Origin of the sequence: Leeia sp., from assembly GCF_041909055.1 — a bacterium.
GTDB classification, from domain to species: Bacteria; Pseudomonadota; Gammaproteobacteria; order Burkholderiales; family Leeiaceae; genus Leeia; species Leeia aquatica.
The window spans coordinates 169590-284698 of sequence record NZ_JAYREC010000006.1; the positions used below are offsets into that span (position 1 = coordinate 169590).

General features: G+C 60.7%; 101 protein-coding genes, 1 other RNA gene and 1 riboswitch (2 of these 103 cut by a window edge). Of the genes, 55 read left to right on the forward strand and 47 right to left on the reverse strand.

Annotation, left to right across the window (positions count from 1 at the left end; genetic code table 11):
- The 7 genes from ACE3O2_RS15405 to rpmH form a co-directional block, all read right to left on the reverse strand.
- Nucleotides 1–2279: the beginning of a DEAD/DEAH box helicase gene (locus ACE3O2_RS15405; RefSeq protein WP_374338974.1), read on the reverse strand. Its footprint begins 2695 nt before the window's first position; 2279 of the gene's 4974 nt are visible here — the first part of the coding sequence; it begins with the start codon at nt 2277–2279; the stop codon falls past the left edge of the window.
- A 56-nt stretch (nt 2280–2335) separates the two neighbouring features.
- Nucleotides 2336–3652 (reverse strand): tyrosine-type recombinase/integrase, encoded by a 1317-nt coding sequence (locus ACE3O2_RS15410; protein WP_374338976.1) that lies wholly within the window; start codon nt 3650–3652, stop codon nt 2336–2338.
- A gap of 241 nt (nt 3653–3893) precedes the next feature.
- Nucleotides 3894–5228, reverse strand: coding sequence for a tRNA uridine-5-carboxymethylaminomethyl(34) synthesis GTPase MnmE (gene mnmE, locus ACE3O2_RS15415; RefSeq protein ID WP_374338978.1), 1335 nt, complete (start codon nt 5226–5228; stop codon nt 3894–3896).
- A gap of 4 nt (nt 5229–5232) precedes the next feature.
- Nucleotides 5233–6945, reverse strand: coding sequence for a membrane protein insertase YidC (gene yidC / locus ACE3O2_RS15420; protein WP_374338980.1), 1713 nt, complete (start codon nt 6943–6945; stop codon nt 5233–5235).
- 25 nt (nt 6946–6970) lie between these two features.
- Entirely contained in the window at nt 6971–7180 is a 210-nt protein-coding gene (gene yidD, locus ACE3O2_RS15425) for a membrane protein insertion efficiency factor YidD (protein ID WP_374338982.1), read from the reverse strand.
- Nucleotides 7177–7593: a ribonuclease P protein component gene (rnpA, locus tag ACE3O2_RS15430; protein ID WP_374338984.1), complete on the reverse strand. Its 417-nt coding sequence runs from the start codon at nt 7591–7593 to the stop codon at nt 7177–7179. Before rnpA ends, yidD begins: the two co-directional genes overlap by 4 nt.
- Entirely contained in the window at nt 7535–7669 is a 135-nt protein-coding gene (gene rpmH, locus ACE3O2_RS15435; protein WP_168878269.1) for a 50S ribosomal protein L34, read from the reverse strand. The genes rnpA and rpmH overlap by 59 nt, the downstream gene beginning before the upstream one ends.
- Before the next feature lie 174 nt (nt 7670–7843).
- On the opposite strand from rpmH, the gene dnaA reads away from it, so the two are divergent.
- From dnaA to gyrB, 3 genes are all read left to right on the forward strand, one after another.
- Entirely contained in the window at nt 7844–9262 is a 1419-nt protein-coding gene (gene dnaA, locus ACE3O2_RS15440; RefSeq protein ID WP_374338987.1) for a chromosomal replication initiator protein DnaA, read from the forward strand.
- 204 nt (nt 9263–9466) lie between these two features.
- On the forward strand, nt 9467–10576 hold the full coding sequence (gene dnaN, locus ACE3O2_RS15445) for a DNA polymerase III subunit beta (protein ID WP_374338989.1): 1110 nt from the start codon (nt 9467–9469) through the stop codon (nt 10574–10576).
- A 50-nt stretch (nt 10577–10626) separates the two neighbouring features.
- Nucleotides 10627–13089, forward strand: coding sequence for a DNA topoisomerase (ATP-hydrolyzing) subunit B (gene gyrB, locus ACE3O2_RS15450; RefSeq protein WP_374338991.1), 2463 nt, complete (start codon nt 10627–10629; stop codon nt 13087–13089).
- Nucleotides 13090–13264: 175 nt separating this feature from the next.
- Here the strand turns inward: gyrB and ACE3O2_RS15455 are convergent, their stop codons facing one another.
- Genes ACE3O2_RS15455 through ACE3O2_RS15465 form a run of 3 tightly spaced genes read right to left on the reverse strand, consistent with a single transcriptional unit; the run spans nt 13265 to nt 15687 of the window.
- A complete protein-coding gene (locus ACE3O2_RS15455; protein WP_374338993.1) occupies nt 13265–13882 on the reverse strand; it encodes a 2-dehydro-3-deoxy-6-phosphogalactonate aldolase in 618 nt (205 codons plus the stop codon).
- On the reverse strand, nt 13879–14784 hold the full coding sequence (locus ACE3O2_RS15460; protein WP_374338995.1) for a 2-dehydro-3-deoxygalactonokinase: 906 nt from the start codon (nt 14782–14784) through the stop codon (nt 13879–13881). Before ACE3O2_RS15460 ends, ACE3O2_RS15455 begins: the two co-directional genes overlap by 4 nt.
- A 15-nt stretch (nt 14785–14799) precedes the next feature.
- On the reverse strand, nt 14800–15687 hold the full coding sequence (locus ACE3O2_RS15465) for an aldose 1-epimerase (protein WP_374338997.1): 888 nt from the start codon (nt 15685–15687) through the stop codon (nt 14800–14802).
- Nucleotides 15688–15803: 116 nt separating this feature from the next.
- Between ACE3O2_RS15465 and araD the strand changes: the two genes are divergently transcribed.
- The 10 genes from araD (at nt 15804) to ACE3O2_RS15515 (ending at nt 28503) form a co-directional block, all read left to right on the forward strand.
- Nucleotides 15804–17531, forward strand: coding sequence for an L-arabinonate dehydratase (gene araD / locus ACE3O2_RS15470; protein ID WP_374339000.1), 1728 nt, complete (start codon nt 15804–15806; stop codon nt 17529–17531).
- Nucleotides 17532–17569: 38 nt separating this feature from the next.
- Nucleotides 17570–18706, forward strand: a complete 1137-nt coding sequence (locus ACE3O2_RS15475; protein WP_374339002.1) for an ABC transporter ATP-binding protein — start codon at nt 17570–17572, stop codon at nt 18704–18706.
- A gap of 9 nt (nt 18707–18715) precedes the next feature.
- Nucleotides 18716–20659 (forward strand): beta-galactosidase, encoded by a 1944-nt coding sequence (locus tag ACE3O2_RS15480; protein ID WP_374339004.1) that lies wholly within the window; start codon nt 18716–18718, stop codon nt 20657–20659.
- An 88-nt stretch (nt 20660–20747) separates the two neighbouring features.
- Nucleotides 20748–21992, forward strand: a complete 1245-nt coding sequence (locus ACE3O2_RS15485) for an ABC transporter substrate-binding protein (protein ID WP_374339006.1) — start codon at nt 20748–20750, stop codon at nt 21990–21992.
- A gap of 102 nt (nt 21993–22094) precedes the next feature.
- Nucleotides 22095–23042: a carbohydrate ABC transporter permease gene (locus ACE3O2_RS15490; RefSeq protein ID WP_374339008.1), complete on the forward strand. Its 948-nt coding sequence runs from the start codon at nt 22095–22097 to the stop codon at nt 23040–23042.
- A complete protein-coding gene (locus ACE3O2_RS15495; RefSeq protein WP_374339010.1) occupies nt 23042–23893 on the forward strand; it encodes a carbohydrate ABC transporter permease in 852 nt (283 codons plus the stop codon). Before ACE3O2_RS15490 ends, ACE3O2_RS15495 begins: the two co-directional genes overlap by 1 nt.
- Before the next feature lie 10 nt (nt 23894–23903).
- Entirely contained in the window at nt 23904–26072 is a 2169-nt protein-coding gene (locus ACE3O2_RS15500; protein WP_374339012.1) for an alpha-galactosidase, read from the forward strand.
- Nucleotides 26073–26080: 8 nt separating this feature from the next.
- Nucleotides 26081–26851 carry an SDR family NAD(P)-dependent oxidoreductase gene (locus ACE3O2_RS15505; RefSeq protein WP_374339014.1) on the forward strand — a complete coding sequence of 257 codons (771 nt, stop codon included), beginning with the start codon at nt 26081–26083 and terminating at the stop codon, nt 26849–26851.
- Nucleotides 26851–27726 carry an SMP-30/gluconolactonase/LRE family protein gene (locus ACE3O2_RS15510; protein ID WP_374339016.1) on the forward strand — a complete coding sequence of 292 codons (876 nt, stop codon included), beginning with the start codon at nt 26851–26853 and terminating at the stop codon, nt 27724–27726. Before ACE3O2_RS15505 ends, ACE3O2_RS15510 begins: the two co-directional genes overlap by 1 nt.
- Before the next feature lie 66 nt (nt 27727–27792).
- On the forward strand, nt 27793–28503 hold the full coding sequence (locus ACE3O2_RS15515) for a FadR/GntR family transcriptional regulator (protein WP_374339018.1): 711 nt from the start codon (nt 27793–27795) through the stop codon (nt 28501–28503).
- Nucleotides 28504–28544: 41 nt separating this feature from the next.
- Here ACE3O2_RS15515 and ACE3O2_RS15520 read toward each other — a convergent pair whose 3' ends face one another.
- Genes ACE3O2_RS15520 through dcm form a run of 3 tightly spaced genes read right to left on the reverse strand, consistent with a single transcriptional unit; the run spans nt 28545 to nt 31416 of the window.
- Complete coding sequence (locus ACE3O2_RS15520) at nt 28545–29837, reverse strand: type II restriction endonuclease (protein WP_374339020.1); 1293 nt, start codon at nt 29835–29837, stop codon at nt 28545–28547.
- Nucleotides 29821–30285 carry a very short patch repair endonuclease gene (locus ACE3O2_RS15525; protein ID WP_374339022.1) on the reverse strand — a complete coding sequence of 155 codons (465 nt, stop codon included), beginning with the start codon at nt 30283–30285 and terminating at the stop codon, nt 29821–29823. The genes ACE3O2_RS15520 and ACE3O2_RS15525 overlap by 17 nt, the downstream gene beginning before the upstream one ends.
- 12 nt (nt 30286–30297) lie before the next feature.
- Nucleotides 30298–31416 (reverse strand): DNA (cytosine-5-)-methyltransferase, encoded by a 1119-nt coding sequence (gene dcm / locus ACE3O2_RS15530; protein ID WP_374339207.1) that lies wholly within the window; start codon nt 31414–31416, stop codon nt 30298–30300.
- A gap of 334 nt (nt 31417–31750) precedes the next feature.
- On the opposite strand from dcm, the gene ACE3O2_RS15535 reads away from it, so the two are divergent.
- The 7 genes from ACE3O2_RS15535 to ACE3O2_RS15565 all read left to right on the forward strand — a co-directional run bounded on the left by ACE3O2_RS15535 (nt 31751) and on the right by ACE3O2_RS15565 (nt 38342).
- Nucleotides 31751–32863, forward strand: a complete 1113-nt coding sequence (locus ACE3O2_RS15535) for a glycerophosphodiester phosphodiesterase (RefSeq protein ID WP_374339024.1) — start codon at nt 31751–31753, stop codon at nt 32861–32863.
- A gap of 198 nt (nt 32864–33061) precedes the next feature.
- Nucleotides 33062–34969 carry a tRNA uridine-5-carboxymethylaminomethyl(34) synthesis enzyme MnmG gene (mnmG, locus tag ACE3O2_RS15540; protein WP_374339026.1) on the forward strand — a complete coding sequence of 636 codons (1908 nt, stop codon included), beginning with the start codon at nt 33062–33064 and terminating at the stop codon, nt 34967–34969.
- Between the two features lie 62 nt (nt 34970–35031).
- Nucleotides 35032–35667, forward strand: a complete 636-nt coding sequence (gene rsmG / locus ACE3O2_RS15545) for a 16S rRNA (guanine(527)-N(7))-methyltransferase RsmG (protein ID WP_374339028.1) — start codon at nt 35032–35034, stop codon at nt 35665–35667.
- A 21-nt stretch (nt 35668–35688) separates the two neighbouring features.
- Entirely contained in the window at nt 35689–36480 is a 792-nt protein-coding gene (locus tag ACE3O2_RS15550; RefSeq protein WP_168878262.1) for a ParA family protein, read from the forward strand.
- 26 nt (nt 36481–36506) lie between these two features.
- Nucleotides 36507–37355 carry a ParB/RepB/Spo0J family partition protein gene (locus tag ACE3O2_RS15555; RefSeq protein ID WP_374339209.1) on the forward strand — a complete coding sequence of 283 codons (849 nt, stop codon included), beginning with the start codon at nt 36507–36509 and terminating at the stop codon, nt 37353–37355.
- 33 nt (nt 37356–37388) lie between these two features.
- Nucleotides 37389–37685, forward strand: a complete 297-nt coding sequence (locus ACE3O2_RS15560; RefSeq protein WP_374339032.1) for a DUF1330 domain-containing protein — start codon at nt 37389–37391, stop codon at nt 37683–37685.
- Between the two features lie 36 nt (nt 37686–37721).
- A complete protein-coding gene (locus ACE3O2_RS15565) occupies nt 37722–38342 on the forward strand; it encodes a hypothetical protein (protein WP_374339034.1) in 621 nt (206 codons plus the stop codon).
- 15 nt (nt 38343–38357) lie between these two features.
- Here ACE3O2_RS15565 and ACE3O2_RS15570 read toward each other — a convergent pair whose 3' ends face one another.
- Nucleotides 38358–39191 (reverse strand): hydroxymethylpyrimidine/phosphomethylpyrimidine kinase, encoded by an 834-nt coding sequence (locus tag ACE3O2_RS15570; protein WP_168878258.1) that lies wholly within the window; start codon nt 39189–39191, stop codon nt 38358–38360.
- A gap of 95 nt (nt 39192–39286) precedes the next feature.
- On the opposite strand from ACE3O2_RS15570, the gene ACE3O2_RS15575 reads away from it, so the two are divergent.
- From ACE3O2_RS15575 to ACE3O2_RS15605, 7 genes are all read left to right on the forward strand, one after another.
- Nucleotides 39287–39451, forward strand: a complete 165-nt coding sequence (locus tag ACE3O2_RS15575; protein ID WP_374339037.1) for a rubredoxin — start codon at nt 39287–39289, stop codon at nt 39449–39451.
- A 2-nt stretch (nt 39452–39453) separates the two neighbouring features.
- Nucleotides 39454–40272, forward strand: coding sequence for a M48 family metallopeptidase (locus ACE3O2_RS15580; protein ID WP_374339039.1), 819 nt, complete (start codon nt 39454–39456; stop codon nt 40270–40272).
- Nucleotides 40273–40281: 9 nt separating this feature from the next.
- Nucleotides 40282–40701 carry a CopD family protein gene (locus ACE3O2_RS15585; protein WP_374339042.1) on the forward strand — a complete coding sequence of 140 codons (420 nt, stop codon included), beginning with the start codon at nt 40282–40284 and terminating at the stop codon, nt 40699–40701.
- A gap of 14 nt (nt 40702–40715) precedes the next feature.
- Nucleotides 40716–41216 (forward strand): CYTH domain-containing protein, encoded by a 501-nt coding sequence (locus ACE3O2_RS15590; RefSeq protein WP_374339044.1) that lies wholly within the window; start codon nt 40716–40718, stop codon nt 41214–41216.
- A gap of 58 nt (nt 41217–41274) precedes the next feature.
- A complete protein-coding gene (hemL, locus tag ACE3O2_RS15595) occupies nt 41275–42552 on the forward strand; it encodes a glutamate-1-semialdehyde 2,1-aminomutase (RefSeq protein ID WP_374339046.1) in 1278 nt (425 codons plus the stop codon).
- 113 nt (nt 42553–42665) lie between these two features.
- Nucleotides 42666–43718 (forward strand): bifunctional nicotinamide-nucleotide adenylyltransferase/Nudix hydroxylase, encoded by a 1053-nt coding sequence (locus ACE3O2_RS15600; RefSeq protein WP_374339048.1) that lies wholly within the window; start codon nt 42666–42668, stop codon nt 43716–43718.
- A gap of 59 nt (nt 43719–43777) precedes the next feature.
- A complete protein-coding gene (locus tag ACE3O2_RS15605) occupies nt 43778–45151 on the forward strand; it encodes a nicotinate phosphoribosyltransferase (protein WP_374339050.1) in 1374 nt (457 codons plus the stop codon).
- A 58-nt stretch (nt 45152–45209) separates the two neighbouring features.
- On the opposite strand, the gene ACE3O2_RS15610 is transcribed toward ACE3O2_RS15605, so the two are convergent.
- The 4 genes from ACE3O2_RS15610 to ACE3O2_RS15625 all read right to left on the reverse strand — a co-directional run bounded on the left by ACE3O2_RS15610 (nt 45210) and on the right by ACE3O2_RS15625 (nt 50355).
- Nucleotides 45210–45719, reverse strand: coding sequence for a hypothetical protein (locus ACE3O2_RS15610; protein ID WP_374339052.1), 510 nt, complete (start codon nt 45717–45719; stop codon nt 45210–45212).
- Between the two features lie 147 nt (nt 45720–45866).
- On the reverse strand, nt 45867–48149 hold the full coding sequence (gene topA / locus ACE3O2_RS15615; RefSeq protein WP_374339054.1) for a type I DNA topoisomerase: 2283 nt from the start codon (nt 48147–48149) through the stop codon (nt 45867–45869).
- Nucleotides 48150–48252: 103 nt separating this feature from the next.
- On the reverse strand, nt 48253–49326 hold the full coding sequence (gene dprA / locus ACE3O2_RS15620; RefSeq protein ID WP_374339056.1) for a DNA-processing protein DprA: 1074 nt from the start codon (nt 49324–49326) through the stop codon (nt 48253–48255).
- 9 nt (nt 49327–49335) lie between these two features.
- A complete protein-coding gene (locus tag ACE3O2_RS15625; RefSeq protein WP_374339058.1) occupies nt 49336–50355 on the reverse strand; it encodes a LysM peptidoglycan-binding domain-containing protein in 1020 nt (339 codons plus the stop codon).
- 204 nt (nt 50356–50559) lie between these two features.
- Here ACE3O2_RS15625 and def point away from each other — a divergent pair, with 204 nt between their 5' ends.
- The 9 genes from def (at nt 50560) to ACE3O2_RS15670 (ending at nt 61476) form a co-directional block, all read left to right on the forward strand.
- Nucleotides 50560–51063 (forward strand): peptide deformylase, encoded by a 504-nt coding sequence (gene def / locus ACE3O2_RS15630; protein ID WP_168878246.1) that lies wholly within the window; start codon nt 50560–50562, stop codon nt 51061–51063.
- Between the two features lie 54 nt (nt 51064–51117).
- Entirely contained in the window at nt 51118–52041 is a 924-nt protein-coding gene (gene fmt / locus ACE3O2_RS15635) for a methionyl-tRNA formyltransferase (RefSeq protein ID WP_374339061.1), read from the forward strand.
- Nucleotides 52042–52124: 83 nt separating this feature from the next.
- Nucleotides 52125–52997 carry a zinc metalloprotease HtpX gene (gene htpX, locus ACE3O2_RS15640; RefSeq protein ID WP_168878244.1) on the forward strand — a complete coding sequence of 291 codons (873 nt, stop codon included), beginning with the start codon at nt 52125–52127 and terminating at the stop codon, nt 52995–52997.
- Nucleotides 52998–53073: 76 nt separating this feature from the next.
- Nucleotides 53074–54342, forward strand: coding sequence for a 16S rRNA (cytosine(967)-C(5))-methyltransferase RsmB (rsmB, locus tag ACE3O2_RS15645; RefSeq protein WP_374339064.1), 1269 nt, complete (start codon nt 53074–53076; stop codon nt 54340–54342).
- On the forward strand, nt 54317–54883 hold the full coding sequence (locus tag ACE3O2_RS15650; protein WP_374339066.1) for a DUF4390 domain-containing protein: 567 nt from the start codon (nt 54317–54319) through the stop codon (nt 54881–54883). Before rsmB ends, ACE3O2_RS15650 begins: the two co-directional genes overlap by 26 nt.
- Nucleotides 54880–57003 (forward strand): ATP-binding protein, encoded by a 2124-nt coding sequence (locus tag ACE3O2_RS15655; protein ID WP_374339068.1) that lies wholly within the window; start codon nt 54880–54882, stop codon nt 57001–57003. The genes ACE3O2_RS15650 and ACE3O2_RS15655 overlap by 4 nt, the downstream gene beginning before the upstream one ends.
- Nucleotides 57000–58295 (forward strand): sigma-54-dependent transcriptional regulator, encoded by a 1296-nt coding sequence (locus ACE3O2_RS15660; protein WP_374339070.1) that lies wholly within the window; start codon nt 57000–57002, stop codon nt 58293–58295. Before ACE3O2_RS15655 ends, ACE3O2_RS15660 begins: the two co-directional genes overlap by 4 nt.
- A gap of 96 nt (nt 58296–58391) precedes the next feature.
- A complete protein-coding gene (locus ACE3O2_RS15665) occupies nt 58392–60416 on the forward strand; it encodes an FAD-dependent oxidoreductase (protein WP_374339072.1) in 2025 nt (674 codons plus the stop codon).
- Nucleotides 60417–60477: 61 nt separating this feature from the next.
- Nucleotides 60478–61476, forward strand: a complete 999-nt coding sequence (locus tag ACE3O2_RS15670) for a hypothetical protein (RefSeq protein ID WP_374339074.1) — start codon at nt 60478–60480, stop codon at nt 61474–61476.
- Here ACE3O2_RS15670 and ACE3O2_RS15675 read toward each other — a convergent pair whose 3' ends face one another.
- From ACE3O2_RS15675 to ACE3O2_RS15710, 8 genes are all read right to left on the reverse strand, one after another.
- Nucleotides 61477–65205 carry a M48 family metallopeptidase gene (locus tag ACE3O2_RS15675; protein ID WP_374339076.1) on the reverse strand — a complete coding sequence of 1243 codons (3729 nt, stop codon included), beginning with the start codon at nt 65203–65205 and terminating at the stop codon, nt 61477–61479.
- 57 nt (nt 65206–65262) lie between these two features.
- A complete protein-coding gene (locus ACE3O2_RS15680; protein ID WP_374339078.1) occupies nt 65263–66150 on the reverse strand; it encodes a hypothetical protein in 888 nt (295 codons plus the stop codon).
- Entirely contained in the window at nt 66147–68042 is a 1896-nt protein-coding gene (locus ACE3O2_RS15685) for an iron-containing redox enzyme family protein (protein WP_374339080.1), read from the reverse strand. Before ACE3O2_RS15685 ends, ACE3O2_RS15680 begins: the two co-directional genes overlap by 4 nt.
- An 8-nt stretch (nt 68043–68050) precedes the next feature.
- Nucleotides 68051–68905, reverse strand: coding sequence for a fatty acid desaturase (locus tag ACE3O2_RS15690; RefSeq protein ID WP_374339082.1), 855 nt, complete (start codon nt 68903–68905; stop codon nt 68051–68053).
- Nucleotides 68895–69677 carry a sterol desaturase family protein gene (locus ACE3O2_RS15695; protein WP_374339084.1) on the reverse strand — a complete coding sequence of 261 codons (783 nt, stop codon included), beginning with the start codon at nt 69675–69677 and terminating at the stop codon, nt 68895–68897. Before ACE3O2_RS15695 ends, ACE3O2_RS15690 begins: the two co-directional genes overlap by 11 nt.
- 107 nt (nt 69678–69784) lie before the next feature.
- On the reverse strand, nt 69785–70942 hold the full coding sequence (gene clsB, locus ACE3O2_RS15700; RefSeq protein ID WP_374339086.1) for a cardiolipin synthase ClsB: 1158 nt from the start codon (nt 70940–70942) through the stop codon (nt 69785–69787).
- 69 nt (nt 70943–71011) lie between these two features.
- The gene (locus tag ACE3O2_RS15705; protein ID WP_374339088.1) at nt 71012–72139 is read right to left on the reverse strand and encodes a M14-type cytosolic carboxypeptidase; all 1128 of its coding nucleotides are present in this window, start codon (nt 72137–72139) and stop codon (nt 71012–71014) included.
- A gap of 88 nt (nt 72140–72227) precedes the next feature.
- Nucleotides 72228–73100, reverse strand: a complete 873-nt coding sequence (locus ACE3O2_RS15710) for a DMT family transporter (protein ID WP_374339090.1) — start codon at nt 73098–73100, stop codon at nt 72228–72230.
- A 99-nt stretch (nt 73101–73199) separates the two neighbouring features.
- On the opposite strand from ACE3O2_RS15710, the gene ACE3O2_RS15715 reads away from it, so the two are divergent.
- Nucleotides 73200–74105: a LysR family transcriptional regulator gene (locus tag ACE3O2_RS15715; RefSeq protein WP_374339092.1), complete on the forward strand. Its 906-nt coding sequence runs from the start codon at nt 73200–73202 to the stop codon at nt 74103–74105.
- 24 nt (nt 74106–74129) lie between these two features.
- Here the strand turns inward: ACE3O2_RS15715 and ACE3O2_RS15720 are convergent, their stop codons facing one another.
- Nucleotides 74130–74675 (reverse strand): response regulator transcription factor, encoded by a 546-nt coding sequence (locus ACE3O2_RS15720; RefSeq protein WP_374339094.1) that lies wholly within the window; start codon nt 74673–74675, stop codon nt 74130–74132.
- Nucleotides 74672–75973, reverse strand: coding sequence for an ATP-binding protein (locus ACE3O2_RS15725; RefSeq protein ID WP_374339096.1), 1302 nt, complete (start codon nt 75971–75973; stop codon nt 74672–74674). Before ACE3O2_RS15725 ends, ACE3O2_RS15720 begins: the two co-directional genes overlap by 4 nt.
- Nucleotides 75974–76036: 63 nt before the next feature.
- Here ACE3O2_RS15725 and ACE3O2_RS15730 point away from each other — a divergent pair, with 63 nt between their 5' ends.
- Nucleotides 76037–76777 carry an energy transducer TonB gene (locus ACE3O2_RS15730; protein ID WP_374339098.1) on the forward strand — a complete coding sequence of 247 codons (741 nt, stop codon included), beginning with the start codon at nt 76037–76039 and terminating at the stop codon, nt 76775–76777.
- 53 nt (nt 76778–76830) lie between these two features.
- Here the strand turns inward: ACE3O2_RS15730 and ACE3O2_RS15735 are convergent, their stop codons facing one another.
- The 7 genes from ACE3O2_RS15735 to ACE3O2_RS15765 form a co-directional block, all read right to left on the reverse strand.
- On the reverse strand, nt 76831–82851 hold the full coding sequence (locus tag ACE3O2_RS15735) for an Hpt domain-containing protein (protein WP_374339100.1): 6021 nt from the start codon (nt 82849–82851) through the stop codon (nt 76831–76833).
- Nucleotides 82852–82908: 57 nt separating this feature from the next.
- Complete coding sequence (locus tag ACE3O2_RS15740) at nt 82909–85089, reverse strand: methyl-accepting chemotaxis protein (RefSeq protein WP_374339102.1); 2181 nt, start codon at nt 85087–85089, stop codon at nt 82909–82911.
- Between the two features lie 59 nt (nt 85090–85148).
- A complete protein-coding gene (locus tag ACE3O2_RS15745; protein ID WP_168878226.1) occupies nt 85149–85670 on the reverse strand; it encodes a chemotaxis protein CheW in 522 nt (173 codons plus the stop codon).
- Nucleotides 85670–86029, reverse strand: a complete 360-nt coding sequence (locus tag ACE3O2_RS15750) for a PleD family two-component system response regulator (protein ID WP_373282897.1) — start codon at nt 86027–86029, stop codon at nt 85670–85672. The genes ACE3O2_RS15745 and ACE3O2_RS15750 overlap by 1 nt, the downstream gene beginning before the upstream one ends.
- A 12-nt stretch (nt 86030–86041) precedes the next feature.
- A complete protein-coding gene (gene pilG / locus ACE3O2_RS15755) occupies nt 86042–86419 on the reverse strand; it encodes a twitching motility response regulator PilG (protein WP_168878224.1) in 378 nt (125 codons plus the stop codon).
- 209 nt (nt 86420–86628) lie between these two features.
- The gene (locus ACE3O2_RS15760) at nt 86629–87378 is read right to left on the reverse strand and encodes a LytTR family DNA-binding domain-containing protein (RefSeq protein ID WP_168878223.1); all 750 of its coding nucleotides are present in this window, start codon (nt 87376–87378) and stop codon (nt 86629–86631) included.
- Nucleotides 87375–88376: a sensor histidine kinase gene (locus tag ACE3O2_RS15765; protein WP_374339105.1), complete on the reverse strand. Its 1002-nt coding sequence runs from the start codon at nt 88374–88376 to the stop codon at nt 87375–87377. The genes ACE3O2_RS15760 and ACE3O2_RS15765 overlap by 4 nt, the downstream gene beginning before the upstream one ends.
- 71 nt (nt 88377–88447) lie before the next feature.
- On the opposite strand from ACE3O2_RS15765, the gene argH reads away from it, so the two are divergent.
- On the forward strand, nt 88448–89836 hold the full coding sequence (argH, locus tag ACE3O2_RS15770) for an argininosuccinate lyase (protein ID WP_374339107.1): 1389 nt from the start codon (nt 88448–88450) through the stop codon (nt 89834–89836).
- A gap of 19 nt (nt 89837–89855) precedes the next feature.
- Here the strand turns inward: argH and ACE3O2_RS15775 are convergent, their stop codons facing one another.
- The gene (locus ACE3O2_RS15775) at nt 89856–90206 is read right to left on the reverse strand and encodes an Hpt domain-containing protein (protein ID WP_374339108.1); all 351 of its coding nucleotides are present in this window, start codon (nt 90204–90206) and stop codon (nt 89856–89858) included.
- A gap of 123 nt (nt 90207–90329) precedes the next feature.
- On the opposite strand from ACE3O2_RS15775, the gene ACE3O2_RS15780 reads away from it, so the two are divergent.
- The gene (locus tag ACE3O2_RS15780; protein WP_374339110.1) at nt 90330–92156 is read left to right on the forward strand and encodes a diguanylate cyclase; all 1827 of its coding nucleotides are present in this window, start codon (nt 90330–90332) and stop codon (nt 92154–92156) included.
- 24 nt (nt 92157–92180) lie between these two features.
- On the opposite strand, the gene metF is transcribed toward ACE3O2_RS15780, so the two are convergent.
- The 4 genes from metF to metK form a co-directional block, all read right to left on the reverse strand.
- Entirely contained in the window at nt 92181–93014 is an 834-nt protein-coding gene (gene metF, locus ACE3O2_RS15785) for a methylenetetrahydrofolate reductase [NAD(P)H] (RefSeq protein WP_374339112.1), read from the reverse strand.
- A 12-nt stretch (nt 93015–93026) separates the two neighbouring features.
- A complete protein-coding gene (locus ACE3O2_RS15790; protein ID WP_374339114.1) occupies nt 93027–93374 on the reverse strand; it encodes a phage holin family protein in 348 nt (115 codons plus the stop codon).
- Nucleotides 93375–93425: 51 nt separating this feature from the next.
- The gene (gene ahcY, locus ACE3O2_RS15795) at nt 93426–94847 is read right to left on the reverse strand and encodes an adenosylhomocysteinase (protein ID WP_374339116.1); all 1422 of its coding nucleotides are present in this window, start codon (nt 94845–94847) and stop codon (nt 93426–93428) included.
- Nucleotides 94848–94867: 20 nt separating this feature from the next.
- Nucleotides 94868–94944: riboswitch (S-adenosyl-L-homocysteine riboswitch) on the reverse strand.
- Nucleotides 94945–94983: 39 nt separating this feature from the next.
- The gene (metK, locus tag ACE3O2_RS15800; RefSeq protein WP_374339118.1) at nt 94984–96153 is read right to left on the reverse strand and encodes a methionine adenosyltransferase; all 1170 of its coding nucleotides are present in this window, start codon (nt 96151–96153) and stop codon (nt 94984–94986) included.
- A 118-nt stretch (nt 96154–96271) separates the two neighbouring features.
- On the opposite strand from metK, the gene ACE3O2_RS15805 reads away from it, so the two are divergent.
- From ACE3O2_RS15805 to ACE3O2_RS15845, 9 genes are all read left to right on the forward strand, one after another.
- Entirely contained in the window at nt 96272–97186 is a 915-nt protein-coding gene (locus tag ACE3O2_RS15805; protein ID WP_374339120.1) for a lysophospholipid acyltransferase family protein, read from the forward strand.
- Nucleotides 97108–98049, forward strand: a complete 942-nt coding sequence (locus ACE3O2_RS15810; RefSeq protein ID WP_374339122.1) for a lysophospholipid acyltransferase family protein — start codon at nt 97108–97110, stop codon at nt 98047–98049. Before ACE3O2_RS15805 ends, ACE3O2_RS15810 begins: the two co-directional genes overlap by 79 nt.
- Nucleotides 98049–98906, forward strand: coding sequence for a lipid A biosynthesis lauroyl acyltransferase (locus ACE3O2_RS15815; RefSeq protein WP_374339124.1), 858 nt, complete (start codon nt 98049–98051; stop codon nt 98904–98906). Before ACE3O2_RS15810 ends, ACE3O2_RS15815 begins: the two co-directional genes overlap by 1 nt.
- A 70-nt stretch (nt 98907–98976) precedes the next feature.
- Nucleotides 98977–99399, forward strand: a complete 423-nt coding sequence (locus tag ACE3O2_RS15820; protein ID WP_374339126.1) for a CoA-binding protein — start codon at nt 98977–98979, stop codon at nt 99397–99399.
- Entirely contained in the window at nt 99396–99710 is a 315-nt protein-coding gene (locus tag ACE3O2_RS15825) for a Dabb family protein (protein ID WP_374339128.1), read from the forward strand. The genes ACE3O2_RS15820 and ACE3O2_RS15825 overlap by 4 nt, the downstream gene beginning before the upstream one ends.
- Complete coding sequence (dapF, locus tag ACE3O2_RS15830) at nt 99707–100546, forward strand: diaminopimelate epimerase (RefSeq protein ID WP_374339130.1); 840 nt, start codon at nt 99707–99709, stop codon at nt 100544–100546. Before ACE3O2_RS15825 ends, dapF begins: the two co-directional genes overlap by 4 nt.
- A 40-nt stretch (nt 100547–100586) precedes the next feature.
- A complete protein-coding gene (locus tag ACE3O2_RS15835; RefSeq protein WP_168878209.1) occupies nt 100587–101252 on the forward strand; it encodes a DUF484 family protein in 666 nt (221 codons plus the stop codon).
- Nucleotides 101249–102148, forward strand: coding sequence for a tyrosine-type recombinase/integrase (locus tag ACE3O2_RS15840; protein WP_374339132.1), 900 nt, complete (start codon nt 101249–101251; stop codon nt 102146–102148). Before ACE3O2_RS15835 ends, ACE3O2_RS15840 begins: the two co-directional genes overlap by 4 nt.
- A gap of 86 nt (nt 102149–102234) precedes the next feature.
- On the forward strand, nt 102235–102807 hold the full coding sequence (locus tag ACE3O2_RS15845; RefSeq protein ID WP_374339134.1) for a hypothetical protein: 573 nt from the start codon (nt 102235–102237) through the stop codon (nt 102805–102807).
- 7 nt (nt 102808–102814) lie between these two features.
- Here the strand turns inward: ACE3O2_RS15845 and ACE3O2_RS15850 are convergent, their stop codons facing one another.
- Both ACE3O2_RS15850 and ACE3O2_RS15855 read right to left on the reverse strand, forming a co-directional pair.
- On the reverse strand, nt 102815–103561 hold the full coding sequence (locus ACE3O2_RS15850) for an ABC transporter ATP-binding protein (protein ID WP_374339136.1): 747 nt from the start codon (nt 103559–103561) through the stop codon (nt 102815–102817).
- Entirely contained in the window at nt 103542–104531 is a 990-nt protein-coding gene (locus ACE3O2_RS15855; protein WP_374339138.1) for a FecCD family ABC transporter permease, read from the reverse strand. Before ACE3O2_RS15855 ends, ACE3O2_RS15850 begins: the two co-directional genes overlap by 20 nt.
- Before the next feature lie 52 nt (nt 104532–104583).
- On the opposite strand from ACE3O2_RS15855, the gene ACE3O2_RS15860 reads away from it, so the two are divergent.
- The 6 genes from ACE3O2_RS15860 to ACE3O2_RS15885 all read left to right on the forward strand — a co-directional run bounded on the left by ACE3O2_RS15860 (nt 104584) and on the right by ACE3O2_RS15885 (nt 107291).
- Nucleotides 104584–104817 (forward strand): hypothetical protein, encoded by a 234-nt coding sequence (locus ACE3O2_RS15860; RefSeq protein WP_374339140.1) that lies wholly within the window; start codon nt 104584–104586, stop codon nt 104815–104817.
- A complete protein-coding gene (locus ACE3O2_RS15865) occupies nt 104814–105128 on the forward strand; it encodes a cell division protein ZapA (protein WP_374339142.1) in 315 nt (104 codons plus the stop codon). Before ACE3O2_RS15860 ends, ACE3O2_RS15865 begins: the two co-directional genes overlap by 4 nt.
- Nucleotides 105129–105165: 37 nt before the next feature.
- A non-coding RNA gene (ssrS, locus tag ACE3O2_RS15870) (6S RNA) lies at nt 105166–105339 on the forward strand.
- A gap of 42 nt (nt 105340–105381) precedes the next feature.
- Nucleotides 105382–105966, forward strand: coding sequence for a 5-formyltetrahydrofolate cyclo-ligase (locus tag ACE3O2_RS15875; protein ID WP_374339144.1), 585 nt, complete (start codon nt 105382–105384; stop codon nt 105964–105966).
- Nucleotides 105967–106026: 60 nt separating this feature from the next.
- Nucleotides 106027–106494: an EVE domain-containing protein gene (locus ACE3O2_RS15880; RefSeq protein WP_374339146.1), complete on the forward strand. Its 468-nt coding sequence runs from the start codon at nt 106027–106029 to the stop codon at nt 106492–106494.
- Nucleotides 106491–107291: a sulfite exporter TauE/SafE family protein gene (locus ACE3O2_RS15885; RefSeq protein WP_374339148.1), complete on the forward strand. Its 801-nt coding sequence runs from the start codon at nt 106491–106493 to the stop codon at nt 107289–107291. The genes ACE3O2_RS15880 and ACE3O2_RS15885 overlap by 4 nt, the downstream gene beginning before the upstream one ends.
- A 1-nt stretch (nt 107292) precedes the next feature.
- On the opposite strand, the gene ACE3O2_RS15890 is transcribed toward ACE3O2_RS15885, so the two are convergent.
- From ACE3O2_RS15890 to ACE3O2_RS15910, 5 genes are all read right to left on the reverse strand, one after another.
- Nucleotides 107293–109911, reverse strand: coding sequence for an EAL domain-containing protein (locus ACE3O2_RS15890; RefSeq protein ID WP_374339150.1), 2619 nt, complete (start codon nt 109909–109911; stop codon nt 107293–107295).
- A gap of 11 nt (nt 109912–109922) precedes the next feature.
- Nucleotides 109923–110684, reverse strand: a complete 762-nt coding sequence (gene rsmA, locus ACE3O2_RS15895) for a 16S rRNA (adenine(1518)-N(6)/adenine(1519)-N(6))-dimethyltransferase RsmA (RefSeq protein WP_374339152.1) — start codon at nt 110682–110684, stop codon at nt 109923–109925.
- 89 nt (nt 110685–110773) lie between these two features.
- On the reverse strand, nt 110774–111754 hold the full coding sequence (pdxA, locus tag ACE3O2_RS15900) for a 4-hydroxythreonine-4-phosphate dehydrogenase PdxA (RefSeq protein WP_374339154.1): 981 nt from the start codon (nt 111752–111754) through the stop codon (nt 110774–110776).
- Nucleotides 111755–111759: 5 nt separating this feature from the next.
- Nucleotides 111760–113061: a peptidylprolyl isomerase gene (locus ACE3O2_RS15905; RefSeq protein WP_374339156.1), complete on the reverse strand. Its 1302-nt coding sequence runs from the start codon at nt 113059–113061 to the stop codon at nt 111760–111762.
- Between the two features lie 21 nt (nt 113062–113082).
- Nucleotides 113083–115109, reverse strand: the 3' portion of a protein-coding gene (locus ACE3O2_RS15910) for an LPS-assembly protein LptD (protein ID WP_374339160.1). It continues 196 nt past the right edge of the window; 2027 of the gene's 2223 nt are visible here — the last part of the coding sequence; the start codon falls outside the window, past its right edge; it ends in the stop codon at nt 113083–113085.

A 115109-nucleotide genomic window follows, 5' to 3' on the forward strand; every position in this document is an offset into this window, starting at 1 on the left:
TCGTTGGCCCAATCTTCCCAGTGGTGGCGGTTGCCACACTTTTGCACCACCTTTGCATAGATAGCGCGCTCGATTTCGCCAATCTCGAATTTCAGCTCTTGCTGGTCTTCCTTGCCGGGGCGGCGCGGTGCCGGTGCGCCAATGCCGTGCTGGCCTTTGCCTGCATCACGGTTGGTTTGCCCCTTGTCGGCTTTCTTCGACTTTTTGCTGATCTGGTCGGTGATGGCAATGACTTCCATCTTGGAAAGGATTTTCTTGTTCAAATCCAGATCCATCTTGTTGACCATGGCATCAAAGCGGTCGTCATGCGAGCGCAGCGCCTGCAATACCTGCCACACCACCTTGTAGGTAGTGTTGTCGTTCAGTGCCTCATGCGGCTCCACCCCTGCGGGGATCACTACCGGCAGAATGACATAGCCACGCTTTTTGCCTGGCGCATTACGCATCACACGCCCCACCGACTGCACCACGTCCACCTGCGAATTGCGCGGGGTCAGGAACAGTACAGCGTCCAGCGCAGGCACATCCACCCCTTCGGAAAGGCAGCGCACATTGGAAAGGATGCGGCAGGTGTTATCCGGTGCTTCGGCCTTTAGCCAGGCCAGCTTGCCCTCCTTTTCGGTGGCACTCATACCACCATCGACATGCTCGGCCTCACATTGAAGGGTGTAAGCACGATTATCTGCCTCGTCGAAAGCTTCATTGTCTTCACTGGCCTGATACGCCTGCACCACCGCCTGAAACATGCCCGCAATTTGCTTGGAGCTAACTTTGTGCACCTTGCCGCCTTGCTTGGCCTCAATCACCTGGCAAAAAGCCACGGCCCGTTTCATGGCGGCGCTATCGCCCACCAGTTCATCAGTGATGCCTTGCTTGGACAGGGCTTTCCAGCAGCCAATGATCTTGGCGGCATCGTCCACCTTGAGCTGGTTATTTCCGTCCTTGAGCAGGTCTTGCAGGCGGCGGCTGACATGGCTTTCCTGCACCGAGAGCACCAACACCTTGTAATCGCACAGCAGACCGCGCTTGACGGCTTCGGAGAAGGTGATGACGTACAGCTCTTTGCCATAGAGCTTTTCATCGTCCATGGAACACAGCGCCACGTTGTCTTTTTCGGCACTGGCCTTGGCACTGTCGCCATAAATGCGAGGGGTGGCAGTCATGTACAGCCGTTTGGCAGACTGGATGAATGCGCCATCATGCACTTTGACGAAGGCGCTTTCGTCTTCGTCGCCAAAGGTGGCTCCAGTGGTGCGGTGCGCTTCGTCACAGATGATGAGGTCAAAGCCTGCCAGCCCATGCTGTTGCTGTGCCTGAGCAATCGTGTCGATGGAATGGTAGGTGGAAAACACCACGCTCATGTGGGCGCTATCGTGGCGCTTGCCAATTTCCGCAGCCAGCCGGGCCGGGTTGGTGGTGGCGGGATAGCGCAGTTCATGTACCAGCGTTTGCACGGTGTCGTCGTCTTTGCCGCGCTTTTTGCCGACCTCACCATCTGAACACACAGCAAAACTATGCAGGGGGGTGGCACTCTCCTGCGTCCATTCAGTCAGCGTTTGCGACAGCAAGTTGAGGCTGGGCACCAGAAATAGCACCCGCCCACCGGCCCCGGCCATGCGTTCGGCAATCTTGAGGGCAGTAAAGGTCTTGCCTGTACCGCAGGCCATGATAAGTTTGCCGCGCTCGGCCTGCGCCAATCCTTGCTCCACGGCGGCGAGCGCATTTTGCTGATGCTCGCGCAGCTTTTTACGCGGCTTGAGCACAGCCGCGGCCTTGGGCTGGTATTGCGCCCAATCAATCTGGCTTTCCTCCAGTGCGAACAAATCAACTATGTTGATAGGTTTGTCACGGCCTTGAATCAGCGTATTGACGTGGTGGCTGGCTTCATACGTGGTGAGAAACAGCAGGCCGTTGGTAAAGGGCTTTTTGCCCATCGCTGAGAGAAAGGAATCGATACCGTCGCCCTTTCGAATCTTGCTGTCCTCGGCATAAAACTTGGCCTGAATGGCAAAAACTCGTGGATTCTCGGGCAAGTCTTCCACCGCCACCAGGTCGATTCCCGCATCGGCGCCGGGGTCGGGGTTACCTTGGCTCAACCATAGCCGCCGCCATTCTTCCCACAAATACACATTTCCGTTGAATAGGTCTTTGTACGATGGCTCAGCCATCAGGTAGGTTTTGACCAGCTCCTCGAAATAGGTGCCTTTTTCTCGCTCGGTCTGTGCAGACTGGCGGAAAGTGTCCAGCAGTTTTGTGAGTGCGGTCGGTGCCATTGCCATGGATGAATGCCTTGTTTTCTTTGTTATGTTGCGCTGACTCTCTGCCAAATCGGCCACTATGCCGCCTGATACGCCTTGCCGAAAGGCCCGATGATGACTTTGCCCTTGCCGTCCTGAATCTGGCTATCCACGAAATCTGCCCACCATTGCAGCATTTCCCGCCGCTGGTCGGCGTATTGCGCCCGGTTATAGACGCCCCGGATGCCCTTTGTTTCGTGGGCCAATGCCTTCTCGATCCAGTCCGAGTTAAAGCCAGCTTCATGCAGATGCGTAGAGGCTGTGCGCCGGAAATCATGGATCACGAAGTCCCGTACATCGATTTCCAGCGAGCGCACCGCCTGATTCAAAGTGCTATGTGCTATCGGTTGGTGCAGGTCACCACGGCTGGGGAATACCCACTCTGAATCGCTTGCCAGTCCCTTCAACTCCTCGAGCATCGCCACGGCCTGCCGGGACAAATAGACAAGATGTGGCCTGTCCTTCTTCATGCGTTCGGCAGGAATCGCCCATTCGCCTTTCTCAAGGTCTAGCTCATCCCATTTTGCACCGATAAGCTCGCCCTTACGCACCATGCACAGAATCAGCAGGTGCAGCGCCAACTTGTGCGCCCGCTTGATGCTGGATTGATAGATCGCTCGTAACAGCTTGCCGACTTCTTCCGGCGATAGCGCCACGTCCCGGCTTCTGGCACTGGCAATGAATTTGGCTTCGATTGCCGCCGCCGGGTTGAAGGTGGTTTTCTCCCGCGCAATGGCATAGGCGAATAGCCGTTTCAGTACGTTGCGGGTTTGCAGCGCCATTTGGTCAGCGCCACGATTCTTGATCTTGTCGGTAATCACCAGAATGTCGGTCACGGTCACATCAGCAATTTGCTTGCTGCCAATGGCTGGGATCACGTCCTTATCCAGTACCCGCTTGATGTTGCGCGGGCTACTGTTGGCTGGCTCCACAATCTCGGCAAACCAGCGCAAAGCGAAGGCTTCCACGGTGTTAGCAGCCATGGTTTCGGCCTCTTTCGCCTTTGCTCGCTCAACGGTCTTCATATACCAGTTTCGGACGAAGGCTTGGGCCATTTCCTTGGCGGTAGGGGCAGCGTCATCCGGGACAGGATCACCACGCTTCAAGGCCATCGGGGATAGACCGCGCCCGGCCAGTGCCTTGCAGTCGTCCCGCCAGGTGCGGGCTTCGCCCAAGGAATAGGTGGGATAGTCACCCAACGTAACCTTCTCCTGCTTCCCTGCTAGGCGGTATCGCAGCCGCCAGACCTTCGCCCCACCAGGCATCACTTCTACAAACAGCCCGCTGTCGTCAGCTTCCTGATATGCCTTCTCGCCGGGCTTGAGATTCCGCAGCTTGGTATCCGTCAGCGCCATGACTCCATCCTCCGCCGTTGTTCGTGTCCATGCTCGTGCAGTTTGATAGGTGCACTAGGAATCCATGGGCACAAAATATGTGCCCATGGCGCCCAGGATAATCCACAATGGGCACAATCATGGGCACAAGTTTATGCGGATTCAATCGGAACATGCAAGCCCACTGCAGAACAAGAAACATGCTTCTAAGCGGGTTATATGGATATTTTGCAGAAGTATCCGGACTATGTTGGAAGACTAGCTATTTTCCAATGCAGAAGCGGCTGAAGATTTCCCCCAGCAGGTCGTCGGCGGTGAACTCGCCGGTGATGCTGCTGAGTTGCTGTTGGGCCTGGCGCAGGTCGTCGGCGAACAGTTCGATCTGCTGCCAGCCCGCTTCGGCGCGTTGCAGTGCCTCGCTGGCGGCGGCCAGTGCGGTGAGGTGGCGTTCGCGGGCCATGAAGACGCCCTCGCCGGAGTGCCAGCCTGCCACGTGCAGGATTTGCTGTCGCAGCAGGTCGACCCCGTCACCTTGGCGGGCTGACAGGCGTACGCGCATGCCGTCTGCGCCCAGCTCGCTGGCGGCGGTCTCGCCGGAGAGGTCAATCTTGTTGTAGACGGTGATGCGGGGCACCGCTGGCAGGGTATCCAGTATCGCCTGCTCGGCAGCCGTCAAGCCGTGCTGGGCATCCACCAACAGCAGCACCAGATCGGCCTTGTCCAGTGCGGCACGGGTGCGGGCGATGCCCAGCTGTTCAACGTGATCGTCGGTCTGGCGCAGGCCAGCGGTATCGATCAGGTGCAGCGGGATGCCTTCGATATGGATCAGCTCGCGCAGGCTGTCGCGGGTGGTACCGGCGGTATCGGACACGATGGCGACATCGTCGCCTGCCAGTGCGTTCATCAGGCTGGACTTGCCAACATTGGGCTGCCCCACCAGCACCACATTCAAGCCATCGCGCAGCAGGCGGCCCTGGCGGGCCTGCCCGCGTAAAGTAGCAAGCTGAGCGCGCAGGCTGCGCAACTGGCCCAATGCATCGGCCGCTTCGAGAAAATCGATGTCTTCTTCGGGGAAATCGAGGGTGGCCTCCACCAGCATGCGCAGCTGGATCAGGCCTTCCACCAAGACATGTATCTGCCGGGAAAAGTCGCCAGACAGCGAGCGCATGGCGCTGCGCGCCGCCTCTTCCGAGCTGGCCTCGATCAGGTCAGCCACGCTTTCAGCCTGCGCCAGATCCAGCTTGTCATTGAGAAAGGCGCGGCGGGTGAATTCACCGGGCTCGGCGAGGCGGGCGCCTAGCTGCAAACAGCGCTTCAGTAAGCGCTGCAGCACGGCGGGACCGCCGTGGCCTTGCAGCTCCAGCACATCTTCACCGGTGAAGGAATGCGGGGCCGGGAAGTACAGCAACAGGCCGTTGTCGATGGCCTCACCCGCTTCATCCGTGAAACGGGCCAGCGTGGCGTGTCGCGCTTGCGGGGTCTTGCCCGTCAGCGCGGCCGCCAGTGGCTGCAACGCCGGCCCGGACAGGCGGATGACCCCCACGCCACCGCGCCCGGGCGCAGTAGCGATGGCGGCAATCAGGTCTGCGGGCTGCATGGCCTCACTTGCTGCTGGCTTTGGCCGGCTGGGTGGGCTTGATGCCCATCTGCGCGTAAATCACCTTTTGCTGAATGATGGTGAGGATGTTGTTCACCAGCCAGTACACCACCAGGCCCGACGGCGAGAAGAAGAAGAACACACTGAACATCAGCGGCATGATCTTCATCATCTTGGCCTGCAGCGGGTCCGTCGGTGCCGGGTTCAGCGTGCTCTGATACCACATGGAAATGGCCATCAACACCGGCAGGATGAAGTACGGGTCGGGCTGCGACAGATCCTGAATCCAGCCCAGCCACGGTGCCTGACGCAGCTCTACCGCACCCAGCAGCACCCAGTACAGTCCCATGAACACCGGCATCTGGATCAGCATGGGCAAGCAGCCGCCCATCGGGTTGACCTTTTCGGTCTTGAACAGCTCCATCTGCGCCCGGCTCTGCTGCTGGCGGTCGTCCGGGAATTGTTCCTTGATGCGCTGCAGACGCGGGCCGAGGTCACGCATCTTGGCCATCGAGCGGTAGCTGGCGGCAGACGGGTAATAGAACAGCGCTTTCAGCAATACGGTCAGCGCAATGATGGCCCAACCCCAGTTGCCCACCAGGGCATGCAGCTTCACCAGCAGCCAGAACAGCGGCTCGGCCACCACCGCAAAGATACCGTAGTCCTTGGTCACCACCAGGCTCGGCGAAGCTTTCAGCAGTTGCTCCTGCTCTTCCGGGCCGACGAACAGCGGCATGCTGTAGGTCAGGGATTTGCCAGCGGCTACAGCCGGCAGCTTCAGCTGGGTGCCAATGGAGTACAGGCCATTACTGGTCTTGCCCAGCACAAACTGGCGCTGCGTGCCCTTGCTGCAGTCTTCCTTGTCGTAGCCCGCCTGAGCAGGTGGCAGCCATGCGGCAATGAAATAATGCTGCACCATCGCCACCCAGCCATTGTTACACTGGGTGACATGGCTGATCTTCTCCGGGTTTGCCAGACCCTTGGTGATGTCATCAAAACTGACCTTCTGATACTTCTTCTGGTCGGTGTAGATGGCGGCACCGGTAAAGGCGCTGGAGAAACGGGTCTTGCTTTCGGGCTCGATGCCATCACGCAGGATGCGGTAATAGGCTTCCGGCACCACCGTACTGCTGCCCTTGTTCTGGATCTGGAAGGCCACGTCGATCACATAGCTGTTGCGATGGAAGGTCAGCAGCTTGGTGACAGCCAGGCCATTCTGCTCGGGTGCGGTCAGCGCCACCACTAGCTTGTCCTGACCCTTGTCCAGCATACGGATACCGGTTTGCGCCTGATAAACGGTATGGCGGGTCGGCAGACCGAGTTTGGCACTCTCATCACTGAACGCACTTTGCGCCACATAGAGGTGACGGCCACCGACAGGGTTGACGCTATTGTCCAGCAGCAGGAAGGGTTCTTTCGGCTTGTTAGTATCACCGTGCTTGAGCACCCACAGCTTGCGGATGTCGCCACCGGTCAGGTCAATCTCGGCACGGATCAGGTCGGTATTGACCGTGATGATGCCTGCCGTTTTCAGCGTGGCTTCGTCTACCGTCGGCTTGCCGGCAGCCTGAGCCGGGGCCGGTTCGGCCGCAGGGGCGCTGGCCGGACGATTCTGTTGTGCCGCCCATTCCGGATAACGATACTTCTGGTACTGTTGCCAGCCTAGCAGCAAGGCCATGGACAGGACAATGAAAATCAGCAGACGACGAGGTTCCATCAATCAAACCTATCTGTAACAGGGTTCAGGGCACCGGGTCGTAACCACCCTTGGACCAGGGATGGCAACGGGCAATGCGCCACAAGGTCAACCCGCTGCCACGCAGCGCACCATGCCGACGCAGGGCTTCTTGCGCATAGCAGGAGCAGGTTGGGGAAAAACGGCAACTGGGCGGCAGCCAGGAACTGAGCAGCAGTTGATAAGCGCGGATCAGTAGCAGCAGCACGCGGGTCATGATGATACGCGTAACCGGCGTGAGAGGGAAAACAGTTCCTGACGGAACAGGTCTGACTGGCTCGGCAACAGGCGGGCTTGCACGCGGATCACCACGTCGTGCCCGGCAAACAGGGCGCGGTGCAAACGGAAGAACTCGCGGCATACCCGCTTGGCGTAGTTCCGGTCGTGCGCCGCCTTGGCCACTTTCTTGCTGACCACAATGCCGAGCCGGGGCAAGCCTCCAGGTACCGGACGGTACAGCAACTGGAAGTACTGGCCACGAAAGGAACGCCTGAAACCAAAAACGGATGAATACTCATCCGTTTTGGTCAAGCGATACTGCCGTGAAAAGCGGTGATCAACACCGCCTGCATCAGACGCCGAGACGGGCACGGCCCTTGGCACGACGAGCAGCAATAACGGCGCGACCACCCTTGGTGCGCATGCGGACCAGGAAGCCATGGGTGCGCTTGCGGCGGACGACCGAGGGCTGGAAGGTGCGTTTCATGGTAATTCCTTATGGGATTTCGTACAAAATCAAACGCGCAATTTGACACTGTTACCCCCCATCCTGTCAAGCGCTATTTTTGGGATAAACTGTGGATAACTCGGGGTAAACGGGCTACAATCCGCCCGATAGTCCGGCGTCCGCCACCCTGTTCCACCAGCCTGAAGTGTCCTCATGTCCAATGCTGTTGTCTTTTGGTCCAGCTGTCTGTCCGCTTTTGAAGCGGAGCTGACCGCACAACAGTTCAATACCTGGATCAAGCCATTGGCGGTAGAGGATGGCGGGGACGAGCTGCGCCTGCTGGTGCCCAACAAGTTTGTACTGCAGTGGGTCAAAGACAAGTTCATGGCCCGCATCCAGTTGCTGGCTGATGAATTTTTCGGCAAGCCGGTGACCATTGCGCTGACGTTGCACAGCCCGCGCACGGCGGCAGTCAGCCGCAAAGCGGAAGCGGCTCCTGCGCCGACCATGGTCAGCGAAGCGCTTGTCACAGAGAGTCGGCCCGCCAGCATTACTGCACCGCCCCCTGTAGCCGAGCCGGCGGCCACCCGTGGCCGCCCGGTGGTAGACGAATACTCCCGGCTCAATCCGAATTTTACCTTTGACACCTTCGTCACCGGCAAGGCCAACCAGCTGGCACGCGCGGCGGCGCTGCAAGTGGCTGAGAACCCCGGTGTGGCGTATAACCCGCTGTTTGTCTACGGCGGCGTAGGGCTGGGCAAGACCCATCTGGTGCAGGCCATCGGTAATGTGGTGCAGCAGCACAACAAGAAGGCGCGCATTCGCTACATTCATGCCGAGAAGTATGTCGGCGATGTGGTCAAGGCTTACCAGCACAAGGCGTTTGAAGAGTTCAAGCGCTATTACCACTCACTCGATGTACTGCTGATTGATGACATTCAGTTCTTCTCCGGCAAAAACCGGACGCAGGAAGAATTCTTCTATGCCTTCAATGCGCTGATTGAGGCGCACAAGCAGGTGATCATCACCTGCGATACCTTCCCCAAAGAAATCGAGAACATGGAAGACCGCCTGATTTCTCGCTTTGGCTGGGGGTTGACGGTGGCCATTGAACCGCCGGAGCTGGAAATGCGGGTCGCCATCCTGCTGAAGAAAGCGGAGCAGGAGCGGGTGCAGCTGGATGAGAATACGGCCTTCTTCATCGCCAAACATATTCGCTCCAATGTGCGTGAGCTGGAAGGCGCACTGAAGCGGGTACTGGCCTACTCACGCTTCACCGGGCAAAAAGTCACACTGGAGCTGGCCAAAGAAGCGCTGAAAGATTTGCTGGCCGTGCAGAACCGTCAGGTGTCCGTGGATAATATCCAGAAGACGGTGGCGGACTTCTACAAGATCAAGGTGGCAGACATGTATTCCGCCCGCCGTTCCCGTACCATTGCCCGACCACGACAGGTGGCGATGGCGCTGGCGAAGGAACTGACGCAGCTGTCACTGCCGGATATCGGCGAGGCCTTTGGCGGTCGTGATCACACCACCGTCTTGCATGCTTGCCGTAAAATCAATGAGTTACGCGCTGCGGAACCGGAAATGGCACATGATTTCAATGTGCTGCTGCAGATCCTGAAGAATTGAACAACACCCGGTACAGATTGTGTATAAACCCGTGATTGCGGTTGACACGAAAAAGCAGTCACAATTTGTCCACAGGTAGCACCGGGGCTGAACAGTCGGGTTATTGTTGTTGCAAAGCATTGATTAAATGGAATAAAAACGGCTTTTCCACAGGATGGATCGCCTCTATTATCTACTATCAAAATCTTTAAAAGGTTATTTGATATGGCTCTCATCGAAGCGGGCAAAGACAATCTGATCAAACCCTTGTCTACCGTTACCGGTATCGTGGAGAAGCGGCATACCATGCCCATCCTCTCCAATGTACTGATCGAAAAACAGGGCAGCAGTTTGCGCATGCTGGGCACCGACCTTGAAATCCAGATCCAGACCAGCGAGACCCTGGAAACCACAGGTGACGATGTTCGCTTTACCACCAGCGCCAAGAAGCTGCTCGACATCCTGCGCGCTTTGCCGGACAACCAGCCCATCCGGCTGGAAACCGACAGCAACAAACTGCTGATCCGCAGTGGCAAGAGCCGCTTTAACCTGCATACGCTGCCTGCAGAAGACTTGCCGCTGGTACAGCTGAACACGCAGGTGCTCAACCGCATTACCCTGCAACAACGTGAGCTGCGGGCTTTGCTGCAAAAAGTGCAGTACGCGATGGCCAACCAAGACATCCGCTACTATCTGAACGGGCTCTATCTGGTGAGCGAATCCGGCATGCTGAAGCTGGTGGCGACCGATGGACACCGCCTGGCCTATATCGAGACCAGCAGCAACAGTAGCAACCAGCAACGCTGCGAAGCCATCATTCCACGCAAGACCGTACTGGAGCTGGGCAAGCAACTGGCGGATAGCGAAGAACCGGTACACATCGACATTTGCAGCAACCAGATCCGCTTCCAGTTTGGCAGCATCGACCTGGTCTCCAAGGTGATCGAAGGCAAATTCCCCGACTACAACCGGGTATTGCCAGCACATAACAACAAGATTTTCAGCATCAACCGCGTGTTGTTGTTGCAAGCACTGCAGCGCGTGGCCATTCTCTCCAACGAGAAATTCCGTGGTGTCCGTGTCATGCTGTCCGATCACCTGCTGCGTATCCAGTCTGCCAACAGCGAGCAGGAAGAAGCACAGGAAGAGCTGGATATCCAGTATCCTTACGATGCTTTGGACATCGGTTTTAACATCAACTACTTGCTGGATGTGCTGAACCACAGCAGCTGCGATGACATCCAGCTGGCTTTGGGTGACAGCAATGGCAGTGCCTTGGTCAGTGAACCCGGCAATGCCAGCTTCCGCTATGTCGTGATGCCGATGCGCATCTAAGGCTGATGCACCCGTTGTAAACCCCGATCGATACCACAAGAAGCACGCACATGAGTGAAGAACACGCACCGGTACCTGGTGGCCAGGACTACGACGAATCCAGCATTCAACAACTGGAAGGTCTGGAAGCGGTCCGTAAACGACCAGGCATGTACATCGGTGATACGTCCGACGGCACTGGACTGCACCACATGGTGTTTGAGGTGGTGGACAATGCCATTGATGAAGCCCTGGCTGGACACTGCGATGACATCAAAGTGATGATCCACCCGGATAACTCCATCTCGGTGCATGACAACGGGCGTGGCATCCCTACCGGCATCAAGTTTGATGACAAGCACGAACCCAAGCGCTCAGCCGCTGAAATCGTACTGACCGTATTGCACGCAGGCGGCAAGTTCAACCAGAACAGCTACAAGGTATCCGGCGGTCTGCACGGTGTCGGCGTGTCTTGTGTGAATGCGCTATCGCGCTGGCTAAAGCTGGTCATCCGTCGTGATGGCAAAAAGCATGTGCTGGAATTCGAGCGTGGGCATGTACCGAACCGCCCCATCGAAATACAAAATGGTGTGGAAGTGTCACCACTGCGAGTGGTAGGCGATACCCAGAACCGGGGTACCGAAGTCCACTTTCTTGCCGATGATCAGATCTTCGGCACAGTGGAATACCACTACGACGTGCTGGCCAAACGGCTGCGTGAGCTTTCATTCCTCAATAATGGCGTCAAGGTTGAGCTGATCGACCAGCGTGATGGCCGTAGCGAGAACTTTGCCCATTCCGGTGGCGTACGCGGTTTCGTGGAATACATGAACCGCAGCAAGACCGTGCTGCATCCCAAGCCTTTCCATGCGGTAGGCGAAAAGGATGGCATTACGGTTGAAGTCGCCATGCAATGGAACGACAGCTATTCCGAGCTGGTGCAATGCTTCACCAACAATATTCCGCAGCGTGACGGTGGCACTCACCTGACTGGTCTTCGTACGGCGATGACCCGCGTCATCAACAAGTACATCGAAGAAAGTGAAGTCGCCAAGAAAGCCAAGGTCGAAACCACTGGTGACGACATGCGCGAAGGGCTGACCTGCGTCCTGTCGGTCAAGGTGCCGGAGCCCAAGTTCTCCAGCCAGACCAAGGACAAACTGGTGTCCAGTGAAGTACAGCCCGTGGTACAGGAAATCGTCGCCGCCAAGCTGGCAGAGTACCTGCTGGAAAACCCCTTGGATGCGAAAACGATTACCAGCAAGATTGTAGAAGCGGCCCGTGCCCGTGATGCCGCCCGCAAGGCACGTGAGCTCACCCGCCGTAAAGGCGTGCTGGATGGCGTCGGTTTGCCTGGCAAACTGGCGGATTGCCAGGAAAAAGACCCGGCCTTGTGCGAAATCTACCTGGTCGAGGGAGATTCCGCAGGCGGCTCCGCCAAACAAGGGCGTGATCGCCGCTTCCAGGCCATCCTGCCGTTGAAGGGCAAGATCCTCAACGTCGAGAAAGCCCGTTTCGACAAACTGATTGCCTCACAAGAAATTGCCACCCTGATTACCGCGCTGGGTTGTGGCATCGGCAAGGACGAATACAATCCGGAAAAACTGCGCTACCACCGCATCATCATAATGACCGATGCCGACGTCGATGGTGCCCACATCCGTACCCTGCTGCTCACCTTCTTCTACCGGCAAATGCCGGAGCTGGTGGAGCGGGGTCACATCTACATTGCGCAGCCGCCGCTGTACAAGGTCAAGCAAGGCAAGGAAGAACGCTACTTAAAGGACGAGCACGAGAAGAAGCGTTTCCTGCTCGGTGCCTGCTTGCGCGATGCCAGCCTGCATCCTTCTGCTAGTGCAGAGCCGATCAGTGGCAGTGCATTGGAGAGTATCGCCAATGATTACCTGCTGGCCGAAGCCGTCATCGACCGTGAAAGCCGAGTGATTGAGCCGGATGTGCTGCATGCCTTGCTGGAAGATGCACAGGTGGATCTAAGCAGCCAGGCCACCGCCGAAGATGCGGCCCAGCGCCTGCAAGCCCAGGTGGCTAACAAAGAGCTCACCGTTACCGCCGAATTCGACGAAGCCGACCAAAGCTGGTACCTGAAGATCACCAAGTGCCTGCACGGCAATTACAGCGTCACCTACCTCGACAACAGCTTCCTCAACAGCGGCGACTACAGACAGCTGCTGAAAACCAGCCAAGTACTCTCTGGTCTCTTGAAAGAAGACGCCTGGGTGAAACGGGGTGAACACGAGCGCAAGGTGAGCAGCTTTGCCGAAGCACTGGCCTGGCTGCAACAGGAAGCCAGCAAAGGCATGAGCTTCCAGCGCTACAAAGGCCTGGGCGAAATGAACCCCGAGCAACTGTGGGAAACCACCATGGACGTCACCGTGCGCCGCCTGCTCAAGGTACAGATCGAAGACGCCATGGGCGCCGACGAAATCTTCACCACCCTGATGGGCGACAATGTCGAACCCCGCCGTGCATTCATTGAAACCAATGCGCTCGGGGCGAGGAATATTGACGTTTGAGTTTGTTAGATCCAATGAAGAACTGGTTTTCCGGTGATCACAGGAAAACTGGTCACCGATAACTGCATTTTGGCAGTATTAAAAGGCTTCCTGTTCAGGGAGCTTTTTTTCTCAAGCGAGCTCGTCTTGCTTGCAGTAATGTTCACAGCTAAGAATCAGACGCTTACCCATGCTCTTATGCCTGTTGCCAGGCTTGTACATAAGCGGTGGCTCGGGCTTTTAGCGCTTCGATGCTGATGCCGGGCGTGTACAAACCACCACCCAGGCCAAAGCCTGAGGCTCCTGCTGTGATGTAGGCGGCCATATTGCCCGGGGTGATGCCTCCTACCGGGAAGATGGGAATATCGGGTGGAATGACGGCTCGCCAGGCCTTTAATACTGCAGGGGGAATGGCTTCAGCCGGGAAGGCTTTAAGGCCGTGTGCGCCTGACCGGAGTGCTGCAAACGCTTCGGTTGGGGTGGCGACACCGGGCAATGACCACAGCTTGCGCGCTCGGGCTGCAGCGATCACGGCGGGGTTGCTGTCGGGGGAAATCACCATCTTGCCACCAGCATCGGCAACTTGGGCAACGGCTTCTGCGCTCAAAACCGTGCCTGCACCAATCCAGGCATCCTCTGGCAAACTGCGGGTCAACTGCACTATCGCTTCCAGGGCGCCTGGCCGGTTTAACGGTACCTCGATCAAGCGAAAGCCCGCCTCATACAGGTGTAGCCCGACCTCGCGGGCTGCTTCGGGTGGCAGGCCGCGCAGGATGGCAATAAGCGGTAAGGTTTTTTGCAGGTCCGGGATCATGGTGTCGCTTCCTTGCGGGGTTGAGATAAGGCAGACAAGGCGGCAACAAATACCGCATCGGGGTCGAAGCAACAGGTGTCAACGCCGTAGCGTGAAGCCACCTGCTGATGGAGCGGCCAGAGTATGGGGTCTCCCACGATGCGGACGGTGCCGCGTTGGGCTAATTGCTGGACCTCAGGATCAGCCCATTCGGTGCCGATCAGTAAGCCAGACAGCCACGCCCGGGCAGCATGGGTCGGTAACTGCCCTCGCAGTACCGCAGCACGCAGGCCGAACAGGCTACGGGATAGCGGACGCCCTGAGGTAGAGGCGTCTACGCCGGCCAGAAACGCTTGCGGGTCATCCTGCCCTGCCTGCAGCAAGCCAGACAGTGATCCGGCTTGCTGGAATTGCGCGTAGAGTTCGCCGGTCATGAATGTCATCAGGCGGACAATGGCCCCGTTCTCCACCCATACCCACTTGCTGTGGGTGCCTGGCAGCAGGTAGCAGCCGTCTCCCCCGCCCAGATGCCATGCGCCCAGCACCTGGGTTTCTTCTCCGCGCATGATATCCGGCCCGGCATCATCACACACACCAGGCACAATATAGACGCGGGCCTGGTCATGGCGGAGGGTTGTCATCTGGCTACCGACTGCATGCAGGGATACTGGCGTGGGCAGGTAGGGTACTTCCAGCCAGCCGGAGCGGCTACCAATCATGCCAGCCATGATCACCTCGACATCGGCAGGCAGGCCTGGCCAGCGCTGTAGCAGCGTGCTCAGCATATCGGCAAAGTTGCCCGAGGCCGACATGACGCCACAGGCATCGGCACAGCGATCCAGCACATTGCCTTGTGCGTCCAGTAGGTAGGCCCGTCGATGTGTGCTACCCCAGTCAATGCCCAGTCGGTATTCAGTCATCATTGCATCGTGTCTCATTTAAAAGTGGTCATCCTGCATCTGAAAAGTCATCTCCAGGCTCAGGTGTTGTCCTGGTGCCAGCCATACCAGCCCAAGGTCGCCCCCTTCTGGTTGTTTGCGGTGCGCATCATTGGCATGGGTCACTGGCTCCAGGCAGAAAAAGTCCGCGCCACTGGGGGTATACAGCACCATGAAGCGTGCTGGGGGCCAGGTGTCTATGGAGAGTGTTTTTCTGATTTCGGGCCAGTGAATATGTGCTCGTCCATCCCAGCCACCGGCACAGTGATCCAGTGTCTGTTCAGGCAGAGGTTGCCACTGGCCATTGGCCGGAAAGTTGCAGCTGTCTGTGGGGATACAGCGGCAAGATGAGTGCGAGGTAATTGGGGGCCAGACATGGCGTGTCCGCGCCCGTATACGGGTTCCGGGTGTCCGCTTGAAGAAGGGGTGCAAGCCCAGGCCGAACGGGGCACGCCTTTGCCCAGTGTTGAGCGCTGTGAGCTGACAGTGAAACTGCTCACCCGTCAGGGTGTAGCTCATGAGCGCCTGATAGGGCAACGCCAGCCAGGGCTGGGCATCATGCTGCAGGATGATCCGTTGCGCGGTGACAGCGACGGGCTGCCAGGCTGAGCGCCAGGCATCACCATGAATGGGATAGGGCTCCGCACACCAGTTCTGCGGGACGGCAATGCAGCCGTCTTCCATGGGCAGGGCATGACCCCATAACCGATTGGACCAAGGAACCAGCGGGAAGCAGGCAAGCTGATTGGGGTCAAGCGTGGCCTCCTCCGGCGCAGGCCGCAGTACCGGGAACGGTGTGCCGACAGCCAGCCAGTCCAGACGCGTCAACCCGCCGCCTTGCGCGGGCAGTATGGTTGCAGCCCAGAAGTCATTGCTTAATGTCAGCATGTCTGGCCGGCATGGTCATCAGGATGTACATCAATCATGGTGGAATGGGCCTCCCCCTTGCGTGTTCTTTATTTGTAGTATTATACTTTCTACACACTAAATCAAGGAAAGCGGCCATGGGTGGAGAAAGCAGAAAGCGGCGCTCACAGCACTGGTTTGGCGGCGATGATAAAGACGCCTTCATTCACCGTAGCTGGATGAAGAACCAGGGGCTGACGGACGACAGCTTTGATGGCCGCCCTGTCATTGGGATCTGCAATACCTGGTCCGAGCTGACGCCGTGCAACGCCCACTTCCGGCAGTTGGCAGAAAAGGTCAAGCATGGGGTGCTGCAGGCGGGTGGTCTGCCGGTCGAATTCCCGGCCATGTCCTTGGGTGAAACCAATATGCGCCCTACCGCCATGCTGTTTCGTAACCTGGCTGCCATGGAAGTGGAGGAGTCCATTCGAGCTCATCCGCTGGATGGGGTGGTGCTGCTGGTGGGCTGTGACAAGACCACCCCTGCCTTGCTGATGGGAGCTGCGTCGGTTGGGCTTCCGACGCTGGTGGTATCGGGTGGGCCCATGCTCAATGGTCGCTATCGTGATGAAACCATTGGCTCTGGTACCCACGTCTGGAAGTTCTCGGAGGCGGTACGCGCCGGGCAGATGAGTACAACCGAGTTTCGACAGGCAGAGGGCTGCATGTCCCGCAGTGCGGGTCACTGCATGACCATGGGGACGGCCTCGACCATGGCCTCCATGGTCGAGGCGCTGGGTATTGCGATGCCGGGTAACGCGGCCATCCCGGCGGTGGATTCCCGGCGCTATGCGCTGGCGCAATTAGCCGGCAGGCGCATTGTGGAGATGGTGGAAGAAGACCTGCGCCCTGCACAGATCATGACCCGGCAGGCGTTTGAGAACGCCATCCGTGTCAACGGCGCCATTGGGGGCTCCACCAATGCAGTCGTGCACCTGCTGGCACTGGCGGGACGGCTTGGGGTGCCGCTAACACTGGATGACTGGGATCAGCTGGGTCGGGATGTGCCGACCTTGCTGAACCTGATGCCTTCAGGGCAGTACCTGATGGAAGACTTCTACTATGCCGGTGGTCTGCCGGTGATCCTGCAGCGCTTGCTGGCTGCCGGGCTGCTGCATGGTGAAGCGCGGTGTGTCACCGGGCGCAGCATGGCTGAGGAGGTGCAGCATGCGGAATGCTTCAACGATGCCGTGATTCGTCCCCTGGCGCAACCACTGGTGGCGCAAGGCGGTATTGCAGTGCTGCGTGGCAACCTGGCGCCAGGTGGCGCCATCATCAAGCCCTCGGCCGCCAGCCCCAAGCTGATGCAGCACAAGGGACGGGCCGTGGTGTTTGAAGACATTGAGCACTACAAGGCGCGCATTGATGACCCTGCGCTGGAGATTGATCAAGACAGTGTGATGGTGCTCAAGCATTGCGGTCCCAAGGGTTATCCCGGCATGGCAGAGGTGGGCAATATGGGGCTGCCGAAAAAGCTGCTGGCGCAAGGAATCACTGACATGGTGCGTATTTCGGATGCCCGCATGAGCGGCACCGCCTACGGTACCGTGGTCTTGCATGCGGTGCCGGAAGCCGCTGCCGGGGGCACGCTGGCGCTGGTGCAGGATGGGGACCTGATTGAGCTGGATGTGCCCAACCGCACGCTGGTGCTGCATGTGTCTGACGACGAACTGGAGCGTCGGCGTGCGGGCTGGGCACCTCCCGCGTTGCCGGCCTCCGGCTATCTGCGCCTTTATGTGGAGCACGTCATGCAGGCCGATCAAGGTGCTGACTTTGATTTTCTGGTGGGCTGCCGGGGGGACGCGGTACCCCGGGAATCCCACTGACCACGGTATAGGCTCTTCACATTCACAAGCGAGACATCATGGCCAGCTTGACTTTGCACCAGATTCACAAGGCCTACGGCGACCACGCCCCGGTCATTCGGAATGTAAACCTGAACATCGCCGATGGCGAATTCTGCGTGTTCGTCGGCCCCTCCGGCTGCGGGAAATCCACCCTGCTGCGCATGATTGCCGGTCTGGAGGATATCTCTTCAGGCGATCTTTACATTGGCAATCAGCGCGTGAACGACCTGCCCCCTGCCAAACGTCGGGTTGCCATGGTGTTCCAGAGCTATGCCTTGTACCCGCACATGAGTGTGTACGAGAACATGGCGTTTGGTCTCAAGCTCGCCAAGCTTCCAAAGCAGGAGGCCGAGCGCCGGGTTCGTGATGCTGCCAGAGTGCTGCAGCTGGAGCACCTGCTCGAGCGTAAACCCAAGGCACTGTCAGGCGGGCAGCGTCAGCGTGTTGCCATCGGGCGCGCCATCGTGCGTGAGCCGGAAGTGTTTCTGTTTGACGAACCCCTATCCAATCTGGATGCCGCCTTGCGAGTCCAGACCCGGATCGAAATTGCGCGCCTGCACCGTGAGTTTGGCCAAGCCTCGACCATCTATGTGACCCATGATCAGGTTGAAGCCATGACGCTGGCAGACAAGATAGTGTTGCTGCACAGCGGCGAAGCGGTGCAACAGCATGGCAGCGTGGCGCAGTATGGCGCGCCCCTTACGCTGTATCACCATCCTCGCAGCCTGTTTGTCGCAGGTTTCATCGGCTCCCCCAGGATGAACTTCCTGCCCGGCACGCTGGCCGCGTGTGACGATCATGGTGTGGAGGTCGCCTTGCAAACGGGAGAGCGCGTGCGTGCTGCCGTTGACGGGCAGGGGCTGGCCTTGGGCGCAGCTGTGACCGTTGGTATCCGTCCTGAGCATGTGCTGTCACAAGGGGAACAGGTGTGCACCCTGAGTCGGGATGTCGCATGGGCCGAGCGTCTGGGCGATGCCACCTATCTGTATTGCAGTGGCGCGGAAAGTTTTGTCGCCAAGACCGATGGTTTCAGTCAGGCCGTGCCTGGTTCACGCGTCACGTTGGGGCTTCCGGCAGAAGCCTGCCACGTATTTGATGCGGCCGGGCAGGCCTTGCCGCGGCGTGTTTTCCCTGAATTTCGGCTGCAGGCTTGAGGGGCGACCATGAAACTGGGCGTATGTTATTACCCGGAGCACTGGCCTGAATCCCTGTGGGCAGATGATGCGCGCCGCATGGTGGAGGTGGGCATTTCACTGGTTCGGATCGGTGAGTTTGCCTGGAGCCGTATTGAGCCGGAGCCGGGTCAGTATCAGTGGGACTGGCTGGACCGGGCGATCCAGACGCTGGCTGAGGCGGGTTTGCAGCTGATTCTGGGGACCCCCACGGCGACCCCGCCAAAGTGGCTGGTGGACCAGCATCCCGACATTTTGGCGGTGGATGAGCATGGGCAAGTACGCGGCTTTGGCTCTCGCCGCCACTATTGCTTCTCCAGCGCGACTTACCTCAGGGAAAGTGTGCGCATCGTGACGGCCATGGCGGAGCGCTACGGTCATCACCCCGCCGTAGTGGCCTGGCAGACGGACAATGAATACGGTTGCCATGACACCGTGCTGTCATATTCCCAGGCCGCCCGCACCCGTTTCCAGCAATGGCTGGCTGTGCGCTACCAGCATGTTGCGGCACTGAATCAGGCGTGGGGGACGGTGTTCTGGAGTCAGGAGTACCGCGACTTCACCGAAATTGACCCACCAGTTTCGACCGTCACCGAGGCCAACCCGTCTCACCGTCTTGATTACCGTCGCTTTGCCTCCGATGAGGTGGTTCGCTACAACCGGACCCAGGTAGACATCCTGCGCCAGCTTTCTCCGGGCCGTGATGTGACGCACAACTATATGGGCTTTTTCACGGAGTTCGATCACTACGATGTTGCCCGTGATCTGGACGTGGTGAGTTGGGATAGCTACCCGCTCGGTTTTACTGATGAAGCGCGGGGCGGTACTAGCGATGCGGAAAAGCTGCGCTGGTTGCGTACCGGGCACCCGGATATTCCATCATTTCATCACGACTTGTATCGCGGCATGACGGGTCGCTGGTGGGTGATGGAGCAGCAGCCTGGTCCGGTGAACTGGGCCCACTGGAACCCTTCTCCCCTGCCCGGCATGGTCAGGTTGTGGACCTGGCAAGCATTTGCCCATGGCGCGGAGGTGGTGTCGTACTTCCGCTGGCGGCAATGCCCTTTTGGGCAGGAGCAAATGCATGCCGGGTTGAACCGCCCGGACAATGTGCTGGATCTGGGCGGGCATGAGGCAATGCAGGTGGCTCAAGAACTGCCTGCTCTGCCGCAAGCCTCCCGGCAGCGTGCCGCCGTGGCGCTGATCTTTGACTACGCCAGCCACTGGGCGGTCCGCATTCAGCCACAGGGGGCAGACTTTAATGCCTTGCACCTCTGCTTTAACTGGTACAGCAGCCTGCGCCGCATGGGGCTGGACGTCGATATTGTGTCTCCCCAGGCTGAACTGGATGGCTACGCCTTGATTGCGGTGCCTTGCCAGACGCTGGGCGATGAGCTGCTGGCTGAGCGCCTGGCGACCAGTGGGGCGCAGCTGCTGATCGGTGCCCGCAGTTTCAGCAAGACCCTGAACGCCACCATGAGCACGCCGCTGCCGCCGGGTGCGATGTCCGACTGCTTGGGCATCCAGGTCCATCGCGTGGAGTCGCTGCGACCGGGGGCGGTGGAGTCGGTTCACCTGGGTGAGCACACCCTCAGCGCCAGCCGCTGGAAGGAATGGTTGTCGCTATCGCCAGGCACAGCCATAGAGGCGCATTTCAGTGATGGTCAGCCTGCGCTGGTATGCCGGGGCCCGTTCCGTTATCTCGCCTGTTGGCCCGATCAGGAGCTGCTGGATGCCTGCATCCAGCGCACGGCCGCTGCCGCAGGACTCACCACGCTGCCCTTGCCGGAAGGCTTGCGGCTGTCTCGCTTGGGCGAGGTGACGTTTGCTTTCAATTTTGGACCCGAACCACAGACCCTGCCCGCGCCTGCCGACGCACGCTTCCTGCTTGGCGCACGCACGCTGGCGTGTGCGGAGGTGGCTGCATGGCGATGAGTGCGGAGGGATGGGGTTGGTGCATGTACTGGTTTTACCTGCAGTTGTAGTCCGGCAATACCTGTTTAATAACAACGAGGAGCACACGATGAAGCAGCATTTCCGGTTTACCCGCTTGTTTGGGGCGTTGGTTATGGCCAGTGCCGTTACCGTGCAGGCAGGCACCCTGATTTTTAACAATGACGGTTCCGACCCGGCACCGCGCAAGGCATTTGATGAGTTGGTCAAAGGTTTTGAAGCAGAGAACCCGGATGTCAAAGTCAAAATCAACGTCTTTGATCATGAAGGGTTCAAAACCTCCATCCGTAACTTCCTGACGGCACCGGATGCTGCACCGGACGTGGTGACCTGGTATGCGGGCAACCGTATGGCCCCGTTCGTCAATGCCAACCTGTTTGAAGATGTGTCCGATATCTGGACCAAGGAAGGTTTGAACGACAAGCTGAAGTCCGCTGCGCCGTCCATGACCATCAAAGGCAAGAAGTGGGGCGTGCCCTATACCTATTACCAATGGGGTATCTACTACCGCAAGGACCTGTTTGCCAAACTGGGTATTGCGGAGCCCAAGAGCTGGAAAGAGTTGGTGGCTGCCAGTGCCAAGTTGAAAGCCAACAAGATTACCCCTTTTGCCATTGGTACCAAGGAAGCCTGGCCGTCGGGTGGCTGGTTTGACTATCTGGACATGCGGGTCAACGGCTACGAATTTCACATGGACCTGACCTCCGGCAAGATTCCGTACACCGACAAGCGTGTACAGGCCGTGTTTGACCGTTGGGACGAGCTGACCAAGCCTGGCTACTACCTGGCCAATCACTCCAGCTATCAATGGCAGCAGGCGGTACCGGCGTTTGCCAAGGGCGAGGCCGCCATGTACCTGATGGGCAATTTTGCAGTGGATGCCTTCAAGTCTGCAGGCCTGAGTGAGGATCAGCTGGGCTTCATGCAATTCCCGGCCATTACGGCGGGCGTACCGATGGCGGAAGATGCACCGACGGATACCCTGCACATCCCGGTCAATGCCAAGAACAAGGCCGATGCTCGCCGATTCCTGGCCTATGCGGCACGTGCTGATGTCCAGACCAGGATCAATGCCATTCTGGGACAGTTGCCCGTCAACAAAGGCGCCACCCGCCCGAACGATACCTATTTGAAAGCCGGGTTCACCATGCTGTCCAATGCCCACGGTCTGGGTCAGTTCTATGACCGTGACGCACCGGCGGAGATGGCCAAGGCCGGGATGGATGGTTTTGTGCAGTACATGCAGCATCCTGAAACCCGTCAGGACATGCTGAACCGTCTGGAGCAGGTACGGCAGCGCGTGTACAAGCCATAACGATGGCAGGGGGAGGCTTGCCTCCCCGTGACCGAGTTTGCCCCTTGCCGGACATCAGGCAGGGGCAGACTCGCCGATCCGGACCCACAAGGAACACGTTTCATGAGTACCGTGCCCAGCCATCGTCTAGAGACGCCCTCACTCTCCCCGCCGCTTGAACGGCCCAGCTGGTGGCAGCGCAACCATTTGCGCATTGCGCCCTGGCTGTTCCTGGCACCGGCCATTTCCCTGTTTCTGCTGTATGTGATTGCGCCCATTTTTCAATCGATCTCGATCAGCTTCCATGATTGGGATGGTTTGGGTCAGGCGCGCTTCATAGGCTTTGGCAATTATGTCGAGCTATGGCACGACCCTGATTTCTGGAAAGCGTTGCAGAACAACCTGATCTGGCTGGTGGGCTTTCTGGTCGCGGTGCCAGCCGGGTTGGCGCTGGCCTTGTTTCTGAATCAGCAAGTATTCGGGATTCGGCTGGTCAAGTCGCTGTTTTTCTTTCCCTTTGTGATTTCACAGGTGGTGATTGGCCTGGTGTTCAGCTGGTTTTACGACCCGACCAATGGCTTGCTGTTTCATGTACTGCACTTTTTCGGTGTCGCACCGGTTGCGGTGCTGTCTGACGAGAAATGGGTGACCTATGGCATTGTGTTTGCAGGGATTTACCCGCAGATCGCCTATTGCATGATTCTCTACCTGACCGGGCTCAACAATCTGCGTCCGGACCTGATCGAGGCCGCCCGGCTGGATGGTGCCAAGGGCTGGCGCATGCTCTGGCATGTGGTATTGCCCCAGCTACGGCCCGCAACCTTCATCGCCGTGGTGGTGACCATCGTAGGCTCACTGCGCAGCTTTGACATGATTTCCATCATGACCCAGGGTGGGCCTTACGGGTCTTCACGGGTGCTGGCGTATTACATGTATGAAAAGGCACTGTCCGAATATGGTTTCCGCATGGGTTATGGCACCGCCATTGCGACCGTTTTGTTCCTGATCATGCTGATCTACATTGTCTTCGTATTGACCCGTATCTACCGGCAGGAAAAGGAGCAAGACTGATGTTCCCTACGCCGATTGCCCACACCCGAAAACCGGTGCAGTGGCTGTACAAGCTCGTTCTGCCACTGTCTTTGTTATTGTGGCTGCTGCCTATCATGGCGGTGGCATTGACCTCCATCCGAGGGGCGGCAGATTTGAATGCCGGTAATTATTGGGGGCTGCCCAGCGAGTGGAAGATTGCGGAAAACTATGTTGCGGTTTTCAGCAACAGCCCGATTGCCCGCTACATTCTCAACAGCTTCATGGTGACGATTCCAACCGTGATGGGTGCGCTGGCCCTGTCCTGTCTCTCCGGTTTTGCGCTGGGGGTATACCGGTTTCGCCTGAACCTGCTGGTGTTCTTCATCTTTGTGGGGGGCAACTTCGTGCCTTTCCAGATTCTGATGGTGCCGGTGCGTGACCTCAGCCTGCGGCTGGGCATTTACGATACGGTGTGGGGGCTGGTGCTGTTCCACATTGCATTCCAGAGTGGTTTTTGCACCTTCTTCATGCGCAACTTCATTCGGGATCTGCCGCGTGAACTGATCGAAGCCGCGCGGGTGGAAGGGGCCAGTGAGTTTCATATTTTCTGGAAGATTGTGCTACCTCTGGTGCGCCCGGCGCTGGCTGCCCTGGCGGTGCTGATCTTTACCTTCATCTGGAACGACTACTTCTGGGCCACGGTGTTGATTCAAGGTGACCACGCCATGCCGGTGACCGGAGGCCTCAAGTCGCTCAATGGCCAATGGGTGGCCCAGTGGCAGTTGGTGTCTGCGGGGGCCATAGTCGCGGCCCTGCCGCCGATCGCGATTTTCTTCATGATGCAGAAGCAGTTCATCGCCGGGTTGACCCTGGGAGCGACCAAAGGATGAGAGCCTGCTGATGCGCCACGCTGAGTTGAAACACCTGCAAGGTCGGCACATGAGCTTGGTGCTGGAAGCGAGTGCAGATGGCCCGCCGCGCTGGCGCCAAATCGGAGCCCGTCTGACGTCCGTGCAGGCTTTTGCGGACTGGCCACTGGACGCGGGGCGTGCCCTGCCGGGCGGTACGTTGGCATCGGAGGGCCCGCATTCTGTGCTGCCTTGCCATGGTATGGGCTGGTTTGAACATCCTGCACTTGCTGGCAGTCGGCCTCAGCCCGGCGGCGGCGATCAGGACTGGGCGCATCACTTTCACCTGTCGGACTGGCAGCAGCAGGGTAACCGTCTGACCCTTCATCTGCTGGACACGGTAGCCCAGCTGTCCGTTCGGCTATGCTATACCCTGGCAGAGGATTGTGATGTGCTGGTGGCGCATGCCGAGCTGGAAAATCAGGGAGCGCTGCCCTTCCGGGTGGATTGGCTGGCTGCGCTCTGTGTTCCCCTGCCTGCCAGTGCTACCGAAGTGCTGACCTATACTGGCTTGTGGGCCGCGGAGTTTCAGGAGGTAAGGCAGCGCCTCGGGACAGGTTGCTGGCGCCGGGATAATCGGCGAGGCCGGACCTCCAGCAACAGTTTTCCAGGCCTGATCGTCGGGCAAGACTTGCATGAGGATGAGGGGGCGGTCTGGGGCGTGCATCTGGGGTGGAGTGGTAACCACAGTTTGCTGGTGGAAAGCCTGCAAGACGGGCAGCGTCAATTGCAACTGGGGGCCTGGTTCGCTCCCGGTGAGCACGTGCTGGCACCGGGGGAACGCTACAGGACGCCTACAGCGTATCTGTCTTTCTCGCCGGACGGGCTGAATGGCCTGAGTGCCAACTTTCATCAGTATGTGCGCAAGCACCTGCTTGCCTGGCCGGGGCAGGCCATGACCCCCCGCCCTGTGCACCTGAATACCTGGGAAGCGGTGTATTTTGATCACCAGCTGGATGATCTGCAGCAACTCGCACAGGCGGCAGCGGAGGTTGGCGTGGAGCGGTTTGTACTGGACGATGGCTGGTTTCACCGTCGCCAGCATGATCGTGCTGCGCTGGGGGACTGGTGGCCCGATGAACAGAAATATCCGGACGGATTGAGCCCGCTGATTGAACATGTGCGCAATCTGGGCATGCAGTTCGGGCTGTGGGTAGAGCCGGAGATGGTCAGCCCGGATAGCGAGCTCTATCGGCAGCATCCGGAATGGGCCTTGCAGCTGGCAGGCCGCCCCTTGGTCATGGGGCGCAACCAGCTGGTGCTGGATTTGTCGCGCGATGCCGTGTTTGATTACCTCTTTGCCACCCTTGACCAGCTGCTGAGCCAATATCCGATCTGTTACCTGAAATGGGACATGAACCGCGATCTGGCAACCGCTGGACATGATGGCTGTGCGGCGTATCACGCCCAGACTGAAGCGCTTTATCGATTGTTGGGCCAGCTTCGAGCCAGCCACCCCGAGGTTGAAATCGAGAGCTGTGCCTCTGGTGGCAGCCGGGCGGACTATGGCATTCTGGCGCATGCGCATCGCATCTGGGCCAGCGACTGCATTGATGCCCGCTCCCGGCTGCGCATTCAGCAAGGCTTTTTGCGATTCTTCCCCCCTGAATTGATGGGAGCCCATATTGGGGCCAGCCCAGCGCACACTACAGGGCGTCAGCATCGCCTGGATTTCCGCGCCGCTGTCACCTTCCCCGGCCATCTTGGGCTGGAAATGGACATCCGCACACTGAGTGCAGAAGAGCGCCATGCCTTGAAAGTTTGGATCAGCCATTACAAGCAATGGCGTGATGTGCTGCATGGCGGTGTTTTGCAGCAAGGCAGCTTGCACGATGCGCTGCAGTGGTGGCAAGTCACCCGGGACGATCAGTGCGCCGCTATCCTGGGGCTCTACCGGCTGGATGACAGCTGCCAGCGGCATGCACCCGTGCTTGCCCTGTCCGGGCTGGACAGGTCGCTGCACTATCGGCTGACCCTGTTGACCGAGGAGCCTGTCCCGACCGGTAATACCTCTCCCCTGTTTCAGCAGATGCAACATACTGGCCTGGTATTGTCGGGAGAGGCGTTGTGTACCGCGGGCCTGCCCATTCCGCCCATGTACCCTGAATCGGCTTTGCTCATCGGCATTCAGGCCATTGATCCCATTACCCAACCCACATGAGGACGGCCATGCCCGACACCTTGTTTGCCCACTATCCCAGCCTGGCGGGGAAGGTGGTTTTTGTTACTGGCGGCAGCTCCGGCATTGGGGCAGACATTGTCACCGCGTTCGCCTTGCAAGGTGCAAAAGTGGCGTTCGCGGGCCGCAATGCTGAGGCGGCGGCACAGGTGCTGGCCCGATCCGCTGCCGCAGCAACCCAGCCCGTGTTCTTGCGCTGTGACCTGGCGGATATGGCTGCCTTGAAGCAGGCGATTGATGATGCGGTATCCCACTTTGGCGATGTCGATATCCTGATCAACAATGCGGCTAACGACGACCGGCATGCCTTTCTGGACGTGACACCGGAATACTTCGACCAGCGGGTTGCCATCAACCTGAAAGTGCACTTCTTTGCGGCACAAGCGGTGATTCCGGGCATGCAGCGCAAAGGGGCTGGGGTGGTGGTCAACCTCGGGTCGACCAGCTGGAAAGTCAAAGGTGCGGGCTATTGCGCTTACGCGACCTGCAAGTCAGCCACCACGGGCTTGACCCGCTCGTTGGCGCGCGAATTCGGCAAAGACCGCATCCGGGTCAACACCCTGACCCCCGGCTGGGTGATGACGGACCGGCAGCTGAATCACTGGGTGGATGAAGCCGGAGAGAAAGCCATGAACGACAACCACTGCCTGCCGGGTCGCATCCAGGGTATCGACATTGCCAATATGGCGCTTTTTCTTGCTGCCGAAGACAGCCGCATGATTACGGCACAGGAGTTCATTGTGGACGCGGGGTGGACCTGATGTCGGCACAGTGTCTGTGGGATGTGGGTACGTTGCTGGGCGAGGGGCCGCTGTGGTCACCTCAGGCGCGGCGGCTGTATTTTGTGGACATCAAGGCACCGGCGGTGCATGCGCTGGATGTGATGAGCGGGGAAAAGTTCAGCTGGGCGATGCCGGTAGACATCGGCTGGCTGATTCCGCGCCTGAACGGCGCAGGCTTTCTGGCGGGTTTTCGTGATGGATTTGCCCGTTTGCAACTGGAGCCGACGGTGGTCATCGACTATCTGGGCAACCCTATGGCCGGGCAACCCGGGTGTCGCCTGAACGACGCGAAAGCCGACGCGCAAGGCAATGTCTGGGCGGGCTCCATGCATGATACTGAGCCACAACAGGCCGTCGGTCAGCTGTTCCGCATCAGTCTGGATGGTCAATGGCAGGTCATGGATAGCGATTACCACATCTGCAATGGCCCAGCGCTGAGCCCGGACGGCAAGACGCTGTACCACACGGATAGCCTGCTGGGACGGGTGTATGCCTATGAGCGCCTGCCGGACGGTCAATTGGGACCGCGTCGCCTGTGGCGGCAGTTTCAGGCGGATGAAGGCTCGCCGGATGGCATGACCACCGATGTAGAAGGCTGTCTGTGGATTGCACACTGGAGGGGCGCCGGTATCAGCCGCTTCAGCCCACAAGGGGAGCGCCTGAAACACATTCCCCTTCCGGTTTCGCAGGTGACCAGCTGTACCTTTGGTGGCGCGAACATGGATCGTCTGTTTGTCACCAGCGCACGAATTGGCTTGAGTGACGCACAGTTGCAACAAGAACCTCTGGCGGGCGGGCTGTTTGAAATTGACCCCGGTACCCGGGGCTTGCCTGCCGCGTGTTATGGCGGATGAAGTCATCCGCGCCGCCGAGCAGGATGCAGGTAGAATACCCTATTTAGCAATGGACCGATTCTGGCCATGAGTCGAACATACTCCACCCGCAGCCTTCACGGTCATGTCGTGCATGAGCTGGGGTTGCGCATCGTACGGGGCGACTACCCCTCCGGCAGCTTGCCCAATGAGGAGGAGTTGGCCAGTCATCTCGAGGTCAGCCGTACGGCACTCCGTGAAGCCGTCAAAGTTCTGACCGCCAAGGGCTTGATCGAATCCCGCCCCAAGGTGGGCACCCGCGTACGCCCTCGGCTGCAATGGAACATGCTGGACCCGGATGTGCTGGCTTGGCGCTGTTCCACCATGAAATCCGACGCGTTTGCCCAGGACCTGATGGAAATGCGTGAAATCGTAGAGCCCTCCGCTGCCGCACTCGCTGCACGCCACCGCGATACAGAACAACTCTCGCGCATCGAGATGGCGTATCAGGAGATGGCGGATGCCTCGGATATGGAGCACTGGGTTACCGGTGATCTGCATTTCCACCAAGCCATCCTGATGGCGACCGGCAACGAATTGCTGACGCCGCTCTCCTCGCTGATCGAAACCGCGCTCGAAGCCTTGTTCGTCATGTCAGCCCGCAACGCCAACGATTTCAAATACTCCCTCCCGCAGCACGGCGAAGTACTGGACGCCATCCGCCAACAAGATGAAAACGCCGCCCGTGCCGCCATGCAACACCTGCTTGGCGACAGCCGCGCCAACCTGACTCGAAGAAGTATCAAAACCTCGGAGTGAACAGTGGTTCCACTTGGGCGTAGCCCGGTGGCTACATTAGATCAAGCCTGTTTTTGCCTCACATGTTGTATGAACTGCTGTAGGTTGAGTAGCCATTGCTGCTGCCTTGGGCTGTATGTCAGCGCGATTTCTTTTGGCACCACTAGCTGAAGCCGATGGTGCTGCATCTCTTGAGTCTGGTTTTCACTGATGGCAGCCTCAAGGGTAACCAGATGCTTTTCAGGGATGCGATTGGCTTCACTCAGGACTTGACGCCATCGATCCTTGCAGGTGGTTTTGGCGCCCAGCATGGTCAAGCGGTGGGCAGGATAATGTTCATCCTGATAGGCCTTGAAGGATGGAAACAGGAAATCAGGCTTGGCATTGTTCTCCGTGACCTTGCCAGCACCCCTTCCCTGTTCAACCTGTACGCCATTTGCGATGAAGAGATGGTGCAGATGACTCTCGAATGCATGTCCGACACGTGATTTTCGTCGGTTCTGTACGCTGAGGGAAAAAGCAATGAAAGCGTCAACTGCTTCAGTATCGTTGCCAAAGCCTTGCTTGAGCTGACGAAGTACAGATTGCCGTTCCCGCAAGCGGAACAAATATTCTTCATGCGTCATCCAGGCCAAAAGCGTGTGATCCGGGTCATCCTGCGGGCTGACTTCATCTGGCAAGGTATCACGTGCAAACTGCGAAAAGGCGCTTGTCTGCGGAAAATGGGTAGTCCCGAATTGCAGGTGTAACTGTTCAAGCCAGTAGTCGTCATCCTGCTGCTTATGCAATTGTATGCCGAGGTCTTCCAGCATCAGCCTCAGTGGCAGCATCAGCTTGCCAGCATCCAGTTCGCCTGGCTTGAAGCGTTCATCCACATGCTGCAAGCCAAACAGGATGCGCAGTTGACGCTCGGCAGCGCTGTCAGCTGGTGCCAGTATCATCAACAAGTCGCCACTGATATTGGCAGACTCTTCGGCAACCATGACACCAGGCTTCAGCTTGGCGATGAGGAAGAACTGGCCTGCGGCTCGGCATGACATGACCGGGTTATCGTGATAGTAAAGACGATACTCCGGTCCACGATGCTCGACTTTTCGCCTGGCGTCATACCAGGTCACAACATCATCCACGATCAGGGGTTCATCCTGATCGTTACTGATGAAGACCTGTCGTGCCCGGAAGCGGAACTCTGATCGCTTGTCCGGTCTGCCAAGGCTTTCGCCAAACCCGGCCTGTATCAGCCCCCCGACTTCATGCTGATTGGATGTACCAGGGTCGGCATCTACTGCGGTCAGGTATTTGGCAGCGATGGTGTCAATATAGTCGCTGATCCGGTCATCAAACATGCTGTTCATGCAGACCCTGTTCATCAATGAAAGCTGCTGGAGAATCGTTGCGCAGCCACTGCGCAGTCAGGCTTGCCCAGTGTTTCGGACCAGCCGGTCGCGTTGCGCACTCCCATACAATCAGGGTGCGCCAGCCTTCACGCTGTAGTTGCGACCATTGCAGCTGATCACGCTGTTGATTCCGGCTGATCTTTTCCTGCCAGAACTCAGACCTTGTTTTTGGCCACTTGAAGTAGCGACAGTGGTGTCCATGCCAGAAACAGCCATGTACAAAAATCACGGCGCGATGGCGCGAAAGTACCAGATCGGGCTTGCCTGGTAGCGCTTGTACATGCAGTCGGTAACGGAATCCCGCAGCATGCAGGAACTTGCGGAGCTGCATTTCTGGTTTGGTATCCTTGCCCCGGATGCCGGACATCATCCGGCTTCGGGTCAAGGTATCCACAATGTCAGCCACGGGACAGAACGGTCAGGCCATGTAGGCAGGAGCTGGGGCCTGCAGTACGACGGCCTTGCCACAGTCTGCCCACAGGTCTTGCTGCACAGGTTCAAATGCTTGCTGGTACAGATAAGGTTGCATCCGTCGCGCCACTTCACGGAATACCGGCATGACAACGGAATTGCCAAATTGTTTGTAGGCTCGGGTATCGGAGACCGGGATGATGAAATCATCCGGAAATCCCATCAGCCTTGCACACTCCCGGGGGGTAAGTCGGCGTGGGTTATGCCCGTGCCCCTGATCCACGAGAATTTCTGATCCATCCTTGTAATAGCGGGCGGACAGGGTACGGGCAATACTGTCCGGACCCACCAAGCCGAAGCCGAACCCATTGCCTTTGCTGCGATGCTTCGCGGCGTAGTCTTGCAGGTATTGCCAGAGTTTGTCGGTGAGAGTGTACTTGTCTTGAACCTTGTGTAGCTGATGGTCGAAGAAGCGGTCGCCATCGTGGGCAATCACGGGTTCCGTGCCATCGGTACAGTGCAGGATGTCTTTCATGGTCCTGCAGCCCTTGGGGGGTAACTGCAAGCTTTCCCAGTTGAAGTCATTCGCTTCGCGGAAGCCGACAATCACGATCCGTTCGCGACTTTGCGGTACAAAGTGGCGAGCATCAAGTATGCGACAGTGAATGTGGTAACCCAGCTCATCCGTCAGGGTACGGCGAATGACATCAAACGTGCGTCCACGGTCATGAGACAGCAGGTTTTTCACATTTTCGAGCAAAAAGGCCTTGGGTTGATGCGCCTTGATGATGCGGGCGACATCGAAGAATAGCGTACCTTGGGTTTCGTCTTCAAAACCATGAGCACGACCGAGGGCATTCTTCTTTGATACCCCAGCTATCGAGAACGGCTGGCAGGGGAAACCTGCCAGTAGCACATCATGTTCAGGGATTTCACTGGCTGAGACTTTGGTAATGTCGCCGTTCAGTGGGTGCAAGTCATGACGGTAATTAGCGGCATAGGTTTTTTGTGCGTAGCTGTCCCATTCGCTGGTAAAAACGCATTCGCCGCCTATTGCATCAAAGGCTTGCCGGAGCCCGCCGATGCCTGCAAACAGATCAATAAAGCGAAACTCGCCTGATGGCATGCCTGCAGGTCCGAATGGCAGCAGTAGCTGTTTCAGGCTATCCACCAGGTAAGGCCGGGGCTCGGTTTCACGAGCCACCCAGCGATGGACGGTGCTCTCAGTGGTGTTCAGTCGGCGAGCCAGTTCGGCTTTACTGTAATACTTGAGGGCTTCGTGCAGATATTGTTGGATCAGGGCGTTTTGCATGGCTGCGCACTCGCTGGGAATTTTTATTGCATAATGCCATGAAAATTCCCTTTCTTCCAGGAAAAGAAAATCATGCGGCTGCACAACTTCACTCCCCCGTAACATCCTTCTGTCACGCTGCTGTTTTTACTGTCTCGGGGAGCAGGACATGCGTTTGCTGTTGGGGTTGGTGGTGGGGGCCTTGGCGGGATGTGCGTCGCAGGGGCCAGGCGTGGTGAAAGCCAAGCCTTTGATGATTGCGCATCGTGGCGCGAGTGCGCTCGCGCCGGAGCATACGCTGGCATCTTATGAGCGGGCGATCCTGGCCGGGGCGGATTATGTGGAGCCGGATCTGGTGTCCAGCAAGGATGGGGTACTGCTGGCGCGGCATGAGAACGAGATTTCCGGTACCACCGATGTGGCGGATCACCCGGAGTTTGCCAACCGCAAGGCCACCAAGCAGATTGATGGTGTGCCGGTTACCGGCTGGTTTACCGAAGATTTTACCCTCGCTGAGCTGAAGACCTTACGCGCCCGTGAGCGTATTCCGGCCAACCGCCCGGAGAATGTGGCGCAAAACGGCCAGTATCCGATCCCGACGCTCACCGAGGTGATTGCCACGGTGCGTCGCTATGAGAAGATTCAGGGCCGCCGCATTGGCATTTATCCGGAAACCAAGCACCCGAGCTATTTCCGCAGCATTGGCCTTCCGCTGGAAGAGCCGCTGGTGAAAACCTTGCACGAAGCGGGTTATACCAAGCGCAATGATCCCATCCTGATCCAGTCCTTCGAGGTGGCGAACCTGAAGCAGTTGCGCAAGATGACGGATCTGTCGCTGGTTCAGCTGATCAACAATCCGCTGAACAAACCGGCGGCCAATGGTACCCCGCAAAACACGCCGTATGATTTCATCGCTTCCGGTGACAAGCGCACCTATGCCGATCTGACCACCGCTGAGGGGCTGCGTGAGATTGCCCGCTACGCCGATGGCGTGGGGCCGTACAAGGAAATCATCATTCCACGCACGGCGGATAATCGCCTGGGTCAGCCGACCCGCTTTGTGCAGGATGCGCATGCGGCTGGGCTGAAGGTGCATATCTGGACCTTGCGCCCGGAAAACCCGTTCCTGCCGGTGGAGTTGCGCAAGGGCAATGCGGGCTCGCTGACCGAGCGGGGGGATGCGCAGGCCGAGATCGTGGCTTACCTGAAAACCGGAATCGACGGCTTCTTCAGTGATGATCCGGTGGTGGGGCGTCAGGCCATCGAGCAGTTTACCCGCTGAGTGGTGCTCTGCAGCGGCGCAGGCCAACGGGTCTGCGCCGTTTGTTTTTTATAATCAATGACATGGCCATATTGTGGCGCCCCGCTGGGTGGCCCATGTTTCACGTGAAACATCCTGCCCTTTGGGCAGTGGCTTACGCCAAGTGTCTGATTTCCTGTAGAATACCGCTCTGAATGCTTTTTTGCAGGTGCGATGTTCATGCAGTTCCCCAAGTCTTTTGATGTGATCGTGGTCGGCGGCGGTCATGCCGGTACCGAAGCCGCGCTGGCCGCAGCCCGTATGGGCTGCGAGACGCTGCTGCTCACCCATAATATCGAGACCCTGGGGCAGATGTCCTGCAACCCGTCGATCGGCGGCATCGGCAAGGGCCATCTGGTGCGCGAGGTGGATGCGCTGGGTGGCGCCATGGCAATCGCGACGGACGAGGCCGGTATCCAGTTCCGTACCCTGAATTCCTCCAAAGGCCCGGCGGTGCGCGCCACCCGCGCGCAGGCAGACCGCGTGCTGTACAAGGCAGCCATCCGTCACCGGCTGGAGAACCAGCCGCATCTGACCCTGTTCCAGCAAGCGGTGGATGACCTGCTGCTGGAGGGGGATCGGGTCAGCGGGGTGGTCACGCAAATCGGCTTGCGCTTTACGGCGCGTACCGTGGTGCTGACGGCGGGTACCTTCCTCAATGGGCTGGTGCATGTCGGCATGCAGCACTACACCGCAGGCCGTGCGGGCGATCCGGCGGCGGTAACGCTGTCGCAACGGCTGCGGGAATTGCAGCTGCCGGTGGGGCGGCTGAAAACCGGCACGCCGCCGCGCATTGATGGCCGGACCATTGATTTTTCCCGGCTGGAAGTACAGCCCGGCGATGATCCGGCTCCGGTGTTCTCCTTCATGGGCAGCCGCGCCCTGCACCCGCAGCAGCTGCCATGCTGGATTACCCACACCAGTACCGCCACGCATGACCTGATCCGCGCCAATCTGGACCGCTCGCCGATGTACGCGGGTGTGATTGAAGGCGTCGGCCCGCGCTACTGCCCGTCGATCGAGGACAAGGTCACCCGCTTTGCCGACAAGGACAGCCATCAGGTGTTCCTGGAGCCGGAAGGGCTGACCACGCACGAGATTTACCCGAATGGCGTCTCCACCAGCCTGCCGTTTGATGTGCAGTGGCAGATCATCCGCAGCCTGCCGGGGCTGGAGCAGGCACACATCCTGCGCCCCGGTTATGCCATCGAATACGATTACTTCGACCCGCGTGGCCTGAAGCAAACGCTGGAGACCAAGGCCATCCAGGGCCTGTTCTTTGCGGGTCAGATCAACGGTACCACCGGCTATGAAGAAGCTGCCGCACAGGGGCTGCTGGCGGGAATCAACGCCGCCCGGCTGGCGCGCGAGCAGGACGGCTGGTGCCCGGGGCGTGATGAAGCCTATCTGGGCGTGCTGGTGGATGACCTGATAACCCGTGGCGTGACCGAGCCTTATCGCATGTTTACCAGCCGTGCTGAATTCCGGCTGCAACTGCGCGAGGACAATGCCGACCTGCGCCTGACCGAGCAAGGCCGCACGCTGGGCGTGGTGGATGATGCCCGCTGGGACGCCTTCTGCCGCAAGCGCGATGCGGTGGCCACCGACATCGAGCGGCTGAAAGCCACCTGGGTGAATCCACGCATTCTGGCGGCACACGAATCCGAGCGGGTACTGGGTCAGCGCATTGAGCGTGAATACACGCTGGCCGACCTGCTGCGTCGCCCCAATATGGATTACGATTTGCTGCACACCTTGCAGGTGAGCGGGCTGGAGGCACTGCCTGAGCAGGCGCAAACCGATCCGGCGGTCAAAGAGCAAGTGGAAATCCAGATCAAGTACCAAGGCTACATCGACCGCCAGCAGCTGGAAGTGGCGCGTACCGAAGGGCTGGAAGGCGTGCGCCTGCCGGACGATCTGGATTACAGCACAGTGCGCGGCCTCTCCAAGGAAGTGCAGCAGAAGCTGAGTCAGCACCGGCCGGAAACCATCGGCCAGGCATCGCGCATTTCCGGCATGACTCCGGCTGCGATTTCCCTGTTGCTGGTGCATTTGAAGCGGCTGGCGGCAGAGCGCAAGTCGGCATGATGGCGGCCTGCTGCACATAGCAGGCGCCCCCTACCCACCTTTTTGGATTGCATACGGCTACCATGACCCACCCGCAACTGGCAGAACAACTGGCTGACGGCATTCGCCAACTGGGCCTCGACCTTTCCCCGGCGGTGCAGCAGCAATTGATGGATTACCTCGCCTTGCTGGTGAAGTGGAACAAGGTGCATAACCTCACCGCCGTGCGCGACCCGGAACAGATGGTGACCCACCATCTGCTGGACGCGCTGGCCGTACTGCCCTGCCTCACCACCACTCAGCGCCTGCTGGATGTGGGCAGCGGTGGTGGCATTCCGGGTCTGTTGCTGGCCATTGCCCGCCCCGAGTGGCAGGTGCATCTGGTGGACAGCAACCACAAGAAAACCGCGTTCCTGCAGCAAGCGGCCATCGAGCTGAAGCTGGCGAATGTGACGGTGCATACCTCGCGCGTCGAAGCGCTGAGTGGCTTGGCGTTCGATACCATCATCTCGCGTGCCTTCTCTGAGCTGGCGGACTTCGTCAAGCTGGCCAAGAGTGCGCTGGCGGCAGGTGGTCGCTTCCAGGCCATGAAGGGAGTGTACCCTTTCGAGGAAATTGCCCATCTGCCTGCCGGGTTTGAGGTAGAACATGTTCAGCCGCTGGAGGTGCCGGGGCTGGGCGCAGAACGACATCTGGTCACCCTCAAGGTGACGGCCTGATCTGAGGCGGGGGACGCACGCATGGCTTTGACGCTGGCAATTGCCAACCAGAAGGGTGGCGTCGGCAAGACCACCACCGCAGTCAATCTGGCGGCCGGGCTGTCCAGCCGCGGCCTGCGCGTGCTGCTGATTGACCTTGACCCGCAGGCCAACGCCACCATGGGTGCCGGGGTGGACAAACAGCACCTGCAGCAGACCATCTACCAGATTCTGGTCGAGGATGCCGAGCTTGCCAGCGTACGCCAGCATTCGGACAGCGGCGGTTTTGACGTGCTGCCCGCCAACCGTGATCTGGCCGGGGCAGAAGTCGAGATGGTGTCGATGATGGCGCGCGAGCAGCGCCTGAAAGGCGCGCTGGCAGACATCAAGGCGGATTACGATCTGATCTTGCTGGATTGCCCACCGGCGCTCAACCTGCTGACGCTCAATGGGCTGGTGGCAGCCGATTCGGTGCTGATCCCGATGCAGTGCGAATACTACGCGCTGGAAGGGCTCACCGATCTGGTCAACACCGTACGCATGGTGAAGAAGCACCTCAATCCGAAAATCGACATCCTCGGGTTGCTGCGTACCATGGTGGACAGCCGCAGTACGCTGAGCCAGCAGGTGGCGGAGCAGCTGCAAAAGCACTTTGGCAACAAAGTGTTTGATACCGTCATCCCGCGCAATGTACGGCTGGCTGAAGCACCCAGCTACGGCATTCCGGGCATGCTGTACGACAAGACCTCACGTGGCGCGCAAGCCTATCTGGCCTTCACCGACGAACTGATGGCCCGGCTGGGCCTGCAGATTGCGGAAACCGCCAGCGCCTGACCCCCTGCTATCACGAAAGGAAACCGATCATGGCCAAACTGAAAGGTCTGGGCCGCGGGCTGGACGCCCTGCTGGGCGGCGATCTGGACAGTAGCCGCGATACCTTGATGACGCTGCCGGTGTCGCGCTTGCGCCCCGGCAAATACCAGCCGCGCAGCCATATGGATGTGGCGGCGCTGGACGAGCTGGCCGCATCGATCAAGGCTCAGGGGCTGATTCAGCCGATTCTGGTGCGGGCGGTATCGGATACCGATTACGAAATCATTGCCGGTGAGCGTCGCTGGCGTGCTTCGCAGCTGGCAGGCCTCACCGAGGTGCCGGTGCTGGTGCGGGATGTGCCGGATGAGGCAGCACTCGCCATCGCGCTGATCGAGAACATCCAGCGACAGGAACTAAATGCCCTCGAAGAAGCCCAAGGCCTGCAACGCCTGATTGATGAATTTGGCATGACGCACGACAGCGCCGCAACCGCCGTCGGCCGTTCGCGCAGTGCGGTGAGCAATCTGCTGCGCCTGCTGCAGCTGTCGCGCCCGGTACAGGCGCTGCTGAGCGAAGGCGGCATCGACATGGGTCACGCCCGCGCGCTGCTGGCCTTGCCGCTGGTGCAGCAAAGTGCGGTGGCGCAGTCGGTGGCGGATAAGGGCTTGTCGGTGCGGCAGACCGAAGCCTTGGTCAAGCAGGTACTGAACCCGCCGGTCAAAACCGAGAAAAAGGTGGATGCTGACGTGGCCCGCCTGTCAGAAGGCCTGTCGGACCGCTTGGGCGCACGGGTGGAAGTGCGCGGCGGCAACAAGGGCCGTGGCAAGATCGTAATCGAGTACCTGAGCCTGGAACAACTGGATGGCTTGCTTGAGCGTTTTGGCTACTCTGCCTGAACTCAACCGGCCGTTGAAACGAGGAAGGTGAGCATGACGCTGTTGAATTATTCCTATGCCAAGCTGAAAGACATGGACGCTTTCAAGGCGTATGTCGGTGCTGCTGCACCGCTGATGGCCGAGCTGGGTGTCGAGGTGGTTGTCCGCGGACGTTATGCCCATACCCTGCGTGGAGAAGCGCCTGGCGCTGAGGTGGCCGCTGTATTTCGTTTCCGTGATGCGTCGCATGCCGACCGCTTTTATGGCGATGTACGCTACCAAGCGCTGGTCCCCTTGCGGGATCAGGCATGCGACATGACCATCCATTTCTACGAAGAGATCCCGGCCTGACTGCTGAATGGCGTATTTGCCCTCTGGAGAAACCATATGAAGGCACTTTTTACCGGCTGGGGTACTCGCGTGCTGATCACCGGCGTCATACTGACGATGGGTCTTGCCCATGCGGAAGATAATGATGCGGCCCTGCAAGACTATGCCGACCTTCTAAGCAAGATGCAGACCGGCCAAGTGACGCTGCAAGGGGATGATCCTGCAGCTAAAGTCAAGCTGCCACCAGGCTGGACACTGGTGCACCGAGGCAGCAATAAAGGTCTCTGGTTTCTGATTGAAGGTCGCAGCCCCAAAGACAGCAAATGCACGCTGTTGTTCGCCCAGAATGACAACAAGTTCTTCTTTGCCAGCCCCAAGGGCACCGGGTCACCCGTTGCCGTTTACGCCGGTCCTGGAATGGACTCCCCGACGTCTCCTCAAAAGGTAGAAGTGTCGATGCGACTGAATGAGCAGAGTGGGCGAGCTCCATTTGCGTGGATGCCGGGAGCCTACCTGATCACCCCGATCAAGCTGCAGGAAACGGTGAAAAGCATTGTTGACCGGGGCGATTTTGAAATGATGCTTGATGGCAAAACCGTGCTGGTGGCGGCCACCGAAGGCGGCTTCAAGGGGCGTGATGCCATGCTGGCGTGCATGGCGAAACATAAGCTGCGTTGATGGAGCTTGGGTGGCTTAGTCTTCGCTGCCACCCTCTTCTTCCACTGCCCAGTACAGCCGGTCCGGCAGATGTTGGCCCATGCCGGGGCGGAAGGCATGCTGCAGGGTCTGCCAGGTGTAATCCTGCGCGTCCTGCACCGCTTCTTTCAGCACCAGCCCACTGGCCAGTCCGGTGGCAATGCCAGCGGAGAGGGTGGCACCGGCACCATGATAGCTGTGCGGAAAGCGCGGCCAGCTGGATTCCAGCAGCTTGCCATCCTGCTCGTGGTACAGGCGGTTGATCACGTCGCTGGTCGGGTCCAGCGTGCCGGTGATCATCACATATTCGGTGCCCAGCGCCAGCAGGCGGGCCGCCAGATCGTCCAGTCCGTATTCTTCTTCTTCCTCGTCCTGCTCGGCCTGCAGCAGGCGGCGGGCTTCCAGCAGGTTCGGCGTAATCAGCGTGGCTTGTGGGATCAGCATTTCGCGCAGGGCGTCGATGATGTCATCGTCCGCCAGCTGGTCACCGCGGCGTGACGCCAGACAGGGGTCCAGAATCAGAGGAATGTCAGGGTAGTCGGCCACGATTTCGGCAATGGCGGCGATGCCCTCCACGCTACCCACCATGCCCACCTTGAAGGCGGTCACCGGAATATCTTCCAGCACTGCGCGGGCTTGCTCGGCAATCCAGTCTGCCTCAATCGGCAGCACACTTTCCACGCCAAGGGTATCCTGCACGGTAAGCGCGGTCACCACCGATAAAGGGTGGCCGCCCATGCTGGCAATGGTCAGAACGTCGGCTTGCAGGCCACCGCCACCGGTGCTGTCACTGGCGGCAAAGGAGAGAACAATGGGTGGGCTGTCGGACATGGTGCAGAGGGGCTGGCTTCACAGTAAAATGGCATTCTACCCCATGCTGCGGGCAACTGCCTGTGCCACGCTGCAAGTCATCTGTGAGGAATCGCATGAAAACCTATATGTGCCTGATTTGTGGGCTGATTTACGATGAGGCCGAAGGCCGCCCGGACGACAATATTGCGCCAGGCACCCGCTGGGAGGATGTGCCGATGAACTGGACCTGCCCGGATTGCGGCGCGCGCAAGGATGACTTTGAAATGGTGGAGATCTGAACATGGCACGTCAATGGTTGCGTAAAGGCGTTGCGCTGGCTGTGGTCGCCAGTTTGTCGCTGGTCGCCTGCAAGTCGGTCAAAACCACCGATAGCGGTGTGGTGGGCGTCAGCCGCAAGCAGAGCATGATGGTCAGCGCCAAGGAAACCGAGGAGATGGCGCAGGCCGCGTACCTGCAGGAAAAGCAGGAAGCAGGTGGCGCGCTGAATGCAGACCGCAAGGCCTACGACCGGGTGCGCACCATCAGCAATCGTCTGATTGCCCAAGTCGGGGTTTTCCGCCAGGATGCGCTGCGCTGGAACTGGGAGGTGAATGTCCAGCGCAAGGATGAAGTGAACGCCTACTGCATGGCCGGTGGCAAGATCATGGTCTACACCGGGCTGATTGACCGCCTGAAGGCCACCGACGATGAACTGGCGGCGGTGATTGGCCACGAAATCGCCCACGCGCTGCGTGAGCATTCGCGGGAGCGCCTGTCGCAAGCCTATGGGGCATCGCTTACCCTGTCGGTTCTCGGCGCCGCCGCCAAGCTCAATACCCAGCAGCAAGACCTGTTGGGGCAGGCGTTTGCCGTGGCTTACACGCTGCCGCACAGCCGCGAGCACGAAAGTGAAGCAGACCTGATGGGGCTGGAACTGACCGCGCGTGCGGGCTATGACCCGCGAGCAGCGGTATCGCTGTGGGAGAAGATGGGCAACCTGGGCGGTGGCAAACCGCCAGAAATCCTCTCCACTCACCCGTCTGACAAGACCCGTGCCCAGACCCTGCGCGATGCCATGCCCAAGGTGCTGCCGCTGTACGAAGCGGCTCGCAAGCGTTAAGGAGGCAGGGTGAACAGTTACGGCCTTCTTAAGGCATTGCACCTGGTTTTTGTGGTCAGCTGGTTTGCCGGGCTGTTCTACTTGCCGCGCATTTTCGTCAACCTGGCGATGGAAACCGACGCCAAGGCCACCCTGCGGCTGACGCTGATGGCCAGCAAACTGTACCGCTTCATGACACCGCTGGCGCTGCTGGCCCTCACTTTTGGCAGCTGGTTGTGGCTGGGCTTCGGCATCAGCGGCGGCTGGCTGCACGTCAAGCTGGCGCTGGTGCTGCTGCTGCTGGTGTATCACGGCTGCTGTCGCCAGTTGCTCAAATCCTTTGTTGAAGGCCGCAACCAGCATAGCCACCGCTGGTACCGGGTATTCAATGAAATCCCGGTGCTGCTGCTGTTTGCAGTGGTGTTTCTGGTGGTGCTCAAGCCGTTCTGAAAGGTCACATCATCATGGCGTATGAAATCGAACGCCGTTTCAAGGTCAACGGCGAGCGCTGGCGTGGTTTGGCCCCTGGCATCTGGTATCGCCAGGGCTATGTCTCGGTGGAGCCACAGCGCACCGTGCGTGTGCGGGTGGTGGGTGAGCAGGCCTGGTTGACCCTGAAAGGGCAGATTTCCAGCATGCGCCGCCACGAATTCGAGTACCCGGTCCCCTTAGCGGATGCCGAAGCCATGCTGACCCACCTGTGTGCCATGCAGGTGGAGAAAAAGCGCTACCGCATCGAACTGGATGGCTTTATCTGGGAAGTGGATGAGTTCTTCGGGGATAATGCCGGTTTGATTCTGGCGGAAATCGAGTTGCCGGATGAGCACACACCGTTTACCCGCCCGGACTGGCTGGGCGAGGAAGTGACCGACGATGGTCGCTATACCAATGCCTGGCTGTCGCAACACCCGTATACGCAATGGGCTGATCCTGCGCAAGGCAGCCCGGTGCCGCCTGCGCCATAGTGGCCCCTGATTCTGCGCAGCCTGCGGGCTGTGCCCTACCTTGTGACTGGATAAGCCCATGAACCGTAACCAGCAATTGTTTGAGCGCGCCCAGCGCAGCATTCCCGGCGGTGTGAATTCACCCGTTCGTGCTTTCAAATCCGTCGGCGGCACGCCGCGCTTTATTGACCGCGCCGAAGGCCCCTATATGTGGGACGCGGACGGCAAGCAATACATCGACTATATCCAGTCCTGGGGGCCGATGATCCTCGGCCATGGCGATGCTGATGTGGTGGCAGCGGTGCAGGAAGCGGCGACACGCGGCTTCTCCTTTGGCGCGCCCACCGAGGGCGAGGTCGTGCTGGCGGAGCTGATCTGCGAGCTGCTGCCCAGCATGGAGCAGGTGCGGCTGGTGTCGAGTGGTACCGAGGCGACCATGAGCGCCATTCGTCTGGCGCGGGGCTTCACCGGGCGCAGCCTGCTGATCAAGTTTGAGGGCTGCTATCACGGCCACAGTGATTCTCTGCTGGTCAAGGCGGGCTCTGGCTTGCTGACGTTTGGCCAAACCAGCTCGGCAGGGGTGCCGGAAGAAATCGCTCGGCATACCCTGGTGCTGCCGTTCAATGACCTGCCTGCACTGGAAGCGGTATTTGCGGAAAAAGGCGCCGAGATCGCGGCGGTGATCATTGAGCCCTTTGCTGGCAACATGAACCTGATCGCACCCGGCGAAGCCTACCATCGTCGTTTGCGTGAGCTGTGCACAGCCTCGGGTGCCGTGCTGATTTTTGACGAAGTGATGACCGGTTTCCGTGTAGGGCTGACCGGGGTGCAAGGACGCTATGGCATCACGCCAGACCTGACCACGCTGGGCAAGGTGATCGGCGGCGGCATGCCGGTAGGGGCGTTTGGTGGTCGCCGCGACATCATGGCGCACATTGCGCCGCTGGGTGGGGTGTACCAGGCGGGCACCCTCTCCGGCAACCCGCTGGCAGTGACGGCCGGTCTGGTAACGCTGAACAAGATTCGTCAACCCGGCTTCTACGAGACGCTGAGTCAGCGTGCCGCACGGCTGGCTGCGGGCTTGCAGGACGCGGCCCGCGAAGCGGGTGTGGTGTTTTCGGCGCAGAGCATGGGCAGCATGTTCGGCCTCTACTTCACTGCGGAAGTCCCGCAGAATTTTGCCGAAGTGACCCGCAGCGATATCGCCCGCTTCAACGCCTTTTTCCATGCCATGCTGGACGAAGGTGTCTATCTGGCACCGAGCGCCTATGAGGCCGGGTTTGTCTCCATTGTGCACGATGATGCGGTGATTGACGCCACGCTGGCCGCGGCGCGGCGCGCGTTTGCCCGCATTTAAGTCGGTCTGGCAAGCCGGAGCCCCGGCTTGCCAACCCTGCGCGACAGTGGCATAGTCATCACAGGTCCGAGAGACGGACCCTTGTGTTGAACCTGCGATGGAGAATCGCTGCCATGAATCATTACACCCATCTGGTGTACATCGGCCGTTTTCAGCCGATGCATGCCGCACACCTCAAAACCCTGCAGCGTGCGCTGCGCCTGGCTGACCATGTGATTGTGCTGGTCGGTACCGCCTTCAAACCCCGAACCATTAAAAACCCGTTCAGCTATGAAGAGCGGCGCATGATGCTGCTGGACTGCCTGAGTAGCGAAGAGCGCGAGCGGGTCAGCATCCTGCCGCTGCGCGATTACCTGTATAACGAGCACCAATGGCTGGCACAAGTACACGCGACGGTTGCGCAGCAGGTGGCGCACCTGCAGGAGCCTGCACGCATTGGCCTGATCGGCCACCTGAAGGATCACAGCTCCTATTACCTGAAAACCTTTCCGCAGTGGACGCTGGAAGATGTCGAGAATATCGACGGTCTGGATGCCACTACGTTGCGGCAATGGTATTTCGGTGATGACAGCAGTGAGAGTGGCACGCCGCGCTGGGACATACTGCTGCGTACCCGGGTACCGCTGCCGGTGCTGGATTACCTGCGCGCTTTTGCGGAGACCCGCGATTACCTGCTGCTGAAGCAGGAGCAAGCCTTTACCCAGCAGTACCGCGCCGCTTGGGCGGATGCGCCCTACCCGCCCACTTTCTTTACTGTGGACGCGGTGGTGGTGTGTCAGGGCCATGTGCTGCTGGTGAAGCGGCGCGCACAGCCGGGCAAAGGACTGTGGGCGCTGCCGGGTGGTTTTGTCGGGCAGGATGAGCGGGCGGAAGAAGCCATGCTGCGCGAACTGCGCGAGGAAACCGGCATCGACGAGATGCGCGCCATCTTGCAGACCTCAATCAAGGATCGTCGTCTGTTCGACCATCCGGAGCGCTCCTTGCGCGGCCGTACGCTGACCGAAGCCTTCCTGATTGAACTGCCGTGGTTTGAACTGCCCAAGGTCAAAGGCGGGGACGATGCCGAAAAAGCCCGCTGGTTTCCGCTCGGCGACCTGCCGGAGCTGGAACACCACCTGTACGAAGATCATCTGGAAATCATCAATGGCCTGCTGGGTGTGGCCTGAACACCCAGCGCACCGGAAAGACCGGTGCGATCCATCATTGCAACCGGAAGGGGTGCACCATGTTTGACAATCTGATCCTCAATACCGATTCCTACAAGGCCAGCCATTACCTGCAATATCCGCCAAGTGCATCGGCCATGTATTCCTATATCGAATCGCGTGGCGGACGTTTTGACCGCACCGTGTTTTTCGGTCTGCAAAGCATCCTGCAGGACTATCTGTCCAAGCCGATCACTGCCGGGATGATTGCCGAGGCGCGCGAGCTGTTTGCCGCCCACGGCGAACCGTTCAACGAAGCGGGCTGGCAGCACATTCTGGACGTACACCAGGGGCGGCTGCCCTTGCGTATTCGCGCGGTGGCGGAAGGCAGTGTGGTACCTACCCACCAGTGTCTGGTGACGGTGGAATCCACCGACCCGGCGGCGTTCTGGCTGGTCAGCTATCTGGAGCCGGTATTGCTGCGCCTGTGGTATACCACCACGGTGGCGACGGTATCATGGCACGCCAAGCAAATCATCCGCCGTTACCTGCAAGCGACCTCGGATGACCCGGCCGGGCAATTGCCCTTCAAGCTGCACGACTTTGGCGCACGCGGGGTGTCCAGTACCGAGAGCTCGGCGCTTGGTGGCCTCGCCCATCTGGTCAACTTTATGGGCACCGACACCGTGCTGTCGCTGGTGGCGGCGCGTCGCTACTATGATGAGCCGATGGCGGGCTTCTCGATTCCGGCGGCGGAACACTCGACCGTGACCAGCTGGGGGCGCGAGCATGAGTTTGATGCTTACCGCAACATGCTGCAGCAGTTCGCCAAGCCGGGGGCATTGCTGGCAGTGGTGTCCGACAGTTATGACCTGTTCCACGCCATCGAGCAGGGCTGGGGCGGCGAGCTGCGCGAGCAGGTGGTGGCCTCGGGGGCCACGCTGGTGGTGCGCCCCGATTCCGGTGATCCGGTGGAAATTGTGCGCAAGAGTGCCGAGATGCTGGCCGAACAGTTCGGCGTGACCCTCAATAGCAAGGGTTACAAACTACTCAACCATGTGCGGCTGATTCAGGGTGATGGCATCAATCTGCAGGCCATTGAGGCGATTCTGGCCGGGCTGCAAGCCAAAGGCTTTGCCGCTGACAATATCGCGTTTGGCATGGGCGGTGCGTTGCTGCAGCAATGCAACCGTGATACGCAAAAGTTCGCCATGAAGTGCAGTGCCATGCAGGTCAATGGTAGTTGGCGCGATGTGTACAAGGACCCGGTCACCGATCATGGCAAGGTCTCCAAGAAGGGCCGTGTGGCGCTGTATCGTCGCAATGGGGCGTATGTCACCACAGCTACCCCCATGCCGAGTGATGAGGATGCCATGCTGACGGTGTTTGAGAACGGCGTGCTGTGCCATCGCCATACCCTGGCCGAGGTGCGGGCGCGTAGCGAAGCGAGGTAAACGTGACATGGTTTCACGTGAAACCATCCAGCAAAACGGGCAGCGTGGCTGCCCGTTTTTACTTCTTCAGCAGTTGTAACTGGCCATCCGGCTGAATGTTGACCTTCATCTTGTTACGAGCGGGCTTGAAGCTGAGTTGCTGGCCTTTGCGCACCACTTGCAGGGACTCTTCGTCGTCCGTCTGGTAGTCGAAGCGAACCATGGACAGTGCTTTGCCCGCACCCTCCACCGGGTGCAGGAAGGCGGTGCTGCCATTTCGCTCGCTGACGAAATCGAGTTGCAGCAGGTCGCCACCGTGCAGGTGGTAATCGGTCTGCAGTTGCGGCTCGGCAGCGATGACGCCGCTCTCCTGCTGACGGCCATCCGCGCGCTTCAGGCTGGCGCGATAGTACACCGTGACTGCAGCCGGGTTTTCCGGCATGCATTCAAACACTTGCCACTGTTGCTGCTGTACGGTTTTTTTGAACACCGATTTGAAGCAAGGGTCGCTGGCAACCGGGGCTTTCTCGGCGTGGGCCGTGCCTGCGAGGCACAGGGCAGCCAACAGGCTGATTCTAACTAAGGTCATGGGTTTTTCCGGCAAGGTTAATCGCCTCGGGTAGAGGCATGCTGATGTCGTATCATCGCACAAGAAAAACCCGCCTGCCTAGGGGGCCAGGCGGCGGGTGGTGTGGGTCGCAGCTTGCGCGACCCGGGGTGACACAGGATGCGACCGTCAGGCTTTGGGTTCGGGCGGCGTCACCACTTCGCTGTAACCACACTCCTTTTGCGGGCACACTTTTTCGGTGCCACGGCGCTTGGTGGTCTTCAGGGTCAGTATTGGCCACTTGCACTGCGGGCAGGCTTCGGCCAGTGGAGGATTCCAGGTCGCGTATTTGCAGGCCGGGTAGGTATTGCAGCTGTAGAACAGCTTGCCATAGCGGCTCTTGCGCTCGATCAGCGTGCCCTTGTTGCACTCCGGGCAGGTCACACCGGTGTCCTTGGGCTTTTCCAGCGGCTCGATGTGCTTGCAGGTCGGGTAGTTGGCGCAGCCGACAAATTTGCCATACGGGCCATTCTTCAGCACCATGCCGCCGCCACATTTCGGGCAGATACGGCCTTCCACCAGCGAGGGTTCCACTTCTTCCTCTTCGGCGTTGCCGTTGAGGTTGCGGGTGTAATCGCATTCCGGATAGCCCGAGCAGCCGACAAAGCGGCCCCGCTTGCCAAAGCGGATGGTGAGCTGCTTGCCGCACTTGGGACAGGCTTCGTCCAGTGCCTCATGCGTGACTTCGGCACGGGTCAGGTTCTTTTTCTCCTCCACCTGCTTGTGGAAGCCTTTCCAGAATTCCTGCATCACCGGAATCCAGTCGCGATCGCCATTGGAGATCTCGTCCAGCTTGTCTTCCAGCTTGGCGGTGAAGTGGTAGTCCACGTACTGGGTGAAGTGCTCGGTGAGGAATTTGTTGACCACTTCACCGGTGTCCGTCGGGGTCAGCCGCTTCTTGTCCACCAGCACATACTCACGGTCTTTCAGCGTGGTGATGATGCTGGGGTAGGTGGACGGACGGCCAATGCCGAACTCTTCCAGCGCCTTGATCAGGCTGGCTTCGGTGTAGCGCGGTGGTGGCTGGGTAAAGTGCTGGTCACCGTACAGGCGGTCGACCGGCAGCACATCGCCTTGCTCCAGCACCGGCAGACGGGCATTGTCCTCGTCCTCGGCGTCGTCCTCGTCTTCCAGATAGACCGCCATGAAACCGGCAAAGGTCAGTACCTGGCCGCTGGCGCGGAACAGGTTGCCACTGCCCACTTCGATATCAACACTGGTCACATCAAAGCGGGCCGGGGCCATCTGGCTGGATACTGTGCGCTTCCAGATCATTTCATACAGCTTGAACTGGTCCGGCGTCAGGAAGCCCTTCATCGCTTCCGGGGTGCGGAAGATGGAGGTCGGGCGAATCGCCTCGTGCGCTTCCTGCGCATTCTTGGCCTTGTTTTTGTACTGCACCGGCTGCGCAGGCAGGCTGTCAGCCTCAAAGTTTTTGCTGATGTAGTGGCGGATCTCGGTGACGGCTTCTGCCGCCAGTGCCACCGAGTCGGTACGCATATAGGTGATCAGACCCACCGGGCCGCTGCCAATGTCGATCCCCTCGTACAGCTGCTGGGCGGCACGGGTGGTGCGGTCGGCTGTCAAACCCAGCTTGCGGCCCGCCTCCTGCAGCATGGTGGAGGTGGTGAATGGTGCCACCGGGCTGCGCGACTTGCGCTTTTTCTCCACCTGCACCACGTTGGCCGGGTGGCCATTGAGGCTGGCCAGCACCTCGCTGTGGCGGGCATCATTGTTGATATCGAACTGCTCCAGCTTCTTGCCTTGATACTGGAACAGCTTGGCGGAGAAGCGGGTGCGGCTCTTGTGGCTATCCAGATGGATGGACCAGTACTCCTGGCTCTGGAAGGCGCGGATTTCCAGCTCGCGCTCGCAGATCAGGCGCAGCGCCGGGCTTTGTACCCGACCGGCCGAGAGCCCTTGGCGAATCTTGCGCCACAGCAGCGGTGACAGGTTGAAACCCACCAGATAGTCCAGTGCCGAGCGTGCCTGCTGGGCGTTGACCAGATCGGACGCGATATCACGCGGGTTGGCCACCGCGTCTTTGACCGCGCTCTGGGTAATCTCGTGGAACACCACCCGGCGAATGGTCTTGTTAACAGTCAGCCGCTTGCCTTTGAGGATTTCCAGAATGTGCCAGGAAATCGCCTCGCCTTCGCGGTCCGGGTCAGTCGCCAGATAGACGTTGTCGGCGTCTTTCACCGCCTTGGCGATGGCATCCACATGCTTGCTGTTGCGCGCAATCACCTGGTATTTCATGGCGAAGTCGTTGTCGACATCTACCGAGCCGTCCTTGCGTACCAGTCCACGCACATGGCCATAGGAAGCCAGTACTTCAAAGTCGGCACCGAGGTATTTCTTGATGGTCTTCGCCTTGGCGGGCGATTCCACGATCAGCAGATTGGCTGCCATAGTCTCTTCTAAGCTTTCAAACAAACGCCCCACCAAGGTGAGGCGTGTTACGTATTTTTTCCAGTGTAACGGGAAAGGCTGCGATTGCAAATTGTCGTCGTATTCAGCCGCGACGACGGTAACGTCCACCCGGTAGCGTTTCCACCTGCCCTTCCAGCTCCAGCTGCAGCAGCAGCGGCAGTAATTCTGCGGCGCTGCGACCACTGCGCAGGCTCAGTTGATCCAGATCGATCGGGTCATATTCCAGACCCTGTGGCCAGTCTGCTGCAGGGGCTGCCAGATCTGCTGGCGCAGCGGCGGGTGCGAGCGTGGCGGCAGGATGGGCAGGCAATTCCTGCAGAATGTCATCAGCACACTCCACCAGTTTGGCGCCTTCCTTGATCAGGCGGTGACAGCCCTTGCTTTGTGTCGCGTGGATCGAGCCGGGGATGGCAAACACATCGCGCCCCTGCTCCAGAGCGTGCCGGGCGGTGATCAGCGAGCCACTGTTGAGGGTAGCCTCTACCACCAGGCAGCCGCGCGCCAGGCCCGCAATGATACGGTTACGCTGCGGGAAATGCCCAGCCAGTGGCGGCGCACCCAGCGCATACTCTGAGAGCAACACCCCGTGAGCGGCGACCCGGTGGGCCAACTCCCGGTTGCCCGCCGGATACACCCGATCCAGCCCGGTGCCCACCACCGCAATGGTGCTACCTTGCCCCTCCAGCCCCCCCAGATGGGCGGCACGGTCGATGCCATCGGCCAGCCCGCTGACGATGGTCCAGCCCGCCTGCGACAGGCTGCGGGCAAAACTGTGGGCGGTATCAAAGCCACCGGTGGTGGCGTGGCGGCTACCCACCACCGCCAGCGCAGGCTGGGCCAGCAAGTCGCGCCTGCCTTTGACGAACAGCACCGGTGGTGGGGTAGGAATCTCCAGCAGCTGCGGCGGGTAGTCGGCATCGGCCAGTGTCAACAGGCTGTTGCCCGCTTGCTGCAGCCAGTCCAGATGCGCAGGCAAATCGACAGGCGTGTGCTGCAAAGCCGCCGCGACCCTACGCGGGATAACCTCAGCCAGTACGGCTTCCCGCTGGGTGAGGATATGCTGCGGTTCATGGAAACGTTGCAGCAGCGCCAACAAAGACGCCGGGCCCAGGCCCGGCGTCAGTGTGAGGCGCAACCAGGCCTCGTGTTCGGTCATGGGCTTCTCTTACGGGTTGACCACCACGTCACGCGCCTTGATCACGTCGGTTGAACGCATCACCAAGGCGTAGGACAGGTGATCAAACACCCGGAACACCATCACTTCTCCGGCCACTTCCGGCAAGGTGTACAGGTCCGGGTCGGACGAGTTGACCTTCTGCATCAGGCGCGGGGCTTTCAGCGCCTGCAGCACATGGCCCACCTCCAGCCCATCCAGCGCGCCCTTGTTCAGCACCACCATGAAGTACTGGCCGACTTCTGCCATATCACCATAGCTGGAGACGACTTGTGCGTTCACCTGGAATGACGGCGCATGCGGCTGGTAGTTACGCAGCGAAGGCTCCGGTGCGGCAAGCAGACGGTCGTGATAAGTGATTTCGCGCTCAGCACGCAGGATGGTCAGTTTGCTGACCTTGCCCACCACATCCAGCCGGGCATCACCCAGATAGAGGGCTTCATGGCCGAGGATGATTTTTTCGTCCTTGTCCGCCGGGTCTTTCAGGGCTTTGCCCTGACGGTAGATTTGCCAGACGCTACCCTGCTTCTGGCCTTCCAGGCCCTCGGCGTAGACGTAGTCGCCCGCACCGAACACCACGCGCAGTTCACCACCGGCACCGATGCGGGGTGAGGTCAGCAACTGCTCGTTGGTAATGACCTTGGGTTGCGACAGGAAGGGGTCGATGATCGACGAGGCAATGGTAGGAATGGCGTCGCCATCCAGCCCCTCAATCCGCACCTGCGGACGAATTTTGATGGTGCCACCCTTCATGGTGGCGCCACGCGAGACGGAAAGACGCGGCTGACCATCTACCATGTCCAGTACGATCAGATCACCCGGATAGATCCAGTGCGGGTTTTTGATTTCATCCCGGTTCATGTTCCAGATTTCCGGCCAGCGCCAGGGTTGTTTCAGGAACTTGCCGGAGATGTCCCACAGGGTGTCTCCCCGACGAACGGTATAGGTATTCGGGTGATTGTCCTGCAGTTGCAGGGTATCCGCTTTTGCCAAGCCCAGTGCGGCAAGCATGAGAAGCGATATAATGGCCTTACGCATATTACAACCTCGACTGTGTCGTCACTCGGGCGTCCGCGCCGAACTCCTCAGGGCTGACGGTGCATGGAACGCAATTTCATCAAGTATGTCAGATAAATAGAGAAAATTCTGCATCCATTTTCTCAGGCTGGCAACAGATATCGGCGTATGACATCAGGTTTTCAACAGGCAGGCAACATGGCGCTCCTCAATATCTTGCATTATCCCGACCCACGACTGCACACGGTGGCCAAACCCGTTGCGGTGGTAGACGACCGTATTCGCACCCTGTGTGCCGACATGCTGGAAACCATGTACGAGGCGCGCGGCATTGGTCTGGCGGCCACTCAGGTCAATGTTCACGAGCGGGTGGTGGTGATCGACATCAGCGAAGACCGGCAACAACCGCAGTATTTCATCAACCCGGAAATCCTCAAGCGGGATGGTCGCTGCGAGACTGAAGAAGGCTGCCTGTCGGTGCCGGGCGTCTACGACAAGGTCACCCGGGCGGAGCGGGTGACGGTACGCGCGCTCAATTTGCAGGGCGAAGCGTATGAGCTGGAGGCGGACGAGCTGCTGGCCATCTGTATCCAGCATGAAATCGACCATCTGGACGGCAAAGTGTTTGTCGAACATTTGTCACGCATGAAGCAGGACCGCATCCTGAAGAAACTGAAGAAGCGTGAACGGCAGAATTTGTAAGCCATCAGAACACGCTTGTTCGTCGTTGCTATTTCCATGATTCAGGGTAATCCCATGCGTGTGATTTTTGCCGGGACACCGGTATTTGCCGAGCGGGCGCTGCAAGCGCTGGTGACCGCCGGATTCGACATTCCTGTGGTGCTGACCCAGCCGGATCGTCCGGCGGGGCGCGGCATGAAGCTGACCCCCAGCCCGGTCAAGCAGTGCGCGCTGGCGCACGGCCTGCCGGTGTGGCAACCCACGACCTTGCGTGATGCCGAGGTCCAGCACGCCTTGCGCGAACTGCAGGCAGACGTGATGGTGGTGGCCGCCTATGGGCTGATTCTGCCGCAGGGGGTGCTAGACATCCCGCGTCACGGTTGCCTCAACATCCACGCTTCACTGCTGCCGCGCTGGCGCGGGGCGGCACCGATCCATCGCGCCATTGAAGCGGGCGATGCGGAAACGGGCATCACCATCATGCAGATGGAGGCTGGGCTGGATACCGGACCGATGCTGTCGATCCACCGTTGCACCATCTTGCCGGAAGACACCACCGGCAGCCTGCACGACCGGTTGGCGGAGATGGGCGCACAGGCCATCGTGGCCGACCTGCCGCGCTGGGTGGGGGGGCAGCTGGCTGCGGTGCCGCAACCAGCGGAAGGGGTGAACTACGCCAGCAAGATCGACAAGGCCGAGGCTGAGCTTCTGTGGCAGCGGCCAGCCTCAGAGCTGGCGCGGCGCATTCGTGCCTTTCATCCGGCGCCAGGTTGTTGGACTCGCCACCAGGGCGAAGTGCTGAAAGTGTGGGCGGCTACCGAGGCCGGCGCACTGAACCTGCCCGCCGGGCAGTTGCACCGGGATGAGGCTGGCCATGTGATGGTGGCGTGTGGCGAGGGCAGCTTGCGCTTGCTGGAGGTGCAGCGCGCCGGTGGCAAGCGCCAGCCCGCAGCGCAATGGGCGCAGGGTCTGGCCGATGGTGTGACGCTAGGCCTTTGATCAGACATTGAATTTTTTACCCTGCCCCTCATCTAAGGGTTACGCACGGAGCGTTTCTCCGTATGGACACAAGGATGAGGGCGATGTGGGGCAATTGGCTGAAGACGGCCACGTTGCTGGCCGGTTTGACGGCGCTGTTCGGGGTATTGGGGATGGCCTTTGGCGGGGCCGCAGGCATGCTGATCATGCTGCTGCTGGCCGGAGCCGTCAATCTGTGGGCGTGGTGGCAGTCCGACAAGCTGGTGCTGCGTATGCACCATGCCCAGCCGGTGGACAGCCGCAGTGGCGCACCGCTGTACCGCATGGTGGCGGAGCTGGCACAGAAAGCCGGATTGCCGATGCCCGCGGTTTACCTGATCCACAGTGCGCAACCCAACGCCTTTGCCACCGGCCGCGATCCGCAGCATGCTGCGGTGGCGGTCACCAGCGGTCTGCTGCAGCTGTTGAGCGAGCGTGAGCTGCGCGGCGTACTGGCGCACGAGCTCGCGCACATCCTGCATCGGGACACCCTGCTGTCGACCCTGACCGCTACCATTGCCGGTGCGGTCAGCAATCTGTCGCAATTCCTGCTGTTTTTTGGCGGCAGCGGGGGGCGGGACGACGAGCGGCCGATTCATCCGCTGCTCGCCTTGGTGATTGCCCTGTTCGCGCCGCTGGCGGCCATGTTGATTCAGATGGCGATTTCACGGGCCCGTGAGTTTGAGGCGGACCGGGTCGGGGCCCTGCTCAGTGGGGACCCGCAAGCTCTGGCCAGTGCCTTGCAGCGGATCGAACGCTACGCGCAAGGCTATGTCATGCCCAGCGCCGAGCAGCATCCGGAAACTGCGCAGATGATGATCATCAACCCCTTGCATGGCGGGGGCTTGGCCGGGCTGTTCCGTACGCACCCGGTGACGGAGGAGCGCGTGGCCCGTTTGCTGGCCATGTTGCGGCCATCGGCGTCGTCCGGCTGGTAAGCATGGGACACCACCGCCCCGCCGGGGCGGTTTTTTGTTAGTATCCACGCTGACCAGAACAGAAGTCAGTGATCCCATGTTTCAGATACAACGTGTTGCCACCGAGGTGATCGGCCAGGTCCTGGCCGGGCGCAACCTCACCGAGGTGCTCAGCGAAACCCTGCAACACGACACCGAGCTGACCCCGCAGCAACGGGGCGGCATCCGCGACCTGTGCTATGGCACCTTGCGCCATTACGGCACACTGGATGCCGTGCTCAAGCAGATGATGACCCGCCCGCCGGAAGACCCACGCGTGCGGCTGGTCCTGCTGGTGGCCTTGTACCAGCTGCAGCATACGGCAGCGGCGCCTTACGCCATCGTTGACCATGCCGTACGGCAGGTGGCGCGCTGGCTGCCGCCCGCCAAGGGGATGGCCAATGCCATTCTGCGTCGTTTCCAGCGTGAGCGCCGCAGCCTGCTGGAGCAGGCCGGAAATGACCCCGCCAGTCGCTATGCCCTGCCCGGCTGGTGGGTCAACCAGCTACGGCAAAGCTACCCGGAGCGCTGGAAGCAGATTGCTGAAGCCGGGCTGCTGCATCCACCCATGGGTTTGCGCGTCAACCTGCGCCAGCAAACCCTGGCGGCGTATCAGCAGCGACTGGCCGACGAGGGGCTCAGTGCGACGGCCGTGGGTGAAGCGGGGTTATTGTTGCAGACACCCGTGCCGGTCAGCCGCTTGCCGGGCTTTAGCGAGGGCGCGGTCTCCGTGCAAGACTTGGGTGCACAACAGGCCGCCCTCTTGCTGGATGCGCGAGACGGCATGCGGGTATTGGATGCCTGCGCGGCACCGGGTGGCAAGACCGGCCACCTGCTGGAGCGGCATCGTTTGCAGCTGACGGCGCTGGATGTGGATGCCAGCCGTCTGCAAAGGGTGCAGGACAATCTGGACCGGCTGGGGGAGCGGGCCACGCTGCTGTGCGGTGATGCCAGTCAGCCATCAGCCTGGTGGGACGGGCAGCCGTTTGACCGCATCCTGCTGGACGTGCCATGCAGCGCCTCGGGGGTGGTGCGGCGCAATCCGGACATCAAGCTGCACCGTCGCCCGGCGGATATCGAGCAGTTTGCCCGCCAGCAAGCCGCCCTGCTGGATGCCATCTGGCCCTGCCTGGCGGTGGGTGGGGAGCTGCTGTATGCCACCTGCTCCATTTTCCGGGCGGAAAACCAGCAGCAGGTGGTGGCCTTTCTGGAGCGACAGCCCCATGCGATGCTGATACCGCTGGGCGATGACGTGGCCACCCTGCAACTGCTGCCGGACGCGCAGCAGGACGGTTTCTTTTATGCCCGGCTGCGCAAGCTTGCTTAAGCGGGCGCTGCTCGTTGGCCTGCTGCTGGTGAGTACACTGGCGCAGGCGGATATCGCCTTCCGCCAGGCGAAGGTGCAACTGGGCGACGAGGGTTATTTGCTGTCCGCCCGCTTTGCCTGCAGCCTGCCTCCCACCCTGGAGGATGCGCTGCAGCAGGGCATGACGCTGGGGTTTGTGCTGGATTTTGAGCTGATTCGCCATCGGAAGCTGTGGTTTGACAGCACGGTGGTGACCCTGCAGCGCAACTACAAGCTCAGCTATTCTGCCTTGACCCGGCAGTACCGCCTCAGCTATGGCGGGTTATACCGCGGCTATCCACGGCTGGATGCTGCGCTGGGGGCTTTGTGTACCCCCAGTGGCTGGCTGGTGCTGGAAAAAGGTGGGCTGCGGGAACTGGGTGACCTGCAAGGCCGCATCCGTCTGCAACTGGATAGTCAGCAGCTGCCGCAAACCTTCCAGATCCGGACCCTGACCTCGTCGGACTGGAACCTGGGTTCCGACTGGCAAAGCTTTTCCTTCTCCCCGGAGGCGGCACCATGAAGCGCCTGGTGATACTGGCAGCACTGGTGACCGGGATCATGCTGTACCTGCTGGCCAGCGCGGCAGCCAATGGCAGCCGGCTGTCCAACCACTACAACCTGTTGTTGTTGCTCAACGGTGTGGTGGCGGTCGGCTTGCTGGCGCTGGTTGGCTGGCAGTTGTGGAACCTGCGCAAGAAGCTGAAAGCCGGGGTGTTTGGCTCCAAGCTGACCTTGCGGCTGGTGTTGATGTTTGGACTGGTGGCCGTATTGCCCGGTGCACTGGTGTATACCGTTTCGTTCCAGTTCCTGACCCGCAGTATCGAGACCTGGTTTGATGTACGGGTGGATACGGCGCTGGACCGGGGCTTGAACCTCGGGCAGGTGGCGCTGGACCACGTCCGGCAGGAACAGGAGCGGGTGGCCCTCAGCATTGCCCGGCAGCTGAACGAGGCGAAGGACGCGGACCTGCTGAGCCTGCTGGGGCGACTGCGTGAGCAGCAGGACATTGCCCAGCTGGGAATCTTTACCAGCCGGGGCTCCTTGCTAGCGTATGCGGGTAGCGAGTCGCCCGCTCAGCCAGCACAGAATGAATTGCTGCAGGCGCGCAGCGGGCCGTGGTCGGTGGTGGAAAACGCCGCCGAGAATGAGCACGAGCTCAAGGTGCGGGTGCTGGTGGCGTTGAAGCCAGGCGGGCTGGGCGGCGATGGCCGCATGCTGCTGCTGCAGCAACCGGTATCCCGTCAGCTTGCCGATGATGCCGAGGTGCTGGAAAACATCCGCCGTGATTACAAGACGCTGGCACTCTCGCGCGGCAACCTGCAGCTGATCTATTCGGTGACGCTGACGCTATCGCTGCTACTGATCCTGCTGCTGGTGATGGCACTGGCGTTTTACCTGTCCAGCCGCCTGTCTGCCCCGCTGTCGGTTCTGGCGGCGGGGACTCGCGCGGTGGCGCAGGGCGATTTTAGCCAGCGGCAAACGGTGCTGAGCAAGGACGAGCTGGGGGTGCTGACGCTGCAATTCAACCGCATGACCCGACAGTTGGCCGAGGCGCGTGACAGCGTGGAGCAGCAGCAGCAGGCGCTTGCCGCCGCCAACGAATACCTTGCCAGCCTGCTGGCCAATCTGACCGCCGGCGTACTGGCCTTCGATGCCGGCTTTGGTCTGCGCTCCAGCAATGCCGGTGCCGACGCCATTCTCGGGGTGCCGATGCATGAATTGCAGGGCACGGCGCTGGCGGCATGGGGCCGTCGCATGCCGCAGCTGGCTGAATTTGCCCAGCGGGTGGTGGAGGGTTTCAGCGGTGTGGGGCAGGACAGCTGGCATGCACAGCTGGAGCTGGTCGGCCCTCGTGGTAGTCAGGTGCTGCTGTTGCGCGGCAGTCGCATGCCGGGCGCTGGCCATGGCTTTGTGTTGGTGTTTGACGACATTACCGACCTGATGCAGGCCCAGCGCCAAGCGGCCTGGGGCGAGGTGGCACGGCGGCTGGCCCATGAAATCAAGAACCCGCTGACGCCCATCCAGCTGTCGGCCGAGCGGCTGCAGCACAAGCTGTCTGACAAGCTGGCGCAGCAGGATGCCGACATGCTGGCGCGCAGTACGCAGACCATTGTCAATCAGGTGGCTGCCCTGAAAAACATGGTGGAAGACTTCAAGGAATATGCGCGCGCGCCGAAGACGGTGCTGCAGATGCTGGACCTGAATGCGCTAGTGCGCGAGGTACTCACCCTGTATGAGAGCAGCGGCTGGGTGCAGGCAAGGCTATGTGATCGTGCCGTGCTGGTGATGGGGGATGCGACAAGATTACGACAGGTGTTGCATAATCTGTTGCAAAATGCACAAGATGCGGTATCGGGTACGGAAGCGCCTTGTATTGAAGTGCACCTGCAGCTGTCGGATGCTTCGGCCACGCTGGTGGTGCAGGACAATGGTGCGGGTTTTCCGCCGGACATGCTGGCCCGGGTGTTTGAGCCATATGTGACCACCAAGGCCAAGGGGACCGGGCTGGGGCTGGCCATTGTCAAAAAGATTTGCGAAGAGCATCACGGCAGCGTGAGCATACAGAACCGTGAGCCACAGGGGGCCAGTGTGACGCTGGTACTGCCAAGAGTCACCACGCCGCCAGAGGGAGACGTATGAGCGGAAACGAAATCCTGATCGTCGATGACGAAATGGGCATCCGGGAATTGTTGTCGGAAATCCTGCAAGACGAGGGTTATCGGGTCAAGCTGGCCGAGAATGCGGCCCAGGCACGGACCTTCCGGAATCAGCAGCGGCCGGATCTGGTGCTGCTTGACATCTGGATGCCGGATTGTGATGGCATCACCTTGCTCAAGGAATGGGCTCGAGCCGGACAGCTGACCATGCCGGTGGTCATGATGTCGGGCCATGCCACCATTGATACCGCGGTGGAGGCCACCCGCATCGGCGCGCTGGACTTCATGGAAAAGCCGATTGCCTTGCAGAAGCTGCTGTCGACCGTGCAGCGGGCCTTGAAGCGCGGCGGTGCCCAGCACCACCCGGAGCAAACACTGGCCAGCTTGGGCAAGGGTGAGGCCATTGTGGACCTCAAGGCCAAGCTGGATCAGGTATTGCAGCAGCGGCGGCCGGTGCTGCTGACCGGCGAGTATGGCGTGGCGTTTGAACCGTGTGCCCGCTACCTGTACACCCCAAACTCACCGTGGGTGACTGTCAATAATCCACAAACCCTGATTGACGCCCCGCTCAGCTTGCTGGAGCAGGCGCGCGACGGCTTGCTGTATGTGCCGGAAGTGGCTGAATTGCCGCGACGGGCACAGCAGGGCCTGATGCTGGTGGTCAACAAGCTGGAGAAGTTTCACGCCCGCTTGGTGGTCACCTCCAGCCAGCCGCTGCTGCCACTGGTGACCGAGCGGCAGTTTGATGCGACGTTGTATCAGGCGCTGGCAGGGCTGACGGTGGTGGTGCCGCCGCTGCGTCTGCATGCGGATGATGTGCCGGACCTGGCCAATCAATTGCTCACGCAGCTGATCGAAGCCCGCAAGGCACCGCAACGCCGCTTTGCCACTGCCGCGCTCAACCAGCTGCGGCAGCACGGCTGGCAAGGCAACCATCAGGAGCTGCTGCAGGTGGTGCAGTCTGCCGCCCTGACTGCCAGCGAAGAAGAGATCAGTGCGGACGATGTGCAGGCGCTGCTGCGCCTGTCCAGCAGTGCGCCGCGCGCGCCTGAGGCTGCACCGGCCCTGCCGATGACCGGCGTGTCGTTCGACCAGCCCCTGCGCGAAGCGCGGGACGAATTCGAGCGCCTGTATCTGGAATATCACTTGAAGCAGGCCGGCGGCAACATGAGTCAGGTGGCCGAACGCGTAGGGCTGGAGCGCACCCACCTGTACCGCAAGCTCAAGCAGCTGGGCGTGCAGGTAGGCCGCCGTCACAACAGCGGCGACGACTGATACCGCCTCTCCAAGGTTGAACCGACACCCATTGCAGGGTGTCGGCGACCCGTTTAAACTACCAAGCGTTTGCTTGATAGATTGCCGGAGCTCGCCATGACCACCGCTTACCCGCACCTGTTGGCCCCGCTGGACCTGGGCTTTACCACCTTGCGCAATCGTACTCTGATGGGGTCGATGCATACCGGGCTGGAAGAAGCCGAGCAGGGTTTCGAGCGCATGGCCGCGTTTTACGCCGAGCGGGCCCGGGGCGGTGTCGGCCTGATTGTGACCGGTGGCGTGGCCCCCAACGACAAAGGCGTGGTGATGGCCGGGGCCAGCAAGCTGGTCGATGAGCAGGAAGTGCCGCATCACCGTATCGTTACCGATGCGGTGCACGCCGAGGGCGGCAAGATTTGCTTGCAGATCCTGCATACCGGGCGCTATTCCTACCAGCTGGACCCGGTGGCGCCCAGTGCCTTGCAAGCGCCGATCAATCCCTTCCCGCCCGTTGCGCTGGATGAAGCCGGTATCGAGCAAACCATTGCCGACTTTGCCCGCTGTGCCCGGCTGGCCCAGCAAGCCGGTTACGATGGTGTTGAGGTGATGGGGTCGGAAGGCTACCTGATCAACCAGTTCATTGCGCCGAAGACCAATCACCGCACCGACCAGTGGGGGGGCAGTTTCGAGAACCGCATTCGTTTCCCGCTGGAGATCCTGCGCCGGGTACGTGCGGCGGTGGGGTCTGACTTCATCATTATCTACCGCCTGTCGATGCTGGATCTGGTCGACCAAGGCAGCAACTGGGACGAGATCGTGGCGCTGGCACAAGCCGTCGAGCAGGCCGGTGCCACGCTGATCAACACCGGCATTGGCTGGCACGAAGCCCGCATCCCGACCATTGCCACCATGGTGCCGCGCGGTGGCTTTGCCTGGGTGACGCGCAAACTCAAGGGCAGCGTACGTATCCCGCTGGTGACCACCAACCGCATCAACACGCCGGAAGTAGCCGAGCAGATCCTGTCGGAAGGCAGTGCCGACATGGTGTCGATGGCCCGCCCCTTCCTGGCAGACCCGGAATTTGTGCGCAAGGCGGCGGAACAGCGTGCGGACGAAATCAATACCTGTATCGGCTGCAATCAGGCCTGTCTGGATCATATCTTCCAGGCCAAGATGACCAGCTGTCTGGTCAACCCGCGCGCCTGCCATGAAACCGAGCTGAACTACCTGCCCACCGCGCAGCCCAAGCGCATCGCGGTGGTGGGGGCGGGGCCAGCGGGTCTGGCCTGCGCCACGGTGGCCGCCCAGCGCGGCCATCAGGTGACCCTGTTTGAGGCCAGCAGCGAGATTGGCGGGCAGTTCAATGTCGCCAAACAGGTGCCGGGCAAGGAAGAGTTCTATGAAACCCTGCGCTACTTCCGCACCCAGCTGGCGAAACATCAGGTCGAGGTCAAGCTGGGCCAGCGTGCCAGCGCGGAACAGCTGCTGGACTTTGACGAAGTGGTACTGGCAACCGGCATCCTGCCACGGCAGATCAGCTTTCCCGGCAGTGATCACCCGAAGGTGCTGAGCTATCTGGATGTGCTGCGGGACAAGCAGCCGGTAGGCGAGCGGGTGGCCATTATCGGTGCCGGTGGGATTGGCTTTGATACGGCGGAATACCTGTCCCATGAGGGCACGCCCACCAGTCTGGACCTGCCCGCCTTCCTGCAGGAGTGGGGCATTGATGGCGAGCTGTCGCACCGTGGTGGCCTGCGTGCCGGTGGCCCGGCAGCCTCGCACAGCCCGCGCCAGATTTACCTGCTGCAACGCAAGAGCAGCAAGGTGGGCGACGGGCTGGGCAAGACCACCGGCTGGATTCACCGTACCAGCCTGAAAAACAAGGGCGTGCAGATGCTCTCCGGCGTGCAGTACGACAAGGTGGACGATGAAGGACTGCACATCACTGTCAACGGTCAGCCGCAACTGCTGCCGGTGGATCACGTGGTGATTTGTGCCGGGCAAGAACCCCAACGAGCGCTGCATGCGGCGCTGGTGGCGAGCGGTAAGCCGGTGCACCTGATTGGTGGCGCAGATGTGGCCGCCGAGCTGGACGCCAAGCGCGCCATTGACCAGGGCTCGCGCCTCGCGGCTGGCCTCTGACGGAAGACTTCTTCCTGCCCCAGGGCTGGGTCTGCCGCCACAAAGGCGGTAGACTCGCCCCATGCACCCTCTTCTCTCCCGCCTCCTGCTCATACTGCTGCTGTGCTGTGGCACGGCCCAGGCACAGGACCTGAACCCGGCTAACCTCTACCGCGCACTGGCGCCGCTGCCCAAAACCCGGCTGGAGGTGCAAGGTGCGGTGATGGATGTGGCCTTCCAGGCGCAAGACCTGAGCTTGTCTCAAGCGGAGGTTGTGGCCTGGATTGAGCAGCGTGCGCAATGGGTCTCCGCCTTCTATGGGCGTTTCCCGGTCGATCGGGTCGAGGTGCTGGTTGATAGTGCCGAGGGGGACCGGGTGCTGGCCGGTATCGCCTGGGGGCAACCGTACCCGGCACTACGGGTGACCCTGGGCCGCAAGGCTACGCTGGACGCGCTGAATCGGGACGGTTTGCTGATCCACGAGATGATCCATCTTGGCACCCCCATGCTGCCCAACAAGGCGTTCTGGTTTCTGGAAGGCGTGGCCGACTACAGTGCCACACTGGTGCGCGCCAAAATTGGCGCGATCAACGAAACCCAGGCCTGGCGAGGGCTGGTGCGCAGCATGTGGCAAGCCATCCCCAAAATGGGCGAGCGCGGGCTGGATTACCCGATGAACGGCAGCCGGGTGTACTGGGCCGGCGTGTACTACTGCATGCAGGCCGACCTGCGCCTGCGGCAGCAGAGCGACAACCAGATCGGCTTTATGGATGCCCTGCGCCACCTTAACCGCGAGACGCGCGGCATTGCCGACTACACCAGCCTGGATCGTGTACTGACCACGCTGGATGGGGTCGACGGCGGTGCTACCTTCCGCGACCTGTATCAGGAGATGCGCGAAGAACCGGTGAGCCCGGACCTGCCCCTGATTTGGCTGCAACTCGGCCTGCGCTTTGACGACGACCTGCTGGAGTTCGACAACACCACCGAACTCGCCCCGCTGCGCGCCGCCATCATGCGTCGTTACGACGAAGAGTCCGCACTGGCCGCAGAATCACCGGCGGCCAACGCTGTACCCTGATCAAGTCTGGGGTAGCCACGGACGCTCAAGTGGTAGCGACAATGCCCTTGCCAAGGGTAGCCATGTTTTCGGCGCATGTTCACCATACAGCACCACACCCATCACATAGACTTGGCCACGCAGAACGAGTGGTAACTTCTGGCCCAATTGCTCGGCCGTCTTGAAATCCCGCTTCAACAAGGCTTGCTGGAGTGGTTGCATGATGGGCAGCCATCTCTTTTGGAAGTCGGTGGGTAGTGCTGCCAAGTCTGGAGGGGCGGCATGCTCACGTTGAGCCAGCGCCCAGGCCGACCAAAAACTGAGTACGTCAATCCCGTCTTTGCCTGGCAAGGCCAAAGCAGCCTTGATCTGACCGTCGGGGGCACCCGGTGAGGCGGCGCTGAGCCGCAACAAGCGAGGCCACGCCTCTGGTTGTTCGCTGACGGTATTGGCTTGCAGATTCAACTCACCATGGTATAGCTGGTAGAAGGCATGCTCGACGGAGCCAGGCCTGAGCGGTGTGTCCGTCTCCAGTGAAATCTTCATGGCTTCATCGGTACCTTCGACCAGATCTGGCGTCAGGTGAGCCGCGCGCTGCACACGAACCAGCTCGCTGGACAGCTGTGATTTGAGCTGCTGGTGCGCCGTTGCTTTCTGCAGGTAGCGCGCACCATCAGACCAAGCGGCGTGATCTAAGGCGGCATAGCCAGCGGCAACATTCCACCAGGGGTTATCGGCCCAGCGAGCAACCCCTGCTTGCGCAGCTTGATTCTGTTGGGTTTCAGGTAAGCAACGGAACAGCAGGTACTGATGATCCGCCTCGGGTAAGGTATTTCGGGCCTGCAGTTGGCGACACGTAGCCTGCTTTTCCTCATCCCCCATATCCTGCAGGCTGCGCCAGCCCAATACATCCTCCGGGTAGTCATGTACTCGCTGCTGCAAACGCTGGCGTGCATCCGGCAAGTGACCGGCTTGACGTAACCAATCCCATAATTGTGCGCTGTCTGGCAGGTCATGCCGGAGGTGCAGACTGATCAGGCGCGCCTGCTCAGTGGTGGGTAGTGTGCTTAGCAGCGGAAAAGGGTCATCCGGTACTGCCAAGGCTCGTATAACGCGCTCGCTCGATGTTGATGGCGGTGTTTCAAGCAGCAACCGGGCCTGACTGCCAAACCAGCGATCACTGTGCAAGACTTCGTTGTCCGCACCGGGATACTGGTAGTGGACATCCCATTCCCGTAATGGGATGGCAGCAGCGACATTATAAAAAGGTTTGCCCTCCAGCGTGCTGACCGGGGCATCAAAGGCCTCGATAAGTAGACCGGATTGGGTCTGGGTTCGAATCGGCAGGCTGCCGGCGTAATCGACGCGGAATGTGATATGGCTGCCTGCTGAGACCGGTTGTTCATAATCGCCAATCTGAACGACGACCGTTTGCCCGAGGCCATTGTATACATGCACGTCGAGCTCGTCCCTGCTGTACGTGGTGAGTAGTACAAAGCCGACGATGCTGACCGCGATGGCGAAGCGGACTGCCGCCAGATATCCGCTATCGGCGTGGAGGAAGCGTGCCCACCAGTCCAGTTTTTTCTGACGTGGACGCAGCTTGGCGGGCGGACGGACGGTATAGTGCTGCGGTACAGTCAGTGCAGCGGACGCTTCTGGCACTTGTCGCGCTTCAACTGCCTCAACCAGCGCACGCTCATTCTGTAAAAGCACAGTCAGTGCTGCATTATGCAGTCCCTCAAGGCAACTGACGGTGAACTGAACGTAGTTCTCGGAGGCGGCAATCCAGTCGTTGATATTGTCACTATTGGCCGGGTTGAGGCCAAAGTCTCCCAACCAGTCAGTCCAGCTTGAGTGACCGCTTTCATCTTGCAGTGCCAAGTCAAGACGAATGCTACTTCTGTCGTCATACACATTTTTAAGGGCGGAGTGCAAGACGATAGAGTCCTGCAGCAGCCGATCCATGCTGGCTTCAGTGACCCTGCTGGCGGTGACAATGGCCAGCGTGTTCCGGAATAGGCCAAAGGCATCTTCAATATCTTGCTGGGCATGCTCGGTGTAGTGCACCAGACGTAACAGGCTGCGCAGTCGCTCCGGCCAGCCCTGCCCTGCTTGCTTGGCCAGTGCCATCGGGATCGAGCGGGCGCGGGCATCGTGCTCTCGGATCCGGTGATTGACGGCGTCCAGATCGGCTTGGACTTGTGCAATGGCTTGTGGCAGCTGTTTGCGACGCAGCAGGCGGCCTCGATGCCGCAGCAGGCCGTCTGTACTTTCATAGATACCGTCTTGCACGGCTTGCAGCAGATCCCGCTCGCGTTCCAGTTCGCTTTGTTCATCCAGCCAGTCACGCAATTCGGCTGGGTACAGTTGCTGCATGGCGGAAGGGTGAACGTTTTGCAATGGCAGGTACAACGCATCCAGATTTTCGGTATGCAGACCCAGTGCTCGCCAGCGATAGGCTCCACGGTAGCGTGGATTGAACAGCTCACGTGCAAAACTCCGGTCCAGTTCAGCACATACCTCAGTGCTGGCAATCCACTCTACCTCCTCATCCTTGACCAGTTGGCGCGCGGTTTTCAGCTGCAGGGCTTCTGGCTGATCAAACAGGCTCCAAGCGGTCTCATCGTCAATGGGAGCGGCGAGATAGATCCGTTTGGCATTAGCCTCTCGCTCATGGCTGAACGGGTGTGAGGACCACATTTTTGGAGGTTGGGCCAGCTCGGTAACAAACACCCGGTGCTGTTCGGGTTGTTTCAAGGGGACGGGTGGAGCGACACCATAAAGAGGGTCATCCAGTAATTGCTGCATACGCAGCAAGAAATGTTGCTGGATGGTAAACACATTCTCCGGCACTCGCTTCTGGCGGATTTGCTGCTCCATGAGGCTCATGGTACGGCCCCAGGTATCCTCTGCCGCATGCAGCTTGTGCAACGCATGGATCAGGGCGTCGCTGCCGGTCAGGGATACCGCCACCAGATCGGCCTGGAATTCCATCTCGCGGGATAATGCGCGTTCTGCCAGTACCACCAGCAGAAACAGGCTGTGCAGCATGGAACGGATTGCCCAGATGATCAGCCGCAGTACCCAGCCCAGCCAGGCAATACGGAAGTCAGTATAGGACAGTTGCAGCAACAGGCTATCCAGCCAGTCACGCTTGTGGACCAGATGGCTGGCGATTTGCCCGGCAATGTATACCCAGCGACCGACAGCCATGCTGCGCTGGGCAAAGTGACCAAATTCATGGGCTAGTACAGCACGAAACTCGGTGACATTCAGCATGTTGACCAGTGGCAGGCCAATTTCCAGGTTTTTGCGTGAGGCAAAGAAGAAATTGAAGAAACTCAGGTCATAGAACACGCTGGCATTGACCCGCTTCGACAGGTAAACCCGCTTGGGGCGTGGCGCGCGCGCTTCATCGGCCAATTGGTGCAGGAAGGCAAACAGGCGTGGTGCATCAGCGGCTTTGATCTCATCTCCGTCCTCATACTTGCCACGACGGACAAAGAACAGCGACTTGATCATGAAAAAACTTAGAAATCCGGCCAGCAGGCCAATACCTGGGCTACTGTCATGAATGGTGATTCCATCGCCGGCAAAGGTGTACCAGGCGATATAGCCAAACCAGCCTGCCAAGCCCAGGTAGGCCAGCAGGAAGCCCAGCAAGGCGAGCATGGCCATCCAAGCCCGGCTGCGGTAGCGGCCTGAGGGCCGGGTCAGGGTGTTCCGTAAATCAGACGGTGCAGTCATCCAGCAAGCTCCGGTAGAGGTGATGCGCTACAGGAGCAGAGAATCAGCGCATCGTCATCATGATGAAGGATTATCGCATGCCTGTTGCTGCTGGCGCATGACCAAAAGGGCATGCAGCATTTCGGTGCTCAGGCCGTGCAGTACCAGGCGGAAACCGGCACGCAGGGTGCTTAGCGGTACCAGCGGGTGTTTGTTGTTGAGCAGGATCAGGTGCTCGGGGGCGCCGAGAATGCGGGCGGCGTAGATGCCGATGGTTTCGTCCAGTTGCAGCGAGTTGCTGGCGCGCCAGAAGTCGTTGTCGGTGAGGAACAGCTGGTACATTGGAGTGAATAGCTCAATGGCGCTCTGCAGGTCGAGGAAGTTGTGCCAGCGGCGGGGCATGCTCTCCAGCGGTACCGGCGGTTCGTGCAGCATGCTGAAATCCGGCTGGGATACCGGTCCCAGTTGCTGCCCATGCTCGCGTAGCGCCCGGTTAAGGCGGATCACGAAGTTGAACAGGTTGAGGTCGTGCTTGAGAAACAGTTCGTCCTTCAATTCGTCGATGGTGACGGGCTTGAGCGGGTTGGTACTGACCGGCTGTGGCGAATTGTGGGCAATGAATTCGAGAATCTGTGCGCCGAGGTGGAAGTGGCGCAGGATCAGCCAGTTGGCTTCCGGCGTGACAAAGTGCTTGAGGCCAAAGGCCAGTAGCCAGTGCAGCAGCCGCGAGGCGGCCCAGCGCCGTGGCAGCACCACCTTCAGCACCTGAATCAGGATGATCAGGGTGCGGGCCAGCGGTCGCAGGAAGGGCAGTACGAACTGGCGCGAGCGGGAGCTGGAGTCACGCAGCCAGGCCCGCTTGACCGGGTCTGGCAGCGGGGTGCTCTGGTCCAGATACAGCGAGAGCCAGGGTGAGGGGTCGCGCGGGTCGTACTCGGTGTCCAGAAAATCCGGTAGCTGCTTCATGCGTCCACGTCCTCCAGTACATGTTCAAACTGCATCAGGTACAGCTGCGCGGTGCGCTCTGCGGTGCGGATGATCTGCTCCGCCACGCGCTCGCCCGGTTCCGCCTGCAGCGCCAGCATCACTGCTCGCAGCCAGCGCTGCAGGTGGTGCTCGTCGTTGCTGCCATGATAATCGAGAAAGCGGTAGGTATTGGGCGGCAGCTGCAGCTGGCTTTTCAGCAGCGGCAACAGCGCGGGGATGATGCGTTGTCCGGTGCCTTCGATAATGTAGATGGCACCCAGCAGACCGATGGGATTCGGCGTGCTGGCCAGCGCGTGCATATAGCTGTTCAAGGCTTCCCCGCCCGCGTTGCGGCGCAAATCCTCTATGCGCTGGGCTTCGCCACCAGCGGCCTGATAATCCTGAAACAGGATGTTGAAGTCAAACTGCTCATCATTGGCGTGCTCGGTAACCAGCTCGCCCAGCGCTTCAAACGGGGCTTGCAGTGAGGCGACTGCTTCACGCATCCACAGGCTGCCTTCTCGTACCTGAGGAATCCAGCAGGCCATCCATTGCCGGTAATCGTTCCACGTGAAACGCTGTTCACGCAGCTTGCGGATCATCGGGGTGCGCCAGGCTCGTGATCGGTAGTCATGCCAGATCACCGCCAGCGCCTGCAGTAGCCGGGAAAGCCGTGGGTCGCTGTGTTGTGGATCATGCGGAGCGGGAACCTCCGCTTCACGCGCGGGCTGGACGAGGGGTTGTGCAACCGGCTTGGGCAGCGGCTGGTCGGCCGCTTCGGCCTCCAGCAGCAGGAAGGCCGTGGTGAAGCGGCCGGATTCCGGGATGTAACAGAACAGGGTGTCGCCAGGCTGCAGGGTGTGCGTTTCCAGAAACTCGGCCAGCATGATGAAGATGGAGGCCGAGCCGGTATTGCCGCGCCATTTCAGATTGCTGTACCAGCGCTCGCGCGGAATGGACAGCTGTGCCTTGGCCATCAGCTCTTCCACCACCGGGATGAAGCGCTCGGAGGAGTAATGGCAGAGGAAGTGGCTGACGCGGTCCGGATGCAGCCAGCCTTCCTGTACCAGCTTCACATACTCATGAATGCCGATGTCGAACAGATGCGGCAGCAGACGAATATCCTGCCGCAAGGAGAGTGCGCCATCACGTTCGGCATCGGCGCAGGAATCGTAGTCGAGGAAGCTCTTGCTGCCGCCTTGCGGCAGGCCAAGCTGCATGCATACCGGGTAATCGCCGGAGAAGGAGCGCTGGTGTACCCATTTCAGGCGCAGGCGTATGCCGTTACGCGCACGAGGGGTGCGGCTGAGCAACATGGCGCCCGCGCCGTCGGAGAGCATCCAGCGCAGGAAATGGGCATCGAAGTCGGCGTGGTAGTCGCGCGGGGCAAAACGGCTTTTCTTGAACATGCGTGACGGCAACTCACTGGCCACCACCAGCGCCCGCTCATGGCTGCCCAGTTCGAGTGCCATGGCAGCATGGCTCAGCGCCGTGACCCCGGAGGCACACACGCCCTGGCTGCTGAGGGTTTCCATCGGCGGGGCCGACAATTCACCCTGGATCAGGTTGGCAAAACCGGGCATCAGCGCATCGCCACCTGAGGAGCCTGCGGCCAGCAAAGTGATGTCGCTGAGCGAGAGTTCGGTTTGCTGTACGGCCCGACGGATGGCCTCTGCCGCCATGGTGGCGTGGGACTGTACGGTTTCCCCTTGCGGGTTGATGGCGTAGTGGCGTTGCTCAATGCCGTTCTCCGCCAGAATGCGCTGCTTGATGCGGTTGGACAGCCGGTTCAGCGGCGCGATGTACTGGTCCATGGCCGTGTTGTCGACCGGTTCGCCTGGCAGATAGTGGCTGGCCGCATCGAGATAGACACGTTGGAAGGGTGTGGGCATGTCAGTCCTCAGTGAGGGGTGAACGTCATCAGGCTTTGACTACGGTAGCGGGGCCAGATCAGCCCCAGCAGGTAGACACGGAACATATAGGGCAGTAGCCCCCGCTCGTTCAGGCGCGGGTCTACCTGATCGCGGTATCGTTGCTGCAAGTGCGTCAGCTGCGACCAGTGCGCCTTGGGGTGGCGGTGGTGGCTGGTATGCAGGCCGATATTGAGCAACAGCGGGTTGATCAGGCCGTCAAAGTTGCGGGCAAAGTTGAGCGGCGAATGTCCATCCGCATGGGCATGCTGCAGGTAGTTGGTGGCCAGTAGCCAGTGCAGGCCGTGAAGCTGCGGCAGCAGCACATAGAGCAGGGTTTTGCCAGGCGACAGCCAGAGCAGCACTCCCCACAGCAACAGCAGCCAGCCGTACTGTAGCAGGCAGGCGCGCCACAGCGCCGGACGGCGATGCTGCAAGCGGCCCAGATAATGCCAGAACAAGGGATAGAGGACCGGAATCACCACCACCGGATGCAGCAGGTAGCCGAGCAGGTGATTGTGGTCGCCGCCAAATCGGTAGGTGCGGGCGACATCCTGCTCACCGTGATGGTAGCGATGATGGTTGGCCACGTGCGCCGGGTGGAACACAAAGGCCGGGTGGCCTTGCAGCAGGCTGACCCACAGCGTGGTCAAGCGATTGAGACCACGATGACGCCACATCGGCAGATGCGAGTGGTTGTGGTTGATCACCCCGATGCCCAGGGTCAGGAACAGCAGCAGCAGGTACAGCGGCAGGCTGAAGCCGTGCCGCCACTGCCAGGCCACCAGCAGGGGGGCGGCCAGCAGGTAGGCCAGGCTCTGCACATCGCGCCGGTTACGCAGCATGGCGTGACTGGTGCGCCTGCAGCACGCGATCCGCTGCATCATCCGGCAAATCGGTATGGAACAGCTGGTCCATGAAGGGCAGCAGGAAGCCGAAATTGCCCCGCGAGCAGGCATGGTGCAGGTGATGACGGCGGCTGGAGGTCAACCAGCTGCGCCCCCCCTGGGCAGGAAACGGGTCATAGTTGGCATGACCGATATTGTTCAGCAACAGGCTGAGCAAAGGCAGCGACAGCATGGCTTGCCAGCTGAAATCATGCACGATCATGGGCAACAGCAACACATTCCCCAGCAGCAAGGCTTCCACCGGGTGGAAGGCGTAGGTGGAGAACGGCGTCGTGACATGGCTGCGGTGATGCTGCACATGAAAACGCGGCAACATCCAGCGGGTATGCAACAAGCGGTGGTTCAGGTAGAAATGGATGTCGTTCCACAGCAGTAAGGCCAGCATTTCCAGCAGGATACGGGGTATCCCGGCATCCATCACAGCGTTTGACCAGCCCAGCTTCAGCACCATCCACGGGAAGACCATGCCGGTGCCAAACAGCAGGATGGACAGGGAGGACCAGCCGATCTCCCGCCAGACCTGCTGTGGCCGCAGGGGACGCGGGTCCAGCACGCGCCCGATGCCCAGAGTGCGCAGCCCCTTTTGCAGCAGCAGGTTGAGCAGGGCAAAACCGAAATAAATGGCGCCGAAAAAAACCACACCGCCCACCATGACCTCAGTCAGCGAAGGTTCGTAGCCATTGGGCAGCAAAACGGGATACATCATCATGATGGCGATTGTACGGGTTGGTGAATGAAGCGGCAGCGTTGCCGCGAGGGTTGCATCTTTTGCGTCTGGCAGGTGCAAGCCATGATACTGGAAGGTATTGCCATGCCCTATTCCTGCTGTCGACCGCCAATGCCTGCTAGGCCCATCAGCATGCGGACACACTGATAAGCCAGCCAAGGTACGATACGGTACCACCAGCGGGATTGCTGAAGGGTGGCCTGATCAATGCGTACGCCATACGCGGCAATCATCTGCCGCAGGTCATCGCGCAAGCTGCGGGCAAAGCCATGATCCTGGACCAGCAGATTGGCTTCCCGCGCCAGAAAAATGGAGAAAGGGTCAATATTACTGGAGCCGACGGTGGCCCAGCGGCCATCCACCACTGCCACCTTGGCGTGCATATAGCCGCGCCGGTACTCCACCACCTCGATACCCGCTGCCAGCAGCTGCCGATACAGGCCTCGACAGGCAAACTGCAGCAAAGCCTGATCCAGCCGCCCCTGTAGCAGCAGGGTGACCTTCACACCGCGACGTGCCGCTGCCAGCAAGGCACGACGAAACTGGAAGCCGGGCAGGAAGTAGGCATTGGCGAGGATGATCTCCTGACGGGCCTGCCGCAGCGCATGCAGGTAGGCGGTTTCAATGGCGCGGCGATGCCGGACATTGTCGCGCACCACCAGTGCCGCCAGCTGCTGGCCCGGGCTTTCGCTGCGGCCATGACGAGGAAGCCGGTGCAGCCAGTGCATGCGGAACTGCAACCAGCACTCGCGCTGCCACAACTGCCGCATCACCCGGCTGATATCGAGGCAGACCGGGCCGCGCACCCGTACTGCATAATCGTAGCGCGGCGGGTCATCTGGCTCGTCGCAGTCGTTGAGGATATTGATGCCACCGATGAAGCCGGTATGGCCATCCACCAGCGCCAGCTTGCGGTGCAGGCGGCGCAAACGCTGCAGATGCAGCCCCCAGCGGTTGATCTCGGGCCGGAAAAACAGCAGGCGTACCCCTGCCGCTGCCAGCGTTTGCCGCAGCGACTCCGGCAAGGCATACGCCCCAAAGCCATCCAGCAGCAGATTGACCTGTACCCCGCGCCGTGCGGCAGCCATCAGGGCATCGGCCACCCGCAGGCCGGTGTCGTCCGCCTCATACAGATAGCTTTCCAGCCACACGCTGTGCTTTGCTGCGTCGATGGCAGCCAGCAGCGCCGGGAAAAACGCCGTCCCGTCACGCAGCAGGGTCAGGCTATGGCCAGAGCGGTACGCCATGTCAGGAGGTCATCTCCAGTAAACCCGGTCGGGCGAGGCCCGCCGGGTTGGCTATGGCGGGCTGTGGACTCAGCGTAGCTGGTCGATGACCGCCGCGATCGGGTGCAGCACCGATGCACCCAGCTGTTTGCTGCGTTCGCCGTTCCAGCCATACAAGGCGTTTGGCCGGTTGGCGTTATCCTTGAACGGCATCTCGATGGTGTAGGCGAGGCAGTCAAAGTAATCCGCAATATGGTTGGTCGACAGGGTCATGTTGGCTTCACCAAAATGATCCCGTTCGTAGCCATAGGTATCCTGAAAATCCGGGTTATGTACCAGCCAGGCCGCCTTGAAGCTGTTTTCCAGTGCTTCACGGCGGGCGTTATAGCCCGGGTTGCCTTCGCTGCCCGCCACAAAGTTGTATGGCAAGGCTTCATCACCGTGGGCGTCCAGATACAGGTCCACGCCAATCTCGCGCATGGCTTCGCGCACCAGCCACACCTCCGGGCTCTTTTCCATCGTCGGGTTGGCCCACTCACGGTTCAGATTGGTGCCAGCGGCATTGGTTCGCAGGTTGCCACGGCAGCTGCCATCCGGATTCATATTGGGCACCACGTAGAAGGTGGCCTTGTCGAGCAAGGCGCCGGCCAAGGCATCCTGCTCGTCCAGCAGGCGTGACAGGGTGCCTTCAACAAACCACTCGGCCATGGTTTCGCCCGGATGCTGGCGAGCGGTTAGCCACACCTTGCGCTTGCCCGGTGCTTCATCGCCGATCACCAGCAGATTGAGGTCGCGGCCATCCAGCGTATTGCCCAGATCACGAACCTTGCAGCGCGGCGAGCTTTGCGCCTGGCCGATCAATTGCAGGTGACGCTCCCAGCTGTACGGCTCGAAATAGGCGTAGTAAATGCTGTCCTCTTCCGGGGTGTGCTGAATGGTCAGTACCTGACCATCGAACTGGGTGGGCACACGGAACCAGTGCTGACGGTCATAACTGGCCACCGCCTGATAGTCCACCCAGCCCTTCGGGTAGGCACATTGTGCGGCATTGAGGAAACGCATCTGGCAGGCCTGCCCGGCAGCACCTTGCAAGCGGAAGTAGAACCATTGGGCGAATTCGGAATTGCTGTCGTGGCGAACCTGCAGGCGGATATCGCCTGCGTGTTCCATGCTGTCTACCACGATGCTGCCGGCGTCAAAACAACTGCTGATTTTCATCGGTTTGTCCATCCTGATCGGTGTGGTCGTGCAGACCGGGTTTTGTTGTTATGGTACGAGCGCTTTTGTGACTGAATTTTACCGAAGTCTAAGCCTGCGGTCGTGCTTTTCGTTGCAGCTGTTGTTGGCGCAGCAAGGCAAGCAGGATCAGTGCTACGCCCAGCCACTGTCCGGCGTGAAGCTGTACGTGAAAGACCTGCCGATCCACCAGCAGGGTGGTGACCGGATACAGATAGGACAACATGGCGATTTCGGCGGCGGGGAGCCGCTGGAAAGCGCGGTACATCAGCAGGTACATGCCTGCGGTGTGCACCAGCCCCAGGATCAGCAGTACTGGCAGGCTGGCCGCAACGGCCATCGGTGACAGCCCCGCTGCAGCCGGGAGGAACATCACGCCACTGAAGCCGAGCTGCAAGGTGGCAATCTGTGCCGGAGGGACCTGCTTGACTTGCCGGATCAGCAACGTCGCCAAGGCATACAGCAAGGCGGCCAGCGCGGCCAGCAGTGGCCCTTGCCACTGGGTATGCTGCCAGTCACCCGGATTCAGGTCACAGGTCAGCAGCACACCGCTCAAGGCCAGCAACAAGCTGCCCCAGATGCCTGCAGGCAACCGTTCGCCTTGCCAGCGCGCGGCCAGTATCAACAGCAGCAGGGGTTGCAGATGGTAGACCAGAGTCACCACGGACAGACTGCTGTAACGGTAGGCGCTGAACAGCGCCAGCCAGTTGAGGCTGAGCGCGAGCCCACCCAGCAGGATCCAGCCCAGTGCGGCGCGGCTCAAAGGTTGCCACTGGCGGCGTAGCAGCAGCCAGCAGGCCAAGGCCATGGCGCCGATCAGGCAACGGAACAGCACGACCGTCGCGGGGGCTTGCCCGGAAACGGTTACCGCCCAGCCGATGGTGCCGGAGAGCAGCATGGACAGGACCATGCACAGACGGTCAGTCAGGGTAGTAGCAGGCATGATGGTCACTCGTTGAGAAGATGCGGTATTGTCTTTTGTTTCCTTGTGGTGAAAAATCCATTTTCAGGAACAATATTGTTTCTCATGGAGACATAAAACGTGCAGTACCTGAGTGACATGCTGGTGTTTGCCCGGGTGGTGGAGCTGGGCAGCTTTCACAAAGCCGCAGACCATCTGGGTGTGCAGCCGCCCGCGATCAGCAAGAGTGTGTCGAGGCTGGAGCGGCAGCTGGGCGTTAAATTGTTGCACCGGACCACCCGCAGTCTGGCGGTGACCGAGATCGGGCAGTCGGTGTACCAGGGCTGTGCCGACATGGCGAATGCCGCGCAAAATGTACTGTCGCTCGCTGGGGCGTATGCGGAGGTGCCGCGCGGGCGTTTGCAGGTGAGTGCACCCGCCGTGCTGGGGGAGTACTGGCTGGCCCCGCTGTTGCCACCGCTGCTGGCACGCTATCCGCAGCTGGACCTGCATGTGTCCTTGCAGGATCGTTATGTGGACTTGCTGAACGAGGGGGTGGACGTGGCCATCCGCATTGCGCGGCAGCTACCGCAAGGTGTGGTGGCCAGGCCCATCCGGCAGTTTCGCTACCTGCTGGTCGCGCGTGCCGGCTGGCTGTCTGCCGAGGCTCGGCAAGACCCGAGCATCCTCACCCAGTGGCCGACCCTGCATCTGGGTGAAGGCCCTTATCGGAATCAGCTGAACGTGCTGCATGCGGGGCAAGCCCGGCAGGTGCAGCTGCATAGCCGTTTGACCATCAACAACAGCCTGGCGTTATTGAACGCTTTGCCACAAATGGACGCGCTGGCGCTGGTGCCGGAGTTTGCAGCGGCACCCGCGCTGCAGCGGGGAGAGCTGGTCGAGGTACTGTCGGCGTGTGCTTTGCAGGACGACTACGCCCCACGCACCATCTATGCAGTTTATCCGGCGGGACGACATGTGCCGCTCAAGGTCCGTGTCTTGATCGACCATCTGTTGCAGTCCGATGGACAGCAGACCTTCCGCTAGCGTACACGTAAGCCGTGCGGGGCCTTACTGACGTACCGGGCGCTTGCCGAGTTTGCGCTGCAGGGTGCGGCGGTGCATGTTCAGTGCCCGTGCGGTGGCCGAGATATTGCCCTCATGCTCGGCCAGCACCTTCTGGATGTGCTCCCACTCCAGCCGTTCTACCGACATCGGCTGACGGGTGACTTCCAGCTGCTCGTCGCCATGCACCTTGCCAAAAGCACTGATGATGTCGTCCAGGCTGGCGGGCTTGGGCAGGTAATGGGTGGCGCCCAGTTTGATGGCTTCCACCGCGGTACTGATGCTGGCAAAGCCAGTCAACATCACGATACGGCAATCCGGATGCAGGATGCGCAGTCGTGGAATCAGGGTGAGGCCACTCTCTCCGCCCATTTTCAGGTCGAGCAACGCATGATCAGGCTTGACGCCACTGCTGAGCAGCCACTGCTCGGCGGCCTCACTGCTGTTGCAGCTGTAGACCTGATAGCCTCGCTTGCTCAGGCCGCGTTCTGCCACCATGCGGAAGGCATCGTCATCATCCACCAGCAGGAGCTGTTTGATGGGTGATTTCATGTGGATTCTCCCATGAGGGCCAACCGACTCCACGGCAAGTGAATGTCGCAACAAACGCCCCCTTTGGGCGGACTGGTGAGCCGGACCTCTCCGCCCAGCTGCTCAATGCTGGCGTTGGACAGTAACAGGCCGACGCCCATGCCGCCCTTGCTGCTGTAGATCCCCTGCCCGGCCCGTTCTCTGGCCTCGTCGTCCAGACCGGGACCATGATCGCGAATATGCAGCAGCAAGGCCTCTGCATTGACGTCCAGTCGCAGCTCAATGGGGTTGTTGCTCAAGCCATGCTGAGCATCTGCCGCATTGTTGAGCAGATTGAGCAGGGCCTGATTCAGGGTTTCTGGCCAGTGTACCTGCCGGTCAGGGCGTGGCTCGGGCCAATGCAAGGTCAGTGCCACGGTGGGGCGCAGCAAGGCCCAGCGCTCTGCGAGTTGCAGAATGGCTTGCGTGACGCTGGCATCTTGCGCGGCCTCACGCGGATGGCTGGCGCGGCGGCTGAGGGTGGACAGGCTTTGCCGGCATTGGGCCAGTTGCTGCTGCATTAGCTGCACATCGGCTTGCAGCGCTGCAGGCACACTGTCTGCCAGTTCGTCCGCCAGCAACTGCAGGGTGTTGAGCGGCGTACCCAGCTCGTGTGCTGCTCCGGCTGCCAGCGTACCCAGTGCGATCAATTGCTCATCGCGCAAGGTCTTTTCCCGGGCCGCAGCCAGCTGAGCATCGCGCTGGCGCAGGCTGCGGGCCATGCGCGACACAAACCACACCAGCAGTACAGCGCTGAACAGGAAGGTCAGCCCCATGCCCAGCCGGTGCAGCAGCCATGCCTGCAAGGGCTCGGCCTGAGCCTGGATCAGCGGCACATGGTAAAACACCAGCAGGCCATAGCTGATGACAGCCAGCAGCAGTAGCAAGCTGGCGCGCCAGGCAGAGAGCAAGGTGGCCCCAAGGGTAACCGGCAGCAGCAGCAGGGAGGCCAGCGGGTTGCTGGCGCCATCGGCAAAGAACAGCACCATCCCCAGGGCGGTTTCGTCGATGACCAGCTGCAACAACAGCTCGCTTTCCCGTACCGCCCAACCCTTGCGGGCACCTTGCAGGCGCAGCCAGGTCAGGATATTGAACAGGGTCAGCAGAATGCCGATGACCAGTAGCGGCGCATCAGGCAGCTGTAATCGCCACTGCCAGCTCGCCAGGCTGCTGACCAGCAGCAACAGGCCCAGATTCAGCCAGCGCAGCCAGACCAGCCGCGCCAGGTTGGCCTCGTTGGGCCGATTGCTGTGGATGGAGAGCAAAGAAAGCAGCTTCATGCGCCTATTCTACCGCGCTACGCGGATACCGGCTGCGACATACTGACTCAGTTACAATATCGCATGTCCTCCCGTTCCCGTCTGTGTCTGGCGCTGCTACTGGCCTTGCTGTTGCATGGCCTGCTGCTGCTATGGTCGCGGCCTGCACCGGTTCCGCGTCTGCATGTTGAATTGCAGCTGCGCACGGCCAGTGCACCGGTGACGCTACCCGTTCATCCTGACCCGCCGTCACAGACACCAGCACGCCATACACCCAAAGTAGCGCAGCAGGCCGAGCATCCGGGGGGCGCTGCTGCCCATCCGTCACGGTATTCTTCACCCCCGCTGGTACAGCAGTCGAAGGGGCCTGTTGTGGTAGCGGGTGCGACTGTACCTGCGCCCGCGCCACAGGTCGAGACAGCGCCGGAAAGCCGACCAACGGGCCATGGCGCGGCCACACCGCTCTCACCAGCTGCAGGCCCTTTGACTGAGGATATGCCGGATCACCCGGCACGGGCTCGTTGTCGACCTGTGATCCGTTACCCTGTGGTGTCCCGTGAGCTGGAGGAACAAGGGGTGGTGGTCGCCAGTGTGCGGGTAGACGCGCAGGGCGGGGTGCAGGAGGTCCGCTTGCAGCAATCCAGCGGTGCCGCCCGGCTGGACCGGACGCTGCTGGACAGTGTGCCGATGTGGCAGTTTGAGCCTGCTCGGCAGCAAGGGCGGGCCGAGGGGGGCACCGTGTTGCTGCGCTTTGTGTTTCAGCTGCAAGAGGGCAGCGGCGGTGAGGGCCACGCGGGATCGTCGGTGCGCGTGTGTGGCGGTTGAAACACAACGGGGCCCGACGGCCCCGTTGTGACTGGAGGATCCGGCAAAGCGGATCACGCCAATGCGGCTTCCTTCTGCTTGAGGAACTGCTGGATGTAACCCAGCAATTCTTCTTCCTGATAAGGCTTGCCCAGGAACAGATTTACGCCCAGCTCTTGTGCCACCTTGCGGTGTTTGTCGGCGGTGCGCGAGGAGATCATGATGATCGGGATACCTTGCGTTTCCGCGTTGCTGCGCACGTTCCGGGTCAGTTCAAAGCCATCCATGCGCGGCATTTCGATGTCCACCAGCATCACATCCGGCTTGTAGTCCTGAATCTGCTGCAGGGCATCGACCCCGTCCTTGGCGGTCATCACCGCATAACCCTGGCGCTCCAGCAGGCGGCCAGTGATTTTGCGCACCGTCAGCGAATCATCGACCACCAGCACATGTGGTTGCGTCTGCAGCGGGGCTTCCACCACTACAGTGCTGCTGTCGATGCTGGCCTGATGACGGGCCAGGCGGTCGGCATGGGTGGCCAGATCCACCGGGTTGATGATCAGCAGGATCTCGCCGGAACCCAGCACGGTTGCACCGGATACCCCGATCACCCGAGCCAGCTGTGGCCCGATGTTCTTCACCACCACTTCCTGGTTACGTGTCAGCTGGTCTACGTGCAAGGCCACGGTACGGTTGGCGCTTTGCAGCAGCACCACGGTGTTGTAGCGGTGCAGCTCGGGCAGCGTGGTTTCATCACCCAGCAGGCGCGGCAAGTACCAGAACGGATAATCCTTGTCCTGCCAGTGGATGCTTTGCTCAGCATAAGCCTTGTTCAGCGCATCCACTTTCAGTTCCTGCACTTGGGCGACCAGGCCGGATGGAATGGCATAGCGCTGGCTGCCTACGGTAACCATTACCGTTTGCGTCACCGCCAGGGTCAGCGGCAAGTGCAGGGTGAAGGTGGTACCTTGACCCAGGCGGGAGCTGACTTCCACCCGCCCGCCGAGGTCTTCGATTTCGGTTTTCACCACATCCATGCCGACGCCACGACCCGACAGCTGGGTAATCTGGCTGGCGGTCGAGAAGCCCGGGTGGAAAATCAAACCCAGCAATTCACTGTCGCTGTAGCTACGATCCGCTTCAATCAGACCCTGCTCCAGCCCCTTTTGTCGCAGGCGCTGCGGATCCATCCCGGCCCCGTCGTCCGACAGGGTCAGAATCATTTCATTGCCTTCCTGGCGTGCCTGGATCAGGATTTCACCGATCTCCGGCTTGCCCGCAGCCTGTCGTGCCTCGCGGGACTCCAGTCCATGGTCAATGGCGTTACGCAGCATGTGCTCGAACGGACCGGTCATCTTTTCCAGCACTGAACGGTCCAGCTCCACCCGCGCACCCTTGATTTCCAGGTTGGCCTTCTTGCCCAGATCCTTGGCGGTCTGCCGCACGATACGGTACAGACGGTCGGTCAGCGTGGCCAGCGGCACCGTGCGAATCCGCATCAGCGATTGCTGCAGATCACGGGTTTGCCGCGCCTGCGCCAGCAGGGCGGCTTCACTGTCGTCCACGTTTTTCAGCAAGTTGTGCTGCACGGTGGACACGTCGTTCACCGATTCGGCCAGCAAACGGGTCAGCTCCTGCAGGCGGGTAAAGCGGTCGAACTCCAGCGGGTCGAACGATTCATCCTGATCGTGCAGCAGCGACAGCCGCGACTGCATTTGCGACTCGGCCTGAATTTCCAGCTCACGCAGCTGGCTGCGCAGACGGTTGACGTTATCGGTCAGTTCCAGCAGCGAACCCCGCAACGAACGCACTTCTGCATCGATCCGGGCGCGGGCGATACTGACCTCACCGGCCTCATTCACCAGGCGGTCAATCAGGTCGGCACGCACCCGCAGGTTGCGTGCTTCGGTATCCGCTGCACCATCCTGCTGCGATGTGGCGGCAGCGGCACTGGCCACGACAGCACCCGCTTCTGCTGCGGGTACCGGCGCTTCCGGCGTGGTGCTTTCACCGCGCTGCAGGCGGTCCAGCATGGCCGACAGCGTATCGAACTCGGTATCCAGCGCATCAAACAGCGCGGTATCGTACAGGCCAATCTGCTCTGCCTGCTGCACCCGGGTTTCCAGACCGTGGGCCAGCTCACCCATCTGCATGGCACCGGCCATCCGCGCGCTGCCCTTGACCGTATGCAGGGTACGCAGCAATTGCTGAGGATGGGTCTTGTCCTGAGGGGCCGCTCGCCATTGCCGCAAGGCATCACCAATTTGCGGCAGCAGCTCGTGTCCTTCTTCCAGGAAGATGGGCAGCAGCTGCTCGTCGATATCGTCAATGGCGGAGGGAGCATCCTCGCTATGCGGGATGTGCTCAGGGCGCGCTGCTGCTGCGAGCGCCGCGGTCACGGCGATCAGCGATTGCTCGGTTTCGGCGGCGACAGGCGCAGGCAAAGCCTCTGCTGTCGGCTCCATGGGCTCCGCAACCGCCATCTCCACCGCATCGGGCAGGCTCAAGGCGTCCATGTCCAGCGCGTCATCCACGAGCGGCTCGGCGTCGGTGGCTTCCGGGCTGACTGCTGCGTCGAGCTCAGGCAGCAGATCATCTGCCAGCAGCCCGGTTTCGAGCTCGTCGCCGAGCGTCATATCCGTCTGCTCAACGATTTCGGCAGCCGATGCCGTGGCATCAACCGTCAGGTCGCTGGTAACCGACTCCAGGGCAGGCAAGTCGCTGTCCAGCTGAATGGTTTCGACCTGAACGTGATCCTGTTCCGGGCTATCCAGCTGCAATTCCAGCGAATCCAGCTCTGCTTCCAGCTGTGCCAGCGAGGAGTCCACGGGGACATCCACCCGCTCGGGGATGTCCAGACCCGGTACTTCTGTGTGGATGTCCTGTATAGCATCGGCACCGTCGTCATCCAGCTCGAAGTGCAGCGCTTCAACCGCCTCATCCGGCAGCACGGGGGCGTCCAGAGTGGGGGTATCTTCCACTGCATTGAGGAGTGGCGCGGTATCGGGCAGGTCGAACTGGAAGTCATCCGCATCAGTAGCCAAGGCCGGTGCGTCCAGGCTGAGGGTGTCGTCCAGCTGCAGGACGGGTGCTGCTTCGTCCAGTTCAAAATGCAGTTCCGCTGCTTCGTCATCCTGCTCCGGTGCATCCTGTACCGGGGCGGTATCCTGCGCCAGCAATGGCGCCGTGTCCGGCAGCTCGAAATGCAGTTCTTCTTCCGTGGGGCTTGCCTCTGTGTCCACAGGCAGCTCAAGCTCGAAACCATCGCTGGTTTGCAGCTGTGCTTCCAGCGAGGGGACGCTGTCCTCACCCTGCTGCGCGCGCAAGTGCGCAATCAGCCAGTCGGCCGGGGTGGGGGCCTGCTTTTCCTCTACCTCGCCAACCATCTGGTGCAGTGAGGCAATGCTTTCCGCCACCAGCGACAGCTGGCCTTGACCCAAGCCCTCTCCCAGCCGCTGCTGCGACAGGAAGAATTGTTCCAGCGCGTCGGCCAGACTGCCAATATCGCCAAAACCGGCGGTATGGCCAATGCCACGCAAGGTATGCGCGGCATGGCTGGCTTCACTGGCGACAGGCGCACCATTGCTCATGGCGGCCAGTTGTTGATCCAGGGTCTGCAGGTGACGCTTGGCCTCAACGGTGAAAATGTAGAACAGGGAGGCAGAGATGGTGACGCTGCCAATCTGGAATTCACTCGGCTCAGACGGCTCGTCGCCACTGTCTTCCGTAACCACGGGCGGCGCATCCGCTTCCACAGCGGGTAGCGTTGCTTCCGGTTCCTCATCCAGCTCCAGCGAAGGCAGGTGGTCCAGCGACGGCAATGCGGTATCGCTGGCCGTTGCCTCGTGTACCGGCACTTCCGGCATGGGGCCGCCTTGCCAGTTACGGAAGGCGTCTGCCAAGGCGAGGATTTCGCTGGCCTCAACCGCAGCGCGGCCTTCGGCTTGCAGCTCAGCTACCCAGCCCGCAAAGGCATGCCGGTTCAGGGTGATGAAATCCAGCAAGGGCTCATTAGCCGGGCGATCTTCCTGCAGCCACTTGTTCATGACCCCTTCTACCGCCCAGGCGACATCGCCCAGCTGGGTCAGGCCCACCATGCGACCACTGCCCTTCAGGGTATGGAAGCTGCGGCGGATCACGGTCAAGCTGTCGCGGTTGTGCGGGTCACTGCGGCAAGTTGCAATATGTTCGTCGAGGCTGTCCAGAATTTCGCCAGCCTCTTCCAGATAGATTTCCAGCAACTCGGCATCTGGCGCTTCGTCCCACACCACCTCCACCGCAGGTGCAGGGCTCTCTGCCACGACCGGCTCAGCGGCGAGGTCGGGCAACGGTGCCAGCAGGATATCTTCTGCAGGGGCTTCGGGTTCGAACGGAATATCCAGCGACAAGGCGGGCAACTCGTCCAGAACCTCCGGCGTATGGGCTGCGGCGGCAGGCTCAGTGGTAACGGGCGCGGCGGGCTGCAGGAACGGTGCCAGAATGCTGGCAGCGTCACTGCGCTGGTTCTGCAGCGCTTCAACATAGAAACCCAGGGCAGACAGCGACTCCGCCAGCCATTCCATTTCCTGCGCGGGCGGCGTTTGCTCGTTTGCCAGCCATTGGCGCAGCAGCGCACGGCTTTGTTGCAGCAGGCCACCCCCTTCGGTTGCGCCCATCATCAGCAGGGCGCCGTCGATCTGATGCAGCAAGGGGTCGACACCCGGCAGCGCATCACGTTTGGCCGGGTCACGGAAGAAGTGGTCGAGGTGCTGCTCAACCTGTTGCAGGTTGCTGAGGATTTCATGCGCGACTTGCGCCATCAGCAATTTTTCCTGCGCACGACGGCTCAGGTCGTCCAGCATCGGCGCGTCGTCATCCTGGGCATCCGGGCTGTGCAGACGCTTGAGGATGTGGGCGACATGCTGCGACAGGTCGGACGACAGCTGCGGGTACTGCTGCAGCGCGTTCTCCGCCAGCAGCAAGGCTGTCGCCATGTCCATCGACTGGCGCTCGTTCAGGCTGTCATGACCGCTCATGACGTCGGCCAGGCCGCTGAACAGCTGGGTCAGCTCTTCCAGAGAGGCTTCACGGTGGCTGCTGGCCAGCTTGTCCAGTTGCTGACGGAACAGCGGCAAACGGTCTTGTTGGCCCGTGGTGACACGCATCCACAAATCTTTGGCCTGCTCCAGCTGCTCGCGCAGGGTACGCAGTTGCTGGGCGCTCAAAGTCTGCAGTGCTTGCCCATCGGCGGCTGACAGCAGGCTGCCGAGCTGATAGGTGTCACGAATCAGTTGTACCGTGCTGTCCTGACTGGGAGACACCCCGATCAGGTACAGCATCTGCCGCATCAGGGTATCGGAAACCTTGTTGCTGCCCTCGGTGACACGCCGGATCTGCTGGTCCAGGCGGGACAGTAGCGGTTTGCCTTGTTGCAGCAAATGGTTGTGCCCGGCCATGGCCTGTACAAAGCCGCTGGCGACCCACCAGAAGGCGCGCTGTGCACTGCCAGACTGGATGGCGGACAATTGTGCCAGGGGGCTGGCCAGTTCTTGCAGGGCTTCCGCTGTCGGGTTTTTCAGCCAGCGCAACAGGCCTTGCTGGTAACGGGCACGGCAGGCGCGGCTACGTTCACGGGCGACATCGGCAGCGGCAGCCTGGTTGGGGACCTGGTCTGGCAAGCTCACCGACAGGTCCGGATAAAACAGGTCGCTCTCGCTGAACTGCTGGCTGCCACGAGCGTCATGCAGGGCTTTGTAGCTGCCAAACAGGTGCAGCGTGGAATTGGGCGCCCCATCGACCAGTGCTGCGATGAATTCGGTGACCTGACCCAGCGCGGTTTGCAGCAAGTCCAGGCTGCTGCTACGGGCAGCATCCTGCTCCGGCAACTGGGCGAGCAAGCCTTCAATGGCTTGGGTAAAGCTGGTTAAACCAGCCAGTCCGACCATTTCCAGCGCACCGGTGACCTGGTGCACGTGGGTCTGGGCAAATTTCAGTTGGGTATCGTCGCCGGGGTTGCTGCTGTAATTGTGCAAATGCTGGCGAGCGTGACCAATGGCGCTGTCAATCTCGGCCTTGACCCAGATCAACGAACCCACGTCGAAGTCGAGTGTACTCATGCGAGTGGTTCCGGCAGGTTATGGGTGCACCCCGCCGATGCAGGGTGCGCCATGGCATCAGGCGAGCTTGAAGCCAGCCACCGAGCCCTTCAGTTCAGCTGCCAGTCCGGACAGCTGGCCGATGGACTCGGCGGTCTGTTTGGTGCCGTCCGTGGTTTGTTCAGTAATGGTCAGAATGTGCTGCATGTTGCCGGACACCTGTTCCGCCATTTGCGTTTGTTCCTTGGTGGCAGACGAGATGGAGTCAATCAGCGAGGCCAGGTTGTTCGACACGCGGCCGATTTCCTGCAGCGCCTGACCGGCGGCGTCAGACAGCTTGGCCCCTTCCACCACACCCTGGGTGGACAGTTCCATGGCGGCCACTGCGTCCTGGGTATCGGTCTGAATGGTCTTCACAATCGCCGAGATCTGCTTGGTTGCTTCGGCGGAGCGTTCAGCCAGCCGCTGCACTTCTTCGGCCACCACCGTGAAGCCTCGACCGGCTTCACCGGCGGATGCAGCCTGAATGGCAGCGTTCAGTGCCAGCACGTTGGTCTGCTCGGTAATGTCGGAAATCAGTTCCACGATTTCACCAATTTCCTGCGAGCTTTCACCCAGCCGCTTGATCCGCTTGGAGGTTTCCTGAATCTGCTCACGAATTTCGTTCATGCCCTTGATGGAGTTTTCCACCGCCTGGGTGCCTTTTTCTGCAGCACTCAGCGACATCTGGGCCACGCGGGCGGATTCCACCGCGTTGCTGGCCACGTTCTGGATGGACTCGGCCATGTAGCGCACCGAGATGTTGGTATCCATGATCTCGTTGGCCTGCGTTTCCGTGGCGTTCAGCAGCTGGTCGGAAATCGAGCGGGCTTGCTGGGTCGCCGAGGTCACCTGGTCGGTGGCGCGGTTGATACCGGTAATCAGCGAGCGCAGCTCGTCAATCGTGTAGTTCATGGAGTCGGCGATGGCGCCGGTCAGGTCTTCCGTCACCGAAGCGCGCACCGTCAGGTCACCATCAGCGAGGTCGGACATTTCGTTCAGCAAGCGCAAAATGGCTTCCTGGTTACGCTTGTTTTCAGCTTCGGTTTCATCCGCGCGCTTTTGAATTTCACGGCTGTAAGCGATACCGAACAGGATCAGACCCAGCAGGGCCACCAGCACCCCGGCAATCTGCGCTGCAAACAGCGGCTGGCTGGAGCTGTTGGCCTCATACAGGGCGGTCAGTTCGCGCAGCTTGTTCAGCAAGGGTTCCGAGCTGGTAAACACTTGCTGGGAGGCGAGCTTGGAGTTCACTAGGTTCTGCATGTTTTGCGAGAACAAGGTCACCGCCGCTTCATACGGCTGGAACACCCGCTTGATGTCGTTCAGCTTTTCCACCACATCCGGGTTGTCCGCTGCCACCAGCTTCAGGTCTTCGTTACCAGCCATGAAGCCTTCCAGCGTATCGCGGAAGGTGTTGGTGTCCTTGCCCAGCATGAACACGATTTCCGGGCTGATGGTCGGCTCAGCCAACATCGCGTTGGCGTTCTTGGACATCCGCTGGGTCAGCATCACCTGCTGGTTAGCCAGCGACAGGTGACGGGCATCCGCATTGTTTTGTTGCAGCAGGGCCACCAGCTGCTGCGACAGTTCCAGCAGTTCGGTATCCGAGGTGTTGATGTAGGACACCGACTGCGTCATCTGACGCAGGACCTTCTTTTCCTTCAGGATGGTCGACACGTTCGGGCTATCGGATTCCGCGAACGACTTCTTCCAGATGTCCTCAATCTGCTTCAGCGCTGCTTGCTGGTCCGCTTCCGGGGATGCCGGCACGGCTTCAGCTTTATCCTTGCTGCAGGCTGAGCCACCATCCTTCAGCTTTTGCAGTTCGCACTTGAACTCCTTGAAGGCCGCGTCCAGCTGGTCGAAGGCCACCGCGTTACCCTTGGTGGCTTCAGACGACGCCACCGCCAGACGTTGCGACAACATCTGCATCTCGGTGGAGGTGGTGATGTAGTTGGCGTAGTTGTTGGAGCGAATCCGGTCAACCACCACCGCCGCACCAAAGCCAATCAGGCCGACGGCCAGCAGGGTCAGGGAGATGCCTTGCAGACCGGTCGGCAGACGGGACAACAGCGAAGCGCCCTTCTGTTCCGACTTGGGTGTGACCAGGCTATCCATGATGGATGTGGTGCTCATCGGTTCAAACCGGGATGCGCCTTGTGCATCGCCGGCGTTGGCGTTCTTGTCGGACTTGCGTTTGCCGAAGCTGAGCTTCATGGTGATTCCCCCTGCTGGACCGCCGTATGGTCGGGTCGGTCAGTCAACTTTGGTCGGTATTACTGATAACGGTTGATTTGTAAGAACTCAGGTTGGCGAACCAACTGGTCAATGTGCAGCATTTGCCAATGCACCCCCTGACTGTCCCGGAACTGCTCGCCCAGCCAAGGCTTGCTGTCATCTTGCGCCATGCTCACTGCTTCCAGCTGATTGGGCTGGCGCAAGCCAATGATCTGCGACACCATCAGGGCGGCATTGTCGATCAGGCGCGATTGCAGCAGCAGCAGCCGGTTGCCGGGCAGACTGCCGGTCGGTGTACGGAACAGGAAGTGGGACAGGTCGGTGACGCTGTACAGTGTCCCCCGGATGTTGCTGACACCACGGAACCATTCGCGCGTCAGCGGCACTTCCAGAATGGGCGGAACCGACACCACTTCACTGACCTGGGTCAGCTCCAGCAGACAGTGCTGGTCACCAATCCGTACCCCCAGGCGCGACAAGCCCGCCTGCCCGCTGGTGGCGGATTGCAGGCGCTGGGATACGCGTTCCTGGAATTCGCGCAGGCTGATCCGTTTTGCCATTAGCCGAGCGCCGCGATCTTGGAGAGCAGCTCCGCCTGATCAACCGGCTTGACCAGATAGTCACGCGCACCTTGGCGCAGGCCCCAGATCTTGTCCGTTTCCTGGCCCTTGCTGGTACACATGAAGATCGGGATGTGCTTGGTGGCTTCTTCGCGGCTGATGGTGCGGGTGGCCTGGAAGCCATTGAGCCCCGGCATCACCACATCCATCAGGATCAGATCCGGCTGGATGTCCTTGGCCTGTTGTACGGCCTGCTCGCCACTTTCCAGCATCACCACCTGAAAGCCGTTCTTGGTGAGGATTTCGCCCAGAAAATGGCGCTCGGTGGGGGAGTCGTCAACGATCAGGATTTTTTTGATTGGCATGGTTTCCTACCCTTGCTGGTGATGGCTGGTCAGACTGACAGCATGGCTGCCAACAACCGATAACAGGCTGTCTTTGGTAAAAGGCTTGGTCAGGTATTCGTCAGAGCCGACCATGCGCCCACGTGCGCGATCAAACAAACCGTCCTTGGAAGACAGCATGACCACGGGCGTACCGTGGAAACGCGGATTTTTCTTGATGAGCGAGCAGGTCTGGTAGCCGTCCAGCCTGGGCATCATGACATCGACAAAAATAATGTCCGGCAAGTGGTCGGTGATCTTGGCCAAGGCATCAAAGCCATCCTCGGCAAGGATCACATCACAGCCGGCCTGCTTGAGGAAGATCTCGGCACTGCGACGGATGGTGTTGCTGTCGTCAATAACCATGACCTTTACCCCGGTTAGGCTGCGTCCCCCTTCCACATTGTCCCCTTGTCAGAAATTGGTCTGGATGCGTCGAGGTCTGAGGCGGATCAGGCCCATTCGTCCAGGATTGTAAGAAATTGTAGAGAAATAAACCAGCGCCGGTAAAGGGTCATGCATGCTGCATTGCGAAGTGCGATTCAAAAATCGGCAAATATGCCAACACAATGCCCTCACAGATGGCGAAAGCGATCGCGCAGGACATGCCACTGCCGACGACTGACCGGCAGGCGGTCGCCGGGCTGTAACACGGCAAGCCAGTGGGTTTCGCCTTCTTCATCGGTGCCCTTCTCAAAGCCTGCCAGCTCCTTGGTGGCCACCAGGCAATTGCGGTGGATACGGACAAAGCGGCTGGTAAACTCCTGCTCCAGCTGGGTCAGCGCACCCTCCAGCAGGTATTCCTTGTCACTGGTGACGATGGTGATGTATTTCAGCTCCGCTTTCATATAGCGGATCTGGTCCAGCGGGATCAGGCGCACCTTGCCGCGTTCGGTGACCGAGAGGAAGCGCCGCTCTGGCGCCGCGGGCAGGTTCTGTGGCCGCCCCTGCCGCTCTTGCGCCCGCTGCAGTGCTGCCAGCAGGCGTTCCTGCCGGACCGGTTTCAGCAAATAGTCAATCGCGGCCAGTTCAAACGCCTGGACGGCATATTCGTCATAGGCGGTGGTGAAGATGATCATCGGAGGGTGGCTGAGCTGCTGCAGGTGCTGCGCCAGCTCCAGCCCGTCCATTTCCGGCATGCGGATATCGAGCAACACCACATCGGCGTGATGGTGTTGCAAGGCCTCCAGTGCCGCAAAGCCATTCTCGGCCTCGCCCAGGCAGGTCAGACTCAGACTGGCTGCGCAGTCTTCCAGCAGGGTGCGCAACCGGGTGCGCGCCGGCGCCTCATCGTCCACCAGAAAGATTCGCAAGGGATGCGTCATTGCGGCCCCCGTTGATATGGCATGCGTATCATCACTTGATAATAGTCGTTACCGACATTTGTGCTAAGTTCGGCATCAACATCGAAGTGCAGCAGCAGACGCTCCTTGATGTTGGATAGCGCCATCTTGTTGCCTGCGTGATGGGTGCCTTGCCCGTTATACGGGTTGCGTATCACCACAAAGACCTCGTGGCGCCGACTGTAGGCATTGATGGTGATGGTGCCGGGGCGGATGCTTTGTTCGATGCCATGGTAGACCGCGTTTTCCAGCAGAGGCTGCAATACCAGCGGAGGAATCAGCGCGTCTGCAGGCATGCGATCGATATGCCAGTCCAGCCGCAGGCGTTCTCCCAGCCGTACCTGCTCGATTTCCAGATACTGCTGCGCCAGTTCAATTTCCCGGCTGAGGGGCACCAGCTGCCGATTATCTGCCATCAACACACGGAACAGTTCGGCCAGATTTTCCAGCACCCGCTCGGCGCGCTTGGGCTCGGGGCGGATCAGGCTCAGCACGGCATTCAGGCTGTTGAACAGGAAGTGCGGGCGAATACGCGCTTGTAGCGCTTGCAGCCGGGCTTCGCTGACGGCGGGAGACAGGGCCTGCTGGCGCAGCAGGAAGTAGCCCAGCATGGCACTGCTACCCAGCAAGCTGACCAGCACGTTGCGCTGCAGGGTGAAGCCGGACGCATGATTCAGCAAGCTGAACAAGCCACTGCTGCCAACGCTGATCACCACCACCAGCAGGGCACCGTGCATATAGGGCAGCCGCCGCAACCAGCGGTGCAACAGTGACAGCAATAACAGGGTGCATAGCAAAGGCGGTTCCAGCTGGGCGGCGACACTGCTCATGCGTCCGCCCAGCTCACGCCAACGCTCGCTTTGCAGCAGGGCATACATCAGGGCAAAGCCGTTGCACAGGACCAGAATGCGCAGCAGGACCCCCAGCTGGTCAAAGCCGGGCAAGCTGGCTGGGTGCAGGTTTTGCTTTATACTTGCCATGGTTGTTTCAGCATATCAGGCGTTTTGCCTCCCCGCGTGTTTTCGCGCATTGTGTATTGAAGGACAATGACATGCAATCTGCGACCGACAAATTGTGGTCTGGCCGCTTCAACGAGCCAGTGACCGAGCTGGTCAAACGCTACACCGCTTCTGTGACCTTTGATCAACGCATGGCGCGTTTCGACATTCAGGGCTCACTGGCGCACGCCGCCATGCTGCAACGTGCCGGCATCCTGACGCCTGCCGACCTCCAGGCCATTCAGCAGGGCATGAGTGACATTCTGGCGGAGATCGAGGAAGGCCAGTTTGTCTGGTCGCTGGATCTGGAAGACGTGCACATGAACATCGAGCGTCGCCTGACCGAGAAGATTGGCGACGCGGGTAAGCGCCTGCATACCGGACGTTCACGCAATGATCAGGTGGCAACCGACATTCGCCTGTGGCTGCGCCACAGCATCGACCAGCACCTGCAGGAAATCCGTGCACTGCAAACCTCGTTGCTGGACCTGGCAGAAGCCCATGCCGACACGGTGATGCCGGGCTTCACCCATTTGCAGGTTGCCCAGCCGGTGACCTTTGGCCACCACATGCTGGCCTATGTGGAAATGTTGCAGCGGGACTTGGAGCGGATGCAGGATTGCCGCCGCCGGGTGAACCGGCTGCCACTGGGGGCCGCTGCGCTGGCCGGTACCAGCTACCCGATCGACCGCCACTTTGTGGCCGAGCAACTGGGCTTTGAGGGTGTGACCGAGAATTCGCTGGACTCGGTGTCGGACCGCGATTTTGCCATTGAGTACACGGCCGCTGCCGCCCTGATCATGACCCACCTGTCGCGCCTGTCTGAGGAGCTGATTCTGTGGATGAGCCCGCGCTTTGGTTTTATTGATCTGGCTGACCGCTTCTGTACCGGCAGCTCCATCATGCCGCAAAAGAAAAACCCGGATGTGCCAGAGCTGGTGCGCGGCAAGACCGGGCGTGTTAATGGTCACCTGATGGGCCTGCTGACCCTGATGAAAGGTCAGCCCTTGGCGTACAACAAGGACAATCAGGAAGACAAGGAACCGCTGTTTGATACCGCAGACACCCTGTCGATGACCCTGACCATCTATGCCGACATGATGCGCGGGGTGGTGGTCAAGCCAGAGGCGATGCGTGCGGCGGTGTTGCAAGGCTTCGCCACGGCGACCGACCTGGCCGATTATCTGGTCAAGCGCGGCTTGCCGTTCCGCGATGCACACGAAGCGGTGGCGCTGGCCGTGCGGCATGCCGAAAAGCAGGGGTGTGATCTGGCTGATTTGTCCCTGCCGGTGCTGCAAAGCTTCTCAGCACTGATCGACGACACGGTATATCAGGTGTTGACCCCGGAAGGAGCCCTGGCCAGTCGTAATCACATCGGTGGTACCGCACCGCAGCAGGTGCGTTTGGCGATTGGCCGCGCACGGCAGCGCCTGAACAGCTGAGCGATGGCAGACGGTGCGCTCAGCGCAGTGTACCGTCTGCCAGTTGTCGCATCTCCGCCATGAACTGCTGGTGCAGTACTCCCATCTGCCCCAGCAGGCCCTCAATCTCCGACCATTCTCCCTGCTGTCGACCAGTCCCTTCCAGCGCTTTGGCCAGCTGCCACAGTGGGCCATCCGTCAGGCTGCCCACGCTCCCCTTGTAGCTATGGGCATGCTGGAAAGTGCCGACATGATCATGCGATGACACGCTGTGCTGCAACAGTCGCCACTGCTCGGGAAGCTGCTCCAGCAGGATGCCGGCCATGTCCGGCAGCATGTCCTCCGGCAATCCCAATGTGGCGGCAAAGGTCTGGTAGTCCTGCAAAGACATGGCAAGGCTCGGCAATAACGGACAGTCTTGACTATAGTGCAAGCATCCCCGAAAAAACAAATTCACCACATAGCCCGAGCAGCGTGTGAATGGACGGGGGCTTAACCCTTGCAGGAGTGTGGCTTGCGGCACGGTCAGTTTGCCCGTCGTTTCATCTTGTCTGTGACCATGATCAGCGTGTTGCCGCTCCTGCTGGTCATGCTGGCCTATGGCTCCTTCTGGTATGTGGAAAGCAAGGAGGCACTGGAACGTCAGCTGCATAAAGCCAAACAGCTGGTGCCGATGATGCAGAAGGCCTGGCGGCTGAATGATGTGGCAGCCCTGCACGACCAGATTGACCGTATCCTGCTGGTGGATGGGGTGGTGGCGGTGTCGTGGCTGGACCGGGAACAGCAGCGCGGGGTCATACAGCGTGCCGGGTTTGTCGTCCCCGACAAGGCGGCGCACCAGGAAGCGCTGCTCAATGAGCAGGGCGAGCAAATCGGCCGGATCGACATTTACACCGATCTTGCAGCGATGCCGCAGAATCCGTGGCGGGAGCTGCGGGAAGGGGTGGTGTGGATTGTTGCAACCTGGTTGGTGCTGCTGATCGTGCTGAACTGGCGCTTTCGCAGCTGGGTGTGCCAACCCCTGTTGCAGTTGTCACGGTATGTGGAAAAAGGCGGGCTGCAGGATAAGCCGGAGCCGTTCAGTTGGCAGCGGCATGGTGGCAGCAGTGAGGATGAGCTGGATGTGCTGGCGCGAGAGCTGGTGGCCCTGAAGCAGACCGCCTATCAGCATGTGCAGCAGGAAAAGATGGGCCAGAGTGTGCTGGCCGAAGAGCGGGATCGTTTGCGCAGCCAGGTGGTGGCGCGTACGCATGAGCTGGATTACCTGAGCCGTTTCCAGCGCTTGATTGGCAACCTGTTTCAGCGCTTTGCCGTGATGCCGATGTCGGCGGTTGAGGCCGGGTTGCAGCAGGCGCTGGCTGAAGTAGGCCGCTTTCTCTGTGTAGAACGGGTCTCGCTGTTCCAGCATGACCCGGAGCTGAGCCACATGCGCTACACCCATGAGTGGGTGGAAGAAGGCTTCTTGCCCACCATTGAATTGCTGGACGAGGTCAATACCCGTAATTTTCCATGGTGGATGGCGCAGTTGCAGCAAGGCCGAGTCCTGCAGGTGGATGACCCGCTGCAGTTGCCGCCTGAAGCTCGGGCCGAGCGGGATACCTTGATGGCACACGGGGTGCGTAGCCTAATCTGCATGCCGCTGCTGAGCAGCGAGGGTTTGATGGGCTACATTACCTATGATGCCTTGCGTCAGCCCCGTCGCTGGTCTCAAGAAGAGCTGACCCTGCTGGGCATCACCAATACCTTATTCCTCAGTATCTTGCTCTACCAGCGCCGTGAACTGCAGCTGGAAGCCGCCCGGCGCAGCCTGGAACAATACAACCGCAAGCTGGAGATGTTGTCACGTAGCGATGAACTGACGGGCCTCGCCAACCGGAGGCACTTCAACGAAGTGCGGGCGCAGGAGTTTCGGCGGGCACTACGCGATAATCTGCCCTTGACCCTGTTGTTGTTCGATCTGGATTACTTCAAGGCGTACAACGATAGCCTTGGCCATGCGGCGGGCGATGATGCGCTCAAGGTGTTTGCCGATTGCCTGAAGCAGACCTTCGAGCGCGGTACCGATCTGGTGGCGCGGGTGGGGGGCGAGGAGTTTGCTGTGCTGCTACCAGCGACCGCCACTCCGCAGGGGGTGGCCTTGGCGGAGCGCCTGCGCGCGACCTTGCAGGCGCGTCAGGTCAACCACCCCAATTCACCGGTGGCTGACTGTCTGACGGTGAGTATCGGGCTGGTGACACTGGACCCGGAGCGGCATCCGGATGTGGATGCCCTCTATACCGCTGCGGATCGGGCGCTGTACGAAGCCAAGGCGTTGGGGCGTAACCGGGTGGTCAGCGCCTGACACCCCGTGCGCCGGTACTGTGGCTTACAGACCCAGCCGCTGCCAGACCGTGGAGACGAGGCCGGCCTGATTCAGGGTGTAGAAGTGCAGCCCCGGTGCACCACCTGCCAGCAGCCGATCACTCAGCTCGGTCACGACATCCAGCCCGAAGGAGCGGATGGAGGCGACATCGTCGCCATAGCCTTGCAGCTTCAGGCGCAGCCAGCGCGGAATTTCAGCGCCACACACATCGGAAAAGCGGGCCAGCTGACTGAAATTGCTGATGGGCATGATGCCCGGCACGATGGGAATGCTGACCCCCTGTGCCTGTACCGCATCCACAAAGGCAAAATAGGCATCGGCATTGTAGAAGTACTGGGTAATGGCCGAGTTGGCCCCGGCCTGGACCTTGCGCACAAAGTTGCTCAGGTCATCCTGTGCACTGCGGGCTTGCGGGTGATATTCCGGATAGGCGGCTACCTCAATATGGAAATGGTCACCGCAGCACTCGCGGATAAAGCTGACCAACTCGTTGGCGTAGCGAAACTCACCGGCCACGGCCATGCCGGACGGCAAATCACCGCGCAGCGCGACGATATGGCGGATGCCGTCTTGCTGAAACCCTTGCAATAGCTCGCGTATGCCTTCGCGGGTACTGCCGATGCAGGACAGGTGCGGCGCCACATTGTAGCCATCGGCCTTGATCTCGCGCACGGTGCGCAAGGTGCCTTCCTGGGTAGAGCCACCTGCACCATAAGTCACCGAAAAGAAGTGCGGCTGGTACTGCGCCAGCTGGCGGCGGGTGACCCGCAGTTTGTCCATGCCTTCTGCGGTTTTGGGCGGGAAGAATTCAAAGCTGAATGTACGGGAAGGACTCATGGGATTCTCGATTCAGGGACGGATGCCGAGAACGGTGACCGAGGTCACGCGCGCCAGCAGCCGGTAAGCCGCATAGCCGGCCAGCGCTTGCCAGAAGGTGCCGATCTCCATGCCGAAATTGCTTTGCCCGGCAGCCTGGAAAATGATCACATCCAGCACCGGGATCAGCAGGCCCAGGGACAGGACAATGGCGGGCGCAATCAACACCATCACAACGGGCTTGGCCACGTGGTACAGCAGGCCCAGCATCAAGGTGACCTTGAAGGCCGCCAAAGGATGCGACAGGTGAATGAAGGGCAGCAGCAGGGATATCACAATCAGGCTCAGAGAGTTGATCAACCACCCGCTCAGTAAACGCACGCCATGCCTTTCCACAAAAAAAGCGGACACCCTCTGGTGTCCGCATGCTGATCAGTAGCGGTAGTGATCCGGCTTGTACGGGCCGGCCTTGCTCACGCCAATATACTGCGCTTGTGCATCGGTCAGCTCGGTCAGCTGTACCCCCAGCTTCTTCAGCTGCAGGCGGGCCACCTTCTCATCCAGATGCTTGGGCAATACATACACGCCGACCGGATAGTCAGCCGTACGGGTGAACAGCTCGATCTGGGCAATGGTCTGGTTGGCAAACGAGGAGCTCATCACATAGCTCGGGTGGCCAGTACCGCACCCCAGATTGACCAGACGGCCTTCCGCCAGCAGGATGATGCGCTTGCCGTCCGGGAAGATCACATGGTCGACTTGCGGCTTGATGTTTTCCCAGACGTACTGCTTGAGCGAAGCCACGTCGATTTCATTGTCGAAGTGGCCGATGTTGCAGACAATTGCCTGATCCTTCATCGCCTTCATGTGGTCGTGGGTGATCACATTGAAGTTGCCGGTGGTGGTGACGAAGATGTCCGCCTTGTCGGCGGCGTACTCCATGGTCACCACGCGGTAGCCTTCCATCGCCGCCTGCAAGGCGCAGATCGGGTCGATCTCGGTCACCCACACCTGGGCTGAAAGTGCACGCAGGGCCTGGGCCGAGCCCTTGCCCACATCGCCATAGCCGGCCACCAGCGCCACCTTGCCCGCAATCATCACGTCGGTGGCGCGCTTGATGCCGTCCACCAGCGATTCACGGCAGCCATACAGATTGTCAAACTTGGACTTGGTGACCGAGTCGTTGACGTTGATGGCCGGGAACGCCAGGCGGCCTTCCTTGTGCATCTGGTACAAGCGCTTGACGCCGGTGGTGGTTTCCTCAGTCACCCCCTTGATCTGCGCCAGGCGGGCAGAATACCAGCCCGGTGAGGTCGCCAGCTTGGCGCGAATGGCGGCAAACAGCACAGTTTCTTCTTCGCTGGACGGGTGATTCAGCACCGACAAATCTTGCTCGGCCCTGCTTCCCAGATGCAGCAACAGGGTCGCATCGCCGCCATCATCCAGGATCATGTTGGCGTGGTTGTCGTTCGGCCACTCGAAGATGCGATGGGTGTAATCCCAATAATCCGTCAGCGATTCGCCCTTGTAGGCGAACACCGGGGTGCCGACGCCATTGGCGCCATTGGCCGCAATCGCGGCTGCGGCATGATCTTGCGTGGAGTAGATGTTGCAGGAGGCCCAGCGCACTTCCGCACCCAGCGATTGCAGGGTTTCAATCAGCACGGCGGTCTGGATGGTCATGTGCAGCGAGCCGGCCACGCGGGCACCGCGCAGCGGCTGACTGTGGGCATATTCTTCGCGGATCGCCATCAGGCCCGGCATTTCGGTCTCGGCGATGCGGATTTCCTTGCGGCCCCAATCGGCCAGGCTGAGGTCGGCAACGTGAAAATCGGTAAAACGCGGCGCGTTCATGCGTAAACTCCTTGTCTTTGCAGGAACGGGCGCCGTTGAATCAGGTTGCACCCAGCCGAGCCTGGCGGAAGGTTCCGTCGCAGCGCCCCTCGGTGGGCAGGTGGGCGCCCGCAGGCGCCCCGGTGAACATTATAGCTTACAGGCCTGCATCTGCACGCAGCGCTTCGGCCTTGTCAGTCCGCTCCCAGCTGAACTCCGGCTCTTCGCGGCCAAAGTGGCCGTAAGCGGCGGTCTTGCCGTAGATCGGGCGCAGCAGGTCCAGCATCTGCACGATGCCCTTGGGCCGCAGGTCAAAGTGGCGGCGCACCAGTTCGGCAATCTTGTCGTCCGGCAGCTTGCCGGTACCATTGGTGAACACCATCACGCTGGTCGGTTGTGACACACCAATGGCGTAGCTCACCTGGATCTGGCACTCGCGGGCCAGCCCGGCGGCGACAATGTTCTTGGCGACGTAGCGCCCGGCATAGGCGGCGGAACGGTCTACTTTGGACGGGTCCTTGCCGGAGAAGGCCCCCCCGCCGTGCGGAGCGGCACCACCATAGGTGTCGACGATGATCTTGCGACCGGTCAGGCCGCAATCCCCCATCGGCCCGCCAATCACAAAGCGCCCGGTCGGGTTGATCAGGTAGCGGGTGTCCGCGGTCAGCATATTGCCCGGCATCACCGGCTTGATGATGTCCTCAATCACGGCTTCCTGCAGCGTTTCATAGCTGATGTCCGGGTGATGCTGGGTGGACAGCACAATGGTGTCGATCGCGACCGGCAGCCCGGTCTGCTCGTTATAGCGCACGGTCACCTGGCTCTTGGCATCCGGGCGTAGCCAGGGCAGCCGGCCATCCTTGCGCAGTTCGGCCTGGCGCTGTACCAGACGGTGGGCGTAATAGATCGGGAAGGGCATCAGGCTCGGGGTTTCGTCGCACGCGTAGCCGAACATCAGGCCCTGGTCACCGGCGCCCTGGTCCAGATCCAGCCCCTGGCCTTCGTTCACGCCTTGCGCAATGTCCGGGCTCTGCTTGTCGTAGGCCACCAGCACCGCGCAACCCTTGGCATCAAAGCCCAGATCGGAGTGATCGTAGCCGATGCGGCGGATGGTGCTGCGGGCGATCTCGATGTAATCCACGTTGGCGTGGGTGGTAATCTCACCCGCCAGCACGCACAAGCCGGTATTCACCAGCGTTTCTGCGGCCACCCGGGCATGTTTGTCTTCCGCCAGAATGGCGTCCAGAATGGCATCGGAAATCTGGTCAGCGACTTTGTCCGGATGACCTTCCGACACGGATTCCGAGGTAAACAGATATTCACTCATTATCGTTCCTCATGGGGTATGCCGGATCGTCCGCCTACCTGCCTTGTTCAGATGGGCTGGGTATCGACGACGGGCACGTGTAAAATGCGCCATTTTGAGCCTCAGGGAGCCGGGCGGAATGTCCGCACCCACACCAAGACTGTCCATTGCGCTACGCCTGTTGCAACTGGTTGGGCATCTGCCTTTGCCGGTGCTGCATCTGGCGGGCAGCGGGCTCGGCCTGCTGGCCTATCTGCTGGCCCCGCGTTACCGCAAGCGGCAGCGGGCAAACCTGCTGACGACACAACTGGCTACAACATCTCGTGATTATAGCCGGTTGTGCTGGCGTAATGCGCGAGAATCCGGCAAAGCGGTCACCGAATTGCTGGCGGCCTGGGTGCGCTCACCGCAGGTAGTGGCCAGCTGGGTGCGCGAGGTGGAGGGCTGGCAGCATGTTGAAGCCGCGCAGCAGGCGGGCCGTGGCATCATTTTCGTTACGCCGCATTTGGGGTGCTACGACATTGCCGGGCGTTACCTCTCCACCCGCATGCCGCTCGCCGCACTGTATCGCCCGCCCAAGCTGCGCTGGCTGGAGCCCTTGATGAATGCGGGCCGGGCGCGCTCCAATACCGATATGGCGGCCACCGATACGGCCGGGGTGCGTACCCTGCTCAAGGCCCTCAAGACCGGGCGGGCCATTTTTGTGCTACCCGACCAGGTGCCGGGGCAAGGTGACGGGGAATGGGCACCGTTTTTCGGACAGCCCGCCTACACCATGACCCTGCTGCCACGGCTGGCCAGCAGTACCGGTGCCACGGTGGTGATGCTGTATGGTGAGCGTCTGCCGTGGGGGCGGGGCTACCGCCTGCATTTGTCCCCTCTGCCGCAGCCGTTTACCGGTGAGCGGCAGCAAGATGCCCATGTGTTGAACCAGGCGGTCGAAGCCCTCGTCCGCCAATGCCCGGAACAGTATTTGTGGAGTTACAACCGATACAAGAACCCGACCGGCCAGTCCATCCCCGCTACCGGCGACAGCGACTCAGCCGCGCGCTGATCCTGCTGCTGCGCGGCCTGGCCTGGCTGCCCTTCCCCTTGCTGTGGGCCCTTGCCTACACGCTGGGGGCGCTGGTGCATCTGTTCCGGCGCGGTGGCGCGGTCGACATCAACCTGCAGATGTGCTTTCCGGAGTGGGACAAGGCCACCCGGCGCAAGGTAGCGCGGCAGCACTATATGGTGCTGGCACGCAGCCTGCTGGAACTGGGGGTGCAGGTGTTTCAGCCCAAACGTCGCCTGCTGAATGCGGTGACGATTGTCGGCATGGAGCACTTGCGTGCGCAGCAGGGCAAGCCGGTCATCCTGTTGACCCCGCATTTTGTCGGCATGAACTTTGCCGGTTCGGCGGTGGCGGAGGTGGTGCCGCTGGTGGCCATGTACAGCGCCAACAAGGATGTCGCCTTCAATGAATTGCTGCTGAAAGCCCGCTCGCGCTTTGGTGCGCCGGGATTGATCAGCCGCCAGCAGGGCCTGCGCCCGATCCTGAAAGCACTGCGCGCAGGCAAGCCGCTGTATTACCTGCCGGATATGGATTTTGGGGCGCGTGATTCGGTGTTCGTTCCCTTCTTCGGTCATCCGGCGGCCACCATCACGGCGGTATCACGTATCGCCAAGGCTGCCGATGCGGTGGTGGTGCCGCTGGTGGTGCGGCAACTGGGCTGGTGGAAAGGCTATGAGGCCCGTTTCTATCCGGGTTGGGAAGCTTTCCCTTCGGGCGACGAAGTGGCGGACGCGGTCTACATGAACCAGTTTGTGGAAGCCCGGGTGCGTGAGATGCCGGAGCAGTACTTCTGGGTGCACCGTCGCTTTGGTACCTCCCCCCCCGGCACCCCCAATCGCTACAAGCCTGCACGGAGGCCCTGATGCGCGTCGTACTGGGCGTGTTCTACCTGCTGCACTTCCTGCCGCGCTGGCTGTTCAAGGGGCTGGCCTGGGGGTTGGGTAATCTGTTGTACCTGCTGTCCCCCGCCCGCCGCCGGGTGGGGCGCTACAACCTGCGTCAGGCCTTTCCCGAGCTGGACGAGCGGGCGCGCAACCGCTTGTTGCGACAGCACTACCAGCTGTTCATGCTGGGGCTGCTGGATCACGCCTACCTCTGGTATGGTTCACCGGCGCGCTTGCGCAAGCTGATCCGTATCGAAGGGCTGGACGCCCTGCCAGAGGGGCCGCAGCTGTGGCTGGCCCCCCACTTTAACGGTCTGGCCGCCGGTGGGCAGCGTATCGTGCTGGAGCGGGCCTGCTCTGCGGTGTATGTGCAGCAGAAAAACCCGGTGCTGGACCGGTTCATGCAAGAGCGCCGCGAGCGGTTTGGCAACTGCCGCATGCTGTCACGTCAGGCCGGGGTGCGTGCCATTCTGCAGGCCTACAAGGATGGATTCCAGCTGCACTATTCGCCTGATCTCGACTATGGTGCACGTGATGCTGTGTTCGTACCGTTCTTCGGCCAGCTGGCGGCCACGGTAACCGCCTTGCCGCGTTTGGCCAAAATCACCCGGGCCAGGGTGGTGCCGATGGTGACCACCATGGAGCCGCATGGTTATACCATTCGCTTTCACCCGGGCTGGGCCGACTACCCGACCGAAGACGTTGAGGCGGATGTGCGGCGCATGAATGCCTGGTTAGAGGACATGATCCGGCAGTATCCCGCCCAGTATTTCTGGCTGCACAAACGATACAAGACCCGCCCTGCAGGGGAGCGCAACTCTTACAAGGACGACTGAAGCCGTGCCGGGCTGGCATTGCCGCTCGGCTTCGGCGATACTTTGCGCATGACCCGAGCAGGACTGCTGCATGTTCAACAATCCTTCCGATGACGATATCCGTCAGCGCCTGAAGCAGAGCCGCCGCATTGCCGTGGTCGGCATGTCGCCCAACCCGGCGCGACCCAGCTTTGGCGTGGCCAAGATCATGCGTGCCTTCGGTTACAGCATTGTGCCAGTACGTCCGGCGGTGAGCGAGGTGCTGGGCGAGACGGCATACCCGACGCTGCAAGCGGTACCGGGACGGGTCGACATCGTCAATGTGTTTCGCAATGCCAGCCTGCTGGAGCCGATTGTGGATGCCTGCATCGAAACCGGCGCGCCTGCGTTGTGGATACAGGAAGGCATCGTCAACGAAGCGGCCGCAGAGCGGGCACGGGCAGCGGGGATCTGGGTGGTGATGGATCGCTGCATTTACAAGGATTACGTCAGGCTGTTTCGGGATCAGGCATGATTCGTCATATCGTAATGTGGACCTTGAAGGACGAGGCTGAAGGCGCCGACAAAGCGGGCAATGCCCGCAAGGTCAAGCAGGTGCTCGAAGCCCTCAATGGGCAGATACCCGGCATGCGGTTGCTGGAAGTGGGGATCGACACCTCGCGTACCGAGGCCAGCGCCGATGTGGTGCTCTACTCCGAGTTCGACGACCAGGCTTCGCTGGACGCCTATCAGCAGCACCCTGCCCACCATCTGGCGGGCGAGTTTGTCGGCAAGGTTCGCCTGGGTCGACAATTGGTGGACTATGATGAAGTGAGTGGTCAATGAGGACGTTACCGTTTACCAAGATGCACGGCTTGGGCAACAACTTCATGGTGCTCGATGGGGTACGCCAGCCGATACAGTTGAGCCCTGAACAACTGCGCTTGTGGGGCGACTGGCGACTGGGCGTCGGCTTTGACCAGCTGTTGCTGGTGGAGCCCGCGGACGACCCGGACAATGATTTCAAATATCGCATCTTCAATTGCGATGGCAGCGAGGTGGAGCAGTGTGGCAACGGCGCACGCTGCTTTGCCCGTTATGTGTATGACCACGGCCTGACCGAGAAGCGCGCGCTGCGGGTGGAGACGGCGCGTGGTCTGATCCGGCCGCAGCTGGAAGCCGATGGCATGGTCACGGTGGACATGGGCGTCCCCGCCTTTGCGCCGGCCAGCCTGCCTTTTGTGGCGGATGCGGAAAGCCTGACTTACCCGCTGACCCTGGCTGACGGCCAGACGGTGCAGGTCAGTATCGTGTCGATGGGTAATCCGCATGCGGTACAACGGGTCGACGATGTTGATACCGCGCCAGTCAGCGTGCAAGGCCCGCAGATCGAGCAGCACCCGCGCTTCCCGCAAAAGGTCAACGCCGGGTTCTTGCAGGTGGTGGATCGGCAGCATATCCGCTTGCGGGTGTACGAGCGTGCAGCGGGTGAAACCCTGGCCTGTGGCACCGGCGCTTGCGCTGCGGTGGTGGCGGGCATTTGCCAAGGTTGGCTGGACGCCTCGGTCACAGTGCAAACCCGTGGCGGCGAGCTGCGTATCCGCTGGGAGGGTCCTGGTCAGCCGGTATGGATGACCGGCCCCACTGTAACCGTATTCGAAGGCCAGCTGGCGCTGGACTGAGCGAGACACGCCCTGGATGGGGCACAAAGGAGAACCGCCGATGCAAGCGGATGATGTGGCACAGTACCTGAAAGATCACCCGGAATTTTTTGAGCACTATGCGGACTTGCTGGCCGAGATTTTTGTGCCGCACCCGCACGGTGGTCACGCCATCTCGCTGGCAGAGCGGCAAATGCTGACGCTACGCGAGAAAAACCGGCTGCTGGAAGGTAAGCTGGGCGAACTGTTGCAGTTTGGTGAGGAAAATGACGGCATCAGTGACAAGGTCCACCGCATCGGTGTGGCTTTGCTGCGCACCCCGACGGTGGAAGCCACGCTGCATACCTTCCTGTTCCACATCACCGAGAACTTCAATGTGCCGCAGGCGACGGTGCGCCTGTGGGTGCCCGGATGGGGGCACGATCAACCCGGCAGCGAGCCGGTGAGTGATGAGCTGAAAGCGTTTGCCCTTGACCTGCAACACCCCTACTGTGGCCCACACGTCAGCCCGGAAGTGGCAGGCTGGTTTGGTGAGGCGGCAGCCACGCTCAAGTCCTACGCACAAGTACCGTTGCGGCATGGCGAAACCCTGGGTCTGCTGGTGATGGGTAGCGAAGATGCGCAGCGCTTCTACCCGGACATGGGCACCCTTTACCTCAGCCGCCTCGGTGAGCTGCTGGCGTCTGCCATCCAGCGCAACGAGGCCGAACCGCTGCCCGAGGCATGAGCACCCCGCCGGACCTGGCCGAGCTGCAGTCCTTTCTGGGCTGGATGGCCCAGGCCCGGCAAGCCAGCCCGCACACCCTGACCGCGTATCAGCGTGACCTGCGGGTGCTGCAAGGTGCGGGTTGGCCCCTGCGAGAAGGCACCCCGCTACAGATTCGTCGCCTGCTGGCCGATCTGGCTCGGCAAGGGCTGTCCGCCCGCAGCCTGGCCCGCATGTTGTCCGCCTGGCGGCGCTTTTACCAGTATCAGGTCTTGCATCAGGGTTGGTCGAGCAATCCCTGCCTCGGCGTGCGCCCACCGCGCCGACAGCGCGCCTTGCCGGACGTGTTGACGCCGGACCGGGCCAGCCAGCTGCTGCAACCGCTGGCAGAAGCCACAGACGACCCGTTGCTGCAACGGGATCAGGCCATCTACGAGCTGCTGTACTCCAGTGGCCTGCGCGTCTCCGAGTTGGCGGCGCTGGATCTGCAGGACTGGCGCGCGGACGAACAGGAATTGCACGTCCGCTTCGCCAAAGGGCGGAAATCGCGGGTGGTGCCGGTCGGCAAACCCGCTACCCTGGCCTTGCAGCAGTGGCTGCAGGTGCGTCATGCGCAAGCGGGCGAGGTCGCCTTGTTCACCAGCGCGCGTGGCCAGCGGCTGGGGGTACGCAGCATCCAGCAGCGGCTGCGCCAGCATGGGATACAGCAAGGGGTGCCACAAGGGGTATACCCCCATTTGCTGCGACACTCCTGTGCCAGCCATGTGCTGCAATCTTCGGGCGATCTGCGTGCGGTGCAGGAGCTGCTGGGGCATGCCAGCATCAGCAGTACGCAGGTGTATACCCACCTCGATTTCCAGCGGCTGGCGGCGGTATATGACGCCGCCCACCCCCGCGCCAAGCGCAAGCCGGAATAGTATCGGACGGCTGGCTCGGAACTTGCTGTACTGTGTCTGTATTGGGTTGGCACAAGGCCGACCACCGCTCAGGACAACGTAAGCGCATGAGTATCCGCCCCCTCCTTCCCGGTCAGGGTCTGCCGCAGACTGATCAGCCCCGCACCAGCAGCAGTGATGCGCAGGGCTGGCAACAGGCTTTGCTGGGCGCCTTGCAGCGATCCACGGCCACCAGCACGCCGCTGGCACCACGACCGGGTACCCAGCCGGTCTCAGCACCGGTGCCGGTGGATGGTGTGCGCGAGCAGGCGGCGGCAAAACTTGCCGCCTTGCAGCAAGCGATCGGCAATGTCTTCCAGCAGCAAGGGGTGACGACGAGTGACGGCGCCCGTCTGCAGCTGGGGGCCGATGGGCGACTGCAGTTATCGGGCGCGCAAGCCGCTGATGCCGTACAGCAAGCACTGGATGCCGATAGCGCCCTGCAACAGCAGTTTGCCGATGTCGCCAGCGGGCAGGCATTCCTGCGTGCGGCGGACGAAACCGCGGCTTTCCAGCGCGCCTATGCCGCCAACCCCAAGGTGGCGGTGGCCCAGTATGGTCATTTGCTGAATGCCAACCGGCCCGAGCCGGTCTTTCAGTTACACGCGCAGGCGGGGCAGTGGCAGGCCCGTTTTATCTGAGGATGTCTCAAGTCGCGGCTGGAATCAGCCAGCCCTCGTCACCTTGCGCTGTGTGCAGCGGATGACCCAGCAACTGTGACAGATGTTCCGGGGTCAGCATCTCGCTGACGGTACCTGCGGCCCAGCCGCCTGCGCCATCCAGCAGCAGCGCATGGCTGCAATAACGGCGCGCCCAGTTCACATCGTGCAAGGTCAGCAAGACCAGATCACCCAACCCGGCGCGCTGCTGCAACCAGTGTAGCGTACGGAGCTGGTGGGGCAGGTCCAGATGGTTCAGGGGCTCGTCCAGCAGCATCACTGCTGGCGCTTGAGCTGCCAGCGTGGCGAGGGCCAGCCGCTGTCGCTCGCCGCCGGAAAGCTGGTGCAGCCGCCGCTCGATCAGCTTCGTCAGCTCAAACTGTTGTAGCAGCAGCTCAGCCCGTGCGGCGGGCATCGGGCTGCGCAGAAAATCACCCAGGGCCAGGTATTCCAGCACGCGCACGTCCCGTGCCATGTCCGGGTGTTGCGGTAGCAGCCCCAGCCGCTGTGCTCGCTCGCGGGCAGGCCATTGCGCAATTGGCCGCTCTGCCAGCCACACCTGACCGTGCGTGGCGACGTGCAAACCACTCAATGCCCGCAGCAGACTGGTCTTGCCGGCACCGTTGCGGCCCAGGATGGCCCAGCAGCTTCCCGCCGGAAAGGTCAGCGACAAGTCGGCCAGTAAGCACTGACCGCCTGCCTGTAACCTCAGATGTTCAACGCGCAGTGGTGCCATGACGGTACAGTAGCCACAAGAAGACGGGTGCGCCAAACAGCGCGGTACAGACCCCGACCGGAATCTGCAGCGGGGCAAACAAAGTACGGGATGCGGTATCGGCCAGCAGTAACAAGGCGGGGCCCAGTAGCAGGGAACCTGCCAGTTGCGCGGGCAGGGCCGTGCCACACAGCAGCCGGGCCAAGTGCGGTACCGCCATGCCGATAAAGCCGATGCTGCCTGCCGTCATCACCGCGCTGGCCGTCAGCAGGCTGGCCAGCAGTAACAGCAGCAATCGCAAGGGGCGGATGGCCACGCCCAGGCTATAAGCCAGGGTTTCACCCTGTGACAGGATCGCCAGAGGCAGGTGCAGTACGGCACTGATGATGGCGCTGACCAACAAGATCAGCAGCAGCGGCCAGTATGGGACGGGTTGGCTGAGGTCGCCCATCAGCCAGAACAGCATGCCGCGCAAGCGTTCACCGGGTGCCAATGACAAAATCAGGCTAACCCCGGAGACACACAGGCTGGACAGCATCACGCCGGTGAGCAACAGCCGCTCGCTGCTGCTGCGACCGGCCAGCAGCAGCAGCAGCAGCAGACTGGCACCAGCGCCCAATCCCGACCACAGATTGAGCCACAGCCCACTGACCCCCAGCAGCAGGCCCAGCAGACCGGCCAAGGCTGCGCCACTGGAGATGCCCAGAATATACGGATCGGCCAAAGGGTTACGCAGCAGCAGCTGCATCTGCCAGCCAGCCAGACTGAGCAGCCCGCCCACCAGCATGGCCTGCAGCATGCGTGGCAGCCGCAGTTCAAACACTATGCTGTGCGCCAGCGGGCTGCCTTGACCGTGCAGTACCGCCCATAGCTCTGCCAGACTCAGTGGCAGGCTGCCCAGCGCCAGCGCCAGCGCCATGGCCAGCAGCAAGAGGCCAGCCAGCAGGGCTAGCCGCAACAAGGGGGGCGGTGGGTGCAGCGATCGGGTCATGAGGCGCATCAATCCGTGTTGCGGTAATACTTGCACTATCGCAGCTTAAGCCTTGACGACGCAGGATTTTGCCGATTATAGTGGTCCGATGGAAGCCGAACTGAACCAACTGGAAGAGCGCATCATCGCATTGGCGCGCCTGAGTCAGCAACTGCGGGAAGAAAACCGGCAGCTGCGGATGGAGCTGGCTTCCGTACAGCAGGACAACAGCCAGTTGCTGCAGAAAATCAGTACGGCCAGCCAAAGGCTGGAGCAGTTGATCGAACAGTTGCCGGAGGACGCATGAGCAGCGAGCTGAAGGGGCTGGACGTGAACATCATGGGCCGCGAGTTTCGCGTGGCCTGCCCGGCCGATGAAGAAGCCGGTCTGCTTGAAGCGGTCCATTATCTGGATGCCCGAATGCGCGAGATCCGCGATGGCGGCAAGATCATCGGTATCGACCGTATTGCCATCATGGCGGCCCTCAATATTACCCATGAATTCCTGCATCTCAAGGTCTCGCCTGATTTTGACATCGGCGACTTTAAGCGTAGAATGGCGCGCATGCAGTCAGTGATGGATGAGGTGTTGTCCGAGCAGCAAGCCTCGCTGTTCTGAGCCCTTCAATTCGGCTGTCATCACGGAATTTTCCGGTTTATCCCTGCGGTGTTCGTTTTGGTGCGATATCTTTGAACCAATATAAACACCCCGGCTGCCAGACTCGCGAAGTGGTGTGCAATTCCAATGCGAAATTGCCTGAAACTTTGCCCAGGTGGCCCCTTGAACCTTAGGTTCAAGACTAGCATCGGACGGCACCTGCGGGGGTACCTCCTTGGGCATCTCGCCCACTTGCAACGTTGTGGATGAAGGCATGATTGAGAAGTCGGCCTGGCGCAAACGTTTGAAAGCCCGGCGGCGGGCCTTGTCGCCGTCGCAACGCCAGCGGATTGCCCGCGCGCTCCCCACCCGTTTTGCCCAGCAGGCCCGTGCGGGCAAGGCGCGTCGTGTTGGCTTGTTCTGGCCCATGCCGGATGAAATTGACCCACGCCCCCTGCTGCAGGCCTTGGTGCAGCGCGGCGTAGCCTGCTATCTGCCAGCGCTGCCGCTGCGCGGGCGCAGGCTCTGGTTCACCCGCTGTGATGCACGCTCGCGCTGGTACCACAATCGTTACCAGATACCGGAGTGCCGTCACCCGGACCGGCGGCGCGCAGAAAAGCTGGACCTGCTACTGCTGCCACTGGTCGGTGTCGACCGCCAGGGTTACCGGCTGGGCATGGGCGGCGGCTTCTACGATGCCACCCTCGCCTCCCTGCGTGGGCGGCGTGCCGCCGGACCCTGGCTGGTTGGGCTGGCCTATGCGTGCCAGCAGGTGGAGGCCTTGCCGGTTGATCCGTGGGACATTCGGCTGGACGCGCTGCTCACCGAGCAGGGCTGGCAGCGTTTTCCCGCCCGCTAAACCTTGCCCTGCCCGCCGCCTTGCGCCATCATCAAGCCCTCGTCCCTGCAGGAGCCTGCCATGCTATTCTGGTTGATGAAGTCGGAACCAGACGAGGTCAGCATTGATCATTTGGCCGCCATGCCACAACAGACGGTAGCGTGGTTTGGCGTGCGCAATTATCAGGCGCGCAACTTCATGCGGGACCAGATGCAGTTGGGCGACGGGGTGCTGTTTTACCACTCCAGCTGTGCTGAACCCGGCATCGCGGGTCTGGCCGAGGTGGCCAGCGCGGCTTACCCGGATGCGACCCAGTTCGACCCAGCGAGCCCCTATCATGACCCGCAATCTGACCCGCAACACCCACGCTGGCTGAATGTGGATGTCAGGCTGGTGCGCAAGACCCGCTTGCTGTCCTTGCAGGAGATGCGCGAGCGACCGGAACTGGCGGACATGCGGGTGCTGCAGCGGGGGAATCGTCTTTCCATCACCCCGGTTGACCCGCAACATTGGCAGGCAGTCTTGACGTTGCTGGAGGGCGCTGCATGATGATGACGGCCTGGGGTTGGTATCTGGCGATTGGTGCGGTTGCAGGCGTGCTGGCGGGCCTGCTGGGTGTGGGGGGCGGGTTGGTGATTGTACCGGCGCTGGTGTTCGTGTTTCACCAGCAGGGCTTGCCTGCGGACTGGGTGCCGCATCTGGCGCTGGGTACGTCGCTGGCCAGCATCGTGTTCACCTCGCTCTCCAGCTGCCGCGCCCACCACCGCGCTCAAAATGTGGACTGGGGTGTGGTACGGCACATCAGCCCCGGCATCGTGCTGGGTACCCTGTGCGGCAGCCTGCTGGCGGCACAGCTGTCGCCGGTGTTCCTCAAGGTTTTCTTTGTGGTGTTTGCCACGTTGGTGTCGATCCAGATGGGCTTTGGCTTGCGTCCTCCCGCGCGTGGTGCCTTGCCGGGCTGGCCGGGCATGGGGCTGGCCGGCGGTGTGATTGGTGCGGTGTCATCCTGGGTGGGGATTGGTGGCGGTTCGCTGTCGGTACCCTTCCTCAGCTGGTGCCAGGTGCCGTTGAAGCGGGCCATTGGCACCTCATCGGCGATTGGCTTGCCGATTGCACTGGCGGGGGCCGTGGGTTACGTGTTGGCGGGCTGGGGCAAGCCAGGCCTGCCTGCCTCGAGCCTGGGGCTGGTGTATCTGCCTGCACTTGCCGGTATTGTGCTAACCAGCGTGCTGTGTGCGCCATTGGGGGCCTACTGGGCACTCAAGGCACCGGTAGCGGCCCTGAAGCGGGGATTTGCCCTGCTGCTGCTGCTGGGGGCCATCAAGATGGCCAACTCGCTGCTGTAGGCTAGACCAGGTCCAGCCGCAAGGGCTGGCTCAACAGCGAATCCACCAGCCCGGCGGGCACAGCTTCGCTGAACCAGTGGCCCTGAATGTGGGCGACGCCCAGTCCCACTAGCTGGCGCAAGGTGGCTTCGTCTTCCACGCCCTCGGCAATGATGCGCAAGCCCAGCGCATGCCCCATCTGCACCACCGCCTGCACGATGCGTCGTCCGCGCTCGGTATGCAGTTTGGCGGTAAAGCTGGGGTCGATCTTCAGCACGTTGACTGGCATCTCGTGCAGTTGTGACAGCGAGGAATAGCCGGTGCCGAAGTCATCCAGCGCGATGATGAAGCCGGAGGATTCCAGCTGGTTGAGGAAGTGGGTCTGGCGGGAGACATCGGCCAGTGCCGTGCTCTCGGTGATTTCGATGATCAGGTCAGCGGGCTGCAGCTGGTGTTGCGCCACCTTGTCCTGCAGCATGGCAACGAAACCGGCAGTGAACAGCTGGGCACGGGCAACGTTGATGGCAATGGGCTGTAGGATGCCGCGCTGGCGCCACTGCACCAGACGCTGCAGCACGGTATCCAGCACCACCTCGCCCAGTTCACGGATCAGGCCGGTTTTTTCGGCCAGCGGGATGAACACCGTGGGGCTGACCCAGCCCAACTGATCATCGTACCAGCGCGCCAGTGCCTCAAAGCTGGTGATCTGGCCACTGCCCACATCCACCACCGGCTGATAGAACACCTGAAGATCCCGCTTTTGCACGGCATCAGCAAACCAGCCTTGCAGTACCACATGATTGCGGTCCAGCGCCTGACGATCCGCAATGTCGCGGTAGAACTGGACGTTGTTGCGCCCGGAAGCCTTGGCGTGGAACAGGGTATGGTCCGCCAGCGACAACAGCCCTTGTGCACTGTCAGCATCGTCAGGAAAAACCGCCATGCCGATACTGATGGAGGGTTTGGTTTCCAGCCCCTCTACCGTGATGCCCTGCCGGGCGACTTCGCGCAGGCGCTCGCTGATGGCGGCCAGGGTGGACAAGTCGGCCAGTGCGGGCAACAGCACCACAAACTCATCCCCTCCCCAGCGTGCCAGTGTATCTTCTTCTCGCAGCACCGCTTTCAGCCGCTGCGCCAGGGATACCAGCACCTCATCACCCGCCTTGTGGCCCAGGCTATCGTTGATCAGCTTAAAATGATCCAGGTCGATGAAGCCCAGCGCCACCTTGCATTTGTGCCGCTTGGCGTAATGGATGGCTTCGTGCAAGCGGTCATCCAGCAGCAGCCGGTTGGGTAATTCGGTCAAGGCATCATACAAGGCCATCTGCATGATGCGTCGTTCATTCTGGTACGCGGTGGTGACATCGCGCAGCACCCCATGTACCTCCAGGGGGGCACTTGGGTGTGGGCGCTGCGCCAGCAAGCGAGCCTCAACCCAAAGCAAGGGTTCGCCAGGATGCAGCAGGCGGAAGCGCAGCTCCGTCTGTTTGCGTTCACCATGGCTGAGCTGATTCAGCGCACGGGCCAGCTCGGCATGGTCCTGCGGGTGTACCCAACGGCTTAACGGGTAACCATAGTCGTCACCGATCCACTCCTCGGGGGTGCCACGCAGGCGCGCCCAAGCGGTACTGGCATGGCGCAGAATGCCGGAGGCGGTGAGTTCCAGCACGGCTTCATCCAGCAGGTCCAGCGTCTGCAGCATGGTTTGCCAGCGCTGCTCTTCCTGTACCAGCGGCGTGACATCGCGGATCAGGGCCACCAGATTGTGCTGCAGCCCCCCTGCATCCGGCACCGCCTGCAGGCGTACATTGTAGTGGCTGGGCGGGTAGCTGCCGTTGTCAATGCAGCGGAGCACCCGGCTGCCTTTGTGGCGCAGCAGGTGCGGCAGCAGGTCGCGTAGCGGATTGGCGATGCCGGCGGGGAGCACGGCCTCCAGCATCAGGCGGCGGTAATCCAGCTTCTGGTATTGCGGGTGATCGGACCACAGATTGAGTACTCGGCCCTGCAGATCACACTCCACCACAATGTCTTCGGTAGCGCCCACCAGCGCTTGCAGACGCTGCTGGTTGACGGCCAAATCCTGCGCCGTATGGTCACGGTCCAGCGCCAGCGCCAGATCATTCACCACGGCACACAGGATGTTGATCTCGATCTTGTGCCACGGTAGCTGGGTAGGCCGCACCAGGGCGACAAAACCATACAGCTCGCCACGCGGCAGCAGCGGGATCAGCATCAGCTGGCTATCGCCCAGAATCTGATAGGTAGAAGCCAGCTGTGGCAGCTTGCTCAGCGGTGTGCGTGCCACCATACCCGCATGCAGCGGGTCGGCCAGGTCGGGGAAACTGTCATAGCGAAGGTGTCGCAACACCTGCAGCTCGTTATAACGTGGTAGCAGGGATTCCGTGACCCAGGCCGCCTTGGCCGCCACCAGCTCGGCCTCTTCGCTAGGGCTGCAGTGCTGGTAGAGCACACAGACCGAAGCATTGCAGCGCTGGCCGATCTCGGCCAATACTTCTTGCAGCCCCTCGGCGGAGGCATCCGCCAGCAGCAGGCTGGCGACCGCATCCAGCAATTCCAGATAGACCTGATACAGGCTCAGGGCGCTGTCGGGGTCGGTCTGGATCGCGTGGGGCGTGGTCATGGTGGCGGGCGCTAGGTAGTGGCTTGGGCCAGCCGACAGAAAGTGGCCACGCTGAGGGTTTCGGCACGTGCCCCTGGATCGACATCCAGGCCACGTAGCGCGGCTTCATCAAACCACTGCGACAGGGTATTACGGACGGTCTTGCGGCGTTGCGCAAAGGCGGCGGTGACCAGTGGGCCGAGGCGCGCTTCGCTGGCGGCATCCAGCCCGGTGTCTGCTTTGGGAATCAGGCGCACCACAGCAGAGTCGACCTTGGGGGGCGGGTCGAACGATTCTGGCGGCACATCCAGCAGCCACTCCAGATGAAACTGGTACTGCAGCATGACAGACAGCCGCCCGTAATCACTGCTGCCGGGCTCGGCCACCATGCGGTCCACCACTTCCTTTTGCAGCATGAAATGCATGTCACGAATGGCGTGACGATACTGGGCTAGATGGAACAGCAGCGGCGAGGAAATATTGTAGGGCAGGTTGCCGACCACCCGCAGGTCGCTGCCGATGCTGGAAAAATCAAAGCGCAGCGCGTCGGTGGCGTGGATGGTCAGCTGCTCCGGCGAATACTGTTTTTGCAGGCGGGCGACGATGTCACGGTCAATCTCCACCACATCCAGGTGATGAAGACGTGCCAGCAAAGGCTGCGTCAAGGCTGCCAGACCCGGCCCGATTTCCACCACCCGCTCGCCAGGGCGGGGGTAAATGTCACGCACAATGGCGTCGATGATGCTGTGGTCGACCAGAAAGTGCTGGCCAAATCGTTTGCGCGGGGTGTGCATGGTTTCCCTGAAGCTGCGGGTCGTGTGACGACCTCATGTCATTGCGTTTTCATTATGCGAAACTTCACCCGATCGGGCAAACCGATACATCAATCAGCGGGTGAATACCTGTGGCGTGCCAGCTGGTCGGCCTCCAGCAGGGCGGCCCACAGGCTCTCTGCCCGGGCGTGCCCGGTCCCGGCCAGATCCAGTGCGGTGCCATGGTCAACTGAGGTGCGGATCATCGGCAAACCGAGGGTAATGTTGATGCCCTCACCAAAGCTGGCGTATTTCAGCACTGGCAGGCCTTGGTCGTGGTACATCGCCAGTACGGCGTCCGCGTTTGCCAGATACTTGGGCTGAAACAGGGTATCGGCAGGCAACGGGCCTTGCAATTGCATGCCTTGGGTGCGCAAGGTGTGCAGCACCGGCTCGATCACCTCGATCTCCTCGCGGCCCATATGGCCCCCTTCGCCAGCATGCGGGTTCAATCCCGCCACCAGAATGCGGGGCTGCGGCAGGCCAAACTGTTGCTGCAAGGCGTGGTGCAGGATGGTCAGGGTTTCCTGCAAGACCTCGGCTGTCAGCGCCGTGCTGACCGCAGCGAGCGGCAGATGGGTGGTGGCCAGCGCCACCCGCATGCCGCCACCTGCCAGCATCATCACCACCCGGGGCGTGGCCGTGCGCTGGGCCAGATACTCGGTGTGACCGGTAAAGGTGATTCCGGCATCATTGATGATGCCTTTGTGCACCGGTGCGGTGACCAGTGCGGCGAAGCGGTCTTGCATGCAGCCGTCTATGCCGGCATCCAGCAGCTGCAGGACATAACGGGCATTGCGAGCATCCAGCTGACCGGCATCAACCGTGGTGGCCGTGGCGATTGGCAGCAGCGACCAAGGCACGTCAAAGGCCGGATCGTAATCCGGCAGCGTCACGGTGAGCCCCAGCTGCCGGGCACGCTGCGTCAGCAGGTTACGGTCACCGGCAATGACCACGGGTCGTGGCGGCGTCCTGTCCAGTAGCTGCAGGCAGAGGTCGGGACCAATGCCTGCCGGCTCGCCGCTGCTGATCAGGAGGGAGCGCTGCTGCACCGGGCTTACTCGTCCTGCAGCTTGACTTCGACAAAGGCGCTGTCGCGTTGCTGGCGCACCCATTCCTCATACTGCTCATCCGCCTTGCGTTCTTTCAGGGCCTGGCGAGCTTCCAGCCGGGCACGGTCGCCCGAGACATCCTGCTTGCGGCGCTCCAGCACCTGGATCAGGTGCCAGCCGAACTGACTGCGTACCGGACCACTGACCTGGTTCAGGCTCAGCGTGTTCATGGCCTTTTCAAATTCCGGCACGGTATCGCCCGGGTTCAGCCAGCCGAGGTCACCGCCCTTGCTGGCGCTGCTGTCCTCTGAGTGCAGGCGGGCCAGTTCTTCAAACTTGCCACCGTTGTCCAGCCGCTCCTTGATGGCGACGAGGCGGGCCTTGGCATCGCCTTCCGACACCGCTTCATTGGTCTTGATCAGGATGTGGCGGGCATGTACCTGCTCCACCACCAGCGCATCATTGCTCTGGCGCTTGTCCAGCAGCTGGATGATGTGAAAGCCGTTGGCGGTTTTCACCAGCGTGGACAACTGACCCTTGTCCAGCTTGCTGGCCACTTCCACATAGATGTCCGGCAGGCGGTTGCCCGGACGCCAGCCCAGCTGGCCACCCTGCATGGCGTTGCCGGCATTGGAGTAAGCGGCGGCGACTTCGGCAAACGGCTTGCCCGCTTTAAGTTCAGCCAGCGCGGCCTGGGCGCGTTGTTCGCGCTCGCGCACCACTTCCGGGCTGGCCTGCTCGGGGACGGTCACCACAATGTTCTGCAGCAGGAACTCGCTGCCATGGCCTTGTTCAGCGGCTTGCTGCTTGAGGAAACTGTCGACCTCGGCATCGCTGATGAAGATGCGGTCTTCCACTTCACGCTCTTTGACCCGGTTCATCAGGATTTCACGGCGGATGTCGTCACGGAAACGATCAAACGGAATGCCATCCTTGGCCAGTGCTTCCTTCAGCTGCGGCAGGGTCAGCTGGTTTTGCTCGGCGATGCGGTTCAGTGCCGCGTCCAGCTGGGCATCATCGACCCGGATGCCGTTATCATTGGCAAACTGCAGCTGCACTTCGTCATTGATCATCCGGTCCAGCAGCTGGGCGCGCAAGACGTCCTCAGCGGGCGGGGTGACATTCTGACGCTTCAGGTTGGCCTGGGTCAGCCGCAAGCGCTCGTCCAGCTCGCGGGCGGTGATGACATTCTTGTTGATGACGGCAACGATGCGGTCGACTGTAATCACCTTGGCGGCAAAGGCCGGTTGCGACAGCATCAGGGCGGCGCACAGGCCGGTCAGGGAGAGTCGGGAGATCAGAGCCATGGTTGGTTCTCGTTCATAGGCTTAGGGTTTGACTTCAGTCGGGTTGGCGCTTTCCAGCCGTTCTGGTTCGGCATAGCCTTTGACCCCCCGCTTGAGGGTGTCGCTCGGGTTACTGCCGAAGCTGGCCACATCAGACATCTGCAACAACAGGAAAAAATTGGTGGACTTGCTGCCGCCAGAGGTCACAAATCGTTGTGCCACCATGCGCAATTGCCAGCAGCCTGCGTTGTATTCCACCCCGGCCAGTACTTCCAGTGGTTTTTTGTCCTTGATCGAGTAGTTCCAGCGGGCAACGCCGTACCACCCCGGAGCAATCGGCCACTGGCCGGAGATGTCGAATTGCTTGAGTCTATCCTTGTCCGCTGCAGGCGTGCGGTCCATGCGGTAGCCAAAATTCAGTACTTTACCGGGGGCTGGGCTGTATTGCAGGTCCAGCGACGCTTTCTGCGAACGTGGGCTGCTGGTGTTGAACTGCCAGCTGCTGCTCAAATGCCAGTTCTTCCCTAACTGGCCTTCCAGGCTGGCCAGAATATCCGAGCTCCGCTCATTGCGTGGCGTGGTGCTGCCATCCAGTGCCACCCGCTGGGTTTTGCGCAGGTAATAGCGTTGACCAATACTGCCCCGCAAACGTTCCACCCCGGTATCATCGTCAATCAACCGGCTGGTGACCGCGGCCGTGATCTGATTGGCTTCATTGATACGATCACTGCCGGTATAGCGGTTCTCGCTGAACAGTTGGGAGAAGCTGAAGTCGGCCAGGCCGCTGTCGAAGTTCGGCAGCTTGCTTTGGTCGCGGTAGGGGATATTGACGTAGTAAAGACGCGGCTCCAGCGTCTGTGTGTAGTTTTGTCCGCCCAGGGTGGTTTCGCGGTCGAAGAACAGGCCGCTATCCACACTGAGAATGGGCAAGGTGCGGGTCGAGCTGGTCAAGCCCGTACGGTTGTTGCCCGCATTGATGTTGTAGTGGGTGACGTGCACGCCGACTTTCGGCTTGAAGTAGGCAGACTGGCTGCTGAGCAACCAGCTGACGCTGGGGTAAGTCACCAGCCGGGTCCCGTCTACCTTGGTCGGGTGGCGGAAGGCGGTGAATTCACTCTGCAGGTCAAGATCGAAGTTGCCCCCGCCCAGATTGGGTTTCAGCCAGTTCAAGGTCAGCTGCGGCAGCTTGGCGTATGGCGTATCTACCAGGCTTTTGGGGTTAGGTTGCAGGGTCTGGTATTTGAGGAAACGGGCCGAGAAAGACAGGCCGTTTTCACTGCGCGAGATCCAGGCTTCACGTGGCAGGTTGACGGTGGAGCTGACCGCCAGCTTGTCGCCCAGATCCTCAAAGTAAGTGTCATCCGACACCCGCTCAATGCGTACACCGCTGTTCCAGGCACCAAAGCGTTGCTGGTGCAGCCATTTCAGGCCGGAGCGGTTGCGGTCACTCTTGCGGTCCGACAGCCACTCGGCCGTCACCTCGCCGGCATAGCTGGGCTCCAGATAGCGGAACTCGCCTTTTAATTGCAAGCCACGTTTCACCATCAGGCGTGGTGTGAAGGTGGCGTCGCGGTTGGGGGCAATATTCCAGTAGTAGGGCGTGGACAGCTCGGCGCCGCCTTTGTTGCTGGAACCGATAGATGGGGTCAGCCAGCCACTCTTGCGCTCGCCATTGAGCGAGAAATCAATCCAGGGCAGGTAGGCCAGCGGCACCCCTTGGAACACCAGCCGGGCAGATTCGGCTTCGCCCAGATTACGGGTATAGTCCAGCGACAGGTCGCTGGCGATCAGATACCAACCGGCCTCCGGGTTGACGCAGGAGGTATAGGTGGCATTCTTCAGGCGGTAACGGTCACGCCCGGCAAACTCCAGCACATCCGCCTGGCCCCGGGCACTGCCGTTGGCCAGGGTGTACTCGGTCTGGGTGATGTTGCCGATGCGGCTATTCAGGTTGAGCTTGAGTTCGTTGCCTCGGACATCGTCGCCATGCTGCAGCAAGCGGATGTGGCCCTTGGCGTACAGGTCCTCGGTCACTTGCTGGTAGCGCAGCCAGTCTGCCACGATGGTCT

Bases quoted from the DNA above. Each gene is read 5' to 3' on its own strand.
- ACE3O2_RS15820 (WP_374339126.1), top strand. From the start codon at position 98,977: ATGTTCAACAATCCTTCCGATGACGATATCCGTCAGCGCCTGAAGCAG.
- ACE3O2_RS15460 (WP_374338995.1), bottom strand. From the start codon at position 14,784: ATGATGACTGAATACCGACTGGGCATTGACTGGGGTAGCACACATCGA.
- ACE3O2_RS15625 (WP_374339058.1), bottom strand. From the start codon at position 50,355: ATGCTTGCCGCACTGGGCTTGGCAAAAGCGGATACCCTGCAACTGCAG.
- ACE3O2_RS15875 (WP_374339144.1), top strand. From the start codon at position 105,382: ATGATTGAGAAGTCGGCCTGGCGCAAACGTTTGAAAGCCCGGCGGCGG.
- ACE3O2_RS15865 (WP_374339142.1), top strand. From the start codon at position 104,814: ATGAGCAGCGAGCTGAAGGGGCTGGACGTGAACATCATGGGCCGCGAG.
- rpmH (WP_168878269.1), bottom strand. From the start codon at position 7,669: ATGAAACGCACCTTCCAGCCCTCGGTCGTCCGCCGCAAGCGCACCCAT.
- ACE3O2_RS15655 (WP_374339068.1), top strand. From the start codon at position 54,880: ATGAAGCGCCTGGTGATACTGGCAGCACTGGTGACCGGGATCATGCTG.
- ACE3O2_RS15890 (WP_374339150.1), bottom strand. From the start codon at position 109,911: ATGACCACGCCCCACGCGATCCAGACCGACCCCGACAGCGCCCTGAGC.
- ACE3O2_RS15575 (WP_374339037.1), top strand. From the start codon at position 39,287: ATGAAAACCTATATGTGCCTGATTTGTGGGCTGATTTACGATGAGGCC.
- ACE3O2_RS15560 (WP_374339032.1), top strand. From the start codon at position 37,389: ATGACGCTGTTGAATTATTCCTATGCCAAGCTGAAAGACATGGACGCT.
- ACE3O2_RS15855 (WP_374339138.1), bottom strand. From the start codon at position 104,531: ATGACCCGATCGCTGCACCCACCGCCCCCCTTGTTGCGGCTAGCCCTG.
- ACE3O2_RS15670 (WP_374339074.1), top strand. From the start codon at position 60,478: ATGCACCCTCTTCTCTCCCGCCTCCTGCTCATACTGCTGCTGTGCTGT.
- ACE3O2_RS15550 (WP_168878262.1), top strand. From the start codon at position 35,689: ATGGCTTTGACGCTGGCAATTGCCAACCAGAAGGGTGGCGTCGGCAAG.
- ACE3O2_RS15485 (WP_374339006.1), top strand. From the start codon at position 20,748: ATGAAGCAGCATTTCCGGTTTACCCGCTTGTTTGGGGCGTTGGTTATG.
- ACE3O2_RS15765 (WP_374339105.1), bottom strand. From the start codon at position 88,376: ATGGCAAGTATAAAGCAAAACCTGCACCCAGCCAGCTTGCCCGGCTTT.
- yidD (WP_374338982.1), bottom strand. From the start codon at position 7,180: ATGACCCGCGTGCTGCTGCTACTGATCCGCGCTTATCAACTGCTGCTC.
- ACE3O2_RS15730 (WP_374339098.1), top strand. From the start codon at position 76,037: ATGTCCTCCCGTTCCCGTCTGTGTCTGGCGCTGCTACTGGCCTTGCTG.
- ACE3O2_RS15515 (WP_374339018.1), top strand. From the start codon at position 27,793: ATGAGTCGAACATACTCCACCCGCAGCCTTCACGGTCATGTCGTGCAT.
- def (WP_168878246.1), top strand. From the start codon at position 50,560: ATGGCGCTCCTCAATATCTTGCATTATCCCGACCCACGACTGCACACG.
- ACE3O2_RS15490 (WP_374339008.1), top strand. From the start codon at position 22,095: ATGAGTACCGTGCCCAGCCATCGTCTAGAGACGCCCTCACTCTCCCCG.
- ACE3O2_RS15745 (WP_168878226.1), bottom strand. From the start codon at position 85,670: ATGGCAAAACGGATCAGCCTGCGCGAATTCCAGGAACGCGTATCCCAG.
- ACE3O2_RS15495 (WP_374339010.1), top strand. From the start codon at position 23,042: ATGTTCCCTACGCCGATTGCCCACACCCGAAAACCGGTGCAGTGGCTG.
- rsmA (WP_374339152.1), bottom strand. From the start codon at position 110,684: ATGCACACCCCGCGCAAACGATTTGGCCAGCACTTTCTGGTCGACCAC.
- gyrB (WP_374338991.1), top strand. From the start codon at position 10,627: ATGAGTGAAGAACACGCACCGGTACCTGGTGGCCAGGACTACGACGAA.
- ACE3O2_RS15675 (WP_374339076.1), bottom strand. From the start codon at position 65,205: ATGACTGCACCGTCTGATTTACGGAACACCCTGACCCGGCCCTCAGGC.
- ACE3O2_RS15775 (WP_374339108.1), bottom strand. From the start codon at position 90,206: ATGTCTTTGCAGGACTACCAGACCTTTGCCGCCACATTGGGATTGCCG.
- topA (WP_374339054.1), bottom strand. From the start codon at position 48,149: ATGGCAGCCAATCTGCTGATCGTGGAATCGCCCGCCAAGGCGAAGACC.
- ACE3O2_RS15580 (WP_374339039.1), top strand. From the start codon at position 39,454: ATGGCACGTCAATGGTTGCGTAAAGGCGTTGCGCTGGCTGTGGTCGCC.
- ACE3O2_RS15695 (WP_374339084.1), bottom strand. From the start codon at position 69,677: ATGATGATGTATCCCGTTTTGCTGCCCAATGGCTACGAACCTTCGCTG.
- ACE3O2_RS15880 (WP_374339146.1), top strand. From the start codon at position 106,027: ATGCTATTCTGGTTGATGAAGTCGGAACCAGACGAGGTCAGCATTGAT.
- ACE3O2_RS15590 (WP_374339044.1), top strand. From the start codon at position 40,716: ATGGCGTATGAAATCGAACGCCGTTTCAAGGTCAACGGCGAGCGCTGG.
- ACE3O2_RS15835 (WP_168878209.1), top strand. From the start codon at position 100,587: ATGCAAGCGGATGATGTGGCACAGTACCTGAAAGATCACCCGGAATTT.
- dnaN (WP_374338989.1), top strand. From the start codon at position 9,467: ATGGCTCTCATCGAAGCGGGCAAAGACAATCTGATCAAACCCTTGTCT.
- ACE3O2_RS15815 (WP_374339124.1), top strand. From the start codon at position 98,049: ATGCGCGTCGTACTGGGCGTGTTCTACCTGCTGCACTTCCTGCCGCGC.
- htpX (WP_168878244.1), top strand. From the start codon at position 52,125: ATGTGGGGCAATTGGCTGAAGACGGCCACGTTGCTGGCCGGTTTGACG.
- ACE3O2_RS15520 (WP_374339020.1), bottom strand. From the start codon at position 29,837: ATGAACAGCATGTTTGATGACCGGATCAGCGACTATATTGACACCATC.
- ACE3O2_RS15680 (WP_374339078.1), bottom strand. From the start codon at position 66,150: ATGAAGCAGCTACCGGATTTTCTGGACACCGAGTACGACCCGCGCGAC.
- ACE3O2_RS15665 (WP_374339072.1), top strand. From the start codon at position 58,392: ATGACCACCGCTTACCCGCACCTGTTGGCCCCGCTGGACCTGGGCTTT.
- ACE3O2_RS15410 (WP_374338976.1), bottom strand. From the start codon at position 3,652: ATGGCGCTGACGGATACCAAGCTGCGGAATCTCAAGCCCGGCGAGAAG.
- rsmB (WP_374339064.1), top strand. From the start codon at position 53,074: ATGTTTCAGATACAACGTGTTGCCACCGAGGTGATCGGCCAGGTCCTG.
- ACE3O2_RS15660 (WP_374339070.1), top strand. From the start codon at position 57,000: ATGAGCGGAAACGAAATCCTGATCGTCGATGACGAAATGGGCATCCGG.
- ACE3O2_RS15650 (WP_374339066.1), top strand. From the start codon at position 54,317: ATGCCCGGCTGCGCAAGCTTGCTTAAGCGGGCGCTGCTCGTTGGCCTG.
- ACE3O2_RS15500 (WP_374339012.1), top strand. From the start codon at position 23,904: ATGCGCCACGCTGAGTTGAAACACCTGCAAGGTCGGCACATGAGCTTG.
- ahcY (WP_374339116.1), bottom strand. From the start codon at position 94,847: ATGAACGCGCCGCGTTTTACCGATTTTCACGTTGCCGACCTCAGCCTG.
- mnmG (WP_374339026.1), top strand. From the start codon at position 33,062: ATGCAGTTCCCCAAGTCTTTTGATGTGATCGTGGTCGGCGGCGGTCAT.
- ACE3O2_RS15905 (WP_374339156.1), bottom strand. From the start codon at position 113,061: ATGGCTCTGATCTCCCGACTCTCCCTGACCGGCCTGTGCGCCGCCCTG.
- ACE3O2_RS15825 (WP_374339128.1), top strand. From the start codon at position 99,396: ATGATTCGTCATATCGTAATGTGGACCTTGAAGGACGAGGCTGAAGGC.
- dnaA (WP_374338987.1), top strand. From the start codon at position 7,844: ATGTCCAATGCTGTTGTCTTTTGGTCCAGCTGTCTGTCCGCTTTTGAA.
- metK (WP_374339118.1), bottom strand. From the start codon at position 96,153: ATGAGTGAATATCTGTTTACCTCGGAATCCGTGTCGGAAGGTCATCCG.
- dprA (WP_374339056.1), bottom strand. From the start codon at position 49,326: ATGACCGAACACGAGGCCTGGTTGCGCCTCACACTGACGCCGGGCCTG.
- ACE3O2_RS15760 (WP_168878223.1), bottom strand. From the start codon at position 87,378: ATGACGCATCCCTTGCGAATCTTTCTGGTGGACGATGAGGCGCCGGCG.
- ACE3O2_RS15720 (WP_374339094.1), bottom strand. From the start codon at position 74,675: ATGAAATCACCCATCAAACAGCTCCTGCTGGTGGATGATGACGATGCC.
- metF (WP_374339112.1), bottom strand. From the start codon at position 93,014: ATGAGTCCTTCCCGTACATTCAGCTTTGAATTCTTCCCGCCCAAAACC.
- ACE3O2_RS15705 (WP_374339088.1), bottom strand. From the start codon at position 72,139: ATGAAAATCAGCAGTTGTTTTGACGCCGGCAGCATCGTGGTAGACAGC.
- ACE3O2_RS15735 (WP_374339100.1), bottom strand. From the start codon at position 82,851: ATGAGTACACTCGACTTCGACGTGGGTTCGTTGATCTGGGTCAAGGCC.
- clsB (WP_374339086.1), bottom strand. From the start codon at position 70,942: ATGGCGTACCGCTCTGGCCATAGCCTGACCCTGCTGCGTGACGGGACG.
- pilG (WP_168878224.1), bottom strand. From the start codon at position 86,419: ATGGTTATTGACGACAGCAACACCATCCGTCGCAGTGCCGAGATCTTC.
- ACE3O2_RS15740 (WP_374339102.1), bottom strand. From the start codon at position 85,089: ATGAAGCTCAGCTTCGGCAAACGCAAGTCCGACAAGAACGCCAACGCC.
- ACE3O2_RS15885 (WP_374339148.1), top strand. From the start codon at position 106,491: ATGATGATGACGGCCTGGGGTTGGTATCTGGCGATTGGTGCGGTTGCA.
- yidC (WP_374338980.1), bottom strand. From the start codon at position 6,945: ATGGAACCTCGTCGTCTGCTGATTTTCATTGTCCTGTCCATGGCCTTG.
- ACE3O2_RS15535 (WP_374339024.1), top strand. From the start codon at position 31,751: ATGCGTTTGCTGTTGGGGTTGGTGGTGGGGGCCTTGGCGGGATGTGCG.
- ACE3O2_RS15465 (WP_374338997.1), bottom strand. From the start codon at position 15,687: ATGCTGACATTAAGCAATGACTTCTGGGCTGCAACCATACTGCCCGCG.
- ACE3O2_RS15610 (WP_374339052.1), bottom strand. From the start codon at position 45,719: ATGACCTTAGTTAGAATCAGCCTGTTGGCTGCCCTGTGCCTCGCAGGC.
- ACE3O2_RS15480 (WP_374339004.1), top strand. From the start codon at position 18,716: ATGAAACTGGGCGTATGTTATTACCCGGAGCACTGGCCTGAATCCCTG.
- ACE3O2_RS15690 (WP_374339082.1), bottom strand. From the start codon at position 68,905: ATGCTGCGTAACCGGCGCGATGTGCAGAGCCTGGCCTACCTGCTGGCC.
- mnmE (WP_374338978.1), bottom strand. From the start codon at position 5,228: ATGCAGCCCGCAGACCTGATTGCCGCCATCGCTACTGCGCCCGGGCGC.
- ACE3O2_RS15845 (WP_374339134.1), top strand. From the start codon at position 102,235: ATGAGTATCCGCCCCCTCCTTCCCGGTCAGGGTCTGCCGCAGACTGAT.
- hemL (WP_374339046.1), top strand. From the start codon at position 41,275: ATGAACCGTAACCAGCAATTGTTTGAGCGCGCCCAGCGCAGCATTCCC.
- ACE3O2_RS15600 (WP_374339048.1), top strand. From the start codon at position 42,666: ATGAATCATTACACCCATCTGGTGTACATCGGCCGTTTTCAGCCGATG.
- ACE3O2_RS15455 (WP_374338993.1), bottom strand. From the start codon at position 13,882: ATGATCCCGGACCTGCAAAAAACCTTACCGCTTATTGCCATCCTGCGC.
- ACE3O2_RS15510 (WP_374339016.1), top strand. From the start codon at position 26,851: ATGTCGGCACAGTGTCTGTGGGATGTGGGTACGTTGCTGGGCGAGGGG.
- dapF (WP_374339130.1), top strand. From the start codon at position 99,707: ATGAGGACGTTACCGTTTACCAAGATGCACGGCTTGGGCAACAACTTC.
- ACE3O2_RS15725 (WP_374339096.1), bottom strand. From the start codon at position 75,973: ATGAAGCTGCTTTCTTTGCTCTCCATCCACAGCAATCGGCCCAACGAG.
- fmt (WP_374339061.1), top strand. From the start codon at position 51,118: ATGCGTGTGATTTTTGCCGGGACACCGGTATTTGCCGAGCGGGCGCTG.
- araD (WP_374339000.1), top strand. From the start codon at position 15,804: ATGGGTGGAGAAAGCAGAAAGCGGCGCTCACAGCACTGGTTTGGCGGC.
- ACE3O2_RS15565 (WP_374339034.1), top strand. From the start codon at position 37,722: ATGAAGGCACTTTTTACCGGCTGGGGTACTCGCGTGCTGATCACCGGC.
- dcm (WP_374339207.1), bottom strand. From the start codon at position 31,416: ATGCCATCAGGCGAGTTTCGCTTTATTGATCTGTTTGCAGGCATCGGC.
- argH (WP_374339107.1), top strand. From the start codon at position 88,448: ATGCAATCTGCGACCGACAAATTGTGGTCTGGCCGCTTCAACGAGCCA.
- ACE3O2_RS15605 (WP_374339050.1), top strand. From the start codon at position 43,778: ATGTTTGACAATCTGATCCTCAATACCGATTCCTACAAGGCCAGCCAT.
- rsmG (WP_374339028.1), top strand. From the start codon at position 35,032: ATGACCCACCCGCAACTGGCAGAACAACTGGCTGACGGCATTCGCCAA.
- ACE3O2_RS15840 (WP_374339132.1), top strand. From the start codon at position 101,249: ATGAGCACCCCGCCGGACCTGGCCGAGCTGCAGTCCTTTCTGGGCTGG.
- ACE3O2_RS15805 (WP_374339120.1), top strand. From the start codon at position 96,272: ATGTCCGCACCCACACCAAGACTGTCCATTGCGCTACGCCTGTTGCAA.
- ACE3O2_RS15505 (WP_374339014.1), top strand. From the start codon at position 26,081: ATGCCCGACACCTTGTTTGCCCACTATCCCAGCCTGGCGGGGAAGGTG.
- ACE3O2_RS15475 (WP_374339002.1), top strand. From the start codon at position 17,570: ATGGCCAGCTTGACTTTGCACCAGATTCACAAGGCCTACGGCGACCAC.
- ACE3O2_RS15570 (WP_168878258.1), bottom strand. From the start codon at position 39,191: ATGTCCGACAGCCCACCCATTGTTCTCTCCTTTGCCGCCAGTGACAGC.
- ACE3O2_RS15850 (WP_374339136.1), bottom strand. From the start codon at position 103,561: ATGGCACCACTGCGCGTTGAACATCTGAGGTTACAGGCAGGCGGTCAG.
- ACE3O2_RS15710 (WP_374339090.1), bottom strand. From the start codon at position 73,100: ATGCCTGCTACTACCCTGACTGACCGTCTGTGCATGGTCCTGTCCATG.
- ACE3O2_RS15685 (WP_374339080.1), bottom strand. From the start codon at position 68,042: ATGCCCACACCCTTCCAACGTGTCTATCTCGATGCGGCCAGCCACTAT.